We start from the raw sequence: 115,343 nt of genomic DNA, 5'->3' as shown, positions 1-115,343 counted from the left end.
TATAACTCTTGTGATCCTACAAAAAACCAAAATTCTTTTTGATTACTCATTTTTATTTTCCTCCTTTAGATTATTGTCCGTAATATGAATTTTCTCCGTGTTTTCTTTCATAATGTTTATTCAAGATTCTATTTGGTAAGTGTTCGCTTTCTTGATTTAATTGAAGTGTAAACAAATTCATCTTACATACTTCTTCTAGTACTACCGCATTCATTACAGCTTTCTCTGCATTTTCTGCCCAAACAAATGGTGCGTGACCATGTAAGAGTACTCCTGGCACTTCATTTGGATTTATATTTCTTTCTTCAAAAGTTTCAACAATGACGTTCCCTGTTTCATGTTCATAATTTTTATTAATCTCTTCTTCTGTTAAATGCCTTGCACATGGAACTGGTCCAAAGAATGTATCAGCATGTGTCGTTCCATAAACAGGTACATCTAATCCGGCTTGTGACCAAATCGTTGCCCAAGTAGAATGTGTATGAACGATGCTGCCAATATCTTTGAATGATTTATATAACACTGCGTGTGTAGGCATGTCTGAAGAGGGATTTAATTCACCTTCGATTACTTCGCCATCTAAATTACAAACGACCATGTCATCTGCAGTCATTACATCGTAATCGACGCCACTTGGTTTAATGACGAATAAATTACTTTCTCTGTCGATTGCACTGACATTACCCCATGTATATTTAATGAGTTCTCTTCTTGGTAATTCGAGGTTTGCTTCAAACACTTCTTTTTTTAATTTTTCTAACATGTTTACACTCCTAACGAATAAATTGAGATGCTTTTCTTTCTATTTCTAAACCTTTTTTATATTCAGTTATAAATTGTTCATATTCTTCTACATCTTTTTCAGATGGTTGAATAACACTACCTTCTTGTTGTCCGAATATGTTCTCTTCTAAATATTGATTTAATGGTAATTGGCTATCGTTGTTGACCATATATCTTGCAAGTATAGCCATCCCCCATGCGCCACCGTCATTAGCCGTCTTTAACACTTCAACTGAACTATTTAAAGCTGCGCCTAATATACGTTGTGCAATTTCTTCCGTCTTAAAAATGCCTCCATGAACAACAAATGAATCGATAAGTACTTTCTCTTCTTCTTTAAGAATATCTACGCCGATTTTCAATGTGCTAAACGCTGACATAATATGCGTCTTCATAAAGTTTGCTAAATTGAATTGGCTATCTGTTGGTCTCAAGAAAATAGGTATGCCTTTGTTTATTTTTGTAATGTTTTCACCTGATATATATCCATAAGATAATAAGTTCCCATTTTGCTCATCTGCATGTTGTGTATGATTAAATAGTCGTTCATAAAGTTGGTTTTTATCGACTTCCACACCCATTACTTCAAAAGTCTCTTCAAACAAATTCATCCAAGCATTAATGTCTGAAGTACAATTGTTTGTATGAACCATTGCGACTAAATCCCCAGATGGTGTTGTCACAATATCTATTTCTGGATGTACTTTGCTTAAAGGTTGGTCTAATACAAGCATTGCAAATGCACTCGTACCAGCCGATATATTGCCTTTTTTCTTTTCAACACTATTAGTAGCGACCATACCAGTACCTGCGTCACCTTCAGGAGGGCAAAGCGGCACACCTGGTTCTAAATTATTTGTAGGGTCTAATAACTTAGCGCCTTGTTCTGTTAAACAACCTGCATTTGTACCTGCTGTTAGAACTTTTGGTAAAACTGATTCAATATCCCATTCAAATTGTTTATCTTTGATAAGTTCATCAAACTGATTCATTTTTTCTTGGTCATATTTTTTAGTATTTTGATCAATTGGAAACATACCTGAAGCATCGCCTACACCTAATACTTTCTGTTCTGTTAAATACCAGTGAATGTATCCAGCTAAAGTTGTTATAAATTGAATGTCTTTGACGTGTTGTTCCTCATTTAAAATAGCTTGGTATAAATGCGCTATACTCCAACGTTCAGGTATATTAAATTGAAAATAATCTCTTAATTTATTTGCTGCTTCTTCAGTATATGAATTTCTCCAAGTTCTAAACGGCACAAGCAAGTCATCGTTTTTATCAAATGCTAAATATCCATGCATCATTCCGCTTATCCCTAGAGATTTCACTTTTTTAATCGTCACATTATATTTTGATTCAATGTCATCTGTCATTGATTTATAACTTTTTTGTAAACCTATCCAGACATCATTAATTGAATAAGTCCAATACCCATCTTTGAATTCATTTTCCCATTCAAAATATCCAGATCCTATCGTTTCAAAGTTAGTATCGATGGCCACTGTCTTAATCCTAGTTGAACCCAATTCGATACCGATAGATATCTCACCGTTCGATATTTCTGAATGAATTTTACCTTGATTCAAAATACCGCCTCCCTCTTGCAATCGTTTTCAAAAAGAAATATACCACCACTTGACCGTACATGTCAAATATAATTTTTATTTGTCCATATATGTAATAAACGCAAAAAAAATACTTAAGTACAAAACTTAAGCATTTCTCTTTTTAACACTATTTCTTATTATAATTTCTGTATCCATAATAGTCGTTTCTCCAATTTGACCGGAATTTATAGCCTTTATCATCCATCGTGCTGCTTCTACTCCAAGATTTTCTTGAGGGTGAGAAGTAGTTGTAAGTGATATATCTTCGAGTTGACTTAAAATAGAGTTGTCTTCCCCAACTACGGAGTAATCATCAGGTACACATTTTCCATTTTCTTTTAAACGCTTTATAAATGAATAAGCAATATCATCGTTATAACAAACAAAGGCAGTCGGATTGATTTCATGATTTAATAACTCTTTTATGATTAAATCTAGAACTTTATCTTTTGTCTCAGTTGTATAAGTAAAGATATTTTCACCTTTAAATATCGTACCTTTATCCTCAAAAGCTTCTATATACCCTTTCATACGAAACTTACCTTGCATATCATCTATTTTAGTTATTAGAACAATGTCATCATGACCTTCATCTAATAAATAAGAAGTCGCAAGAAATCCAGATTTTGTGTCATCAATACTTATATAAGGAATGTTTAACTCTTCATAGCAAGCATTAATCATTAATACCGGTATTTCTTTACTTTTTAATAACGAATAAAAAGATAAATTAGGGTTAAACACATTACTCTTCGTCGGTTCAACAATCAAACCTTGAACACCTTGTTCTATCATCATCTCAAGGCAACGTCGCTCACCAGCATGTGTATTATTCGTACTCGCTAATATAAGAGAATAACCATTAGCACCTAATATTTTTTCGATTCCTCTAATTATACTTGGGAAAATATAATCAGAAAGATATGTAACGATTACACCGATTTTTTTGGTAGAAGTATCATGATTTGTTTTTTTCAAATAGTTATCACTAACAATTGAGCCTAGACCTTTTTTCTTTATGATATAACCATCTTGTACTAATAAATCTATAGCTTGTCTTATTGTATAGCGACTAACATTGTATTGTTCTTGAAGCTTTTTCTCAGAAGGGATCGTTTTACCATACTCATATTCATTATTTATAATTTTATCTTTTAATTGGAAAGCAATTAATTTATATTTAGGTTCAGCCATAAACTATCTCCATTCCTTGTAACTAAGTTATTTCAATTATATAAATTATAACATAACAAATATTATAATTATAAATAGCTATTATACACATTTTAAATATACAATTACTCTTTAACTTTTACATTTTATGTTATTATATACATAGATTATAAATATTAAAACATTGAGTTTTATAGGAGTGATTTCATGAAAATTAAAGATGTTTTAAAGAAAAGTTTCAATGATTTACTAGACCTTGAGCTTAACTGGTACAATGCTGCAGTGCTAATAGTATGTGTACTCGTATTAAGCGCAATTTTCACACCACTTTTAGGTATACCAGTAGGTCTCCTAGCAGGCGCATATTACTTGAAAAATTATAATGAATAGATTGAAAAGGGAGCGGGACAGAAATCTCATTTTATTAAAAATATTTCGTAGTCCCGCCCCGGCAAGGATGACTAGGTATGAAAAAAGCTTGATATAAGCGTATTTTCATACCAGTCAGCTACTGCCAGTATAATGAAACAGGCTGAGACATTTATTTATATCATAGCCTGTTTTTTGGTAAAGAGATATTCATATGATTTTTATACTTCAGTTAATGCTTGATTAAAATCACGCAACATTTTTTCCCATGCTTTACTTATACTTTCATCTAAACCAAATAAACCGCTTCTTCCCAAGATATAAATATCGGGATTAGCTTTTTGTATTTTTTTAAAAGTTTTTTTATTTGATGATCCGTCCATTTCAATTAAATACTTATATTGATTTTTATCACGAATTTTTCTTAATTCAACTATTTTTTCTAAAGTTTCATCGATAAATTTTTCTCCTGCAAATCCTGGGTCCACAGTCATAATCGTTACTTTATCTAAATATTGAATATAAGGCTTTATAACATCTATAGGTGTTTCAGGATTAAGAACAACACCTACTTTTTTATTATGTTCATGAATTTTATTAATTATTCTATATGCTATACCATTTATTACTTCTGCATGTACGCAAATATAATCTGTTTCAATCTTTAATAATTCATCAACCCAAAAACTAGGGTTTGTTACCATGAGGTGAACTGATATAGGAACATCAGATATTTTTTTCACTTGTTCTATAAACCAAGGTGACAATGTAATGTTTGGTACATAATGGCCATCCATAATATCGATATGGTATGAATCAACGTGATTGTTTAAAAATTTTATTTGTTCATTAAATTTATCTAAATCCATCGTCATTAAAGATGGTGAAAATTCAACATTATCCATTCATTTATACCTCCTAATATACTTTTATATCTCCTAACTCAATATCTTCTTCTTCAATTTCATCAACCATTTCTTCCGATTCATTTACAGGTTTTTTCAATATAACTAAAACAACTGCTGTTACAACTACGTTTGCAATAATTGCTAAAATGAACCCTATTGGTTGTGACATTGTTGGTAGTGCTAACATACCGCCAAATGGTACTTTTGAATCTGCATTAAGTACCATCGAAATAGCACCCCCAACAGCTCCCCCTATACCAGTTGCTATAACACATCTAATAATGTCATTAAGTACTATTGGTAGAACACCTTCCACAATTTCAATTATTCCCATTGGGAAAGCTGTCTTCAATGTTTCAACTTCAACTTTTTTGTATATATTTTTACGTAATAATCTTCCTACCCAATAAGCTAAAGCAAATCCTATAGGCGTTGCTGTATTTACAACAATTAATGCAGTAATTGGTTCATGAATACCCTGAGCTTGTAGCGTTAAGACGAATGCAAATACAGTTTTATTGATTGGTCCTCCGTAATCCACACTCGCTAGAACACCTATGATAATTCCATAAATTAATTTAGAAGTACCACTTAATGATTGAAGGTATTCAGTCAATATGTTTGTGAATTGTGTAATAGGTACGCCTATTACATAAACCATAATTAAACCACCTATTAATGATGCTAAAAATGGAATTACCAACATCGGCATAAGTCCTTTAGCCCAATTCGGCATTTTTATATACTTAATAGTTAAAACAACAAGATACCCTGCTAAAAACCCTCCTATTAAGCCACCAATAAAGCCAGCTCCAACAGCATTTGCTGTCAGCCCGATAATCAAACCAGGAGCAATCCCTGGCTTATCTGCTATTGAATACGCAATCCCAGTCGCTATAACAACTGGTAACATACCTAATCCTTCTCCACCAAGCGTTGCTAAAACATCCCAAAATGAATATCCCGGTTTAGTTAAATCAGTCGATGAATCTCCGCCAAGTGCCATACCAATAGCTATCATAAATCCAGCCCCACAAACTACTGGAATTAGATAAGAAATAGCAGTTAACAAATGGCCTTTCAAATTTAAACGATTGAAAAATGCTTTCATGTTATTGCCTCCTTTATCCTTCTGATAAAATAGATACAATTTCAGATTTATTTTTAGAATTTATTAATTGTTCAACCACTTCATCATTACTCAACCTTCTGGCTATTAACGATAATAATTTCAAATGCTCTGTAGAATTATTTTTTTCATCACCTACAGCAATCAAAATAACTACTTTTACTCCTCTATCATCTAAAGAAGGCCAATCAATTTCATTCTCCAAAACCGCAATTGAAAGACCAACTTTTTCAACACTTTCACTTTTTCCATGTGGTATAGCTACTAAGTTTCCTATTCCTGTAACCCCTTCTTTTTCTCTTTCATAAACTGCTTCTAAAAATTTATCTTTATCTTCTACATAATTTTCTTTAACCAATAATTCGGCTAATTTTTCTAAAGTTTCTTCGCGAGTCTGAACATTTACTTCTGACAAAATGGTATTAATGTCAACAACCTCATTTAATTCCATAAGATACCTCCTATTATTGCTCTGATATTTGTTCTAATTTTTCAACAAGTTTATTTGGCGATTTTATAGCTACATCTGTAGGAATTTCCACTACTTTTTTCCTTTCAAATCTTTCTTTGTCGCTTACTTTCACATCAACTGCTAATAATACAATGTCTGCATTATCTATATCAGCTTGTTTTAATTCATTTTCTACGCCGATAGTACCTTGTGTTTCTATTTTTATATTATGACCTTTCTTCTCTGCAGCTTTCTCCAATTTTTCTGCAGCAATATACGTATGAGCAATCCCCACTGTACAAGCACAAATACATACAATATTCATTTTCAATTCCTCCTATTTCATTAATCCTTCAATAAAATCTTCATCTGCTAAGTTTTGTATAAATGATTTAATTTCTAACAAATTATTTTTTGTTTCTGTTTCTCTTAAATTTATCAATATTATTAGTTTTATCGATTTATCATGCCAAATTATTCCAAAGTCTTTGTTTTTAATAATAAAAATTTGTGATTGCATTATATTATTACTCTGGATATGAGGTAATATAACACCTGGATATATTTCGATATTTCCGTTTTCTTCTCTTTCCATGACTTCAGATTTAAACTTATCTCCTGACTTTATAAATAAGTTTTCTTTTAAATAAAGACTTAATTCATCAATTACATCCCCGTAAATCTGTTTTTTTAAATAAATATTTTCAATAAATTTATTTCTCATTATAATCACCTAATAACTCAATCATCTTTCTAAGTTTAATTTGATCATTTTTATTAAACATTGCACTGATAACTACCACTGGGATTCCTTTAATATCAGGTATATTTACTGTAGATATAATTAGTTCAATATCTGTTAAGTCTTCATTTGATAGATCAAATGTAGATTTAACATCTTTAATCTCAATATCAGATACATTTCTAGAAATTTTTGTTTTTAGAAGTTCCGATGTTCCTATACCTGTTGTACAGGTTATAAGTGTTTGAATTTTCTTCGGATTTCTTTCTATTTCTTTTGCAAAATATAAAGTTAAATAGCCCACTTCATCTTCATTTATCGAGTTACTGTTTCTTTCATTTGTTATTTCACTCGAAATTTTCTTAATAGCTAAAAATATATCTGGGTATTCCTTCTTTATTTGCTCAATTAATGTGTTTTTTACAAATAATCCATGTTCAATACGGTTTAACATAGGTTTTATATGTTTCATTAATTGTTGTTCTAAATCTTTATTTTTAAAAGAATATCCTAATACATTACTAGCTCTATTAATATAATTTTTTGTTATAGAAATTACTTCATCTGAATATTTAATTTCTTGTTGTTCACTATCGACATTTTGAGATTCAAAACGTGAAGATATAAGGTATTCAAACAAATATATTTTTTCATTTTTAGGTAACTTGCTATGCAAGTAACGTTCAATATTAGATATAATCATGTCACTAGTTCTATAAAAAGATTGATATTCATTAATTAAATGATGCATTTCTTCTGTATAATGATTCTTATCTACACTAATTACACCTCTTTTTCTAAATCGCATAATTAATATATATAAATGTGAAAATATATTGACGTTGTAGGGATAAGGTATAATTATCCCTTGATAATTTTCTATAATATTAATTTGTTCTTGTACAAAAAAAGCATCTCTATCCTCTAATTGAGTCATATCATTATAAGATAATAAACTTGTTAATTTACTCTCTTCCATTAACTCTAATAATGCACGTCTTATATTGGTTTCATCACCTCTTATTGATAAATGTCTATTGCGTCGAACTAATTTCAAATTAAAATTTTTAAGCATTTCTTCAATTTTTCTCTCATCTGAATTTAGAACACTCTCAGAGACATAGAATCTCTCAATTATTTTAAATACTGATAAGCTCTTTGGAGAAATTAATAATAAATCTTTCGTAATAGTATTTCTTCTTTCTATGGGAGTAAGTAAATCGTTTTGATGTTGCATCTGCACTTCTTGTTTATCCAATAATTCTCTGTCGTCAATTCGATAACCTTTACCTTTTTCAGCAATTATCAAAGGTATTGAATACATTTCATTTATACGTTTTACTAGACGATAAATTGTTTTAGTTGAGACGTTTAAATTATGGGCTAATGTTTTAGAATCGACATAGGTATGTGCATTAAGCAAATAAGATATTAATTTATCTTCATTATCTACTTTCATCTTTTACGACCTCCCTATACTTATATGATAACTCTAATTAATGAAAGCGCTTTACTGAATCTTGTCCATTACAATGGACACTTAAAACTTAAATAATGATTATATTACTATTATTTAAAAATTTATGGAGAGATTATTAGAAGTGTTTATTTATATATATTTATTAGAGAAATTAATTAATATCCAATTTAATTAAAATACACCTCAAAAGTCATGGCTTTGCGTAACTTTTGAGGTGTATTTTAATAAGAACTAGATTTGGGGCTTTATTATTTAAAACCATATTTTTTTATCTCATCGACAATAGTATTATATTTATTCGTTTTATATCTTGAGTTATTTGATACTATAAAGAAGTTTCTATATAAGTCTACTTCGCTTGTTTCTATATATTTTCTATCGGTTGATTTGATAGAGAAATTAGAGAGTATTGTATAGCCCATATTTTGTTTTACTAATTCTAGTATAAGTTGATTGTCATTAATGACGACTTTGCGTGACGGCAAATTCAGTTGTTGTAATAGTTTGTCTTGGTAATATCTAATTCCTGACCCTGTTTCTCTTACATAACATCTTAATTCATTTAAAGGTTTTTTATTTTGCTTATTTTTTATGATTAATAATCTATCTTCTGTTAATACTTCACTGTTAATTTTATCGTCGATTACAGGTTTTTCTATTATTCCTAAGTCAATCGTATAATCTTTCAAATGCGTAATAATATCTGCAGAGTTGTAAATATAAATATGTATGTTCAGATTTGGATATTTCGTTTGTAAGTATAGCGTAAGATCTAATAGTTTAGATTGTCCGAATGTATGGCTTGTACCTATAACAAATTTACCTTTTACTTCTTCTTTATTTGCGTTTATTCTAGTGTGTAATTGTTCATCTAACAACGCCAATTGACAGGCATAGTTATACAGTTCTTGCCCCTCTTCTGTCAATATGATTTCTTTTCGTGTATTTTCAAAAATTTTAATTTGGTATTTTTGTTCTAAATTTTTAATATCTCGACTTATGGATGGTTGTGATTTGTATAATTTATTTGCTGCATTAGTAAATCCGTCTTCTTCTACGATTGCTTTTAATATATTGAGTTTATCTTCCACAAAAGCACCTCCATAACATTTTTGTTATATTATATATTTAAAAATGGCATTTCACAAATAATTGTTCTCATCATAGAATGTATGTGAGGTGAAGACAGTGAGTATTAAATTAAATAAAGCATTTTTCCTAGGTGTCGGTTTTACGCTAGTTGTTGCAATTGCCAGCATATTATTATCAAATTTACCAATTTTAAATAAAGTTGGCGCACTTGCGATAGCTATCATCACTGCGATTTTGTACAGACATTTCCTAGGATATCCAACAAGATACGTAACAGGTATCGAATTTTCTTCTAAAAAACTACTACGTTTAGCTATAATTTTGTACGGGTTAAAATTGAACTTGTCTACAATTATTAATGAAGGCGGGACATTATTATTACTAGATGTCGGTGTAGTTGCTTTTTCAATATTCTTTATTATTTTCTTAAATAAAATTATTAAAGGAGATAAAAACTTAATTCTATTATTAGGCGTTGGTACAGGGGTATGTGGTGCTGCAGCGATAGCAGCTATTTCTCCTATTTTGAAATCTAAAGAAAGTGACGTTGGCATAAGTGTTGGATTAGTAGCAATAATGGGAACGATATTCTCATTAACATATACACTTCTATATGCTTTATTCCCTATGGATCCTGAACTTTATGGTATATGGTCTGGTGCTAGTTTACATGAAATAGCACATGTTGTATTAGCGGCAGATGCAGGTGGTAGTGAATCTCTATCTATTGGTTTATTAGCTAAATTAGGCCGAGTATTTCTATTAATTCCTTTAAGTATTATTTTCTTAATAATCGTTAATAGAAAAAGAACAAATAAAGTTTCTCAAAAAATTGATTTTCCATACTTTTTACTTGGATTTTTAATTATGAGTGCGGTAAACACATTTGTAGCTATTCCAGAAGGTGTATTAAGTGTAATCAGTACAATTACTAACGTCATACTTATTATGGCAATGGTAGGATTAGGATTAAATGTTTCATTTAATGACTTAAAAACAAAAGCATTTAAGCCAATGGTTGCAATGGCAATAACTTCAGTAGTACTTTCAGTTATTGTATTTTTTGTCGCTACGATTTTATAAGATGATTAATGGGTATAACAAAGATATCATTTAATTTCGAGAAAGATTGTGATTAAACTATGTTATATCTTAAATTATATTTAGTGCTTCTCATGTCATTGTTTAATTATATCTTTATTCCTCATGATGAGCCTATAACTTATAAAGATACATTCAATAAAGCAACACATTCAGACTATAATGATGCTTTTAAAATAGGTTCACAAATACCGAACGATTTATTAACGCTTAAACTATACAACACACATAGTAAAAACCACATTGAAGCAGTAGGTAAAATATCATCAGATGAAACTGGTAAATCAGGTAACGGAGCAACTGCCTTTGTTATAGATGATTATACAATTATTACCGCTTCACATGTAGCAAGTGATAAAGTTGGTAATAAAGAAACAAAGCAATTTTATTTCTATCCTTCAAAAGCAGATCAACGTGTACCTATTAAATTCAAAGTTAAAAATTTTCATAAGTCATCTGAAAGAGATGTGGCTGTACTCATCACTCAACAACGTTTGTCGACAAAGATTAAGCCATTAAAAATTGCATCAGAACAAGAAATAAAGGATTTGAAACCTAAAGAACCGCTTTATATGTTAGGTTATCCAAATAAAAAACCATATAACGGACAATTCATGTATCAATCAAATGGATATTACCTTAAATCAACTAAAGATTACATTGAATATATCGGACATTTACACAGAACAACTGGGTTTTCAGGATCTCCAGTATTAAATGAACACAATCACGTGGTTGGTTTGCATGCTCACGGTATAAGTCCTGAAATTAATACAAAGCATCAATCCACACGAGACATATATACAGGCGGTCCATTAATAACAGGAAAAACACGTGATTTTATCAATCAGCATCGAGAGTAATACTATATTAGTATTTTCAGAACACTTATTCGTTGTAAATAAGAACTAAATAGCATTTCTAACTCATAATAAAAACTTCGGGAATCAGGCGAAATCTTGATTCTCGGAGTTTTTTATTTAGATATATAAGTACTCGTTTCTCTTTATTTGTAATTTATTATATGTTCCCTTACAACAAACGGAGAGGTATCCGTTTATTAAATTTAAAGTCCCTTCAGAGGTGAAACAATTGAGGAAAGATGCAATAGAAAATCGATTAAGAATTGAAAATACAGCTAAAGAATTATTTGAAATATATGGCGTTGAAAATACGAGCATGAATCGTATATCTAAAGAGCTAGGTATTGGAATGGGCACCTTATACCGTCATTTTGAAGATAAAAGTGCTCTTTGTTATAAATTAATCGAAAATGATTTTGATAGACTTTTCAAAGAGATGGATTATGCAGAACAAAATAACCAAATAACGAATTATGAAAAATTTGGAATTTACTTAGAACTCTTTATTGATTTTAAATCGAAACATTTAGACACTTTAAATTGTGTAGAGAAAAAAGAGTTTCATGGCGACTTTAGAGATACGCCAACATTTCAGAAATTATCCAAGAAATTTTGGAACACTTTCGATAATGAAGAAAGTCCTGAATGGAAGACATTTAAAACTGATATGTTATTGAATGCTTTGTCCACTAAATCTTATCAATATCAAGTGGATAAGAGAGGATTAAACAATGAACAGTTAAAACAATTTTTACAGAACTTGTTTAATATGACTGAGGATTTTTAATAAAAGTGTTCGAAAACTGAAGCGATGCCTCAATAAAACTTAATATATTTATTTATATAATATTTAATTTTTATACAAAATTCTATTAATAAATCGGAGGTTTTATCATGAATAATATTAAAACAATTTTAGTAATCGGCGCATCAGGAAACCAAGGTAATGCAGTAGCTACAAATTTACTGTCTGATGGTTGGGCAGTACGTGCTATGACACGTAATCCGGAACAACCCTCTATACAAGCACTTAAAGAAAAAGGCGCTACTGTGGTTAAAGCGGATATGGATGATGAACAATCACTTTCAGATGTAATGAAAGGTGTTTACGGTGTGTATAGTGTACAATCATTCGATAATAATGATCCTGAAAAAGAAATACGACAAGGAAAAAGAGTTGCAGACTTAGCTAAAAAAGCTAGCGTTTCTCATTTTGTATATAGTTCAGCAGCAGGTGCAGAAAGATATGATGGAGCTCAAAACTTTGCAACAAAATGGCAAATAGAAGAGCACATCCGTTCTTTAGATTTACCTTCTACAATTTTAAGACCAACATTTTTCATGGATAATTTTGAAGGATTTGCAAAACGACAAGATGGAAAGATCGTCATCCAAGGGTTTATGGATCCTGAAATCAAATTACAAATGATAGCTGTACAAGATATCGGTGCTTTTGCTAATATCGCTTTTAAAAATCCAGAACAGCTTATAGGAGAATCTATCGAAATAGCTGGTGAAGAAAAAACATTAACTGAGATATCTGAAAAAATAAGTAAAACATTTGATGCTCCTTGCGAAATTGTAGATTCACGAGAAAAGTTCCAAAAAATGATGAAGATGTTTGAATGGTTTGAATTCGGAGGTTATGAAGCCAACATCTCTAAATTACGTGAGATAAACCCTCAGCTTCTTGATTTTGATGCTTGGGTTAAACACTCTGGATGGAATCCCCTAAAATAATTTAAATGATTAAATATAATTTTTTAAATTTTTAATTAATATTTTTACCATTGCTAATTTAACAATATAATCTAGAATTGGTTATGTACTTATTTTAATGGATTAAGGAGGAATGGCATTGGACGAATATATTAACGAGCGCCTAACTCAATTACTAGAGCGCAACGAAGTCAGTGATTTTAGAGAAGGATTTTTACACTTGCACGCCTATGAGCAAAGTGAGTACTTCGATTCGCTTTCTACAGAAGAACAGAAAAAGGTTTTCGAACTTCTATCTCCTGATGAAGTAGCAAACTTCTGGAGTTACTTAGAATTAAGTCAAAAAGAAGAAAAATCAATGTTCGATGAAATGAATGCAAACTATGCAAGTGAAGTTCTTCAAAACATGTCAGATGACGATGCTGTTGACGTACTTAATCTATTAAGTAAAACGCAGCGCGTTAGCTTGTTAACGATTATGGATAAACATAAATCTGAATCATTAAAATCATTACTTAATTACGAGGAAGATACTGCCGGCGGTATCATGACTACTGAATATGTTTCGTTAACGCCTGAAATGAGTGTAAGAGAAGCACTTATGCACGTTAAAGAGAAATCATCTTCAGCTCAAACAATTTATGCACTTTACGTTGTTAATGATCAAAAAAAATTAATAGCCGTTATGTCATTACGTGATTTAATTAACGCCGATATGGACGACCATGTTAAAAACGTAATGAACGAAAACTTTGTGAGCACAGACGTTGCAGAAGACCAAGAAATTGTTGCTCAAACAATTCAAGACTATGACATCATCGCCATTCCAGTTGTAGATTATCAACATCATTTACTAGGTATCATTACCGTTGATGATATCTTAGACGTAATGGAAGAAGAAGCTAGCGAAGACTACTCAAAATTAGCTGGTATTAATGATGTAAAAGAGACAAAAGAATCTGTTTTACAAACTGCAAAAAAACGTTTACCGTGGCTTATCTTACTTACATTCTTAGGTATGATAACTGCTACAATATTAGGTTCATTTGAAGACACACTTGAACAAGTCGCCCTACTTGCAGCATTTATCCCTATTATTAGTGGTATGTCAGGTAATACAGGAACACAATCATTAGCCGTTTCCGTACGAAGTATTTCTACTGGTGATATGGAAAAAGAAAATAAAGTCAGACACGCATTACACGAGTCCGCGAGTGGTTTTATTTCTGGTTTAGTATGTAGTCTTATACTGTTTTCTATCATTGTAATACTATATGGCCAACCATTATTAGCAACTATCGTTGGGATAAGCTTAACGACAGCTATGACAGTTGGTACAACAATCGGATCACTTATCCCATTGTTTATGAACAAAATAGGCATTGATCCAGCAGTAGCAAGCGGTCCATTTATTACTACAATAAACGATATTGTCAGCATGTTAATCTACTTTAGCCTAGCAACTTCATTTATGAGTTATTTAACATAAATATTGTGATGAGCAAGCATGCACTTTTAAAATCAATTATATAAATAAAACTCCCATTTCCGACATTCAAAGTCTAACGAATTGGGAGTTTTTTCAAAATGGAGATTGATACCTAGTACTATTTTTTATTTTGAGGTTTATCTTGTTGCTTCACTTTGGTATAGTCAGAGATTAACTATATTAAACTTTAAAATTAAAATTATAGTATTGAAGGAATGGTTTTATGAATTTATCGGAAATAAACATTGAACTATTTAGAATGTTTAATGATTTAGGAAAAGAAATAATATTTTTAAATCCAATAATGATATTTTTTGCTAAGTATATGAAATACTTTTTACTTTTCGGGATCATCATGTATTGGTTTACTAGAAAACGGGAAAATAGGATTATGATTATTAGCAGTATGTTTGCTTTTGTGATCGCGGAAGTATTTGGAGCTATAGCGGGAGCGATTCATTCCAACAATCAGCCATTTGTTGAGTTAAACAATGTTAATCAACTTATTGGTCATGCGATTGATAACTCATTTCCGAGTGACCATGCAATAGAATTTTTCTCGATATGTATTACCTTTTTACTTTTCAAAAAGAATTTAAGATGCGTATGGTTAGCAATAGCTATTCTAGTAAGTTTTTCACGCATCTGGGTAGGCGTTCATTATCCTGCAGATATATTAGTCGGAGCAATATTAGGTATAATAGGCGCTGCACTTTGTTATTGGATCATCCCTCAATTAAATGTCATTAAAAAGCTAATAGACATCTATGAACAAGGCGAAGATTACGTCCTCTCCAAAGTATCCAAGTAGTTAAATTCTATATGAGAGTTACCATTGTTTCATTTTTCTATAAAGTGGTATTGATATGTATAGATATTATGAAAGGATGAATTGTATATGCCTTGGACGATGGACGATTATCCGCAAAGTTGGAAAAACTTCGAAAAATTAAAACGAAAAAAAGCAATTGATATCGGTAACGCTATGCTTAAAGATGGTTATAAAGAAGAAGATACAATTCCTATCGCAACCGAACAAGCGGAATCATGGTATAAAGATGCATCTAAAAAAGAACTCGATGAACTCAAAAACAAAAAAATTACTAAGCACGAAGAAGACGAGTCATCAAACCCTGAATTAAATGATCGAGATGTCCACGTTTATTATGAAGATGATAAATGGAAGATTAAAACAGACGGCGCTAAGCAAGCCAGTGACTCCTTTGATAAAAAAGAAGATGCACTGAAAAGAGCAAGAAACATCACATCTAACCGTGGAACACAGATTATAGAACATAAAAAGAATGAAAATTAAACACAAAAACATACTAAGATTAGCTATGAAGAAATCTATGACGATAGATTTTTTCATAGCTATTTTTTATAGTTATAGAGAGGAGTAGACTGTGCGCTCTCTTGGGTTTGAAACCCGTAAAAAAAACTAGTCAGCTTTACTCTCGCCTTTTGAAATTCGATTGTAGTATGTTGGGTTCTCGAAACCGTGTATAGGAAAGTGAAATGAGAAAGGTTCAGTAAAGTTACAACTTCTCAAATTTATTAAGGAGGTTTTATTTATCGATTACTTAGGCATTGATATTAGTAAAAGAGATAGTGTGATTGCACACTATATTGATGAAAAATTCCAAAAGGAATTTACTATTCAAAATAACAAAAATGGTTATAATTATTTATTAAATTATTTGAATCGTGTAAATCAGCCAAAATTAATTTTTGAATCCACAGGTATATATTCAAGAGCTATGGTTCGGTTCTGTCGAGTTAACCAAATTAATTATATTGAGTTGAATCCTTTAGAAGCAAAGTTCAAAACAAGCTCTTTAAGGTCTTGGAAAACAGATCAATCAGACGCACATAAGTTAGCCCAAATAGCACCTTTTTTAAATGATTCCGATAGTTTAAATAATACAAATGATGATATTTACTTTGAATTACGTGAGCGTGCTCGATTTCATCTAGAATTCGAAAATGAACAAAATCGATTGAAAGTTGAAATTATTGAGATACTTCATCAAACATTTCCTGGCTTAGAAAAACTATTTAAAAATCGTTATTCAATGATTGCCTTAAATATCGCTGAAATATTTACTCATCCTGATTTTGTTCAACAAAATGATATGGAAAGTATCATTTCTACAATTTTAAAATCTACAGATAAAGGATTATCTCAACGAAAAGCAGAAAGTTATGGAGAAACACTTTTTAAATTAGCGAATGATAGTTACCCTAACGTCAATTCATCTTCGTTCCTAGTTAAAAAAGCTCAATTATTAATTCAAAAATTGAAAAAGTCCATTGGACAATTATCACAATTAGATAAAGAAATGATTCAATTAGCTCAAGAACTTGACTGCTTTGAAATTATTTATTCTATACCAGGAATTGGAGATCTAACTGCAGCCATGATAATCGGTGAGCTTGGAGATATATCTCGATTCAAATCAAATAAACAGTTAAATGCTTTTGTAGGAATTGATATCAAACGATATCAATCTGGTGGGACACATTATAGAGATACCATCAATAAACGCGGTAATAAAAAGGCGAGACGTTTATTATTTTTGGTAATAATGAATATTATTCGTGGACAACATCGTTATAATAATCATATTGTAGATTATTACTATAAATTAAGAAAGCAGCCTAATGAGAAATCTCATAAGACTGCTGTTGTCGCATGTATTAATCGACTATTAAAAACATTTCATTATTTAATAATGAAACATAAACTATACGATTACGAAATGTCCCCACATTAAATCGTATAATCACATATAGTCTAACACCTTATTCAAAAAAATAAAATTGGACGGTCTTATTAAGTGATGACTATTTTAAACTTAAGCACTTGACTAATCGTAGGAAAGAGGCTGGGACATAAATACATGTCTCAGCCTCTTTTATTATAATGGCAGTAGCTGACTGGTATGAATATGCCCTTATAATAAGCTTTTTTCATACCTAGTCATCTACTGCCATGAATTACTCATATAGTTTTAAATCATCCCAAATTGCAAAATAATTAGAATTAGGATTATTTAATACTGAACATTTTGTGTTAATAATATACGTCAATTGAGTATCATTTGTATATTTCGGCCATTTTAAAGGTAATCCTCCATTAGGGTTACCACTAATTGCAAAGTTTACAAATGAACCATGTAATACATTTCTAACTTTTTTTAAACCTCTGTTCTTAACAGTATTAAGAATACGATTTTTATTACTAATTTGTGTATTTAAAGCTGGACTTACATCTGCGCCGTGATGTGCACCTAGACCAATCATTTCTTTTAGAGGATTTGAATAATCAAAACGATACATATAAACATCATTGTAATTGCTTTGAGCTATAGCACATTTAATTGTGTTCGCCCAAAACAAACGGTCTCTCCCTATTTCAAACATTGCTTTTTTCTCAGATTGATTCCCATACAATTCTTTAAAATATGGATATTTATCTAATCGATTATTCCTAGATAACATCGTACTTACTTCGCTCCAACTTTTAGGGATTGCGTGCATAGAATAAAAAAGTGTCCCCTCATCACGACATGTACCAAACATACATTTAACATCTTTATTTATACCTTCATTCAAAGCATCCCATGGTTTTTTAGGTATTAAATCATCTATGACTGGACCTGTCACAAAAATACCTGGATTTACAGAGCAACTTTCTTCAAACACAGCTTTGGATGGATTAATCATATTTTCAACTGGCATTTCCTTTAATTTATAAATATCTTGCGAATCTAATCCTAATTTATCAAAGAATATTTCATTATTTAAATCATGCGTTTTTTGAGTTGTAATATTACCAGATAGTCCGCTCATTGCTATAGCTTTCTGAAAAGTTCCTTTAGCTTTAGGTGCTGCTAGTAATGAATAAACAGCTGTACCTCCGGCAGACTCACCTGCAATAGTTATATTATTAGAATCTCCACCAAAGTTTTCAATGTTATTTTTAATCCACTGCATCGCCAATATCATATCCGACACCGCACAGTTTGAATCAAAACTACTATCTAATTTCGAAAAATTGTAAAATCCTAGAGGACCAAGACGATAGTTAAATGAAACACCAATAACACCTTGTTCAGCAAAACTTTCTAATGAATAAGCTGGTGAAGATGCTTCTCCAATATGATTACCTCCACCATAAATCCATACAAAAACTGGCGCTTTTTTAGTACTTTTAGGCGCCCATATATTTAAATTTAAACAATCTTCACTTGAACGAATATTTTCATTGGCTAGACCCATCTTTTTCAAAATTTTTTCATCAGTAAATTGATATGGACGATTACCCATCTTTGTACACTCTTTAGTTCCTTGCCAAGGTTCAGGGGATTGAGCTCTTTTAAATCTCAATTCGTGAATCGGTGGTTTAGCGAAAGGAATACCATACCATTTATTTATATTATTTTCTTGAAATCCTTGTACCTTGCCATATTTAGTATTAATTAAAAGATTATTATTCAAACATATCACTTCCGAATCATATAATAACATTCCTAATCTACCTATTATTATAGGATTACCCACTTTTTAATAGTTACCATTAAGTCGCTCTTTTTTTATATTCATTCAATTTTTGGAACCTTTAAAACAATCATCACTCAATTATTTAAGTGAAAAAATAAAAGAAATATAACAAGCATCCAAATAACAATGCGACACTAACAAAATAAATAATCATCTTCTTTTTTTCAGAAAGATTTTTCTCTTCTTTAGATAACATCGAGTACACATCGCTATCTTTTCCCATAAGAATCGCTAAGGAATATAGAAGCATCAAGAAGGTCAAAATAATTAATATTATAAATGCTATAAACATATTTGATCTCCTTTCTTCATATATGAGACCTGTTATAGTTTCAATATAGCCAATATAAAGGTGCCAATTTATGATATATTTTAAACTTTATCAACGATCACTTTTCTGTTTTCATCTAACAATGGTGTAATTGAGTTTCCTGCGTTAGCAAACTGTAAATAATTCACGCCTGTTTCACTGTCAACTAACACAATTACTTTACCTAACGTACCTAAATTTTCATTAGATTTTATGTAAAATCTTTTATCCTTTTTGGGATTATTTGTTTTACCAAACATATTTTCCACTCCTTATCATATATCATGTTACAATACTTGTTATTATAATCAAATCAGAAGGTGATAATATGGAAATCATTCATAATTTCGATGAATTCAACACTATCATTCATTCGAATGATTTTGTATTAATTTATGTATCAAGTGAAAACTGCTCTGTATGTAAAGCAGACCACCCTATCGTTCAAGATATAGTAAATGAATATAATATACCCGCTTATGAAATTGTGGCAAATGACGTACCAGAAGCAGTAGGACAATTGAATTTGTTCACGTCTCCTGTTGTTATGCTTTTTTATAACGAAAAAGAAGTTCATAGACAAGCACGTATTTTAGACTTTAATGAACTACGTTATCGCATAGAACAAGTAGTAGGATAAAACATAAGTTTTTAGTGTTCTAAACTGCACCATCATATCTTTTTAAATATTGGTATGAAAAAGCTATTGCTATGCTTAATAACGTCGTAAGCAAGAATGATATTAAATAAAAATAATTATGAATATCAAATAATATACCCGATATTAAAATTCCTGCAGGCATCATAATTTGAGACATTGTTTGATGCAAAGCAAGATATTTTCCTTTAATATTTTCGGGTACATTTTTTTGAACATAAATATTGATTGGGATATTACTCAATATGATTCCTATACCCATAATAAACATGCTTACAAAATAAATAATGACTACAAACTGGCTAGTTAAACCTATTGTTAAAGGCGTACATAATATAAGAAGACCTAAAGCTAGTATTATCATTGCGCATTGCATATTAAATATTAATGATCCTTTATTTTTAATTCGAGGATACACAACTCCAAATATAATTCCTGCTATTGGCATAGCAGTCTCAATTAACCCTAGTTGTTTAGAATTCATATTAAATAATGTAACAAAACTCCCGGGTATGCCAACTGTTATAAACCCAAACATAAAATTAATAATAGCCCCTGATAAAATAATTATAAATAAATCTTTTTTCATCTTTAAAAAATTAAAAACTGTCTTATAACTATTAAAAAATGTATCTTTCATTTCTTCTATTTCATTTTCAACATTTAGTTTATTAAAGCTAATAAATAATACGAACAATAAAGAAATTAATTCAGTTATCAGCATAATAATCGTAAAAGTTTTTATATCAAAATATGCATAAATAATACCGCCTAATACTGGTGCGCCAATTTGTATAATATTTTGTATGACATTTCTATACGAAACGGTCTTATCCAAATATTCTTCACTTACTAAAGTTAGAAGTCCACTATTAAAAGCCAAAGTTACCGCTATATCTGTGATTGTAAGTATGGTAACAATGATATATATGTATATAAGTTGATTAAGACTATTAGGAATTATATATATTCCAATAATTGAGATTACTGAAATACACTGCATTGATATAATAAAAAGTTTTTTATTAATTTTATCTATGTAATAACCCATAAGTGTACTACCCAATATAAAAACAACAGAATAAATAATGATGATATTCGAGAAACTTTGAACACTTCCAGTAATATTTAAGACGTGAAAAGATAAAGCGAAAGTAAATAATTTACTTCCTATAATACTGAAAAAAGTAAATAAAATTATGAATAAGAAGTTTTTCTTCAAGAAAAATCACCACTTTAAGTTTTTATACATTATACACATAATACACTAAAGGTGCTATATTATATCTTCGTTTTATATTTATAAAAAGTTAGAATACTTGTGAATAAAATAAGCCCTATTAATAGAATTAGCCACACGACATCAAATTCCCCTGTTGTGAATTTTGTATATAAATTGTATATCACTAGCACAATTAAAAAATATGCTGTTGTCCATTTTGAAGCGATATAAAAATGCTGTTTCTCCATTTCGTCTTGCTTTTTCAATTTGATTCCTCCTAAAGCTATTTATGAAAACAATTCATCTACTGTTACATTAAATTCTTTAGCCAATTTGAATGCCAAAGCTAATGTAGGATCGTATTTATCGTTTTCTATCGCATTTATTGTTTGTCTTGTTACTTTTACATTTTTACTTAATGTATCCTGTGAAATCCCTAATTTTTTACGATATTCCCTAATTCTATTTTTCATTATTTTCCCGCTTTCAATTGTACTTTTTATTTACCATTATTACATTTATACAATAGTTAACAAGTAATACAACTAAAAATACTATTTCAAGATTTTCCGTAAATACATTATTACCATCACCTTTAAGCCCTGATATTTTTAAGGCAATGTAGGACATAATGATAAGAAACATGAATCCAAATGTTCTTGATAATACTTCTAATCTCATTCTTAGTGCTCGTTCGTCTAATCTTTTTTCTCTACTAAATTCTTTAGTATCAATCGTAATAAATTTAAAATAAAATTGCCACATCACAAATGTGATAATAATAAAAGCTATCCACTTCAGTACATTCATAAATTACTACTCCTTAATGTCAAAAGTATTTTACATTTTTATGATAACATTTCAGAGATAAATGTCAAATACTTTTGACATTTATAATTTAAAAAAGCCTATCTCAAATTGAGATAGGCTTTTGCTATATGAGAGGTTTTGCTAATTATCCTAATACTTCTTTTGCTTTGTCATCTTTGACAATTAGAAATACTTTACCTTCGTCCATTTTTTCTTCGTTTTCTTCCGCTTGTTCTTTTGATAATCCAAGCTCTTGTAATTTAGCTCTTAATTCGTCACCTTGCTTGTCGAATTTTTGACCTAAGTCTTTGTTATTGTAGTCAATACCAGAATAATCTGTGTGTTCTACAATACGTGCCGTACGATCATCATCGTGTGATAATACAAAAACATTTGACGGATCAATATTCACATCTTTTAGTTTGTTAATGTCGTTCTGTAACGCTTCGTCATTATTATAAGTTTTTACTACTGTCATGAATAAAGCATCCATTTCTATATTATATTATTAGTATTCCCACTGAAGAATTGTTCAAACATCATTTTGGCATATATTTCCTATTCAACGATTTTTTGTTGTTAAAATTCAAAAGTAAATAAAACTTCTTGTATATATTTTATAACTTTATTTATTCTTATTAAATTTCGACATTGTATCTATTCATCTTTTTACTAAAAAAATCTTTATTTGATAAGGTTAATTTAATATTTTAATTATTCTTATAATACTACTCTATTTTTCCACCTTTTAATCCCGAATATACTTATCAGAATTGCGTTGACACTAGCTTATTTAAAGTGGTAATCTTTAATGCATATTAAAACTATCGGATTAGAATGTTTAGGAGGATATTATGACTAAGAATACACACATCAAACTTGGACTTTTTTTAGCGGGGTATGGTCATCATGTGGCAAGTTGGCGCCACGAAAATGTTAATGAACAAGGACCTATGGATTTAAATCATTTAATTCGTACGACTCAACTAGCAGAGAAAGGCTTATTTGATTTAGTTTTTCTTGCTGATAGCTTATTTGTCTCTGAGAGTTCACATCCAAATATCTTGAGTCGCTTTGAACCTCTAACTTTATTATCAGTATTATCAACACATACCACTAATATAGGATTAGCTGCTACAGCTTCTACTACATATAGCGAACCTTTTCATATCGCACGTCAATTTAGTTCTTTAGATCACATAAGTAATGGGAGAGCAGCATGGAATATCGTCACTTCTTCCATTCCATCTACCGCAGAAAATTTCAATGGAACTAAGTTAATGGAGCATGAATTACGATATGAACGTGCCAACGAATTTGTTGATGTAACAAATAAACTTTGGAATTCATGGGAAAAAGATACACTTATTAGAAATAAAGAAACAGGAGAATTTATTGATGGTAAAAAACTGCACACTATTAACTATGTAGGTAAACATTTTAAAGTAAGAGGACCATTAAATATTGAACGTTCACCTCAAGGAAGACCATTATTAATTCAGGCAGGATCATCACCTACTGGAACTGATTTAGCAGCAAAAGTAGCTGATGTTATATTCACTGCACAAAGCCAATTAACCGATGCAAAAGACTTTTACCAAAAGTTGAAAAATAAAGCGATTAATGAAAACAGAAATCCAAATGACATTTTTATCATGCCTGGTTTGTTCCCGATTTTAGGTGAAACAGTCGAAGAAGCTGAACAAAATTATCAAGAAATTCAAGACTTAATTTTGCCTCACGTAGGATTAAATATATTATCACCTTATGTAGGGAATATTGATTTATCTCAATACCCGTTAGACAAAAAATTTAGTGAATTAGATTTAACAGTTGGTGATGGTGTACAAAGTCGTTTTGAAGTCATTCATAAAGAAGCAATTGCTAAAGACTTAACGCTAGAAGAAGTTTATAAAAAAGTTGCTGGTTCTAGAGGTCACCATATATTTGTGGGAACACCTAATCAACTAGCCGATAAGATGGAGAAATGGTTTAACTCATCTGGAGCAGATGGTTTCAATATTATGCCTCCTATATTACCCTCTCAATTTGAGTTATTTATTGAAAAAGTTATACCAATTTTGCAAAAAAGAGGATTATACAAAACATCTTATAACAAGGGAACTTTAAGAGAAAAACTGGGATTGAATAATGAATAGAGGTGCAATATGGAACAAACTATTAGAAGAGCAAACAAAAAAGATACTAAGGCATTAAAAGAACTTATGTTTCTTGCATATGAACCTATACGCACTTTAGGTATTAATTTTCAATCTGCAAATCCGACAATAGAATTTATAACTAAAAATTTAGAAGAAAACTTATGTTATGTATTAGAAATAAACAATGAAATAGTGAGTACGATTTCATTACGCATGCCATGGAGTAATAATCCTGGACCTTATTACTTTCCACACATTTGGTGGTTTGCTACTTCACCTAAATATAAAAACAAACATTTTGGCTCAAAATTATTAACATATGTAGAACAAAACATTTTACTCAACGAATTAAACTCACCTGCTGTAACTTTAGGTACAGCTTCTAACCATCCTTGGCTAAGTAATATGTATTTAAATAAAGGTTATCAAAAATTCGGGAAACAGGATTTAAAAAAAGGGCACATTACACAATATTTTATAAAAATATTAAATAAACAGAAATTCAAAGGTGAACAAGAATTAAAGAAAAAGTTTACTCAAGTCAAATTTGAAGAAGGTGAAACAATTGAACTTTGACCCAATATATTTTTTTGAAACATTTCCAAAGCTTATGCCTTACTTACCTATAACTTTAATGTTAGCTATTGTTTCATTAATTCTATCTATAATTGGCGGTTTAATCATTGCGCTAATATTACGCGCAAAAATTCCTGTATTGAAAGAAATAGCCATTGTGTATATATCATTCTTTAGATCTATACCAAGTTTAGTACAACTATTTTTAATTTATTATGGATTACCACAACTTATACCCGGGATGCGTGTAATTGATGCTTTAACTGCCGCAATAATTGGCCTTAGTATTAAAAATGCTGCTTATTTAGCTGAAATCTTTAGAGCTGCAATTACTTCAGTTGATAAAGGACAATTCGAAGCCGCTCATTCAATTGGCCTTAGTAAAACACAAACTTATATAAAAATTGTATTACCTCAAGCTACACGAAACGCTATACCAGCATCAGGTAACATTTTTATTGGCTTAATTAAAGAAACATCACTCGTATTTACACTAGGAGTAACTGAAATTTTTGCGAAAAGTAAATTATTATCGTCCGCTTCGTATAAATATTTAGAAACATTCTTAGCGGTTGCTATTGTTTATTGGTTGATTACTATTATATATACGTATCTACAAAGTCTATTAGAGAAAAAATTAAACAAACCATATGAAAGTTAGGTGAAGGTTCTATGATTAAAATCGAAGGAATCAAGAAATCTTTCAACAAAACAACTGTTTTAAAAGGTATAGATATTGAGTTAAACAAAGGGGAAGTTTTGGCAATTATCGGACCTTCTGGATCAGGAAAGTCAACTTTATTACGATGTCTTAATTGGTTAGAAACACCAGATGCAGGTACTATATCAATTGACGATGTTTCAATAAATGCTGAAAGTTATAAGAAAAAACAAATACAACAACTCATTCAAAAATCAACAATGGTGTTTCAGCATTATAACCTATTCAAAAATAAATCAGTATTAGAAAATGTTACACAAGGATTGGTTACCACTCAAAAAATATCTAAACCAGAAGCAATTCAAATTGGAGAAAAATACTTAGAACAAGTTGGTTTATTAAAATTCAAAGATAAATATCCTGCCACATTATCAGGGGGCCAACAACAACGTGTAGGTATTGCTCGTGCACTGGCTATGAATCCACAATTATTATTATTCGATGAACCCACTTCAGCGTTAGATCCAGAGCTAGTATCAGGCGTATTAAAAATTATAAAAGACGTTGCATCTATGAAGAAAACAATGATACTCGTCACTCATGAAATGTCATTTGCTAAAGATGTTGCCGATAAAATAGTGTTTATGGAAGATGGCGAAATAGTTGAAAGTGGTACGACAGAAGAAATTTTCGACCCATCTTCTCACAATCGTACCCAGTCTTTCATTAAAAAAGTAGATACTCTTAATGATGAAGAGGTTATTCAATGACAAAGACTAAACAACTCATCAATACGATATACAATCGTTCTCAATATATTACGCCCAAAGATCGCGATAATGGATTAACAGGCATTCTAGATTTTATTTCGACTTGTTTTGCTGCACAAAATAAAGAAGCAGTTCACTCACTTATACAATTTGCTATTAATGAAGATGGTAAAGGGAAATCCTCAATCATAGGCTACGAAGGTGAAGTAACCTCTTCTAATGCAGCGCTAATAAATGGATTTATTGCACATATTCTAGATTTTGATGATGTACATTCAAGTATGAGGGGGCACCCTAGCGCAATTATTTTACCTAGCTTACTATCAATATCAGAACACAATAACCAAACTTTTAATCATTTTATCGATAGTTATATTATAGGTGTTGAAATGGCGACACAAATAGGAGAAACAATAGGTTCTGAGCATTATGAAAATGGTTGGCATGCTAGTTCTACAATTGGTTTAATAAGTGCTACTGTAGCTTGTAGTTATTATCTAAACTTGGATACTAATGATTTTGCAAATGCAATCGGTATAGCTGTTACTCAAGCTAGTGGGTTACGTGGGCAATTCGGTTCAGATATTAAAGCATTACATATTGGACTAGCTGCACAAAAAGCCTACTGGTCAACAAGAGTGGCACAGAAACAAATTTTAAAAGGTAACCAAAATATGCTAGATGATTTTTACGATACTTTTGGAAATTCACAACACATGCCTGAAACACTAATAGAAAAATTCGGAAAAAAATGGTCAATAACAAATCCTGGTTTATGGTTTAAACTCTATCCATGTTGCTCTGCTAATTATCATTTGATCGATGCTATTAATAGTATTAAAGCAACTAATGTCATTCCTATAGATAAAATTGAAACAATTGATATTATTTTCCCTTCAAATGGAGATGCAGCACTTAAATACACTCATCCAACAACTGGTCAAGAAGGAGCTTTTAGTGCAGAATATGTGTCCTCCTTATTACTATTAGGCAAGCATTTAAACCCTGAACAATTCTTAAACAATCCTATTCAGTCAGAAATACATGAATTAATGGCTAAGGTACATAGACTGTATGATGACACAATTGTTCCCAATAAATTTGCATTACCCAAAAATCGATTTACAATTGTAAAAATCAAAATGAATGATGGGACTATTTATAAGAAAAGAATAGATACACCTAAGGGCAGTCCATATAACCCATTAGCTCCAGAAGAACATTTAAATAAGTTAAAACATTCTTCTCCCATACATTGGGAGAATATCAAACAGTTTTACCAAATTATAAACACTGACGCTTTACACCAATTTATACACAAAGGAGTTTGCTGAATGAAAAAAATATTCACTTTATTAATCATTGGTTTAATTATACTAGCCGGTTGTTCAAATGATTCAAGTAAATCCGGTAAAGATAAAGGTACCATTGTTGCAGGTACAACAGGACAAAGTTACCCAAATTCTTATGAAAAAGACGGTAAATTAGTAGGTTATGATATAGAAGCTTTCGAAAAAGTTGCACATGAAGCAGGATATAAAGTTAAATGGGTAAAAGCTGATTTTTCAGGCATTATGGGTCAATTGGAATCAGGAAGAGTAGATACAGTTGCTAATGCTGTTGCAACTACTGATGAGCGCAAAGAAAAATATTTATTCTCTGATCCGTATTCATATATCGGCAGTCAAATTGTGACTTCATCTAAAAATAAAGATATTAATAACTATGAAGACTTAAAAGGAAAAACAGTATCAGGTATATTAGGATCAAATCACACAGAAGCACTTGAAAACTTTAATAAAGAAAATAAATATGGCATCAAAACAAAAACATATGAAAATCGTGAAGGCGCCCTACTCGACTTAGAGAATAGAAGAATAGACGGTTACGTAAACTCAGACTCAGTATTGTCTGCAGACAAAAACAAACGTGGAAAAGATATTAAGTTCGTAGGTAAACCATTTAATGTTGTTGGCACAAGTTTCCCATTCACAAAAGAAAATAAAGACTTGCGCGATGAACTAAATAAAGAACTTAAAAAGCTCAAAGAAGACGGTACACTAGCCGATTTATCTGATAAATATTTTGGCACAGATACAACAACTAAAAAATAATAATTAAATACAGGCCGATAAAATTATCGGCCTGTATTTTGTATTTGCGGTTCGATAATTTATTTTTATCGACCTGTATTTCGCATTTGCGGTTCGATAATTCCTTTTTATCGAACCGTAAATTCATCTCCAAGGCTTTTATTAGTAATCACACCTATATAAGGGTATAATTATACAAAAGTTTTATTTTCACATCTGTACTTTTATTTTGCTCTGCTTTGTCATACATGGCAGAGTTGATGTGACAAAGTTACATTTAGTATTCATTGTATATAGACTCGCTTCTCCGTAAGATAAAGGTACAAATACTTTTACGTAAAGGAAGGTGTGTTTTACATGGCAGAACAAACTGAAAAGAAAAAGGGTATAGGTCCGAAAGTCCAAGCCTTTGGTTCATTTTTAAGTAGTATGATTATGCCTAATATTGGTGCTTTTATTGCTTGGGGGCTTATAACTGCACTATTTATTGAAGATGGTTGGTTACCTAACGAAGAACTTGCAACTATGGTAGATCCAATGATCAAATATTTAATACCATTACTTATAGCATTTAGTGGTGGTCGTTTAGTACACGGTTTACGTGGTGGTGTCGTTGGTGCCACTGCTACAATGGGTGTTATTGCTGCATTCCCAGACACACCAATGTTAATTGGCGCAATGATTATGGGACCGCTTCTTGGTTGGTTAATGAAGAAAGTTGATGATTTCTTAGTACCAAGAACACCTCAAGGCTTTGAAATGTTATTTAACAACTTCTCAGCTGGTATTCTAGCATTCTTAATGGCAATTGTCGGTTTCAAAGGATTAGCGCCATTAGTTGAAGGTTTAATGAAATTACTTGGTATGGGCGTTGATTTCTTAGTATCTCATCACTTACTACCTTTAGTAAGTATCATCATCGAACCTGCCAAGACAGTATTCTTAAATAATGCGATTAACCATGGTGTGTTAACACCGTTAGCTTCTGAACAAGTTTCAGCAGCTGGTAAATCTATTTTGTATACTTTAGAATCTAACCCTGGTCCAGGTTTTGGTATATTACTTGCTTACATGGTATTCGGTAAAGGAACAGCTAAAGCAACTTCATATGGTGCTGGTATTATCCACTTCTTAGGTGGTATTCACGAAATTTACTTCCCATACGTATTAATGCGTCCTTTATTATTAGTAGCTGCTGTACTTGGTGGTATGACAGGTGTTGCAACATTTAGTATGTTCGGCTTTGGTACGACAGGACCTGCCTCTCCAGGTTCTATAATTGCATACTTCGCAATCACACCTAAAGGAAGTTATTTAGTCATGTTACTAGGCATATTTCTTGCTACACTCGTTTCATTTATCGTCGCATCGATTATCTTGAAATTCACTAAAGACCCTGAAGGCGACTTAGAATCTGCAACTGCAGATATGGAAGCTCGCAAAGGGAAAAAATCTTCAGTAAGCAGTGCTTTAACAGCTGATAACACAGGAACAGAAGCTGAAGCAACTTCTGAAAATGAAGAAGAAAAAGATGAATCTGAAGAATTATTAGATAAATACGATACTGAAAACATAGATGCTCACGATTTCTCTAACGTTCAAAAAGTGATATTCGCTTGTGATGCTGGTATGGGCTCAAGTGCAATGGGTGCAGGTATGTTAAGAAATAAATTCAAAAAAGCTGACCTATCAGATATTGAAGTTACAAATACTGCAATCAACCAATTACCTGACGACGCAGATGTTGTTATTACTCAAAAAACGCTAACAGATAGAGCGATTAAGAAAAATCCTAAAGCAATTCATATTTCAGTAGATAATTTCTTGAATTCTCCAAGATATGAAGAACTTATCAATGAATTAAAAAAATAATTTTAAACAAAGGAGTGAAGGTTAATGATGATAAGTAATCGGGAAAAAAGTGTTCTCAAGTTACTATCTGAACGCCTTCACTCTTTTTTAACGATTCATGACATTGCCCAAACTCTAGGTATTTCTTCAAGAACTGTTCATAGAGAAATGAAAAGAGTAGAAAAGACTTTAGAAAATTATCATTTATCTTTATCTAGAGTGCCTAAATTAGGTTTACGCATTGAGGGCGACCCCGATGATATAGATCAATTTATGCAAGCACTAAATGAGCAAGATACAATCGATTTGTCAGATGAAGAAAGAAAAGTAATTATTCTATACAATTTAATACAGTCTAAAGATCCAGTTAAACTTTATAGTTTGGCTAATGAAATTGGTGCATCCACACGAACTTTAAATAAAATTTTAGAACAGTTAGAACCTGAATTAACACTTTTTGATTTATCTATAGAAAGAAAACGTGGCGAAGGTTTATTGTTAATTGGTGAAGAAGTTAACAAGCGACAACTCTTAGCTCGTATCATGTTAGAAAAATTAGATAGTGATAGTGTATATTCTGTTGTTGAAGACCACTTCGTCTATCACTCTTTAAACGAAACGCATTTACAAGGCATCGTAGATATAGATAGATTGTTTAACGTTGAGAGACTCCTAATGGACGAACTCGGTGTTCTACCCTATACGTTAACGGAAGCTAGTTATTTAACATTAACTATCCATATCGTTTTATCTATAGAACGCATTAAACAAGATGGTCATGTTGAAATTGAAAACGATATTTTAAACGAATTGATTTCAACTGAAGAGTTCAAAGTTTCAACTCGCTTAACTAATGTATTAAGTGACATTTACGATGTGACTTTTAACAGTTCAGAAATTGCTTTTATTACGATGCATTTAAGAGGCGCAAGAAGACGTCATGAAACAACTTATGAAAATAGCGAGATTCACGAACAACATGTAACTAGATTAATTGATTTTGTAAAATCACGCGGTTTCTCTTTTAAAGATGAAACGTCTTTATTCAATGGTTTAAATTTACATTTAGAACCAGCTATTAATAGACTTGAAGCAAACATTGAAACCTACAATCCGCTTACCGAAATGATTGAAACTTATGATAAAGAACTTTTTGAAGCTGTTTCGTCAGGTTTAAAGATTGTACTCAGTGATTATCATTTTCCTAAAAGTGAAATTGCTTATATTGCATTACACTTTGGTGGCATGCTCAATGAAAAACAAAGTCCTTCACTTCATGTGTTAGTCGTCTGTAGTAGTGGTATAGGTACAAGTAGAATCTTATCTAATCGATTGAAACAACATTTTTCTGAAATAGCAGAGACAACAGAAGTTTCAGTAAGTGATTTAAAATCTATTGATTACTCTAAATATGACGGTATGATTTCAACAGTTTCTTTAGATACGAAATATCCACATATTACAGTTAATCCATTATTACCTGAACAAGATGCCGAAAGTGTTAAATACTTCCTAGATTTACAACAAAATATACATTACGCATTAAAAGATGATGTAGGTGAAAAGTCTCAGCTATCACATAAAGATTATGATCAAACAGTCAACTTTATAGAAGATAGTTTAACTTTGATTCAAAACATGATTTTCGAACAAAGAAAAGTAACCAATCTTACTCGATATCTAGTACAAACACTGACAAAACACCACGTCCTTGAAAATAGTAATGATTTTATTGAAAAGTTTGAACAAAGAGCAGCGTTACAAGGATTTGCACTTACAGGGTATCCAGTAGCAATACCTCACCTATCAGACGAATCAATAAAGAAACCTCAGCTCATTATTACAGAATTAATAAAACCATTAAGCTTAAAGACGATAGAAAATAAAGAGCAAGAGGTTAATTGGTTAGTTTCAATGTTTATACCGGCTAATTCAGAACAAGGACAACTAATGAGCGAAGTATCATCTTTAATTACAGAACATTTAGATGACATTAATCATCTATTAAACGATCGTGTATTAATAGAAAATACACTTAAATCATTTTTCTTAAATAAACTAAAACAAAAATTAACGAAAACGGAGTGACTTATCATGACACAATTATTTAATCCAGAAAACATTATTATGAACTTATCAGTAAATTCACAAGAAGAAGCAATCGAAAAAGCAGGACAAGTATTAGTAGAAGATGGAGCAGTAACAGAGAAATACATCACTGCTATGAAAGAACGTGAACAAATTGTAACAACTTATATGGGTAATTTCTTAGCTATTCCACATGGCACAGACGAAGCTAAAAACGAAGTATTAAAATCAGGGTTAGTTTTACTACACATCCCAGAAGGCGTTGATTGGGACGGTAACGAAGCTAAAGTTATTGTAGGCATTGCTGGTAAAGATGGCGAACATTTAGACATCCTTTCACAAATCGCAATTACATTTAGTGAAGAAGAAAACGTTGAAAAAGTTATAAATGCTCAAACAAAAGAAGAAATTCTTGCAGTCTTTGAGGAGGTTGAGCTTTAATGAAAGCCATTCATTTTGGAGCCGGTAATATCGGCCGTGGTTTCATTGGCAAAGTTTTAAGTGATAATGGTTACGAAGTTACTTTCGTAGACGTAAACGCGGATGTTATCAATCAAATTAACGAAGAACAAGCTTATAACGTCATTATAGCTAATGAAGAAAATACTAAAGAACCTGTTTCAGGCGTCAAAGGTATTAATAGCATTTCAAATACAGAAGATTTAAAAGCAGCAATCCTTGAAGCAGATGTTATTACAACAGCTGTAGGTGTAAATATTTTACCTATCATTGCTAAATCTTTTGCAAACTTTTTAACAGAACGCGAACCTGGTAAAAAACTTAATATCGTTGCTTGTGAGAATGCAATCATGGCTACAGATCAGTTGAAAGAAGCAATATTAAATATAACTGGTCCACTATCAGAAGATATTTCATTCCCAAATTCAGCAGTCGACCGTATTGTTCCTCAAGGTCAAAAAGAAGGTTCATTAGACGTATTAGTGGAACCATTCTTTGAATGGGTTGTCGAAGCGTCAAAATGGCAAGGAACACAATTAGAAGATGTACATTACGTTGATGATTTAACGCCATATATCGAAAGAAAATTAATGACAGTAAACACTGGTCATGCTTACTTAGCGTATTATGGACAATACAAAGGTTACAATACAATTCTTGAAGCCATTCAAGATAAAGAAATTAAAGCCGGTTTACATGAAGTACTTAACGAAACAAGTGAGTACCTCATATCAACATTTGATGAATTCACTAAAGAAGATCAAGCTTATTATGTTGAAAAAATAATTGGTCGCTTTAATAATCCTTACCTATCAGATGATGTTACAAGAGTTGGTAGAGGTGTACTACGTAAAGTTGGACCAAATGATCGAATCGTTAAACCTTTAATCGAATTAGCAAAAAGAAATAAAAAGCATTCTGAACTTGTTAAAGCTGTTTGTTATTTACTAGAATACAAAGATGTAAATGACAAAGAAACTGTCGAAAAAGACACTTATATCAAAGAACATAGTGTGGCAGAATTCTTACAAAAATATGCAGAGTTAGATGCTGAAACAATTGAAGAAGTCATCATACAATACACAGAAATTGAAAAGTAGTTTTTGAAAAGCCGTATAAATATACGGCTTTTTCTTTTCATTCTATAAATAATACAATTAATATCTCATCATTTCGTTATGTTTTATTTATTTTATTAGAAGAATTAATATTTTTTGCACACTTAAATTTCTTAACATTATATTATGTGTGACTTTCGTTTGTGACATTTATATTATTTGTATTAATATTTAATTAAATCCTACTCTTATTAGTTTACATATAGCTATATTTGAGCTAAAATAAGAAAATAATTGATTAACTAAAATCATAGTTTTGAAATACAAAAAGCTTTTTATTGAATGATACAAGGGGTTGTATTACTTTGTGTTTCTTCAAAATTTAAAAAACCATTATCTAGGGGGATTCAAAATGGCAATTTCTAAAATAGAAAATTGTTCGGATTTATTATCGCTTGTAACGTATGTGGACAAATTAAAGTCAATCATTAAAAAAGATTTTTCACTAAGCTTCGAAGAGTTTGCTGTACTTACTTACATTAATGACACGGATGAAGAAGAATATCATTTAAAGAAAATCATTAATAAACTCAACTATAAACAACCGCAAATTGTTAAAGCTGTAAAAAACTTATCACAACAAGACTATTTCACTAAGAGAAGAAATGAATATGACGAACGTACTGTATTAATTTTAGTTAATAAAAAACAACGCAAATCTATAGCTGACGTCATCGCAAAAATCGATAAAGAAATAGCTAATACTGATATAAATGATTAATTTTGCATCAAGCATTAAATATTCTTGATACAAATAAAAAGGTACACCAAAATTATTTGGTGTACCTTTTTATTGTATAAATTTATTAAGACATAATACTTATGATATTGATTGTTTCATAGAAGTGCATTGTTTTAAAAATTTAGTAACTACTTTTTTAAATTTTTCACTTTCTTCGATAAAAGGTGCATGTCCTGAATTTTCAAAGAGTTCTGTATGTGCATTTTTAATATGATTTGTTTCATCTTCATCTAAGAATGGATCATGTTTCCCTTTTATTATAAGTGTTGGGACTTTAATATCATCTGACTCAATATTAATACCATTAATTGTTCGCACTGATATAGCATCTTGTTCTTCTGTCATTCGATAATATTTTCTCACTTCTTGGTACCATTTGAACGTTGTATCAGTGTTATAAAAAATTTCATTAAACAAAATTAACATTGCTTCTTCTTTACTAAAGCCGGCAACTTTATCTCTATGTTTTGCAATTAATTTAATGAGAGGCTGTTTTCCTTTATTAGAAATAGATGATATTAAGATAAGTTTCTTAACACGTTTGGGTTGTTGTATCGTCAATTCTTGAGCGATTACACCACCCATATCGTGACCTACAATATATGCTGATTCAATGCCTTCAGCATCCATTAAATCAATGATGTCATTGATATGTTCTTGTATTGAAATTTCTGTTGGTTTATCTGATTTTCCATGTCCTCTGGAATCAATTGAATATATTTTAAAATCGTTTTTTAACTGTTCGACTGTAGAATGAAATGCTGCTAAATTCATACTCAATGCATGCAACATAATTAATGGAGTCCCGTTTCCATTTTTCTCAAAAGCGATTTGAGTACCATCCCTTGTTATTAGTTTACCCATAAGTAATCCTCCCAACTTTACAGTAATAATATACCCGATTAACACAATTTCACACTTTTATATATTTAATTTAATAAAATGAAAATGAATCAGGCTGAGACATAAAATAAATGTCTCAGCCTGATTTTAATATTATTTAGTTAAACGTATCTTCTTGTCGAATATCTCATTACGAAGAATAAAATAATCATCAATATAATTGCCCAACTAGCAATAGTCACGCTCATAATTATCGTTTCATTAGTTGTCACAGATGAGATTGTTTTTTGTAAAACAATAAATCCCATTGCAGCAACTTCTAATTTACGTAGGAAAATCGCGAGAATTAACAACATAAGGCCTATTACGAATATCGCTTGGAAAATGACTAACGGCAAAACATAAATGCCTAAGTTCAAATTAAAGATTTTTAATACACAAAGGATAAGGCCTATACCAAAAACAGTAATATTGGTAATCATCAATTTTCTATTGGGATACAAATAACTGTTCCGTTTTATTGTTAAATATACACCTAGTGATGTTGTTAATATAAAAATTACATATAATACATATAATCCTGTCACAGCACTAAATAAAACCAATTTCTTATCAAGTAAATATGCAAATAATAAGAAATTTAATGTATAAAAAAGAATAGGGTTATAGCTAACAATTGCTAAATTTCGTTGTATAATTTGAAGAATTTCAGCGTGTGATTTATGTCTGTATTCAGCATAATCAACTTCTTTTTCGTCTGATTTTTTCATATCTTTCTTTAATGAATGCTGAACTTTGTCTATTCGCTCAGGCAATACACCTACATGTTGTAAATAATCATTCACATTTTCAAGTAATACTGTATTGTTAGGACGCATTAACACACCACCTTATTCTCATATTGTATAAATTAATCCCCCATTATGCAATATGTATATTACAATAATGGGAGATTCGTTTAAGCTATTGAGCTATCAAGCTATTTAATATTGGCCTAAATCAATACGATACACTTTATAATCTTTACTGTCTGGTGTAGCTTTCGATAGTTGGAAATGCGCTTTATCATTATTCACGTAAGCATAACCGCCAGTATATTTATTATTTTGTACACGTTTAGTAGTATCTTCACCTAAAAGGTCTACTAACTGATTTAAATCTACATTAGTCTGTTGATCATAAATCATTGTAATACGTTTAACTGATTCATTCTGACCTTTGCCTGTTCCTGTAATAATCATATGACCATTTTTTGTGTCAAATTCATAATAGTTTTCTTTTTCATTACTGTCATCAGAGTATGAGTACATTAAATTAGGATACTTGTTTTTAATTTTTGAAACTTTATCTCCAATTTTAATATTCTCAATGGCTTGAGTACCCTCTTTATATGATTCTATATTCTTCTCATTTATATCTAAGTGGGTATCATTTGCTGCTTGTGCCTCAGTAAACGGTGAAAATGGTAAAACCATAAGTAACATCGCAATAGTTAAGAGACATTTTTTCATATGAGGTTCTCCTCCATTTATCTGTCTTTTTGATTATGCATCCAACCTGCGATTATTATAACATAGTCATTACAATTTGACTACTTTTATTACAATCATGTAACAAAACGATTAATTTTGAGGAATTCCACTTAAAAATTCATTCATTTCACTAATAAATTTCTCTTTTTCTTCAACAAATGGTAGTTCTCCAGACTGCTCAAATAATACAAATTCACTATTTGGTAGCAGTTCGCTTATTTTTTGACCTTCACTATATAGGATTTTTCCATCATACTTTCCTGAAATGACAAGTGTTTTCACTTTAATTTCATGTAATAAAGCAAGAATATCAAAATCTTTGAATGAACGTTTTATTGTGATTTCTTCTTCCATTGTTTGTAATGCATGAGAAGGTATATGCGATTTTACAAACTTTTTAGCTTTTTTAATGTTTTTGTATCTAAATTTCATTAAATATTTTTCTTTTTCTTCATCATTCATTGTTCTTATTTCATCTGCATGTCTATCGTAAATACGGTTTTCCGGGAAAGTTTTATGATTATCTGTAGGATTAATCAATATTAAACCTTCTACTAAATTTGGACTTTTATAAGCAAGCCCTAGTGCTACAGTTGAACCTAGTTCTAAACCAATAACAAAAGCTCGATTAATAAATAATCCATTTAGTAATTGCTGGATATCTGAAACGTAATCATCAACTCTACTATCAAATGGTGCATCGCTTAAACCATGCCCTCTCATATCTATAGATATCACTTGATACTGTTTACTCAAATTTTTGATAAGAGGTGCAAATACTTCCATATCTTGAAAAACACCGTGCAATAAGATTATCGGGAAACCTTTTCCTTTTGTTTCATAATGTATTGCTACATTCTCTTTAGTTAAGAATAAATTCATGATTATTCACCTCTTTGAATTTGTTTACATATCTCTATTAAATCACTTAAATTTTCAATTGTATAATCTAATTCATTTTCTTCAGGTGTTCCTAATACCGAATTAGCAACCCAAGCATTTTTCATCCCCATCGCATAAGCGGGAGCAATATCATTGATTGGACAATCACCAACATATAATACTTGTTCTGGCTTAACACCTAAATGCTTCATATTATCTTCGAAAATAATAGGATCGGGTTTCATCGCACCTACATCTTCTGAAATTGAAATATAGTCGATGTATGGGTCTATACCAATAGCGTTGATTACATGTGTAACTTTCTCGCTTTCACCATTTGCAATAACACCTAGTTTATATCCCATACTTTCCAATTTATCTAAAGTAAACAATGTATCGTAAAACGGAAAGTGGTATCTATAATAATGCATTTTATAGTCATTATAAAACATCTTCCAAGTAATTTTTTCAATGTTTAATCTCTTAACGAGTTCTTGATAAACCCATTCTATATCCTCTAAACCGTAGGGATTTAACGTTAAATATACCTTTTCAAAATCACGTCTTTGGACTGTAACCATCAATTCATGAAATCTTTCAAATTGTTCTTCCAAAAATTTTAATCGTGACTTTTCACGATCTACAAGCGTATCTTCTAAATCAAAGATAATTGCTTGAATGTCACATGAATCCATGTCATCATCCCTTTCATAGAAATATTTTAAACTATTCTATTCAGAAAGCAACAACAATTTTATAGCTAAAAACACCAATTTGTTAGATAAACTACTAACAAATTGGTGTTTACTATATGAAATATTACAACATTAAAGGTTGCCTTTTTCTTTTTTGCGTTGTTCCGTTATCATTAGATACATCATAACGGGTATAGCGATAATTGACAATACAATACCTACTGGAATTTGTATCGGACTTATAATGACACGGCCTATGGTATCTGCTATTAATAACAACGATCCACCTATTAAAATATTAAGTATCATTTTAATGAACATAGGCACTCTATATACTCTCCTTACTACTTGGGGTACAATCATACCTATAAAGCCAATAATGCCTGTGAAACTTATTATAACGGCCGTCATAACTGCAGCTATTAATAAGCAGAACCATGATATAAATCTAACATTAACACCAAGCGTAATAACTTTATCTTCACCTAGTTGTATAAGCTTGATTACATGGCTCATACCTAATAATAAGACAATACATATAATAGTTACGACTCCAGTTATTTCGACGGTTATTCTCTCAGCTGAAGCAACACTTCCAAACATATATGAAACCATGTTATTAACTTTGTCTGGCTTTATTAATAGTAGTATATATAATGCTGCACTAAAAAATGCGCCAATAAATATACCCGATAAAATCATCGTAGCTACATGAAAAGTTTTTACCATTGTTTCCGTAACTAATACGATGATTATTAACGTTAACATGCTAAAAAATATTGAAAACAACGGCACAAACCAAATGGATACACCAAGAAATACTGCAAGTGCACTTCCAAATGTTGCGCCACTAGCAAGACCTAATGTAAAACTATCTGCTAATGGGTTATTTAATATTGTTTGATAAATATGACCACTCATTACTAGTCCCATACCAGCAATTAAAGCCAGTAATGTTCTCGGAACTCTTAATTTATAAAAAATCGTCCATTCTAGTTGATTATCAAATTTCCATGTTATACCTGTAGAACCTATAAACAAAGACACTGCAACAGATAACAATAGAACGAGAAACCAAATCAAAATATACTTAAAATGACTAGATTGATTAGTCGTATATTTTGTCTGCAAGCTCTTCTAATCCTTCAGCTAGTCTTGGACCTGGTCTTGATATTTTATCTGCGTTTAATGCGTATACGCTGTCGTTTTTAACTGCATTTACTTGATCAAACCCGTCTCTATTGTTATTCAATTTTTTATATTCTTCTTCGCTTTGCCCGCTAGTTGTTATCATAACGTCTGGATTGCGTTTCAAAATACTTTCTTTATCTGTTTTAATCCAGCCTTCTTCATCATGAAATACATTTTTAGCTTTAATTGAAGTTAACATATCATCATAAAATGTGTTTTTACCTGATGTATAAATATCTGGTTGTGATGAAATTTCCATAAATACTTTTTTTCCTTGTTTATCTTCAGGTATATCTTTTTTCACCTTTTCGATATCGTTTTTCACTTTATCTACAAGCTTATTAGCTTCTTTTTCTTTACCTGTAACTTTACCAACTTGTTTAAATGTTTGGTACATTTCATTGATGGAATTAGCATCATCTATGTATACGACTTTAACGCCAGCATCAGTTAATTTTTTCAAATCTTTTTCTTGTGTAGATTTATTAGATTCATGTGCCAATATTAAATCTGATTTAGCTTTCATTAATGCTTCTGTATCTAATTTAAATGCATCAAATTGTTTTTTATCTTTCACATCTTTAGGATAATCATCCACTATAGAAACCCCTACAACTTTATCACCAAGACCCAGTTCATATAATATTTCTGTATTACTTGGAATTAATGAAATAATTCGTTTGTATTCTACTTTCTCCTTTGATTCTTGTTTTGCTTCATTTTTTTCATTATCTGTATTACTTTGACAGCCTGAAAGTACAATTATTGCTGCAAATAATAAATACACAACTCTAAATAATTTCATTTTATCTCTCTCCTATCTTTACTTAAAAAATGATACACAAAAAGGCGCAACTCAAATAAGCTTGAGCTGCACCTCAATTAAAACAATATATTAAATTACATTGATTCTGGGGCAGAAACACCAATTAGTTTTAAAGCGTTACGTAAAGTAATACGTGCTGCTTCGATTAAAGCTAAATGTGCTTTTGTCTTTTCTATATCATCTGTTAATACTTTTTCAGCGTTATAGAATTTATGGAATTGTGCAGCTAAATCTTGAATATAATTCGTCATACGATGTGGACTACGTGATTCTGCAGCTGATACAATCGTTGGTTCAAATTCAGCAATTTTCTTCAATAATTCAAAAGCTTTATCATGCGTAACTAAAGATAAATCAACATCTTTATCTAGCTTAATTCCTTTTTCTTCTGCTTGGCGAATAATAGATGATATTCTCGCATGAGCATATTGTGCATAATAAACTGGATTATCTTGAGATTCTTTCTTCGCAAGTTCCATATCAAAATCGAAATGAGTATCAGGACTACGCATAGTTAAGAAATAACGCGCTGCATCAACGCCAACTTCATCCATAATATCTCGTAAAGTAATAGCATTACCCGTACGTTTACTCATTTTAACTTCTACACCATCTTGTAATAATCTTACCATTTGCATAATTTGGATTTCAAGACGGTTTGAGTCAACGCCAAATGTTTCTAAAGATGCTTTAAGACGGTTTATATAACCGTGATGATCAGCACCGAATAAATTGATTAATTTATCAAATTTACGTTCTACTTTATCATAATGATATGCGATATCTGGTAAGAAGTAAGTGTACGTACCGTCTTGTTTAACAAGTACACGATCTTTATCGTCACCAAATTCAGTAGTTCTTAACCATGTTGCGCCGTCTTTCTCAAATGTATAACCAAGTTCAGTCATTTTATCAAGTACAGCTGTAATTTCATTTGCTTCATATAAAGATGTTTCACTAAACCAACTATCAAAATGTATATTAAAATCATTTAAATCATTTTTTAATTTAGCCATTTCATAATCTAAACCAAGTTTACGGAAAGTCTTAATTCTTTCTTCCTCTGGTTGATCTTTAATTTCTGGATGTTTCTCAGCTAAATCTTTCCCTATTGAGATGATATCTTTGCCATAATAACCATCTTCGGGTAATTCAGTGTCGACACCCATTGCTTGATCGTAACGTGCTTCTATAGAATGTGCTAAGTTTTCAATTTGTTTACCTGCATCATTTATATAGTATTCTCTAGTTACATCATAGCCTGCTGCACTTAAAATATTAGATAGCGTATCGCCAACTGCAGCATTACGAGCATGACCGATGTGTAAATCACCAGTTGGATTTGCAGATACATATTCTACTATAATACTTTCGTTCTTAGATTCATCCGCTTGACCAAAAGTTTCTCCTTTATTTAAAGCTGTTTCAATAACAGTTGTTAAATATTGTTGATCTAAGTAAAAATTAATAAATCCAGGCCCAGCGATATCTACTTTTTTTACATTTGCTTTTGTAGTATCTAAATTTTCTACAATTTGTTTAGCAATTTCACGTGGATTTTTACGCGCTATTTTTGTTAATACCATTGCAATGTTTGTTGAATAATCTCCGTTTGTTGAATCTTTAGGTGTTTCAATTTTAATCTCGGGTACTTCGTCTACAAGTTGAGCTTTTAATATACTCGCTTTAATTTCTTCTATTAATGTTTCTTTAACTTGATCAATTATATTCATACATTTATCTCCTTGTAATTTATTTGAAATTGATATGTTCCGAGTAAGCCTGATGGATCACTTAATTGATAGTGTATTTTTAATTTACCTTTTTCTTCATCTATAAAGTGTTTGATTGACAATGTTTTGACGTTCAAAGTCATACGACCCGCTTCAGTTTCATAATAGCTAACCGTATCCTTACCTTCTACAAAATGAAAAGTTGTATTAACTGTACCCGTACGGTGAATTTTAACGCCAGTTTTGTCTATTTTAAGCATGTTCTTAACAAGTTGGTCATCTATTGTTTCTTCATACCTAATAATATCACTATTCCTTTTGTGATATGTACCTGTAGTATTAGTTTGAAATGTTGATTTATCGCCATTTTGTTTAACTACTTGTCTGACATTAACGCTGATATTTTCTTTCATCATATCTCACCTCACCGTTTTAGAACCGTTATAATTATAGCATATATGACAAATAAAATTAAAAAAAGCAGGGCTAAAAGCGCCTGCTTTCTTTAGTGTCCTAGCTATAGTAGCTATCAACTATTTTACTGATGAAATTCAGAAAAGACAATAGCAATTTACTTTTATTGCTATAATTCACAATTAAGTCACAAAATAGTCACAATTACTTTGTCTCTAATGATGCCTTTAATTCATCGCTACTATTATTCCACATTTCCATGTTATGTTCTTGAAGGAATTTTTTGAGTACTTTACGATTTTCATCACCAATTTGGTCAATTTTAATTTGGTGTTTCATGGATTTATCCATCATATTAACATGTTCAGGCATACTCTTAAATCCACGTTTCTTCGGTTTATTTACTAATAAGTAACATCCCGTTAAACCTGCATAATATGGACCTTGTTCTCCACGTTCAGTCGTAACCCAACAAAGCCAATATTCTCTCGCGTCCTCGCCTTTGACTTCTTCCGTATCTTTAACCCACTTAACTCGCTTTTCAACTTCAGCTCTTGCATGCATTGCACCTACATCTATAAAAGCTGTTTGTTCAGTTACATCAACAAATACAGGGGCTACGTTATCTAAGCTGATTGATCCTATATTCGTACCTTTATGTCCATCTAGTGGGTCATTTTTAATAATGTTAAATTGAAAGCCTTTCTTTTCAGCCATTATTTCACCTCATTTAATTCTTGTGTATATCATACTAGTGTTTAAGATTAATATTCAAGTTTGTAAATTATACCAATTCGTTTAATAAATTGATGATATCTCCCTTAATATCTTCATCTTCCATTTCTAAAATGAGTTCTTTCGGGTAATATAATTTATAATCTAGACGTTTAATTCCAGTAATACTATGAATAATTACTGACTGACTGCTTATCTCTTTAATATGACCTGTCTTTTGTAATAAATGTATTGGTTGGCGATTTGAACCAGGACGATCATAGTCGTATGGCAAATCGGAAAATGAATCACAAACAAAGTAATATTCCGGATCGATGCCACCTTTTTCGAATAACTCAGTTAATTCACCTATTGTAATAATAGATCCATCGAAAGGTAAATATTTAAATAAGTCACGATTGACGAATCGTTTACTTAAATCACTTAATATATCATCGTCTTCTTCAGTCCATTCTTCTAAATAGTACATAACAACTGATTCATCTAAACGAATATAATCTTTAATTGTTACATCACCTTCGAAAAACGGTATTAAATATTTCGGTGCTTCTTTAAATGAGTATCCATTATCATAAAGCACTTTAGCACGTTTAAAACATCTATTTAATAATACTTCTCCACCACGGCTAACTGGATGAAAATAAATTTGCCAATACATTTGATATCGGCTCATTAAGAAATTTTCAACTGCATGCATACCGCTTTCTTTAATCAGCACTTCATCTTTAGAAGGGCGCATCAAACGTAATACGCGTTCCATATCAAATTGACCGTAGCTCACACCCGTGAAATAAGCGTCTCGTTGTAAATAATCCATTCTATCGGCATCTATTTGTGAAGAAATCATAGAAATAACAAGTTTATTTTTATGGGTCTTATTAATTACATCCGCAACTTCAGTTGGAAAATCTGGAGATACTCTGCTCAGCACTTCATTTACTTCAGTATCACCTTTAATAATATCTTGCGTAAATTGTTCATGATCTGTTAAAAATATTTTCTCAAAACAATGAGAAAAAGGACCATGTCCTAAGTCATGTAGTAAAGCAGCACACAAAGCAAGTGGTCTATCTTTATTGTCCCACTGCGCTCTTCCAACAAATACTTCATCTATCATTCTTCTTACGATTTCATAAACACCTAAGGAGTGACCAAAGCGACTATGTTCAGCTGTATGGAAAGATAAATATAATGTTCCAAGTTGTTTGATTCTTCTTAAGCGTTGAAATTCTTTAGTTTTAATTAAATCCCAAATTAATTGATCGCTCACATGTATATAACGATGCACAGGATCTTTAAAAACTTTTTCTTCTGTTAATTTTTTCGTCCCATAATCTTCATAAGTCACTTAGTTTCCTCCTTTCGAAATTATTACTCAACTGTAAACTCAATGTTACCAACATTTTCATATTCTGCTTTATAAACCCCTTGAGTTAAAGGTTTAGGCAGTATAAATGTGCCGCTAGAAACAAACATACCTGGTTTCAATGAACGGTTATATTTTTTAATTTCAGAAATCAGCCATTTTACTGCTTTTGCTGGATGGCCTTCAACTTCTGTACTATTACCAGAAGCAATTTCTTTACCATCTAAATATAAAGTCCCTTTAATATTATTAATATCTTCATATGATAATTGTTTAGGCTCACCATATACAACACCACCACTCACTGCACTGTCGGCTATAATTTCAGTGACACTCAAGTTAGGGAACCAATTACTAAATCTTGAATCTGGTATCTCTATGCCTGGTGCGATTAAGCACTTATTCATAATATCTTCTAGACTGTCTTGTTCGTTTAACTCTTCTTGAACGAGAAATACAAGTTCCATTTCAATAAGTGGTTCATTTAAGTCGTTTAACTGAACACGTTTACCGAAAATCGTTGTATCTCCCATCGCACCATATAAAGGGGTTGTAGAAGAAAATATATCTCGTGTTTCTTGGCTTGTTAAACTAATTTTATATCCTTTATGCAACTCAGTTTCTTCTTTACGCTGAAGAACACCTTCTTGAACATCATAAGCAGCGTTCTCTGTGATATTCGAAGGTAAAACACCATTAGGAATAATCGTCTTATTCTCATATGCTTCATAAAATTGTGCTACCCATTTATTAAGTGATTGTTCCATTATCCTCTACCTCCTAGAAAGTTTTTTTCATGAGCGTTGTATGCATCGTTTCTCCGAAAAGTAACTCTTCATATTCACGCACTACTTCGAATCCTTCTTTCTTATAGAAAGCAATGCCGATATCATTTTTGCCATCTACTTCTAAATATACTTCATGATATTCACCTTTATAACTATTCAAACCTTTATACAACAAGGCTTTACCATAACCATCTCGCTGAGCTTCTGGCAATACGTAGTGGGATGATAAATATAGCTCAGTACCTTTAATGAAATTAGCAAAGCCAATAATCTTTCCATCCTCTTCAGCAACATAGAAATCAGAATCATTAATGCGCTTTTCTATCATCTCTTTAGAATAAGAAGCGTTTAAAAACGCTGTTACAGTACTTGCTGTATAAATATTCGTATATGTGTCATACCAAGCTTTAGACGCTACATTTTTAATTCCAGAATAATCCCCTACTGTTGCTTTCCTTACCTTTGTCATAAATACCTCTCCTCTATCTACCATCCACGCCATTCACTGGCCTTTACTATATTAAACGAATGACAATTATTAAATTACTTTAAAATCCTATCTTTATTTATAATTATATCATTTATATACAAAAAACTATAATATTCAGAATACTTAATTATAACCGAAAAGCCTGTGGAAAGGTATTATTTGTTAAGAATGTTAACACATATTAATAACATTCGAATAAAATATTTAAAATTTAAAAACCTACGAACTAATTTTAGCTCGTAGGTTTTCTTTTTACTTTTTCAATTTTTTATTAAGCTTTTCGTCTAATTCTTTTTGTCGACGTTTTCGTTCTTCGTTTCTAAGTCGTAATCTTTCTTCTTCTTCTGGATTACGTTTTTTCTGAAGTTGTTTATGGATTTTTTCCATTAGTTCATCTTCTGTTAAAGCGGCACACGGGCGGTTATTAACGAATGCGAATGTCTTTCTGCGACCTGGACCACAATATGATTGACATGCTACTTCAATTTCCGCATCTGGATCTAATTTTTTAATTTTCTTCATTAATGATGGAAGATTGACAGCTTGGCAGTCATCGCATAATTGAAATTTATTTCGCACTTGTTTCCCCACCTTTCATATTTTCTGTTTTAGCAATAAATTATTATACCACCTTCACAGATTTTTGAGAATGTCATTTTATTATTTTTGCATATTGCGTATCATTTTATTATTACGCTCTATCATGCGTTCGAAATATTTATCGTATAACGCCCATTCTTCTGTGGAAACTGGGTCCATATTTAAAGTTGCACCTAATGTTTTAAGGCTTCCTAATAATTTAAATAATATATCATTTGTCGTGTATTCTGTATTCAATAGTTCATTTATAGAAGCCATGCAATCAGGAATAATTGTAGGATAAATAAATTTTGTTTTTTCATTTTTCAGAGCATGTTGGTAGAATTCCTTCATCATTTCAGCTCTTTCTGAACCTGATCCTTCAACACACAAATATATTTGCACTGCTATGCCACCGCGTACTCTTCTTTGTGATATGCCTGCAAATTTTTTGTTATCAATACTTAAGTCATAACTTCCTGGGCAATATGATGCTGCGATTTCTTTATTTACAATTTTATCTGTTTCATCTTTGAACATTTCACGTATAAGACGTAACATCACTTCATAGCCTGTATCAATTGATACATCATGTCTACCTTTAAATATTAAAGATATATTCAGAACACCTTTATCCAACACAACTCCTAGACCACCCGAATTTCTTACAATCGCGCTATATCCTTTAACGTCATTCAAGAATGCTATTCCGTCTTTTAAATATGGAAGTCTAGAATCATGTATGCCTAAAATAACAACATGATTGTGTATCCATGTGCGCACAACACTTGGACTATTGTCGTTACCTACTTGTTCACAAAATGTATCATCGAAACTAAAGGACTGCATAGGTTGCAGTCCTGAAGTGTGGTCAATGTATCGCCATTCTTGTGTAAAATAATCTTGCAAGTTTTCCATGATTATAGAGATTGAGCAGCTGTAATGATTGAAAGACTGTATACGTCTTCTGCTGAACAACCACGTGATAAATCGTTAACTGGTGCGTTTAGGCCTTGTAATACAGGACCAACTGCATCGTATCCACCTAAACGTTGTGCAATTTTGTATCCAATGTTACCCGCTTCTAAGCTTGGGAAAATAAATACATTTGCATCACCTTGTATATCAGAATTTGGCGCTTTTTTAGCTGCCACTTCTGGAACGATTGCTGCATCAAATTGGAATTCTCCGTCTAATACAACATCTTTTAAGTCTGTTTCTTGTAAATTCTTTTGAGCTATTTGTACAGCTTCTGATACTTTCTCAGTATCTGGAGATTTTGCTGAACCCTTAGTAGAGAAACTTAACATCGCTACTTTCGGAGACATACCGAATGCTTGAGCAGTTTTAGCACTTTCGATTGCGATTTCAGCTAAATCTTGTGCGTTTAATTCAGGGTTAATGGCACAATCACCGAATACATATTGTTCTTCACCTTTTGTCATGAAGAATACACCTGATGTTTTTGTAACACCTGGTTTAGTTTTAATAATTTGTAATGCTGGACGCACAGTATCTGCAGTAGAATGCGCAGCACCACTTACTAAACCATCAGCTTGATCTGTATAAACTAACATTGTACCGAAGTAGTTTACATTATTTAATAATTCTTCAGCTTGTTCTTGAGTCGCTTTACCTTTACGACGTTCAACGAATTTCTCAACTAAATCAGCTTTTAATTCGCTTGTTTCTGGGTTGATAATTGTTAAACCTTCTATTGATAAATTAGCACCGTCAGCTGTTTCTTTAATTTTATCTTCATTACCAAGTACGATTGGAGAAACCAAATCTGTAGTTTGTAATTTAACTGCTGCTGTTAAAACACGAGCATCGTCACCCTCTGGTAAAACGATACGTACATTCTTACCTGATAATTTGTCGCTTAAGACATTAAGTAATTTAGACATAATTGCCTCCTATATATTCTCACTATTATTTTTCCACTAATTATTATAACATTTTTTCATAAATTTTCACGTTTTCGAACTGTAAATGTATCGTAGGCTATAGGATATATCGAGAATCTTAAAATGATGGAATCAATGTATCTTTATGTTCTTCTTTTAAATATTTACTAACTGCTTTACTTTTCATAACTTTCTTTAATTCTTTAATTTTTTCGGAATCTTTATTATCTTCACGCGCTACTAATTGAATAGAAAATCGAGAATCAATATTTTTTTCTAAAAATAAAGCATCAGAAGGTTTTAAACCGATTTTCGAAATATATGTAGGATAATTATAAACTAAAGATACTTTTGACTCGCTATAAGCTTCTGATAAATTTAATAAATCTACTTTTAACCATTGGAAATCTTTTGGATTCTCTACAACATCTTTAGTTGTACCGTTAACGCCCACTCCGTCTTTTAATTTAATTAATCCTTGTTCTTCTAATATCGCTAAAGCTCGACCTTCATTTGAAATATCGTTAGGTATAGCGACTTTCGTTCCATTAGGGATATCTTTCACTTCTTTATATTTTTTAGAATAAAAACCTACTTTTGCGTCATATATAGGCTGTAGATCAACTAAATTCGCTTTTCTTTCTTTATTATATTTTTCCATAAAGGGTTTATGCTGTGCAAAGCTCGCGTCTGCTTCTTTACTACTTACCACATCATTATAAGCAACGTTATCATTTACTTGTACAAGCTTGATTTCCCAACCCTCTTTTTTCGCTTCTTTTGCTGCAACTTTTACAACATCTGTCATAGGTGGTGCTTGTGAAGCAACTTTAATCACTTTATCTTCGTTATCTTTTTTTGCTCCACAACCGGAGATAATGACACTAAACAACAATATAAAAATAAACCAAACTTTTTTCATGTCTACACTACTTTCTTTTATCTAATTTTCTAGAGATATTATTTCCTAACATTTGAATGATAAATACAGCAATAATAATGATGATAATTGCGAAATACATTATTTCCGTTTCATAACTTTGATAACCATAGCGAATAGCAAAATCTCCAATACCTCCACCACCAACAATGCCCATCACTGTTGAATATGAGACCATGCTTACTATCGTTGTCGTATAAGCTAATATAATACCGCTACGTGATTCAACTAAAAGAAAATTCCATATATATTTTAATTTTGTTGCACCTAGCGACTCAGCTAAAACTTTTATTTCTATCGGTATATCTAATAAAACTTGTTCTACTAGTCTTGAAAAAATAGCAATACCTACAATACTTAAAGGTATTATCGATGGGTATGGACCAAAAGCGCTCCCTAAAATTAAACGAGTTAAGGGAATTAAACTGATGACAAATAATAAATATGGAAATGAACGAATAAAAGTAATTAAAAAATTAAAAGACCAATAATAATTTCTATTTAATTCTTTAATACCTGGATTGGATAAAAACAAAGCTATACCTAAAGGTAAACCAATTAGTAAAGTAATAATCATGGAAAATCCTAGCATGATACAAGTTTCCTGCAAAGATTGAAGTAATTCTGGTAAGTAATAATTTATTTTTTCAAAGAAAGTCATCCTTCAATACTCCGTTTAACATTTTCTAAATAAGTACCTGTATTTTTTTCTATGCTTTTGTTTTTATTTTCAATAATATCTAGCAACTGTCCGTCCTCCATCACAAACACTTCTTCACACAATTGTTTAACAACACTCAATTCATGTGTAACAAAAATAATGGTAATACTATATTCTTTGTTAATTTTCTTAAGCATTTTTATGATTTCTTCAGTATTATTCTCATCTAAACTGCTAGTCGCTTCATCACATAGCAATATATCTGGGTTTCTAACTAAAGATCTCGCTAATGCTACACGTTGTTTCTCGCCTCCTGATAATTTAGAAGGATAATCGTTCATTTTATCTTCTAATCCAACAAATTGAATAAGTTCTTTCACTCTATCCTCATTCTCTGCATTTATGATTTTCAAAGGCAAAGCTATATTTTGATACACATTTAAGTTATTCAATAAATTATAATGTTGAAAGACCATACCTATTCTTTCCTTATACTTTCTAATCACTTTTTTTGATAACTTATTAATTTCTTGTTCATCAAAAATAATTTTACCTTCAGTTGGCTTTTCTATAAAATTAAGTAACTTTAATAACGTTGTTTTGCCAGAACCACTTTTACCAACAATACCAGTAATAGAACCAGATGCTACTGAAAAGGAAAGATTTTCAACAGCAAACTTCCCTCTATACTTTTTCGATACATTCTCTAATTTATACACTTTTTACACTCCTATATAATAAAATTTTCAGGCATCTAATTTAAAATATTTTTATAATATTTATTTAATTATTATCCACCAAACAAAAAAGATAATCAACAACATTAAAAATACAATTAAATATAAGTCAGTGCGTCATGTCCGAAGTACTTTTCTTCACAACACTGTAAAAGTTGAGTCCTCTATTTCTTTTCTAGTATGATAAACTTAGATAGAGAAAAGAATTAATCTAAAAGGAGCGAAATCATAATGAACGAAGCAGCAAAAACATTAGATGGTTGGTACAGCTTACATTTATTCTATGCAATAGATTGGACAAGCCTAAAAACTGTGCCAGAAGATGATAGAAATACGATAGTTGAAGAGTTTAAAAAATTCCTTGAAGGATTAGAAACTGTTCATAATAATAAAGAAGGCTCTCATGCTTTTTATAACATAACAGGTCAAAAAGCAGACTTAATGTTATGGTTCTTACGTCCTGATGTTAAGCAATTAAATGCTTTAGAAAATGAATTAAACAAATTAGATATTAGTGATTTCTTAATTCCAACATATTCTTATGTTTCAATAGTGGAATTATCTAACTATCTAGCTGGTGATTCAGATGAAGATCCATATGAAAACCCATATGTAAAAGCTAGATTATATCCTGAAGTACCACGTTCAGAATATGTTTGTTTCTATCCAATGGATAAAAGACGTGACGGTGAAGATAACTGGTACATGTTAGATATGGAACATAGACGTAGCTTAATGCGTTCACACGGTTTAATCGGACGCAGTTACGCTGGTAAAGTTAAACAATTCATTACCGGTTCAGTAGGATTGGACGACTACGAGTGGGGCGTAACTTTATTCAGCGACGATATGCTACAATTCAAAAAATTAATCTATGAAATGCGTTTCGATGAAGTATCAGCAAGATATGGTGACTTCGGAGCATTCTACGTAGGTAACATTTTAAATATTGACGAATTAAATGACTTCTTTAAACTAAACTAAGATTTCAAGATAAATATAGAGGCTGAAACATCTATTGGTGTTTCAGCCTCATTTTAATTTGCGGTTCGATATTTTATTTTATCGGACCGTATTTCATGTTTGCGGTTCGATATTTTATTTTATCGGACCGTATTTCATGTTTGCGGTTCGATATTTTTTATTTATCGACCTGTATTTCGCATTTGCAGTTCGATAATTTTTATTTATCGAACCGCATTTTAAACATTATTTTATAAAGCCCATATATAAATAAATTCTCCTAATCGAGTGGATTAGGAGAATTATTTCGATGTACTATTATTAACTGAATACATTAATAAAGAACGTTACGATTGGTACGCCAAGTAAGTCTATTAAGAATGCACCTACGACTGGTACAACTAGATAAGCTTTTGGAGAGGCACCAAATTTCTTTGTAATAACGTCTAAGTTTGCCATTGCGTTTGGTGTTGCGCCTAACCCGTGACCAATAAATCCACCGATCATAACAGCTGCATCGTAGTTTTTCCCTAATGCGCGGAACACTACAAATACTGAGAACAGTACAATAAATACTATTTGTACTAATACTATAATTGTTAATGGTAACGCTAAATTATATATTTCTGTTAAGTTAATACTCATTAAAGCAATTGATAAGAACAAGCTCAATGATACATCACTAACTCGGTTTGTAATTTTCATATCTACAATGTTTAATTTTCCATAGTCCGAAATATTTCTGATAATAACAGCTATAAACATAGCGCCCACATAAATAGGAACATTAATACCCGTGTAGTCTGTAAATGTATCAGCTAAATATGTACCAATCGCCATACTAACAGTGATAATTGTAAATTGAACGATAAATACTGTAGTTGGATTCATTCTACTATGTAATTCTTTATTATAGTCAACATCACTATAATCTAGAGCTGAAGCTTCTGCTTGCTCTGGTTTTAAATCGAATTTTTTAATTAAGAATCTAACAACTGGACCACCTATTAATCCGCCTGCAACTAATCCTAACGTAGCGGCAGCAAGCGCAGCAGTAACAGCTGAATCTACGCCTAAAGTTTCTAAAGTTTTACCATATGCTGCAGCGTTCCCATGTCCACCTTCCATTGACATAGAACCTGCTGTTAAACCTAGTAACGGAGGTATATTTAACACCTTTGAAAGTGAAACACCAATAATGTTTTGACATGTAGCCAAAATACCACAGAAAATAAAGTATACTATTAATACTTTACCGCCGAGTCGTAATAATTTTAAAGATGCTCCTAAACCTACTGTAGTAAAGAATGCTAACATAAAGAAATCTTGAATAAATTCAGATTCTAATTTTATTGTAACCACGTTTGTTGATTGTAAAATTGCTACTAAAATTGCAAAAATTAACCCACCTATTACTGGAGCAGGTATACATAATTTCATTAATATAGAAACATTATTTACAATTGCCTGCCCTAATAAAAGCAAGACACATGCTAGCGCCAACGTTGTAATAGCATCGAGCTCTAACATTTTACATTCCTCCTCAAACGACAATCCTGATTGTTTTCATGCTAAATGTCATTTATTTTTATTTTTAAGTAAGTGCTTACAAAGCCACGTTGAACATTATACATACTTTATTTAAATAAATCTAGCAAATATTTAATAGTGTAATATAACTCATTTCGTCATTAGTTGCATATTCGTTTATATGCATTATTGTTTATTCTTTATTATTATATTTAATGCTTCTCGTAGCCCTTATCATACTGATATTAACAATTACTTACATTTTTGTTACTGTAGTTATTGGATAAGTATCTTTATCAATATAATTAGCTATCAGCAATCTTTTTAAAAGTTCACTGTTTATATTGTTTCATTACTTAGCTATTTTCTCTAAAAATTCATTAATGGTTTAAAAAATCCATTCACATTCCTCGTTTATCGTGTATATTAAGTAATAGATAAATATTACTTACAAAATCTATTTTCAAGGAGTATTTATGAAAAATAATCAAGAACAATCACTACAAAAATCTATTGGTCTAATGACCGCAATTACTATTGTAATCGGTACAATTATCGGGTCAGGCGTATTTGTAAAACCTGCTGTTGTATTAACACATGCAGGTACAAGTAATCTTGCCATTTTGGCTTGGGTAGTAGGAGGCGTGCTTACATTAGCAGCAGGACTTACAATTGCTGAAGTAGGTGCTCAAATTCCAAAAACAGGCGGTTTATACGCATACATACGTGACATTTATGGTCCATTTTGGGGCTTTTTAACAGGATGGGTTCAAACGATCATTTATGGTCCTGCAATTATTGTTTCACTCGTGCTATTTTTTGGTATTTTAGTTACAAACTTTTTTAATATTAGTAACGATTTAAGTGTTTGGATTGGATTTATAGCGCTAATATTTTTAACCCTTGTAAATATATTAGGTACTAAATTTGGCGGACTTATGCAAAATATCACGACAATTGCAAAATTAATTCCTGTAATTGCTATTATTGTATTTGGTCTTTTATGGGGAGACGAAGGTATATTCGGTAAAGATGTTACATCTCTTATCAAAACAGACGGCGAAATCAATTTTGGTAGGGCTGTACTCGCTACATTATTCGCATATGATGGCTGGATTATGTTAACGAACATGACCGGGGAAATGAAAAAACCTCAGAAAAACCTACCTCTAGCTATGTTAATTGGTTTATCTGTCGTAACCTTGGCATACGTATTAATTAACATTTCAGTATTTCACGTTATCCCAGCTGAAAAACTAGTTGGCTTAGGTAATACTGCAAGTGCCGAAGCAGCAAAAGCACTATTCGGAGATATCGGTTCAAAAATCGTGAATATTGGTGTCATTATTTCAATTTTCGGTTGTTTAAACGGAAAAATCATTACATTCCCACGCATACCATTTGCGATGGCTGAAGATGGGTTATTACCATTACATAAATATGTCGGTTATATTAGTCCTAAGTTAAAATCACCATTAGGCGCTTTAATGACTGTATTTGGAATATCTGTAATATTAATTATATTAACGATTTTATTCCCGAACACAGTTAACGCTGATTATTTATCTGAAGTTACGATTTTCATCATATATTTATTCTATATGATGGCATTTGTAGGACTATTTATACTTAGAAAACAAAATAAAGGAACTAAAAGAGATTATTCGGTACCGCTATATCCATTTGTACCTTTACTAGCTCTTTTCGGTGGCGCATTCATTATCATTAACACTTTAATATCTGATTTTATGGGTTCATTATATTCATTAATCATTTTAGCTATTGGTGTACCAGTTTATATGTATTTAAATAAAAATAAACAACGTCGCTCATAAAATAGATAACTATATTTATTAAATAAAAAGCTCCTAATCCGTTAAGTTTCTAACGGATTAGGAGCTTTTTTTCGATCACGAATTATTTAATTTTTCACTTCTGTTTTTGCTTCAAGCTCAATCATTTCTTCTTTTGATTTATCTAATACTAGATAATTTAATTCATCATTTGTCATTTTCTTAAGTGAAGGATATCTAACCATAAAGAATACTAAGCCTAAGATTAACCAAACAAATAGTGCAATATATGAAGGTAATGAAAGACTCGCTGGTGATCCTGGAATCAGTAATAGTCCTAAGAATATTAACGCAATAATCGCACCTATTAAAGCAAATGTTTTATATTTCGGATGATACATCATACTTCTCTTATCATATGAGAACAACTTAAATGCTGATAAACATGTGATAAAGTATGCGATTGAAACACCCGTTGAAGACATGTCTACAATCCATGTTAATGCTGTTCTACCTAACCAAGGCGCTACTAATGCTAAAACGAGTATAAATATAATACTAATATATGGCGTATTGTATTTAGGATGTAATTTTTTGAACACGCTTGGCATAACTGCTGCTCTACCCATTGAGAATAACAATCTACTAGAGCTCATAAAAAAGCCATTTAATCCAGTGAATATCCCCATCATAATAGCAACGATTAACACTGCTAAACCTACAAATGAGAACCCTTCTTTTACAACTGAACCTGTTACCCATAAATTCCCTCCAATTGAAGAAGGATCTTTGAATAACCAACTTGTTAGAAGTATCATCATTACATAAGTTATTGCTGATGCTAATAAACTAAATACGATGAGTTTGAACGTCTTACTTGGTGCAAAGTTAAATTCTTCGGCTGTTTGTGGAATGTTGTCAAAGCCTACGTAAGCCCAAGGTGCTACAGCTAATATCAATAGTATCGAGCCTAGCCAACCTTCTTTCTCACTTATTGCAGGTTGTAAATTTGAAAATGAAAAGTCTTGTGTGAAAAATGAACCTGCAAATAGTAGAACGACAACAACTGCTAATATAACACAGAATATATACTGTAAATTTCCTGAAAAACTTGAACCTTTAATACTTATCCAAGCAAATATTAATAAAATTAATGAAGATAATATAATTTCAGTGATATAAACGTCCCATCCTGCGATAGTGTATAGCTTACCTTGTTCTAAAAACCCAGGCATTACAAATTTAAATAACAAACTGAATGCTGACGCGTTTAAAGCAACAATACATATGTACCCAAAGGTTAAAAACCATGATGAAAAGAAGGACACATATTTCCCGAATCCTAAGTAACCAAATGCAAAAGCTCCACCTGATACAGGGAACTTCTCTACTAATGCGCCATAACTTATAGCTATAACAATCATTAATAATGCACCTATAAAGATACCTATTGAAGCACCTATTGGACCTGCTTGGCCTATCCAATCTCCTGGAAGTATAAATGCGCCCCAACCTATGCTTGAGCCATAAGCTATGGCCCAAACAAATTTCTCAGATAAGTTCTGTTCTAAATTCCCTCTTGATAAATCTTTCTTTCGTCTTGCCATTAATGTTCCACCCTTATTTTTATTTTTCGTGAAACGCGACTAACTTTTATACCTTATAACTTCCAAACCGCGATTACAAGTAACAACCAACTAACTATGAATAACACGCCACCTATCGGCGTAATAGCACCTAATACTTTAATTTGTGTTAAAGCTAATATATATAAAGAACCACTAAAGAATACAATTCCGAATGTCATCAACCAACCTGCAATATTTAAATTTGCAGTTGTTGTGCCAGAAACAATACCAATAAGTATTAAGCCTAGTGCGTGATACATTTGATAAGTTGTTGCTTTTTCCCAAATATCTAAATATTTAGCTGATAATTTGTTTTCTAAACCGTGAGCTCCAAAAGCACCTGCTGCAACAGCAATCATTGCATTTATTGCCCCAATAATGATAAATAATTTCATTTTCTTACTTCCTTTCTTTTATTAAAAATCAAAAATTGAATCTCCATTTCCTATACCATCATCAGTCGTTAAAGTATTTTCATTTTGTTTTACCGTTGATTTATCAGGTACTTTTCCACCCATTTTTCTAATTTCTTCATTAGATATTTGAGGATTTTCCTTTTTAATTGGCGTTGAAGAAGTTTTCATATAAGGTTGTTTCACTTCTATACCTTGGTTATTTCCCTCTTCTGCATCAATTAATCCACTTAAAGTGTGAATTGCATGCATATGTTTATTAAATGTTTCATTATTTGTCGCGTTATCTGCATGTACCAATTCATCTTCAATCGCTGATATTAATTGATCTCTGCTAATCATTTACCTCACCTCCACACCAATTGATCGGTTCTTTACCTTTTGATTTTAAAAACTGATTTGTTTCACTAAATGGTTTTGATCCAAAGAATCCTCTATGAGCTGACAATGGGCTTGGATGAACCGATTTAATAATATGATGTCTTTCTGTATCAATGAGTTTAATTTTCTCTTGTGCTGGTTTACCCCATAAAATAAAGACGACATCTTCAAGTTCACGTGAAATACTTTTAATGATTTCATTCGTGAAAATTTCCCAGCCGATATTTTTATGAGAATGTGCTTTATGTGCTTCCACAGTTAATACTGTGTTCAATAATAACACACCTTCTTTTGCCCAATCTTGTAAATGTGGACTAGTACGCTTACAACCAATATCCGACTCCAATTCCTTGTAGATGTTTCTTAAGGAAGGTGGAAACTTAGCATCAGGTTGTACTGAAAAAGCTAAACCGTGTGCTTGATTTGGCCCATGATACGGATCTTGACCTAAAATGACGACTTTAACATTGTCTAACGGTGTTAAATCAAATGCTTGATAAACATTTTCTCTAGCTGGATACACCGTTGTATTTTGATAAGCTTCTTCTAAAAAAGCTTCCATTTCTGAAAAATCATGTTGCTCTTTTATATTGTGAAAGATTTCTTGCCAATCCATTTTTTTCACCTCTTTAAAAATGATAACATAGCCTTCATGAAATGGTCATAACTATTTTTTACAATTAAAAAACATGATATGATATCTTATATGAATATATTGGGAGGAATTACCGATGGCATTAAAAAAAGTCTTAACTATAGCAGGATCAGATACAAGTGCTGGTGCTGGAATGCAAGCTGATTTAAAAACATTTCAAGAACACAATACTTATGGAATGGTTGCATTAGCAGCTGTTGTTACAATGGACCCAAAAACTTGGGCACATGATGTGACGCCATTACCTCTTGATTTACTGGATAAGCAGTTAAATACAGCTATTTCTATCGGTCCAGATGCAATTAAAACTGGTATGTTAGGTTCTGAAGAAGTTATTAAACGTGCTCGCCAAGCATATGACGAGTCAGGTTCTGAAATCTTTGTTGTTGACCCAGTTATGGTTTGTAAAGGCGAAGATGAAGTACTTAACCCGGGAAATACTGAAGCAATGATTAAAGAATTATTACCTAAAGCAACAATTGTGACACCAAATTTATTTGAAGCGGGACAACTTTCTGGTTTAGGTAAATTAACATCTATCGAAGATATGAAAAAAGCTGCTGAAAAAATACATGAGCTTGGTTCACAATATGTCATCATTAAAGGTGGTAAAGCGCTAGAATCAGATAAAGCCTTTGACTTATTCTATGATGGTAAAAAACATGTATTACTTTCTACTGATAAATTCCAATCTAGTTATAATCATGGTGCCGGCTGTACATTTGCTGCTGCAACTACTGCTAATTTAGCTAACGGTGAGTCTCCAGAAGATGCTGTAAAACGCGCTAAAGCATTTGTTGCATCTGCAATAAAAAATGGCTGGAGAATGAATGAATTCGTCGGTCCAGTTGATCATGGTGCAGCAAACCGTATTGAAAAAATCGAAGTTTATACTGAAGAAGTATAAATAAAAACTACACGTTTAAAAAGTCTACAGAGTATCTCACTTTGTAGGCTTTTTACGTGTAGCCTTTTCATTATTGTCCAATGCCAAATTCTGCTTTTATTTTGGCAATCACTTTTTGTTTTTTAAATAGTTTCATTTCATATTCATAAAGCGTCATATTATCTAATTTACTTTCATTAAGACACACGATTTCAGCTTCATAATTTTCTAAAGTCATAATACGTTCAGTTTGTTCAAATTCGGTTTTGATTTGTTTTAGTTTTACGTTACTGCCCATATAAGGCTTAAAACTATCAAATTCACGAAGAACACTTAGTAAATATTGAACTGGCACTTCTTCATAATACTGATATCCCATGATATTACAATAATCTAAAACCGCTTCATCATTAAATGAAATACGCTTTCTTTCCACTACTTTCACCCGCCGTTTCTTAAGGCTCATTCTTTGTAGTAGTAATTGTACTTTAAACGATATCATCTATCAAGTTAATATTTACATATGTACTTTAAGATTCTTTATTACTATAAGCACTATTATCTACAATAATTTCTACATTCGGGTGATTGTACAATGCTGAAGCTGGAAGATCAGTCGTAATTTCACCTGACAACAACTTTTGAATCGCTTCTGCTTTTTTTGGTCCAAAAGCTAATAATATGATGCGTTTAGCTTTTAAAATAGATTGAATACCCATTGAAATTGCTTGTTTAGGTACTTCTTCTTTCGTTTCAAAATATCTACTGTTAGCTTCTATTGTTGATTCTGTTAAATCAACTACACTTGTTAAACTATCAAATGATGTTCCTGGCTCATTAAAACCGATATGACCATTTTCACCAATTCCTAATATTTGTATGTCCATTGGACCTTCTTTATCTATTAGATTCTCATAGCGTTCTACTTCGCTATTTAAATCATTTGCTGATCCATGTGGTAAATGTATTTTTTCTTCATTCCAACTAGATAAATGGTTAAATAATATATCGTGCATATATGTGTAATAACTTTCTGGATGATCAGAGTCGATTCCTATATACTCATCTAAATTAAAGGTTGTAATATTACTTAAATCCAATTTATTTATTTTAATTAAATTAACTAATTGTTCATATACGCCGACCATTGTACCACCAGTAGCTAAACCTAACACACTCTTATTGTCAGTTATGATTTGCTTTAATAACTCATTTGCAACATAATGACAAGCTTCTTTTTCAGTACCTAAATTTATAAATTTCATGATTATCCCTCTATTTCTTTAATAAATCGTTTTGTAATTTCTAAAGGTCTTGTAATTGCGCCTCCAACAACTGTGCAATGAACACCTAAATCCGTTACACGCTTCAACATTTCAGGTGTTACAACGTTTCCTTCTGCTATCACTTTAGCTTCGACTTTATTTAATACATCTTTTAAAAATTGAAAGTCATTTTCGTATAATACATGACCTTTAGTATATGATGTATAACCTCTTAATGTTGTACCAACATAGTCAAACCCAAGCTTATCAGCATTGATTGCTTCGTCTAAATCTGATATATCAGCCATAATTTCTACATTTGGTGCGTTATCTCTAATATACTGAACAATTTCTTCAAGTGATTCTTTTGGTCTTTCTTGTTTAGTCGCATCTAGAGCAATTACCTCACATCCACTTTCAATCAACTCATCGACTTCTTTCGTAGTAGCTGTGATAAATACGTTGGAACCTTCGTAATCTCTTTTTACAATACCGATGACTGGTAAGTCGACTTCTTGTTTTATTGCAATAATGTCTTCTTTCGTATTTGCTCTAATTCCTTTAGCACCACCTTGATATGCGGCTAATGCCATTTTACTCATAATAAATGAAGAATGTAATGGCTCTTCTGGTAATGCTTGACATGAAACAATTAATCCTTGCGGTAACATTTAAAATGCACTCCTTATTTTTCTTCTAATGCTTCTTCAACTTCATTTTTAATTGTTGTTACATGAGGACCATATATAATTTGTACACCTGTACCTTTTTGAACAATACCTCGTGATTCAGTTGATTTAATCAAATCTTCATCAATCTGTTCACCATCTTTAACGGTCACTCTCAATCTTGTTGCACAACAATCTACAGCATCAATGTTTTCCTTGCCACCCAAACCTTTAATAACTGTTTGCGCGCGTTCACTTGCTTTAACAGTTTCAACCGCCGCTTCATCTTCACGGCCAGGCGTCTTAAAGTTAAATTTAGTAATTAAAAATCTAAATGTAACGTAATACAGTAAGAACCAGACTATACCAATTGGAATCACTAGTAAATAATTTGTCTTACTATTACCTTGTAACACACCGTACAGTATATAATCAATAAAACCACCACTAAAAGTTTGTCCAACTGTAATATTAAATATATCAGCCATCATAAAGGCTAATCCATCAAATATAGCATGGATAACATATAAAACTGGCGCAATAAATAAGAAACTGAATTCTAAAGGCTCTGTTATACCTGTTAAGAATGACGTAAGTCCCGCTGAAAGCATTAAACCACCTACGACCTTTTTCTTTTCAGGCTTTGCTGTATGGTAAATAGCTAATGCAGCACCTAACAAGCCAAACATCATTGTTATAAATCGACCAGACATATAACGCGAGATGCCCGAATAATAATGTGTTAAATTAGCATCGCCTAACTGAGCGAAAAATATATTTTGTGTTCCTTGAACAATTTTACCGTTGATTTCCATTGTACCACCTAAAGCTGTTTGCCAGAATGGTAAATAGAATATATGATGCAGTCCAAATGGTCCAAGCATACGTAATACAAATCCATAAATGAAAGTTCCTATAACACCTGTCTTATTCACAAGTCCACCTGCACCAAATATCCAACCTTGGATGGTCGGCCATACAAAGTACAATACAACACCTAATACTATAGAAGCTACAGAGGTTATAATAGGTACGAATCTAGAACCACCAAAGAACCCTAAAAATGGTGGCAATGTAATCTTGTTATATTTATTATGTAAAAATGACGTCAAAATACCAACGATAATACCACCAAATACACCTGTTTCAACTGTTTGAATTCCTAACATCATCCCTTGCCCTGCTTTAGCAAGTGAATCTTGAGATGCAATATTGTCAGTAATCGTCAATAACGCGTTCATAGTTGCATTCATAATTAGAAAGCCTAACATCGCTGCTAGACCAGCTGTACCTTTATCACTTCTCGCTAATCCAATCGCTACACCTATAGCAAATATTACTGGTAAATTAGCAAAAACAATATCTCCTGCTGAAGACATTAATATAAAGATATATTGTAATAAATCCACATCTAAGATTGGATAAGCTTTTATTGTATTTGGGTTACTCAACGCACCTCCAATACCCAGAAGCAAACCTGCTGCTGGTAATATAGCGATGGGTAACATAAATGATTTCCCGAATTGTTGTGCCTTATCAAAAATTTTACTCATGGGCACACCTCCTATTGAAACTAAATATAACACCATGAAAAGATTAGTCAATAACATTCGTTGTTTTGGAAAACTTTTTCAAATATAATACACATATTATAGAAAACAGGAGTGTTAACCATGAATTTTGAAAATCGTATTCAACAATCTTATAATGGAACAGATATTCAAAATGTACCTCTCATACAACGGATATATGAATATCATCAATCTATCATTCAAAAATCAGGTGAATTTATTTCTAATAAAAAAATAAATCAATTGATCGAAGTATTAATAGAAAGTGAACATGCCTTATTTGCAGGGTTAGGTAGCTCGGGTTTAACAGCCACTGAGTTCTATTACAGAACAATGCGCATGGGTATTAAAGGAAATTCAGCGACAGATGTGCATCAAATAAAAATTGGTGCTTCTTTGCTCACTGAGCGAGATACATTTATTGCCTTGTCTAATAGTGGAGAAACAAAAGAATTGGTTAACGCTGTTAAAATCGCTAAAGATCATGGTGCCACAATTATTGCGATTACTAACTATGCTGGTAGCCCTCTTTCCGCTCTCTCAGACATAACGATTATGACGATAGATCAAACTAGAATAAATGACCATCAATTTATTAACACTCAAATTTCAGCTCATTTTCTAATAGATGTTGTCAGTTACATGCTTTTATCACACGAAAGTCATTTAACACAATACGACCATACTAAAGAAGTTATTTTAAAGGATAATAATTCCTGAGTTGTGAGCAGAATGTATATAAATTCACTCGAGAATTTAGTAGAATAGTAAAGTATATACTATGAGGAGTGAAAGGCATGGAATTAATTCAAATAGATCAAGTTCAAACCTTAATATCAGAATATGAAAATAAGCCAGTTTATCTTCATGTAGAGACAACAAATGGTGCGTATGCGAATCACTTTGATCAAAAAGTGTTCAACGCTGGTACATTTTTAAGAAATATTCAAGTTACATTTACCCATGCTCATTTAACAGGTGGCGTTAAAGAGCCTTTCCGTGTGGGCCTTAAATTAGACAATAATGGCTGGGTTTATGTACAAGGTTTGACACATTATGAAGTAACGGAAAATAAAGAATTATTATTAGCGGGATTAAATCATGAAGGGCAACTTGCTGCTAGTTTAGAAATTAGTAGTAAACCGTTTAAGGAATAAGAGGTGACGACAATGGATAAAGAAAGACAAGTATTGGTTATATTCCCACATCCAGATGATGAAGCGTTTGGAACTTCGGGTACATTAAGCAAATTTATAGATAGCGGTGTCCCAGTTACTTATGCATGCTTAACTTTAGGTCAAATGGGTCGTAATCTCGGCAACCCTCCTTTTGCAACAAGAGAGTCTTTACCGTTTATTAGAGAACGTGAATTAGAAGCAGCTGCTGAAGCAATTGGTATTACTGATTTACGTAAAATGGGTTATAGAGATAAAACTGTTGAATTTGAACCGAAAGATGAAATAGATAATATGGTAAAATCATTAATAGATGAATTAAATCCATCACTAATAATATCATTCTATCCAGGCTATTCTGTACATCCAGACCATGAAGCAACTGCAGAAGCAGTGATAAGAACAGTAAGCCGTATGGAAAAATCAGAACGTCCTAAATTACATTTAGTAGCATTTAGTAATGACACGTATAGCGATCTCGGAGAGCCCGATGTAAGTATAGATATAACTGGTTATGAGGAACGTAAAATGAAAGTACTTCAAGCTCATGCATCTCAAACCGGACCAATGTTACAAAACCTCGCTTCAAATACACAAGAGAGTGAAGCGGCTAAAGATATGTGGTTGAAGTCAGAACATTTCTGGACATATCATATTGAATAGATAGTTGGAGGCAATGTTAATGAAACAAATCGATTTATCAACACGTGAAGCGCGATGGAAATATTTTGGTTCAGTAGATCCAATCAAAGGAACGAAACCTACTGAAAAAGAAAAAATGCCTGATTTACAAAGTTCTAAAAAAGATTTCCTATTCGAAATTGAGCATGTTGGTATTAAAAATTTAGTTTATCCTGTTAAAATAGATGGTTTTCAATCAATTGGTAATTTTGAGTTTTCGACAAGTTTAAATCAAGATGAAAAAGGTATTAATATGAGCCGTATCATCGAAAGTGTTGAAAAACATTACGATAACGGTGTGCCTTTAAGTTTTGATTCTTTAAAATCATTACTCAATACACTTGAAAGTGCAATGTTCCAAAATACAGCTTCTGTAGACGTATCAGCTAAATGGTTCTTTAACCGATACAGTCCAATTACTCAACAAAAAGCTGTTGGAAACGCTGATATACGTTACATTTTATCAGTATCAGACGACAAACTTACTAAAAAATCATTAGGTATCGAAGTACCGGTTACAACACTATGTCCTTGTTCTAAAGAAATTAGTGAATACTCTGCTCATAACCAGCGCGGTATTATTACAGTCCTAATTGATTTAGACACTGAGACTGATTTACCGGATAATTATAAAGAATTGATTTTAGACGGTATGGAAGCAAATGCGAGCTCTATGCTTTATCCAATACTAAAACGTACAGATGAAAAAGCAGTTACAGAGCGTGCATATGAAAATCCTCGCTTCGTAGAGGACTTAATTAGATTAGTAGCGGCAGATTTAGTCGAATTAGAATGGATTAATGGTTTCGAAATAGAATGCCGTAATGAAGAATCAATACATCAACATGATGCATTCGCAAGATTAAAATACTCAAAATAATCATATATAACTAAAAAACAGCCAAAATTCTTATTTAAAAAAGAATTTTGGCTGTTTTTCATTTTTATTTAACCCTAGTAACCACTCGTTACTTTCCTTAATTACAAATTCACTTCTTCAGTTTCAACCCATGGATTATTCTGAATTAATTTAATGATTTGCTCTGTAAATAGTTTAACGCGTAATTTAATATCATCTACATCCACATAGTAAGTGCCGTCTTCTGTTTTTCCGTAATCTGCATCTTGTGTAGAGATTTGGACAGGTACAGCAATTCCTAACAAGTTTCTCATGATAATTCTTAAGTGTGATAATGGTTCCGTACTACGCATGCCACCACTATTGCAAATTAATCCAACTGGTTTCATTTTGAATTCGTCCATCGTTAAATGGTCTAATGCATTTTTTACTACGCCTGAATATGAACCGTGATAATTTGGTGTACCAATTATAATAGCATCTGCTTCTTCAGCTAGTTCTCGTAATTCATTAACATTTGCTTTAATACGTTCATCATTTAAGTGTCGGCCAGATACATCTAAGAACGGAACTGGCTTATCATATAAATCAAACAATGTTACCTCTGCTTCTTGTTCTTCTAAGTTACCGCGAACAAATTGCGCCAGTGCATGTGTATGAGAGTATTGTTTAGCGCTACCTACAATAAGTAATACTTTCACTGTTGTCACCTCAAAATCTATGATATTTATTATACCTCACAGTATAACATACTGAATAACTAAGAGTTTATACTCAGTTAAAAATCAGTCTAATGGACTATTAACAATTACTCTTCGCTTTTCAAAGCTTGTATGATGGCTTTACCAACACCACTATTTTCGTTTGTATCTGTTATATAATCCGCCATTTCTTTAACTTCAGGTGCACCATTTTCCATTGCAACTGCGTATCCTGCTTTTTCTAACATAGAAATGTCATTTAAATTATCACCTATCGCCATAACATCTGACATTGGTATTTTGAGTTGTTCAGCGATTGCTTCTAATGCGATTCCCTTTTGTGCATCAGAATGTGTAATTTCTATATTCCCTCTTGAAGAAGAAGATACAGCTAAACTTTGAAACTCAGAAATTTCTGCTTTAGCTCTATCGATTTTTTCTAAATCACTCGCAAATGCTAAGATTTTCAAAATAATTTCGCCTGGACGTTTACTAATTTCGTCATAGCTATCAACTTGTTTCAAAGTCCCATTATCTATACGATTTTGTATATTAGCTCTAATTTTCTTAACATCCGCTTTTTGGCCAGCTTTTTCTGCTATATCCACATAGATTTCTAAGTCTTTCTCTGGGTCTTCTGTATAAATACCAAAGTTCGTATACACTTGGTAATAAATATCTTCACTATTTAAGACACCTGTAATTTTATCAATTAATGGACGTGTTAATTTAGATGTATGAATAATGTTAAATTCTTCATCCCTTAATTCAGCCCCGTTTAAACAAATATAAGGTAAAGTCAAATCTGTTGGTGCAATTGGACCATTCGCTTCATAAAAAGCTCTTCCCGTAGCAATAACTACCGTAATACCCTTAGATTGGGCATATTTTATTGCTTCATAGTTCTCATTAGAAATTTCGTGTGCTGCATTTAGTAAAGTACCATCCATATCTGTTGCGATTAACTTTATCATTAGAGAGACCTCTTTTCTTTATATTCAACATAAATTCTAACAAATTATCTGTATAAACTCTATGAATCTGAACTCTTCTCTTTGTTTTGCTTCTTTTTCGCTCTTTTTTCTAAAAAAAACGTACGAAGCATCTCTCCACACTCTTCTGCTAATATTCCTCTTTCTACTGTAGAACGATGATTAAACCTTGTATCTTCTATTAAATTCATTAAACTACCACTACATCCACCTTTAGGATCACTTGCGCCGTATACAACATGAGGTATTCTACTCATTACTATAGCGCCCGAGCACATAACACAAGGTTCTAACGTTACATATAAAGTAGTATCTTCTAAACGCCATGAATTTAAATATTCAGATGCTTCTTGAATTGCCAACATCTCAGCATGTGCAGAAGGACTTTGTTCATTTTCTCTTAAATTATGCCCTCGTCCAATTACTTCTCCTTTATACACAACAATTGCACCAATTGGTACTTCGTCCATTTTCCATGCTTTTTTCGCTTCTTCAATAGCAAGTTTCATATAATTTTCATGCACGTTTTATTTCACTCCGTTTAATTTGTGATAGAATAGGTATGTCTATTTTAACACCTGGAGAGATAAATATGAAAAAAACCTTTATTGCAATTGAAGGACCTATAGGAGTCGGGAAAAGTTCTTTAACTAAAAAGCTTGCTAAAGCTTTGAATTATAAAGAAGAATTTGAAATTGTAGATGAAAATCCATTTCTAAGTGATTTTTATGATGACATTTCAAAATGGAGTTTTCAAACTGAAATGTTCTTCTTATGTCATCGCTATAAACAATTAACAGATTTACAAAATGTGCAAGGCATCGTAAGTGATTATCACATATTTAAAAATAAAATTTTCGCTAAAAACACTTTAAACGATTTTGAATATGATAAATTCAGTAGAATCTACGATATCTTAACTGAAGATATTCGCATGCCAGATCAAATAATCTTCCTCGATGCTTCCTTAGATGTTCTTCAAGAACGCATTGCCAATAGGAATAGATCCTATGAGGCTCAAATAGAAGACGACTACTTAGCACAATTAAAACACGACTATAATCAGTTTTATAAAGAAGTAAAAAATGAAATCGATGCAATACAAATAGATACTTCAAATTTAGATTTCGTTCATAACACCTCAGATTATCAACACGTTTTACATTTATTACAACCATTGATTGGAGAGATTAAACATGACCAATAAAGTCATTCCTAGTAATGCGATTATAACGATTGCTGGTACTGTTGGGGTAGGAAAGTCATCATTAACAACAGCTCTAAGTGAGCGCTTAAACTTTAAAACATCTTTTGAAAAAGTAGATAACAACCCATATTTAGAAAAATTCTATCACGACTTTGAACGTTGGAGCTTCCACCTTCAAATATACTTTTTAGCAGAACGCTTTAAAGAACAAAAAAGAATGTTCGAATATGGCGGTGGCTTTATACAAGACCGTTCCATTTACGAAGACGTTGATATTTTCGCAAAAATGCATGAAGAACAAGGAACAATGACACAAGAAGACTACGCAACTTATAGAGAACTATTTGAAGCAATGGTTATGACCCCATACTTCCCTAAACCAGATGCATTAATTTATTTAGAATGCGACTATGAAGATGTTATACAACGCATCAAAAATAGAGGACGACAAATGGAAATCGAAACAGACGAACAATATTGGAAAAAACTTTTCGCACGCTATGATAATTGGATTAACAACTTTACAGAGTGTCCAGTTGTTCGTGTAAATATAAATGATTATGACTTATACGAAGACCCAGAATCAATCAACAAAATCATCGACAAAGTAGCACACGTCATTGAAACACATCGCGCTATCGATACAAGAGTGAAGTAGGAAATATATAGGTAGGATAAATCTTTTCCTAAAATAAACATCCCAACCCGTTAGAATTATCTTTCAGGTTGGTTTTTTTTTGTTGTCTTTGATTTTGAAAATGTATACTTGACTGAGGTAAGGCTCCAATCATCTACCATTCCATTCTGCTTCTTTTTCATGAAATTCATTTATGTCTTTGTATATATAATCCGCTTCTTCCAAGTCTGATTTTTCGCCAGTACCGCTTAGTACACCGACTACTACACCGAAATGTGAATTTCGTCCCATTTGTATATCTGTTGGGGTGTCCCCTATTATTGCTATTTCTTCTGGTACAACGTTCCATTTTGCATAAAAGTCTTCTACCATTTTAGGGTCTGGCTTTTGATAACCGTTAATAGTAGCGGTAATTGTATCGTCTATTAAATGACTGACGCCTGCATCTTTGATAAAGCGTTTTGTTCCGTCTTGATCGTCGCTCGTTATAATCGCTATTTGATATCCTTTATCTTTGAAATGTTTTAATGTATTTTGCATGTCGTCTATTACGACCGTTTCTGGATTATATTCTGCAATTAAATCTTTGCTTAATTGTACTGTCCAGTCTTCTACTTCTTTATTATTTTCGTGATTAGCGTATTTTTGAAATTTTTTTACGATATCAGATAATGTTCCTGAAGCTAAAATACCACTTGCTAAAAATTTCCCGTCTACATATCCTAATTCTTCTTGTAATGATTGTTCTTCTTCAACTTGATATTGTTCTATAAATTTATTGATCATCACAAGAGAGATTTCAGACCATGTTTCATCAAACTTTAGTAATGTACCGTCTTTATCAAATAATAGCCAATTAATCATATATGTATTCTCCTTTAAAAAATCAGGCTGGGACAAATAGATGTCTCAGCCTGATTTATTTTAAATATCTTTATACTGTCTCAATACGGCTTTCTTGTCCTACTACTACTCTCCAACCATGTTTATCTTCTTTCTTACCTGTTTGGATTGCTGTGTACTCATCAAATAAATGATTTGTGATAGGACCCGTCTTATTATCATTAATTGTAATTTCAACTTCATCATATTTTAAGAAGCCAACTGGTGAAATAACAGCTGCAGTTCCTGTGCCGAATATTTCTGTTAAACGACCATCATGATGTGCATTGACTACTTCATCGATTGAAATTCGTTTTTCTTCAGTTTCATAACCCAATTCTTGGGCTAACTCGAGCACAGTTTTTCTTGTAATACCTGGTAAAATACTACCGTTTAATTCAGGTGTTACTACTTTACCATCGATTACAAAGAAGATATTCATACTACCTACTTCTTCGATATATTTTTGTTCTACGCCGTCTAACCAAAGAACTTGATCAAAGCCCAATTCATTAGCACGTGTTTGTGCAATTAAACTAGCAGCATAGTTTCCACCACATTTAGCAAAACCTACTCCACCTCTAACAGCACGAACAAACTCATCTTCGACATATATACTTGTTGGTTTTAATTGTTCATCACCATAATATGCACCTACAGGAGAAAGAATCACTAGAAATTCATAATCTGTTGACGAACGTACACCTAAGTATGGTTCAGTTGCATATACAAATGGTCTCACATATAAAGATTGGCCTTCACCATTAGGCACCCAATCACGTTCTATATCAATTAGCTGTAATAAACCTTCTAATACTTTGTCTTCGTCGATTTGTGGCATTTCCAAACGTTTTAACGATAAATTGATTCTTTTGAAATTTTGGTCAGGTCTGAATAACGTTACTTCATCTCCATCTTTATATGCTTTCATGCCTTCAAATACTGTTTGACCATAATGAAGCCCTTGTGCACTTGGCGATAAAGTAATTGGCCCATATGGAATAATTTTAGGCTCTGACCAGCCTTCACCTTGTTTATAAGACATAGATAGCATATAATCTGTAAAGATTTCGCCGAACGCTAACTTTTGGAAATCCGGTTTTTCTTTCAGCTGCTCACGCTGTTCTACGTAAAATGTTTCTGACATAATGATTCCTCCTAGGCTAATTAATAATTAATGTTATCAAGTATATCAGTCATAGAGGGGTTATTCAATAAGTTTTTAGAAAATTTAAAAAATACTCATAATATATTTAACTTTTTGCTAATTGGTCTTTTTCTTTAATTGCTTTCAACATTAGTTTTGTCATGCTATCTAAATCATATTGTGGATTGAATCCCCATTCTTCCTTAGCACAACTTGTATCGATTGAATTTGGCCAAGTATCTGCAATTGCTTGACGGTCAGGATCAACATCATAACTAAGCTCAAATTCAGGCAATATTTTTTGTATTGAAGCTTTAACTGTTTCTGGTTCTACGCTCATAGCACTTACGTTATATGCGTTACGATGAACCAATTTTTCCCCGTCTGCTTCCATCAATTGAATAATCGCATTAATAGCATCATCCATAAACATCATATCCATATATGTCCCTTTAGCGATATAACTATTGTATTTACCTTCTCGTATCGCTTTAAAGTATATTTCCACAGCGTAATCTGTTGTCCCTCCGCCCGGTTCTTTTACATAAGAAATTAACCCAGGGAAACGTACACTTCTTGTATCTACGCCAAATTTCGTATAATAGTAGTCACATAATAATTCTCCTGCTACTTTATTCACGCCATACATTGAAGTCGGTCTTTGTATCGTTTCTTGTGGCGTCATATCTTTTGGTGTATTAGGCCCGAAAGCGCCTATAGAACTTGGTGTAAAGAATTGCATGTTGTATTCTCTTGCCGCTTCTAAAGCATTTACAAGCCCACCCATATTTAAATTCCATGCAAATAAAGGATTTTTTTCAGCAGTTGCAGATAATAAAGCAGCCATATGCATAATTGTATCTGCTTTAAATGTTTCAACTAGCTCAAACAATCTGTCTTTATCCGTTACATCTAGTATTTCGAATGGTCCATTTAATATAACGCTGTCACTTTCTGGTCTTTTTATATCTGTAGCTAGAACTTGATCGTTACCAAATTTTTCTCTTAATTTTATTACTAATTCTGTCCCGATTTGACCTAGTGCACCAGTTATGATGACTTTTTTCATAATAAAAATCCTCCTGTACTATTGAAATGTTCAATCGTCTTTTTAGAACGTACAAAAACGCTTTCTTTATAGTTATTTTAACTTATTTAAGCCGATTTGTATACTTGAGAAACACATTTCTATAATAAAAAGGGCACTTATTACATAAAAACAGGGAGTATATCATAAATAAGGCTGAGACATTTATTTATGTCTCAGCCTGTCACTTCACATTATTTACAGCAATCCAAGTTCTTTACCAATTTTTTCGTAAGTTTCAATTGCTTGATCTAATTGTTCTTTCGTATGTGCTGCAGTTGGCATATTTCTTACACGACCTGTACCTCTAGGCACAGTCGGGAATACTATAGCTTTTGCATATACACCTTCGTCCATTAGTCGTTTACTAAATGTTTGAGCCTTTTTCTCTTCACCAATAATTACTGGTGTAATTGGTGTTTCTGAATGTCCAATATCGAACCCTTTAGCTTTTAAGCCTTCTTTTAAGTAGTTCGCATTATCCCATAATTTATCGTGTAATTCAGTTGAAGCCATTAATTTTTTAACTGATTCAGTAATTGCTTTAGTATCTCCAGGTGCTAAAGAAGTTGAGAATAAGAAAGGTCTTGAAGCAACTTTTAACCAATCTATTAAATCTTTCGTACCTGCTACGTATCCACCTACTACACCTATTGCTTTAGATAACGTTCCAATTTGGAAATCTATTTTATCTTGTAAACCGAAATGTTTTACTGTGCCTGCTCCTTTACCCATAACACCTGAGCCGTGAGCGTCATCAACATAAGTGATTAAGCCAAATTCTTCAGCGATTTCTACGATTTCTGGTAATTTAGCTACATCACCATCCATAGAGAATACGCCGTCAGTAATATACATTACTTTGTTATATTGACCTGACTCTACTGCTTCTTTTGCTTTTGCTCTTAAATCTTCCATATCAGAATGATTCACTCGAATGATTTTCGCTTTAGATAAACGACAACCATCTATAATAGAAGCATGGTTTAATTCATCAGAAAGAATTGCATCATTCTTATTCATAACTGCTGAAATTGCTGCCATGTTACAGTTGAATCCAGATTGATAAGCAATTGCACTTTCAGTCCCTTTAAATTGAGCTAAAGTCTCTTCTAATTCTCTATGCAAATCTAGTGTCCCATTAATAGTACGTACTGCACCAGCGCCAACACCATGAGTATCGATTGCGTCTTTAGCAGCTTTTTTCAAATCTTCGTCTGTTGCTAATCCAAGGTAATTGTTTGAAGATAAATTGATATATGATTTTCCACCAATATTAATTTCAGCACCATTTGCGCCTTCAACAATATCAATTTCATTATACAAACCATTATCCTTCAATTCATTTAAATTTGTTGTTAAAAATGTTTCTAATGTTTGTACCATTTGCACTTTCTCCTTTAGCACTTTTTATTTATCATAACATACTAAAATCAAAGAATTAAGCGTTATCATAGTAAATTGAATTGTTTAAATTTTCTATAAATTTTGCTACAATAGTCGTATTATATTTCGAAAGAATTGAAAGAAGGTTTAGCAATGGTCAATTGGAAAAAAGAAATCGAAGAAAAATTTGATCGTCTCGTAGAAATAAGACGATATATGCATATGAATCCAGAATTATCATATCATGAGGATAAAACTCATGATTTTATTTTATCTGAACTCAAAAAGTTAGATAAGTTACAAATAAGAGAACGTGTTGGTCAAAATGGTATAGTAGCAAAACTTAAAGGAAATGAGCCAGGTCAGACTATTGCATTTCGTGCTGATTTTGATGCATTGCCTATTCAAGATGAAAAAGACGTTCCATACAAATCTACTGTAGATGGTGTGATGCATGCTTGTGGACACGACGGGCATACAGCTACACTACTCACTTTATGTGAATTACTACATGAACATCAATCACAATTGAAAGGTAATGTCGTTTTTATATTCCAATACGCGGAAGAATTAAGTCCAGGTGGCGCTAAACCAATGGTTGATGATGGTGCTTTAGATGGCGTAGATAAAATATACGGCAATCACTTTTGGAGTGGACATTCAACATCAGAAATTAAAACTAAGAGTAGTGCAATGATGGCTTCTCCTGATTATTTCAAAATCACAATTCAAGGTAAAGGTGGTCATGGTGCTAAACCACACACTTCCATTGATCCTATAGTCATTGTTTCAGAGTATATTTCTAGTTTACAAAAAATCATTTCAAGAAATTTAGATCCTATCGACCAAGGTGTTATTACTGTAGGAAAAATTGACGCAGGTAACACCTTTAATGTTATTAGCGACACAGCGACTATTGAAGGCACTGTCAGAACGTTTAATCCCAAAGTGAAGGATTTAATCGAAGAAGAACTAGAACGCCTTTTAAAGGGTATCTGTATCGCAAATAACGCAAGTTACGATTTCGATTATAGAAGAGGCTATCCTACCGTCATTAATCATGATGAACAATACAATGTTGTTAAAAAAGCAGCTACAGATTTAGATCTTACTTATGAAGATATCGAACCAATGATGATTGGTGAAGACTTTTCTTACTATCTTTTAGAACGTCCAGGATGCTTCTTCCTAACTGGTAGTGGTAATGAAGAAAAATCTTCAACAGCCCCTCACCATCACCCAATGTTTGATTTAGATGAAGATGCAATGAAAACGACAACAGAAATGTTTTTAAAAATTCTTGAAGTTGAAGGAGTAATATAATAAATGAAAGATATTTTATTTCAAAAAGTTGAAGATTATTATGATGAGATGATAGAAATCAGAAGGCATTTACATATGAATCCTGAACTTTCATTTGAAGAAGTACAAACTCCAGCCTATATTGCAAATTACCTTCGTAATCTAGACATAGATGTTAGAGAAGGTGTTGGTGGCAGAGGTGTAGTTGGAACATTAAACAAAGATAAACCAGGCCCTACCCTAGCAATTAGAGCTGATTTTGATGCATTACCTATACAAGACGAAAAAGAAGTACCTTATAAATCTACTGTAGATGGCGTCATGCATGCTTGTGGACATGATGCGCATACTGCTGTCTTACTCATGACTGCAAAAATTTTATCTGAACATCGTGATGATATTAATGGTCGTGTTGTTTTTATTCACCAACATGCTGAAGAAGTAGACCCTGGCGGCGCGATACAAATGATTGCAGACGGATGCCTAACAGGTGTGGACGCTATCATTGGCCAACATGTATCAAGTACTATAGATGTTGGTAAAGTCGGTTATAAATACGGAACAACAACAGGCATTCCAGATGACTTCTGGATTACGTTAAAAGGTCGAGGTGGTCACGCAGCTCATCCCGACCAATTAATAGATCCATTAGCAGCCGGAATTCAACTATGTAATGACTTACAATATATTGTTTCACGTAAAACAAGTGCTTTATCACCTGCCGTTCTTTCTATCACAATGTTTAATGCTGGTGAAACAAATAACGTTATACCAGATACATGTAAAATTGGCGGGACGATAAGAACATTTGATTCAGAGATTCAAGCAAGCGTTGTAGAAGGTTTCAAAAAAGTACTTGAAGGCTTAACAACTTCAACAGATGTTACTTACGATTTAAAATATAGTAAAGGTTATCCTCCTGTCATTAATACAGAACGTGAGACTGACCTCATTCTTGAAGCCACTCAAGAAGTTGATAGCGTTTATGAACTGGTAGAATTAGAAGCAAGTTTAAGTGGTGAAGACTTCTCTTATTACCAACAAAGAGTGCCCGGTGCTTTCTTCTATACTGGAACTAGAAATGAGCATTTTAAAGCAGATTTTCCCCATCATCATCCAAAATTCGATATCGATGAAAAAGGGTTAATCAATGCTGTACGCATCTTTTTATTAACAACATTTAAGTTTATGGAAGGAGATTATAAAAATGACCTTAACGCATGAAGTTGAAAAGCATATGGATGAATTAATCGAAATTAGAAGGCATTTACATCAACATCCTGAATTATCTTTTCAAGAAGAAAATACTAAAAAGTATATCGCAGATTATCTTGAAAATTTAGGTATTGAAGTAAAAAAAGATGTCGGAGGTAACGGACTTTTAGGCTATATTAAAGGCGGGAAAGAAGGTCCTACTATTGCTTTAAGAGCAGACTTTGATGCTTTGCCTATCAACGATGAAAAGGAAGTGCCTTATAAGTCTACAGTAGAGGGCGTTATGCATGCTTGTGGACATGACGCTCATACAGCAAGCTTATTAATAACAGCTAAAATATTAAAAGAACATTCAGATGCTATCCATGGTAATGTCGTACTTATTCATCAACATGCTGAAGAAGTCCTTCCAGGTGGCGCTAGAGCTATGATAGAAGCTGGTGCATTAGATGGTGTTGATTATGTATTCGGTACCCATACAGCGAGCCATATAGACGCAAATAAAGTCGGATTTTGTGCTGGACCTGCTTATGCAGCTGCAGATTCATTTGAAATTGAAATCCAAGGGCTTGGTGGGCATGGCGCAATGCCTCAATTCGCAAAAGACCCAATTGTCGCAGCTTCATCATTAATTGTTCAGGCGCAAAGTATTGTATCAAGAACTATTGACCCACTTGAGTCAGCAGTTGTCACATTTGGAACATTTAAAGGTGGTAACGCCTTTAATGTTATAGCGGACAAAGTAAAATTAACAGGAACAATAAGAAGTTATTTACCTAGCGTTAAAGAACAAATCAAAGATCGTTTAAATGGGATTTTAAACGGTATAGAATCAAGTTATGGTGTGAAATGTCACTTAGACTATACAGACGGATATCCACCAGTAGTAAACCATGAAAAGGAAACAAAATGGGCTAAAAATCTAGCAAGTAATATTGATACTATCGAAGAAGCTTTTGATTTTCCGCCTTCACTCGGTGGAGAAGATGTTGGTTACTTCTTACAGCATGTACCAGGAACTTATTTCTTTACAGGTGTAGGCAATGAAGCATTAAAAGCAACTTACCCTCATCATCACCCTAAATTCGATTTAGATGAACAATCATTACAAAATAGCGTTAAACTCTTCCTATCCATTATTGAACATAGTGAAGAATTAGAAAAATAAATTCTATATATTAATGAACATAGTGAAGAATTAGAAAAATAAATTCTATATATTAATGAACATAAAAAACAGGGGAAATTCTTAAGTTAATAAGAATTTCCCCTGCTCTATTTAAATCTAGTAAAATATGCTAGATATTATACGTTTGGTTAAGTGTGTACGAAATCGAATTAAGCTTCGATTACAGTAACAACACCTGATCCAACTGTACGTCCACCTTCACGGATTGAGAAACGAGTACCGTCTTCAATAGCGATAGGTGAAATTAATTCAACGTCTATTTCAACGTTGTCGCCAGGCATAACCATTTCAGTACCTTCTGGTAAGTTTACAACACCAGTTACGTCAGTAGTACGGAAATAGAATTGTGGACGGTAGTTAGTGAAGAATGGAGTATGACGTCCACCTTCATCTTTTGATAATACATAAACTTCAGCTTTGAATTTAGTGTGAGGTGTGATTGAACCTGGTTTAGCTAATACTTGACCACGGTTAACGTCTTCACGAGCAACACCACGTAATAATGCACCGATGTTATCTCCAGCTTCAGCGAAGTCTAATAATTTACGGAACATCTCAACACCAGTTACAGTTGTTTTAGATGATTCTTCAGTTAAACCGATAATTTCGATTTCTTCACCAACTTTGATTTGACCACGTTCAACACGGCCTGTAGCAACAGTACCACGACCAGTTATTGAGAATACGTCCTCAACTGGCATCATGAATGGTTTGTCAGAATCACGTTCTGGAGTTGGAATGAAAGTATCTACAGCTTCCATTAATTCAACAATTTTTTCTTCGTAAGCTTCGTCGCCTTCTAAAGCTTTTAATGCTGAACCAGCAATTACTGGAGTGTCATCGCCAGGGAAGTCATATTCTGTTAATAAGTCACGAACTTCCATTTCAACTAATTCTAATAATTCTTCGTCGTCAACCATGTCAACTTTGTTTAAGAATACTACTAATGCAGGAACACCTACGTTACGTGATAAAAGAATGTGCTCACGAGTTTGAGGCATTGGGCCGTCAGCAGCAGATACTACTAAGATACCGCCGTCCATTTGAGCAGCACCAGTGATCATGTTTTTAACATAGTCAGCGTGTCCTGGGCAGTCAACGTGCGCATAGTGACGAGTAGCTGTTTCATATTCGATGTGTGAAGTATTAATTGTAATACCACGTTCTTTTTCTTCTGGAGCGTTGTCGATTTGAGCGTATGAACGAGCTTCTCCGTCACCAGAACGTTTTGCTAATACAGTTGCAATAGCAGCTGTTAAAGTAGTTTTACCATGGTCAACGTGACCGATAGTACCAATATTGGCATGTGTTTTTGAGCGATCAAATTTTTCTTTAGCCATTATGAAATCTCTCCTATTCATATTAAAAATTATATTTTTTTATTAAGCCTCATGATGGTTACTCACCATCATGAGGATAACCTATAGTTAATTTATAAATCATTTTGAGAAAAAAATCAATTTATTAAAGCGTTTTGATTAAGCGCCTGTATTTTTCTTGATAATTTCTTCAGAAATTGATTTTGGTACTTCTTCGTAGTGATCAAATACCATAGTATAAGTACCACGACCTTGAGTGTTAGAACGTAAGTTTGTAGCGTAACCGAACATTTCTGAAAGTGGAACGAATGCACGAACAACTTGAGCGTTACCGCGTGCTTCCATACCTTCAACACGTCCACGACGACTTGTTACGTCACCCATAATGTCACCCATGTACTCTTCAGGCATAACGATTTCAACTTTCATCATTGGCTCTAAGATTACTGGATCACATTTTTTAGCTGCTTCTTTAAGTGCTAATGAAGCTGCAATTTTGAAGGCCATTTCAGATGAATCGACATCATGGTATGAACCATCATATAATTTAGCTTTAACATCAACTAATGGATACCCAGCTAATACACCGTTTTCCATAGCGTCTTTAAGACCAGCTTCAACTGAAGGAATATATTCACGAGGAACTACCCCACCAACAATAGCGTTTTCGAATTCGAAACCTGCGCCTTGTTCGTTAGGTGTAAATTCAATGTGAACATCACCAAATTGTCCACGTCCACCTGATTGACGAGCAAATTTACCTTGTACTTGTGCAGGCGTTTTGAACGTTTCACGGTAAGATACCATTGGCGCACCAACAGCACACTCAACTTTGAATTCACGTTTCATACGGTCTACTAAAATATCAAGGTGTAATTCACCCATACCACCGATGATAACTTGTCCAGTTTCATGGTCAGTATGTGCATGGAATGTTGGGTCTTCTTCTTGTAATTTAACTAATGCGTTAGTCATTTTATCTTGGTCAGCTTTTGATTTAGGCTCAACTGATAAGTGAATAACTGGCTCTGGGAAGTCCATTGCTTCTAAGATGATGTCATCTTTTTCGTCACATAGAGTATCACCTGTACCAGTATCTTTAAGTCCTACCGCACCAGCAATGTCACCAGAATATACAGTAGAAATCTCTTGACGAGAGTTAGCGTGCATTTGTAGGATACGACCTACACGTTCACGTTTCCCTTTAGTTGAGTTTTTAATGTATGATCCTGATTCCATAGTACCAGAATAAACACGGAAGAATGTTAATTTACCTACATAAGGGTCAGTCATTACTTTAAACGCTAATGCAGCGAAAGGTGCTGAATCATCAGGTTTAGCAATTACTTCTTCTTCACTTTCGAATCTATGTCCGACAATAGGTTTAACATCTAATGGTGATGGTAAGTAGTCAATAACTGCGTTCAACATTAATTGAACACCTTTGTTTTTGAATGCTGTACCACATAATACTGGGTAGAATTCAACATCACAAGTAGCTTGACGAATAGCTTTTTTAAGCTCATCAATTGTGATTTCTTCTCCACCTAAGTATTTTTCCATTAATTCGTCATTTGATTCTGCAACAGCTTCAATTAAAGATTCACGAGTTTCTTCAGCTTTTTGCTTGTGAGACTCAGGAATTTCAATTTCTTCAATTTCAGTACCTAAATCGTTATTGTATTGGAAACATTTCATTTCTACTAAATCAATAATAGCACTGAAATCATCTTCCGCACCGATTGGTAATTGAATTGGGTGAGCATTAGCTTGTAAGCGCTCATGTAATGTACCAACTGAATATTCAAAGTTCGCACCCATTTTATCCATTTTATTAATGAATACAATACGTGGAACACCGTATGTTGTTGCTTGACGCCAAACTGTTTCAGTTTGAGGTTCAACCCCTGATTGAGCATCAAGTACTGTAACGGCACCATCAAGTACACGTAAAGAACGTTCAACTTCAACTGTGAAGTCTACGTGTCCAGGTGTATCGATGATATTTACACGGTGGCCTTCCCATTCTGCAGTTGTAGCAGCAGAAGTGATTGTGATACCACGTTCTTGCTCTTGTGACATCCAGTCCATTTGTGAAGCACCTTCATGTGTTTCACCAATTTTATGAATACGGCCTGTGTAATAAAGAATACGTTCAGTAGTCGTTGTTTTACCAGCATCGATGTGAGCCATGATACCGATATTACGAGTGTTTTTCAAAGAGAAATCTCTTGCCATAGTATTCTTACTCCTTCCAAAATATTGGATATTTGGTTTTTTTATTACAATAGATACGCAGATACCCTAAGTGTTTAAAAAACTAGAGATAACCCATTAAAAGGAATCTTTATCATTTTAACGCTTAGGGTCCTAGGTTCTATTTTACCAACGATAATGAGCAAACGCTTTGTTAGCTTCTGCCATTTTATGAACGTCTTCACGTTTCTTAACTGCGCCACCAGTATTGTTAGCAGCATCTAAGATTTCGTTAGCTAAACGCTCTTCCATAGTTTTTTCACCACGAAGACGAGCATAGTTAACTAACCAACGTAAACCTAAAGTTGTACGACGATCTGGACGTACTTCTACAGGTACTTGATAGTTTGAACCACCTACACGGCGAGCTTTAACTTCAAGTACAGGCATGATGTTGTTGATAGCTTCATCGAATACTTCAATTGGATCTTTACCTGAACGTTCTTGAACAAGTTCGAATGCTGAGTAAAGAATTCTTTGAGCAGTACCACGCTTACCATCAAGCATGATTTTATTGATTAATTTTGTTACTAATTTTGAGTTGTGAATTGGATCTGGTAATACATCTCTTTTTGGAACTGGACCTTTACGAGGCATAATCGAAATCCTCCTTCCTTAATTATAAAATTTATTTAGTTTATCGTCACATAAAAATCTGTTAAACACAGAAATTTAATATTAGATTATTTCTTAGCAGCTTTAGGTTTTTTAGCACCATAAAGTGAACGACTTTGCATACGTCCTTCAACACCAGAAGTGTCTAAAGCACCACGTACTACGTGATAACGTACACCAGGTAAGTCTTTAACACGTCCACCACGAATAAGTACAACACTGTGTTCTTGTAAGTTGTGGCCTATACCAGGGATATACGCGTTTACTTCGATGTTGTTTGATAAACGAACACGAGCATATTTACGTAACGCTGAGTTAGGTTTTTTAGGTGTCATTGTTCCTACACGTGTACAAACACCGCGTTTTTGTGGAGAATATACAGTAGTCACTTTTTTCTTCATGCTATTGTATCCTTTATTTAATGCAGGTGCTGTAGAGTGTGATGATTTACTTGTACGTGGTTTACGTACTAATTGGTTAATAGTAGGCATCTTTAATGTCCTCCTCTCTTGTTTTCTTAATTCCACACATCCAGGTGGTTCATTTTAAGGCAAATAAAAATAGTAAGCACAGCTTACACATTTATTTAAGCAATGCAACTACTGTCGCATTTACTTCTATTCCATAGTGCGATCCTAACTTTTGTCTTGTTGGACTATAATCTATCGGAACGCCTGTCTCAAATGCTAAATTCAACACTTTAGACAAAATATGAATATTTACATCTTGAGCAATGATTACTTTACGTACATCATGCTTCTTCAATGCTTTAGTGGTTTGTTTTAAACCAATGACATAATTGTCTTGATTTAAGCTTAAGGCTTTTTCATTAGACATTTGATATCCTCCAAAGCGTCTGCTTGCATCAACCTTAACAATAATAACATCCTACTTTGATAAAGTCAATAATTTTTGGAGTGTTTTTATAATAAAATATAAGCTGTTCTAGACCCCTAGAACAGCTCATATCTGTTAATCAGTTACTACTGTTTCTTCAGGTGATACTTCTTTTTCAACTTTTTCGAAATCTACACCAGTATATCTTCTCATACCTGTACCAGCAGGGATTAATTTACCGATGATAACATTTTCTTTAAGTCCAAGTAAGTTATCACGTTTACCTTTGATTGCAGCATCTGTAAGAACTCTAGTTGTTTCTTGGAATGACGCCGCTGATAAGAAGCTTTCAGTTTCAAGAGAAGCTTTTGTAATACCAAGTAATACAGGTTTAGCAGTTGCTGGGCGCTTACGCGTAGCAAATACTTCTCTGTTTGCATCAGTAAATGTATGAATATCTACTAAAGCACCTGGTAATAGTTTCGTATCTCCTGCTTCAATAATTCTTACTTTACGAAGCATTTGTCTAACCATAACTTCAACGTGTTTATCTGAAATTTCAACACCTTGCATACGGTAAACTTTTTGAACTTCTTTAAGCAAGTATTTTTGAGTAGCATTTAATCCAGCTACAGCTAGTAATCCTTTAGGCTCAATTGAACCTTCAGTCATTACTTCGCCACGTTCAACATATTGTCCTTCTTCAACTTTAAGTCTTGCAGTACCTGAAGCAAGGTAAGTTCTAATTTCATTTTCGCCTTTAACTTTAATTTCTTGTTGACGATCTTTAACGATAGTAATCTCTGTTACTTCACCGTTAATTTCTGAAATAACTGCTTGACCTTTAGGGTTACGCGCTTCAAATAACTCTTGAATACGTGGTAAACCTTGTGTGATATCTGCTCCGGCTACACCACCAGTATGGAAGGTACGCATTGTAAGCTGTGTACCTGGTTCACCGATTGATTGGGCAGCTATTGTACCAACTGCTTCACCAACTTCAACTTGTTCACCAGTTGCTAAGTTCTTACCGTAACATTTTTCACATACACCATGACGAGTGTTACATGTAAATGCAGAACGGATGTGCATTTCAGTAATACCAGCATCTAGTATTTGTTTAGCAATTTCTGGCGTTATTAGTTCGTTAACTTTGATAATTACTTCATCAGTTTTTGGATGACGTAATGTTTCTTTAGAATAACGACCTTCTATACGCTCAATAAATGGCTCAATTAATTCTGATCCTTCTCTAATATCAGATACTAATAAACCTCTATCAGTTCCACAGTCTTCTTCTCTGACAATAACATCTTGTGCTACGTCAACAAGACGACGAGTTAAGTAACCTGAATCGGCAGTTTTCAGCGCTGTATCGGCTAGACCTTTACGAGCACCGTGAGTTGATATGAAATATTCAAGTACTGTTAAACCTTCACGGAATGAAGATTTAATCGGTAACTCAATAATTTTACCAGATGGGTTAGCCATCAGACCACGCATACCAGCTAATTGAGTAAAGTTAGATGCGTTACCACGAGCACCTGAATCACTCATCATGAATATTGGGTTAAGATTATCTAATGACATCATTAATTTAGCTTGAATATCATCTTTAGCTTTTGTCCAAATTTCGATAACTGCTGCATAACGTTCGCCTTCAGTGATTAAACCACGGCTAAATTGTTTTTGAACTTTTTCAACTTTAACTTCTGCTTCATCGATGATTTCTTGTTTCTCTGAAAGAACCACGATATCAGATACACCAACAGTAATACCAGCACGAGATGAATATTTAAATCCTAAATCTTTCATCTTATCTAGCATCATTGAAGTATCAGTTATATGGAATTTGTTGAATATTTCAGCAATGATTTTACCTAAGAATACTTTGTTAAATGGTTTAACAAGCTCAACGTCTTCAAGATATTCTACTAGTCCACCTTCTGGTAAATCTGTAGGTGAAACAAAGTATTTATCAGGAGTTGATTTTTCTAAATTGAAATTAGTCGGTTCATTAATATATGGGAATGAATTAGGCATAATTTCATTAAAGATAACTTTACCAACAGAAGTAATTAATAATTTTTTATTTTGTTCTGCTGTAAACGTTGGGTTCTTAAGTGATCTTGCATGTAAAGCTATACGTGAATGTAAGTGTACATGACCATTTGCATAAGCTTTAATAACTTCGTCAGTTTCATTGAAGATGTCACCAGCACCTATTGCACCTTTTCTTTCTAATGTAAGGTAATAGTTACCTAATACCATATCTTGTGAAGGCGTAACAACTGGTTTACCATCTTTAGGGTTCAAGATGTTTTGAGCTGCAAGCATTAACATACGTGCTTCTGCTTGTGCTTCTTTAGATAATGGTACGTGAACCGCCATTTGGTCACCATCAAAGTCAGCGTTATAAGCTGTTGTAACAAGTGGGTGAAGTTTAATCGCACGACCTTCAACTAGAGTAGGTTCAAACGCTTGAATACCTAGTCTGTGTAATGTAGGTGCACGGTTTAATAGTACTGGGTGTTCTTTAATAACATCTTCAAGTACATCCCATACTTCTTCTTCCATTCTTTCAATTTTGCCTTTTGCATTTTTGATGTTTGTAGCAATTTCACGTTCTACTAATTCTTTCATAATGAATGGTTTAAATAATTCTAAAGCCATTTCTTTCGGTAAACCACATTGGTACATTTTCAGACTAGGACCAACAACGATAACTGAACGTCCTGAGTAGTCAACACGCTTACCAAGTAAGTTTTGACGGAAACGACCTTGTTTACCTTTTAACATGTGTGAAAGTGATTTTAACGGACGGTTACCTGGACCAGTTACTGGACGACCACGACGACCGTTATCGATTAACGCATCTACAGCTTCTTGTAGCATACGTTTTTCGTTTTGAACGATAATGCCAGGAGCACCCAAGTCTAATAAACGTTTCAAACGATTATTACGGTTGATAACACGACGGTATAAATCATTTAAGTCACTTGTTGCGAAGCGACCACCATCTAATTGAACCATTGGACGGATTTCAGGTGGAATAATTGGTAATACATCTAAAATCATCCATGAAGGTTCATTACCAGAGTGACGGAATGATTCAACTACTTCTAGACGTTTAATTGCTCTTGTCAATCTTTGGCCAGTAGCTGATTCTAATTCTTCACGAAGTTGTTTTAATTCTTTTTCTAAATCTATATCACTTAATAGATCACGGATTGCTTCCGCGCCCATTTTTGCACTGAATTTACCCGGGAATTTATCATAATATTCTCGGTATTCACCTTCAGTTAATAATTGTTTCTTTTCTAATCCAGTTGGACCTGGATCAATTACTGTGTAAGAAGCAAAATAAATTACTTCTTCTAGCGCACGTGGAGACATATCTAATAATAGTCCCATGCGACTAGGTATACCTTTAAAGTACCAAATATGTGATACAGGTGCTGCTAATTCAATGTGTCCCATTCTTTCACGACGCACTTTAGATTTAGTGACTTCAACGCCACATCTATCACAGACCATACCTTTATAGCGTACTCGTTTGTATTTACCACAACTACATTCCCAGTCCTTAGTTGGACCGAAAATTTTCTCACAGAATAAACCATCTCTTTCAGGTTTTAGCGTACGGTAGTTAATTGTTTCTGGTTTTTTAACTTCACCAAATGACCAAGAACGAATCTTTTCAGGTGAAGCAAGTCCTATTTTCATGTAATGGAAATTATTTACATCAATCAAGGAGCCTACCTCCTTCAAATTAAATTAGTTGTGCCGGTTGATTGATAATGTGTAACAAATGAAAGCGCAAATGTATTACCAAATGCGCTTGATTAACTTTTACTCAGTTACTTGTTGTCCTTCTACTGCTGCATCTTGTGAAACACCTAAATCAACTTTTTTGTCCATCATATCTTCATCCTCTAAATCGCGCATTTCGATTTCATTATCATGTTCGTCCATGACTTTAACATCAAGTCCTAAACTCTGTAATTCTTTCATTAATACGCGGAATGATTCAGGGACACCCGGTTTAGGGATATTGTCGCCTTTTACGATAGCTTCATAAGTTTTTACACGACCTACAGTATCATCAGATTTATAAGTTAAAATCTCTTGTAATGTGTACGCAGCACCATATGCTTCAAGTGCCCATACCTCCATTTCACCGAAACGTTGTCCACCGAATTGAGCTTTACCACCCAATGGTTGTTGCGTTACAAGTGAGTATGGACCAGTAGAACGTGCGTGTAATTTATCATCGACCATGTGTGCAAGTTTAAGCATGTACATAACACCTACAGATACACGGTTATCAAATGGTTCACCAGTACGACCATCGTATAAGACAGTTTTACCGTCACGAGCCATACCTGCTTCTTCAATAGTTGACCAAACATCATCATCGTTAGCACCATCAAATACTGGTGAAGCAACATGAATACCTAGATTCTTAGCTGCCATACCTAGATGAAGTTCTAAAACTTGTCCGATATTCATACGAGAAGGTACACCTAATGGGTTTAACATAAGGTCAATTGGTGTTCCATCTGGTAAGTAAGGCATATCTTCTTCAGGTAAAATACGTGAAATTACACCTTTGTTACCATGACGACCACACATTTTATCCCCTTCGTGTATTTTACGTTTTTGAACGATATAAACACGAACTAATTGGTTAACACCTGGAGATAATGAATCATCGCCTTCTTCTCTATTAAAGACTTTAACGTCTAATACGATACCGCCAGCACCATGAGGTACGCGTAATGATGTATCACGTACTTCGCGTGCTTTCTCACCAAATATCGCATGTAATAATCTTTCTTCAGCTGTTAGTTCAGTCACACCTTTAGGCGTTACTTTACCTACTAAAATGTCACCATCTTTAACTTCAGCACCAACATAAACAATACCGCGATCGTCTAAGTTTTTAAGTGCATTATCAGAAACGTTTGGAATATCACGTGTGATTTCTTCAGGTCCTAATTTAGTGTCACGAGCCTCTGATTCATATTCTTCAACATGAATAGAAGTATATACGTCATCTTTAACAAGACGTTCACTCATGATAACAGCATCCTCGTAGTTATAACCATCCCAAGTCATAAATCCAACTACTAAGTTTCTACCTAGTGCCATTTCACCAAGTTCCATTGAAGGTCCATCAGCTAAAATTTCACCTTTAGAAACAATGTCACCATATGCAACGATTGGACGTTGGTTATAACATGTTCCAGAGTTACTACGTTTAAATTTAGATAAAGGATAACGGTCTAATTCCGTTTCGATTTCTTTACCATTTTCTTCTACAATTCTTCTAACAAGAATTTCTTTCGATTCAACATGTTCAACTCTACCTTTATGTTTAGCAACAATAGCTGCTCCTGAGTCACGTGCTGTAACATGTTCCATACCCGTTCCAACAAATGGTGCTTCAGGGTTCATTAAAGGTACTGCTTGACGTTGCATGTTCGCACCCATAAGTGCACGGTTAGAGTCATCGTTTTCAAGGAAAGGAATACATGCTGTTGCTGCAGAAACAACTTGTTTAGGAGATACATCCATGTAATCCATACGTTCTTTAGGTTTAGTAGTGTTGTCACCACGGAAACGACAAAGAACTTCATCGTCGACGAATCTACCAGTTTCATCTAATACTGAGTTTGCTTGTGCAACAACATAACTATCTTCTTCATCAGCAGTTAGATAATCAATTCTGTCTGTTACTTGGTTAGTTTCGATATTAACTTTACGATATGGTGTTTCAATAAAGCCAAACTCGTTAACTCTAGCATAACTTGAAAGTGAGTTGATTAAACCAATGTTTGGTCCCTCTGGTGTCTCAATCGGACACATACGACCATAGTGAGAATAGTGAACGTCACGTACTTCCATACCAGCACGTTCACGAGTTAAACCGCCGGGTCCAAGCGCTGATAGACGACGTTTATGCGTTAACTCAGCTAATGGGTTAGCTTGGTCCATGAATTGAGACAATTGTGAACTACCAAAGAATTCTTTAATTGAAGCAATAACTGGACGTATATTTATAAGTTGTTGTGGTGTGATTGAATCAGTATCTTGAATTGACATACGTTCACGTACAACACGTTCCATACGTGATAAACCAATTCTAAATTGGTTTTGTAGCAATTCACCTACTGAACGTAGACGACGGTTACCTAAATGGTCAATGTCATCTGTATAACCTACACCATGTAATAAGTTGAAGAAATATGATAATGATGAAACGATATCTGCTGGCGTAATACATTTAACTGCTTCATCAGGAAATGCATTACCAATCACTGTTGTCGTACGGTTTTCTTCATCACCAGGGATATAAATCTTAACAGATTGAATTTCAACTGGTTCATCTAATACGCTACTATTTAATTCATAAACTTGAATGTTAGCATTAGATTCTAATACATCGATAATTTTATCTAAATTACGACGGTCTAAAACCGTTCCTTCTTCTGCTGCAATTTCACCTGTTTCAACATCAACAATAGGTTCAGCTAATGTTTGATTGAACAAACGATGTTTAAGATGTAACTTTTTGTTCATTTTATAACGACCGACACTCGCTAAATCATAACGTTTTGGGTCGAAGAAGCGTGAGTAAATTAAACTCTTCGCGTTTTCTACTGTTGGTGGTTCTCCCGGACGCAAACGCTCATAAATCTCAAGCAATGCTTGATCAGTAGTTTCAGTATTATCCTTATCTAAAGCGTTTCTAAGATATTCATTGTCTCCAAGTAAATCTAAAATTTCTTGGTCCGTTGAGAATCCTAAAGCGCGGACTAATACTGTAATTGGCAACTTACGCGTTCTATCAATTCTTACGTAAGGAACGTCTTTAGCGTCTGTTTCATATTCTAACCATGCACCACGGTTAGGAATCACAGTTGTTCCATAACTAATTTTACCGTTTTTATCAACTTTTTCGTTGAAGTATACGGATGGTGAACGTACAAGTTGTGATACAATTACACGTTCTGCACCATTAATAACGAAAGTACCAGTGTCAGTCATTAATGGGAAATCACCCATAAATACTTCTTGATCTTTCACTTCGCCTGTTTCTTTATTAATTAAACGAACTTTAACGCGTAATGGCGCGGAATAAGTCGCATCACGGTTTTTAGATTCTTCTAAATCATACTTTGATTCACCTAAACGATAATCTACGAATTCTAAAGATAAGTTACCTGTAAAATCGTCGATTGGCGAAATGTCGCGAAACATTTCAAGTAAACCTTCTTTAAGAAACCATTCATATGATTTCGTTTGAATCTCGATTAAATTAGGTAATTCTAAAGATTCGGAAATTCTCGCATAACTTCTACGAACACGATGTCTTCCATACTGGATAAGTTGACCTGTCAACAGATTCACCCCTCAAATATTGTGAATATAACTTTGCGTCTTACAAAACAAAGATAATAAGACAAAAAGAAAACGGAAAGTCAATGATTCCATTTTCTATTTCGTACGACTTATTTCTAACATTCAATTAAGGGCGACGCAAAAGTACACACTTATTGAATATAATTTTTTAACATTCTATTACTATATCAGAACAAAATAGCAAAATCAAGCTTTTACACTTTTTAAAATGTAATAACCCTTGCTTTTTTCTATAATTTCTGCATTGCCAAAAATATTTTGCATTTTTTCTTTTGCAGAAGGCATACCTTGTTTCTTTTGAATGACTACCCAAAGTTCTCCTCCGTGTGTTAAAACTTGATCACTTTGTTCAAATATTCGATGTACAACATTTTTACCAGCTCTAATCGGCGGATTAGTTAGTACGAAATCAAATTGTAAATCTATAACACCATCTATACAATCGCTTTGTTGTATTTCGGCATTATTAATTTGATTTGAGTTTCGATTATCTTTCGCCAATTCTAATGCCCTTTCATTTACATCCACCATCGTTACTTCACTATATGGTAGCACTTTAGCACAAGTTAATCCAATAGGTCCGTATCCACAGCCTACGTCTAATATTTTCTTTTTAGGTCCTGGGGGATTTAAATTTAAAAATGTAGTAATCAATAAATCAGATCCAAAATCAATTTTTCCTTTTGAAAAAACGCCATGATCTGTCTGAAGAGAGAGTTTGATGTCACGATAGCGATAATCGAAAGGTTTTCTTTCCGATTTCACATTTGGATCATTATCATAATAATGACTCATTATGCCACCTCTTTAATACATTTAATGAGTAAAGAAAAACCCGTTATCATGATAATAACGGGTTTTTGATTTAATACAGAAATTATTTTAATTCTACAGATGCGCCAAGTTCTTCTAATTTTTCTTTTAGAGCTTCAGCGTCTTCTTTAGATAATCCTTCTTTAACAACTTTAGGAGCGTTATCTACGATTTCTTTAGCTTCTTTTAAGCCTAAACCAGTTACTTCTTTAACTGCTTTAACAACTTTAATTTTTGAATCTCCAGCTGCAGTTAATTCAACGTTGAATTCAGTTTGTTCAGCTTCTGCTTCTCCACCAGCTGCGCCAGCTGCTGCTACAGGAGCTGCTGCTGTTACACCAAATTCTTCTTCAATAGCTTTAACTAAGTCGTTTAATTCTAATACTGACATTTCTTTAATTGATTCGATAATTTTTTCATTAGACATGATATATTTCCTCCAATAATTAATTTTTATTTTGTACTGATATTATTCAGCACTTTCTTCTTTTTGTTCTCCAACAGCTTTAACTGCGTAAGCAAAGTTACGAACTGGAGCTTGTAATACAGATAGTAACATAGATACAAGACCGTCTTTTGATGGTAATGAACCGATAGTGTTAACTTGTTCTGCACTTACTACGCTTCCTTCAATAACACCTGCTTTGATTTCTAATGCTTCGTTTTGTTTAGCGAAGTCAGCAAGAATTTTTGCTGGTGCAACAACTTCTTCATTTGAGAAAGCAATTGCGTTAGGACCAGTTAAGAATTCTTCTAAACCTTCGATTCCAGCAGCTTCAGCAGCACGACGAACTAAAGTATTTTTGTATACTTTATATTCAAGACCAGCTTCACGTAATTGTTGACGTAACTCTGTAACTTGCGCAACTGATAAACCACGGTAATCTACAATAATTGTTGAAACTGAGTTTTTTAATTGTTCAGCAATAGCATCAACTTTTTGTTGTTTGATTTCAACGATTTTTGAATTAGACATCTCTACACCTCCATAGTATTTATATCGTGCTTTTATGATGAGGTATCTCAACAAAAAAGCACTTTTTACCCACGGCAAAAAGTGCTTGAAATTTATACGTTCAAGTCAATTTAAGCCTCGGTAGGATAGCCTTTTAAGTTCCAAAAACGAACTCCTACTGTCTTAGGTTAAATATTACACATTCAAAACTATAACGCGTTTCAGATGTGAAGTCAATATATTTTTATTATTATAATTTAAAGTTTGAAGTATCTACTTTGATACCAGGGCCCATTGTTGTTGTTACAGCAACAGACTTGAAATAAGTACCTTTAGAAGATGATGGTTTAGCTTTTGTTAATGTATCTTGGATAGTTTTGAAGTTATCAACTAACTTCTGCTCATCGAATGATACTTTACCAATAGAAGCATGAACAATACCAGATTTTTCAGCACGGTATTCTACTTTACCTGCTTTAATTTCTTCGACTGCTTTTTTGATATCCATTGTAACTGTACCAGTTTTAGGGTTTGGCATTAAACCTTTAGGTCCTAATACGCGACCAAGTTTACCAACTTCACCCATCATGTCAGGTGTTGCAACAATAACATCAAATTCAAACCAACCATCGTTGATTTTGCTGATGTATTCTTCACCTACATAGTCTGCTCCAGCTTCTTCTGCTTCTTTGATTTTATCGCCTTTAGCGAATACTAATACTCGTTGTGTTTTACCAGTTCCGTGTGGTAATACTACTGCTCCACGGATTTGTTGGTCGTTTTTACGAGTATCAATGCCTAAACGAAATGCAACTTCTACAGAAGCATCAAAGTTTACAGTGCTTGTTTCTTTTGCTAATTTCATAGCTTCTTCTACTGAGTATAATGAAGAACGATCAACTTTAGCAATTGCTTCTTGATACTTTTTACCTTTTTTAGCCATTTTGTTTTCCTCCTTTAGTGGTTTTAGCGGAATGTTACCTCCCACGTGCATCGTCTATTAGACAATGCAATAGCAGACAGCGAATTAGCCGCCTGCTTAAACTTTAAAATCTCAATTATTCTACGACAATTCCCATGCTGCGTGCAGTACCTTCAACGATACGGATTGCTGCTTCTTCAGATGCTGCGTTTAAGTCAGGCATTTTAGTGTTAGCAATTTCACGTACTTGGTCTTGAGTTACTGTAGCAACTTTAGATTTGTTAGGTTCACCAGAACCTTTTTCTACTTTAGCTGCTTTTTTAAGTAATACTGCTGCAGGTGGTGTCTTAGTGATGAAAGTAAATGAACGATCTTCAAATACTGTAATTTCAACTGGAATGATTAAACCTGCTTGCTCTTGTGTACGAGCGTTGAATTCTTTACAGAATCCCATAATATTCACACCGGCTTGACCTAATGCAGGACCAACTGGTGGTGCTGGGTTTGCTTTACCTGCAGGTATTTGCAATTTAACTACTTTGATTACTTTTTTAGCCACGATGTGCACCTCCTTGATATCGTGATGTGGTCATGGGGTAATGATATTTTACCCTCCCACTCTTCATTTCCTAATGAAATGGTTGCGCATAGTCCGAGCGCGACCTTTAAATAATAACATTGAAACAATTAATTTTCAAGTGTTTTTTTACAACTTTTCAATTTGGTCAAATTCTACTTCAACAGGTGTTTCTCTGCCGAACATGTCAACAAGTACTGTTAATTTATACTTTTCAACATCTATCTCTTTTATTTCACCAATTTGGTTCGTAAATGGTCCACTTGTAACGCGAACTTGTTCTCCTAATTCTACTTCTACGTCGACGGTTTTTTCAGACATACCCATCTGTTTCAAAATGAATTTAGCTTCATCTGGTAATAAAGGATTTGGCTTAGAACCTGCGCCAGCTGACCCAACAAAGCCAGTTACACCTGGCGTATTTCTGACAATATACCAAGATTCGTCGGTCATAATTAATTCTACTAATACATAACCAGGGAATGTTTTCTTAAGTTGTGTCTTAGCTTTACCATCTTTAATTGATGTTTCTTCTTCTTCAGGGATTACAACTCTAAAGATCTGTTCTTCCATGTTCATTGTTTCGACACGTTTCTCAAGGTTTGTTTTCACTTTATTTTCGTAACCTGAATAAGTGTGCACTGCGTACCAACGTTTAGCGCCTATATCTTCTGACATTTTGCCACTCCTTACTATTTAATCAAATTAATTAACTCTGTAATTCCTAAATCTAATGCGTAGAAAAAGATTAAGAAGAAGATTACAGTACATACTACTACTGTTGTATATTTAACAAGTTCTTTGCCAGTCGGCCAACTTGTTTTTTGCATTTCTGATTTTACGCCTTGAAAGAAGTTTTCTTTTTTAGCCATTGATTTTCCTCCTTTATATGGATTCTTTATGCAATGTATGCGTATTACAAGTTTTACAAAACTTTTTTAGCTCTAATCGTTTATCTGTTTCTTTCTTAGGGACTGTATAATTTCTCGCTCCGCATTTTTCGCAATTTAAAGGGACTTTTCTCATATTCTCACCTTATTCATTCTAATCCTAGATTAATATACAAAACAAAACACCTAGTTGTCAAACAACACAGAAACGATTTCTTGCTTATTTAATCTATTTTTTAGCCGGTATTGTGCATTGTATATGTGTTTGATAGGTACATTAAGCTCTTTCGATATTTCTTTTTTACTTTTCCCTTGCATCGTACAGTTTACAATCCGAGATTCAAAAGCATTTAACCCTATTTCTTTTATAAATGACGAACAAAAATGATTAAATATTATCATATCTTCAAATGAGTGATGTTTATTATCTACAACTTTATCAATTAAATAATCTACTTCGTATTTATTTGATCTATCAATTGTGAGCATTTTTGTATGAAACTGTTCCTTTTCACTTGTGGCTTTACGTATAAAATCTATTTTAGCATTTTTAATAATGTCGTTAACACAATGAGAAAAAGGTTGTGGTTGCTCTATATCATAAGTTAGCACTTGTTTATACAATTTATATCTCACTATCTGTGCGATATCTTCACAATCTTCTTTAGATATATTAAGCATTTTAATTCGTTTCATTATATCTTGATCATAAACTTCCAATAATTGATTAAAGCAATCGACTTGGCCTCTTTGAATTGTTTGAATCCAGTTTAAAGTTTGATTCTCTTTAATTGTATCATGCATGTTGTTCATTCCTTGTTCATAAGTATTGAACACATTTTACAGATTCAATTATTATTAAATCAAACTGCATTTTTTAATATTACTTATTGTTTCTACGCCATTTTTCGAATTGTTGTAGTACTTCATCAGGCAAATGTAATCTATTTCTAGGTGTCTTTGTTTCTATATCTGATAAATGTTTCGTTACCACAGATTCTTGCCTCGCTATTGTTGACCACATCTCTCTCGATGATATCCGATAAGCACCTGTCCCAAAAATAGCGTGTTGCTCACTCATATCACTCGTTACAACTGTAATATGTGTAATATGCTTTCTATACAAATCATAAGTTAATCTTTCAATATAACTATCTGCCGTTTCTTTCCCTTTTGTATATACTATTTTGACACCGTGTTTTATTTCTATTGTTTCTGTTCCTTCAACACCATAAGCGTCAAAGACAACAATCATCTCTCCGTCATGTTGTGTATTATAGTTAATAAGTGTGATTAACAATTTGTCCCTTGCTTCTTCTAATGAGACTTTCGCAGTCTCGGATAATTCTTTTGATTGTCCTATCAAATTATAACCATCAATAATCAAATAGATATCTTTCATTATTCTTGTCCTATCGGGTGCCTTTTTCTATATACTTCATACATAAGAAGACTGGCTGCAACGGACGCATTAAGGCTATTAACATGCCCAACCATAGGCAATTTAATATAGAAGTCACACTTATCTTTAACTAACCTACTCATACCTTCTCCCTCACTACCTATCACAATAACTAATGGCATATTAACATCCATTTGTCGATAATCCGTTGCATGTTTAGCATCAGTACCAGCTATCCAATAACCAACTTCTTGTAAACGCTCCATTGTACTCGGTAGATTCGTAACACGAATAACAGGTACATGCTCAATAGCACCTGTTGAAGCCTTAGCTACAGTAGCATTTAATTGAACGGACCTTCTTTTAGGAATAATAATTCCATCGATACCTATTGCATCAGCAGTTCTCATAATTGAACCTAAATTATGAGGATCTTCTAATCCATCCAACATTAACAGACAGGGTTGATGTTCAATATCTTTTGTTTCAGATATAAAGTCTTCTAATTCTTTATAAGGATAAGGTGCTATTTGTGCAGCTATACCTTGGTGTGGGACGTCTGTAAGGTAGTCTATTTTTGATTTCGGTACTGTTTGAACAACGATTTTCTCTGATTTTGCAATCTTTAAAATATCGTTAATTTGTTTTTTATTGATACCTTCTTGGATTAACACTTTGTTAATTGTATGGCCAGAAGTAATCGCTTCTTTCACAGCATGTCTCCCGACAATTATTGAATCATCCATTTGTATTCACCCTTTCTTCTGTAATTTCTATCATTTTATTAATTAACAATTCTAAACGCTCTATCTCATCATTTAAATATAAATAACCGATAACCGCTTCTATCGCAGAACTTTTACGATATGTTTGTATATCCGTATTCTTTGCTTTTGTATAACTTTTTGCATTACGCCCACGTTTAATAATAGCTAACTCTTCCTCATCGAAAAAATCTTCTTCTAGCAAAACGTTTAAAACATACGCTTGCCCTTTTGCGGATACATATTGTTTAGATAGTTGATGTAGACGGTTAGGCTTCCCTTTAATTTTCAGGATAATATACTTTCTTACATAAGTATCTAGTATAGAATCTCCCATATATGCTAATGACAAGGGGTTTAACATTTTTATTGATTGCTTATCCACGTTTAAACCTCACACCTTGAGGCGTATCTTCAAGGATAATATTTTGTTCTTTTAGCATATCTCGAATTTCATCAGCACGTTGGAAGTTTTTAGATTTTCTAGCTTCGTTTCGTTCTTCAATTAGTTGTTCGATTTCTTCATCTAATAATTCAGCATGTTCTTTACCATATAAAGGTACACCTAAAACATCACTAAAGATTTGGTAAACTTCTTTAAAGTATTCAATCGTTCTAACTGATGTCGCATTCTCTAATAAATACTTGTTTGCAAGTTTGTTTAAATCATACCAAGCAGTCATTGCGTTAGCTGTATTAAAGTCATCGTCCATATACATTTCAAAATCTTTCAACGCTTGGTCGATACCTTCGATATATTGATTCGTTTCGTCTTCTTTAAGCAAAGCATGTTCTTCTCTATCCACTAAAGATTTGTAACTGTTTCTGATTCTTTCTAAACCTTTTTTAGCTGCCTGTACTAAATCTAAATCATAGTTAACTGGACTTCTATAATGTGCACCAACCATAAAGAATCGTAAAACATCTGGATCAATTTCCTTAATAATATCATGCACTAAAATAAAGTTACCAAGAGACTTACTCATTTTTTCATTATTAATATTTACAAATCCGTTATGCATCCAGTAGTTAGCAAATGTTGTATCACTATGTGCTTCAGATTGTGCAATTTCGTTTTCGTGGTGAGGGAACTGAAGGTCTGTTCCTCCTGCGTGTATATCAATTGTATCACCTAAATGTACATGAGCCATGACAGAACATTCTATATGCCAACCAGGGCGTCCTGGTCCCCATGGGCTGTCCCACTTAATTTCACCAGATTTAGCTTTTTTCCAAAGTGTGAAATCTAGTTCATCTTCTTTTTGTTCACCTGTTTCAATTCTAGCTCCAACTTTCAAGTCATCAATAGATTGGTGGCTCAACTTGCCATACCCTTCAAAACGACGTGTACGATAATAAACATCTCCACCACTTTCATAAGCATAACCTTTATCGACTAATACTTTTATAAACTCGATAATGTCATCCATATGGTCCATAACTCTTGGATTTGAAGTACCTCTCTTACAATTTAATGCCCCAGTATCTTCGTAAAATGCTTGAATAAAACGATCTGCTATTTCTGGAACTGTTTGACCCAATTCATTAGCTGTTCTAATTAATTTATCATCAACATCAGTAAAGTTAGATACATAATCTACTTCATAACCTTTATATTCTAAATAGCGTCTAACAACGTCAAAGGCTACTGTCGACCTTGCATTTCCAATATGAATATAATTATAAACAGTAGGGCCACATACATACATCTTAACTTTGCCCTCTTCAATTGGTATAAATTCTTCCTTTTGTCTTGTTAGCGTATTATATAACGTAATCATCAACAATCTCTCCATTCTTCGTCTTTTCAAGTTGACGTTCTAATTCTTTTAATTGTTCATAAATTGGATCTGGTAAGTTAGTATGATTGAAGTTTTTACCAACTTTCATACCATCTTGCTTAACAATCCTGCCTGGGATACCTACTACTGTTGAGTAATCAGGAACATCTTTTAACACAACTGAATTGGCACCAATGTTTACGTTGCTGCCAACTTCTATATTGCCCAGTACTTTAGCACCAGCAGCAATCAATACATTATCACCTATATCTGGGTGTCTTTTTCCGCGCTCTTTACCTGTACCTCCGAGGGTAACGCCTTGATAAATTGTCACATTGTTACCAATTCGACATGTTTCACCAATCACAATACCCATTCCATGGTCTATAAATAATCTCTTTCCTATCGTAGCACCAGGATGAATTTCCACTCCAGTAAAAAATCGTGAAATTTGTGAAATTGATCGAGCTATAAAATACATTTTTTTCTTAAAAAACCAATTAGCAATCAAATAACTCCATATTGCATGTAGCCCTGAGTAAGTCATAACAATTTCAAATGAAGATCTTGCAGCAGGGTCCTGATCAAACACCATTTGAATATCATCTTTGACTCTTTTAAACATCTCTTTCCCCCCTCAGATATCAAAAAGGCACCTCTAACAATTTTTGCTAGAGGTGCCTTTTGCACGGTTCCACTCTTGTTTAGCATATATCTATGCTCACTCATTTAAATATATAAATTTTCATTCAATAAAGGTGCATTCATTTATAAATGTGGCACATTTTCACCAACCATGTGCTCTCTTATTTCACATTTATTAAATTACTTGGCCTTTAAGTATTTAATATCATAGTTTTTTATTTACAAAAAATCAAATAATACGTTTTAATCTACTTAACACTTTATCTCTACCTAATAATGCTATTGTATTAGGTAATTCAGGTCCATGTGTTTGTCCAGTTACCGCTACACGAATAGGCATGAATAACTGTTTACCTTTAACACCTGTTTCTTTTTGAACTGCTTTAATTGATTTCTTAATTTCAGCTGGTTCATCAAAAGGCTCTAAACTTTCAAATTGTTTAATAAGCTCAGTCATGACAGTAGGAACTTGTTCACCGTTTAAGACTTCTTTAGCTTCATCAGAGAAATCTAAATGTTCTCTGAAGAACAACTCAGATAGCGGTACAATTTCACCTGCGTAGCTCATTTGCTCTTGATATAAAGCAACCAAGTCTCTAGCCCAAGACAATTCTGCTTCTGATGGACTTTCTGGTAATAATCCTGCTTTTACCATGTGAGGGATTGTCATTTCAAATACAGTTTCAGAATCTTTTTCCTTCATGTATTGGTTATTGATCCACTCTAATTTTTTCTTATCAAAGAATGCTGGAGATTTAGATAGTCGTTTTTCATCGAAGATTTTAATGAATTCTTCTTTAGAGAAAATTTCTTCTTCGCCTTCTGGAGACCAACCTAACAATCCAATGAAATTGAATAAGGCTTCAGGTAAGTAACCTAAATCTTTATATTGTTCGATAAATTGTAAAATTTGTCCATCACGTTTACTTAATTTTTTACGTTCTTCGTTAACAATCAATGTCATATGAGCAAATTTTGGCGTTTCAAATCCAAATGCCTCAAAAATCATAAGTTGTTTAGGTGTGTTTGAAATGTGGTCGTCCCCGCGGATTACGTGAGAAATTTCCATATAATGATCATCAATAGCAACAGCAAAGTTATATGTTGGAATACCGTCTTTCTTAACGATAACCCAGTCACCTATACCGTTTGAATCAAATGATACTTCACCTTTAACGATATCATTAAATGTATATGTTTTATTTTGAGGTACTCTAAAACGAATACTAGCTTGTCTACCTTCCGCTTCGAAAGCTTTCTGTTCTTCTAGAGTTAAGTGTGCGTGTTTACCACCATAACGTGGCATTTCACCTCTAGCTATTTGTTCTTCACGTTCTGCTTCTAATTCTTCCTGTGTCATGTAACATTTATAAGCTTTATCTTCAGCTAGTAATTTATCAATAAGTGGTTTATAGATATGGCCACGTTCTGATTGACGATAAGGGCCGTATCCTCCGTCTTTATTGACAGATTCGTCCCAATTTAAACCTAACCATTCAAGGTTTGAAAATTGTGAAGACTCTCCGTCCTCTAAGTTTCTGGCTATATCTGTATCTTCAATACGTATAACAAAGTCCCCATCATAATGTTTAGCGAATAAATAATTAAATAATGCGGTTCTTGCGTTACCGATGTGTAAGTAACCAGTTGGACTTGGCGCATATCTTACTCTTACTTTGTTACTCATCGTCTCACTCCTGTTTTTAATCTTTATTTGTTAATAATACCACAGCTTGTGCTTGTATGCCCTCTTCTCTTCCTAGAAATCCTAATTTTTCATTTGTTGTCGCTTTCACATTAACATCTTCTATTGATACTTCGAAAATTGTAGCAATCTTATCTCTCATGTTATCAATATGTGGTCTAAATTTAGGTTTCTCAGCAATTATTGTAGCATCCACATTTCCTAGTTGGTATCCCTTTTTTAAAACTTGTTGATAAGCCTCTTTTAATAATATTTTCGAGTCTGCATCTTTAAATGTTTGATCGGTATCTGGAAACAACTTACCAATGTCACCTAAACTTGCAGCACCTAAAATAGCATCTGTAATAGCGTGTAACAATACATCTGCATCGCTATGTCCTTTGAGCCCTTTAGTATGTTCTATTTCAATTCCACCGATAATAAGCGGTCTATTTTCATCGAATTCATGTACATCATATCCATAACCTATTCTAAACATCATGAATACCTCGTCTTTCTATTATTGATTCTGCTATCACTAAGTCTTCAGTTGTTGTTATTTTAATATTATCGTAATCTCCACTGAGGACGTGGACTTTAAAACCAGCTCTTTCAACTAAAGATGCGTCATCTGTACCTACAAAAGATTCCGAATCCGCTAATTGATATGCTTTTAAGATGATTTCTCTTTTAAAAGATTGAGGTGTTTGGACTTGCCATACCGTTTCGCGTTGATAAGTTTCTTCTACAATACCATTTATCACTTTTTTGATTGTATCTTTAGCTTGAACCGCTAAAATAACAGCACCATGCTCTAAAGTATCTTCGTATAGTTGTTCTACTTTTTCTTCTGTTACAAAAGGTCTAGCTCCATCATGTACAATAACAACTTCAGTATTTACTAATACTTTTAACACTTCATAAATACTATGCTGTCGTTCTTTACCTCCTGGTATAATACCAGCCACTTTTTGAAAGTCTTTTAAATGTTTTTCCATTATATTGACCTCTTCAGGGTGGGCAGCAATAAAGATTTGTTCACATGACTTCATATTTTCAAAAACTGAAACTGTTCTTCTTATAATCGTTTCACCTTTGATTTTTAAAAATAATTTATTAATATCCTTACCCATTCTCTTCCCTTGACCAGCAGCTGGTATTATAACTGTAAAACCCACGCTAAGACACCTTCTTCGCAAAAATAATTCTTCCAGATGACGTTTGTAATAGACTCATTACTTCTACAACTATTGTTTTGCCGATATATTCTCTAGCTTTTTCAATAACAACCATTGTACCGTCATCTAAATATCCAACACCTTGGCCATCTTCTTTTCCTATTTTAGTAATAAGTAATTCGAACTGATCGCCTTGATGCACAATTGGTTTAATTGCTTCAGACAAATCATTAACATTTAAAACTTTAATACCTTGTACAGAACACACTTTATTTAAATTATAATCTGTCGTAATAATACTTGCGTTATATTTTTTAGCTAAAACAATCAATAGTGCATCTACATCTTTATGGGTAGAATTAGGTTCAATGATAGAAATAGGAAAATCAGTATCCTTCAATGAATTTAACATATCTAAACCACGTTGTCCTTTATCTCTTTTTAAACTATCTTTTGAATCAGCAATAACTTGTAGTTCTTCAATTACGCCTTGAGGGACTAATATTTCACCGTCTAAAAATTGGCATTTCACGACATCAAGTATACGTCCATCAATAATGGCACTAGTGTCTAACAATTTAGCGTTTCTCGCAGTAGTTTGTCTTGTTAATGAGTTCGAAATATTCTCTGGGAACAACCTAAGAATTTCTTCACGCTTTTGTAACCCAATTTGAAAGCCTAAATAACATAAAAAAGCAGCAATAATAATAGGTAATATATGTTTCAATACGGGAGCGCCAATCATTTCCAATATAAACGAAACCATTACAGCAATCATTAGACCAATCATAACACCAATAGTTGCGAAAAATATTTCTAAAATACTTCTCTTTAACAAATATTTTTCACCTTGATCAGCCATATACACAATTTTATCGATTAAAAAACCAAACAGCAGAAATATAACGACTGCCCCGATTAGACCATCAATATATGGGTTAGTAAGTACCTCTTTAGGTTGTATACTAAAAGCGTTAATCAACTCAGGAATAACTAGAATACCGACCGAGGATCCTATAACTAAATAACATAGAATGATGAGGGCTTTTAAAATTTTCATACGTCAACCTCCTAATGGTTTCTATGCATTAAAGGCAATTTTCAATGCTTCTCTTGTTGTAGAAACACCAATAACTTGTGTGCCTTCTGGGAACTCTAAACCTTTTAAATTATTTTTCGGTACGATGATGCGTTTAAAACCTAGTTTAGCCGCTTCCTGAACACGTTGGTCAATTCTAGCAACCCTTCTTACTTCTCCAGTTAAGCCGACTTCACCAACAAAACAATCGTCTCCTTTTGTTGGTTTATCCTGAAAACTAGATGCTATTGCTATTATAATACTTAAGTCAACTGCTGGCTCACTTAATTTAACACCACCAGCGATTTTAATATATGCATCTTGTTGCTGTAGTAAGAAATTTTCTTTCTTTTCAAGTACTGCCATCAACAAGCTCAATCTATTATGGTCTATACCAGTAGCCATCCTTCTTGGATTATGGAAAGTTGTTGGCGTTACTAATGCCTGTACTTCAACTAATATCGGTCTCGTTCCTTCCATAGTTGCAACAATAGTCGAGCCAGCCACATGTTTTGTTCTTTCTTCTAGGAACATTTCCGAAGGATTTTTCACTTCGTTTAAGCCAGTTTGTTTCATTTCAAATATACCCATTTCATTTGTTGAACCAAAACGGTTTTTAACTGCTCTTAATATTCGATAAGCGTGATGTGTGTCCCCTTCAAAATATAATACGGTATCCACCATGTGTTCTAGCAATCTAGGACCTGCAATTTGTCCATCTTTCGTAACATGTCCAACGATGAATGTTGCTATATTCATTTGCTTAGCAATATGCATTAAATTCTGTGTACATTCTCTCACTTGAGATACTGAACCAGGAGCCGACGTAACTTCTGGATGGTATATAGTTTGTATTGAATCTATTACTAATACATCTGGCTTTTCTTTTTGAACCATACTATGAATAATTTCTAAGTTTGTTTCAGCGTATACATTTAGTTCGCCTGAATCTTCAACGAGTCTTTCTGCTCTTAATTTAGTTTGTCTTACCGATTCCTCACCAGAGACGTAAAGTACGTTTTTCTGTTGTGATAGAGCGGCACAAATTTGTAATAATAGTGTCGATTTACCGATACCCGGATCTCCACCTATTAATACAAGCGATCCTTCTACTACTCCGCCGCCTAATACGCGGTTAAATTCATTAATTTTCGTTAAAATTCTAGGTGTGTCTTCATCTTTAATGTCTTTTAATTTTTCTATTTTTTGTGCTGGTACATCTGATTTAAATGTATTTTTAGGCCCTTTTGTTTCTTTATGTTCTATTGTTTCTTCCATTTGATTCCATGCGCCACAATTAGGACATTTGCCCATCCATTTTGGCGATTGGTACCCACAGGCTAAACATTCAAATATTACTTTCTTTTTCGCCATTCATGATACCTCCGTGTTAATTGAATAGTTATATTTTAAACTTGGCAGACTTGAAAAACAAATTTATATACTTTTTTCTAACAATAAAAGTCCGCAAACCTTTATTATATATGGTTTGCGGACTCATTATATTATTTAAGTTAAAATTTTCTATTTTATACTTTTGAAGTTTCTTCTTCTGATTCATCTTCTTTATGATCTGATAAATCAAATTTAAATTCGTCATCGCGATAATCTACTACAACGTCTTTACCAACTAAATCTTGACCAGACAAGATTAATTCACTTAGATTATCTTCAACATTTTTTTGGATTGAACGTGTTAAAGGTCTAGCACCATATTCAGGGTCAAATCCTTCGTCTGCTATTTTCTCTTGAGCTGAGTCAGTTAAGCTAATATGAATACCTTGTTCTGATAAACGTTTAGTTAAATCGCTAGCCATCTTAGAAACAATTTCTTTAAGATGTGGTTTTTCTAGTTTGTGGAATACAATGATGTCATCTACACGGTTTAAGAACTCTGGTCTAAATTGTTGTTTTAATTCGTCCATCATTGTTTTTCTAATCGTTTCATAGTCTGGACCACTATCTTTAGCAGCGCCAAAGCCAACGAATTTAGCATTTTGAAGTTCTTGTGCACCTACGTTTGATGTCATTATGATAACTGTATTTCTGAAATCCACTTTACGTCCTTTAGAATCTGTTAAGTGACCATCATCTAATACTTGTAACAAGATATTAAATACATCTGGGTGAGCTTTTTCAATTTCATCGAATAATATAACTGAATATGGTTTACGTCTTACATTTTCAGTTAATTGTCCACCATCATCATGACCAACATAGCCTGGAGGAGAACCAACTAAACGACTGACAGAGTGTTTTTCCATAAACTCACTCATATCTACTCTAATCATTGCGTCTTCTTCACCAAACATTGCATCCGCTAATGTACGTGCAAGTTCCGTTTTACCTACACCAGTAGGTCCTAAGAAGATAAAGCTACCAATTGGTCTTTTCGGATCTTTCAATCCAGCTCTCGCACGTCTAACTGCTTTAGAGATAGATTGTACTGCATCATTTTGACCAATTACACGATTATGAAGAATAGATTCTAGGTTTAGTAATCTTTCTGATTCAGTTTCATTTAATTTCGTAATTGGAACACCTGTCCAATTTGCTACTACAACTGCAATATCTTCAGCTGTTACGCAAGTGTTTTTCTCGCCTTGGACTTTTTTCCATTCATTTTTAGTCTCTTCTAATTGTTTTTCAAGTTTTGTTTGTTTATCTCTTAAATTAGCTGCATTTTCAAATTCTTGAGAGTGTACAGCTGCATCTTTTTCTTTTTTAACTGTTTCTAATTCCGCTTCAAGTTCTTTTAGACTTGGTGGTGTTGTATAATTTCTAAGTCTTACTTTTGAACTTGCTTCATCAATTAAATCAATTGCTTTGTCTGGTAAGAAACGGTCTGAGATATAACGGTCACTCATAGTTACTGACGCTTCAATTGCTTCATCTGAAATATTGATGCGGTGATGTGCTTCATAACGATCTCTTAAACCTTTCAAGATTGCAATTGAATCTTCATTAGTAGGTTCGTCAACAGTAACTGGTTGGAAACGTCTTTCTAATGCTGCATCTTTTTCAATATATTTACGATATTCATCTAAAGTTGTCGCACCAATACATTGTAGTTCACCGCGTGCTAGAGCAGGTTTTAGTATATTAGAAGCGTCTATAGCGCCTTCTGCTCCTCCAGCGCCAATTAACGTGTGTAACTCATCGATAAATAGCACAACGTTGCCCGCTTGGTGAATTTCTTCCATTACTTTTTTCAGTCTTTCTTCGAATTCACCACGATATTTTGTTCCGGCAACAACTGTACCCATATCTAATGACATGACACGTTTACCTTTTAATGTTTCTGGTACTTCGTTCTGTATGATTGCTTGCGCTAAACCTTCTACAATCGCAGTTTTACCTACACCAGGTTCACCGATTAGTACAGGGTTGTTTTTAGTTCTTCTACTTAATACTTCTATTACTCTTGTAATTTCATCTGAACGGCCAATTACTGGATCTAATGTACCGTCTTCTGCAATTACAGTTAAATCTCTAGCTAAACCATCTAATGTTGGTGTTGCTTGATTTTTAGTAGCTTGAGCGTTTTTAGAGCCTTGTTCAGGACTACCTAGTGATTTCACTACTTGTGCTCTTGCTTTTGTAATATTTAAATCTAAATTAGCAAATACACGAGCTGCAACGCCTTCATTTTCTCTAATAAGACCTAATAATAAGTGCTCTGTACCTACGAATGTGTGATTTAATTTTCTTGCTTCATCCATAGATAGTTCGATCACTTTTTTAGCTCTAGGTGTATAATGAATTGCGCCAACTTGCTCTTGTCCTTGGCCAATTAAATTTTCTACTTCTTTTGTTACTTTTTCTTCAGTAATACCAAAAGCATCTAATACTTTTGCTGCGATACCTTCAGGCTCTTTCATTAAACCTAAAAGTAAATGCTCTGTGCCTATATTTGAATGGTTTAATCTCATTGCTTCTTCTTGTGCATGTGCTAAAACACGTTGTGCACGTTCTGTTAATCTACCAAATAGCATAAACTAACCTCCTATTTATTTATATGTTTTCTCTTAAAAATGTTGCCCGTTTTTCGTTTACTGAAACGTCTTCTTCTTCATTTTCAAAGAATGGTGTCTGTATTGTAACCATTAAATGATCAAAATTAAAGTTTTCCCTCTCGATATGACCTAAATCAATACCAAGTTTCATTTCACTTAAGCGAAGTGACGCTTCTTCAACCGACATTAATTGTGCTGATTGGAGTATACCTTTTGCTCGATGTACTCTATCTTTTGTTTCCATATGATTAAAGCGATTAAGTCTATTTCTAATTTGTTCTTCTTCGTGTATGATTTGTTCTACAATTTGCGTCAAATCTTCTATTATTTCTTGTTCGGTTTTACCTAAAGTTAATTGATTAGAAATTTGATATACATGGCCTAAAGCACCTGTACCTTCACCATATATACCACGAATTGTATAACCAAATCGATTAATCGCTTGGCCAATTCTTTTCATTCGCTTCATTATACTCAATCCAGGTAAATGCAACATTACACTTGCTCTCAAACCTGTTCCGATGTTCGTAGGACAAGTTGTTAGAAAACCGTGTTGTTCGTCATATGAAATTGTTAAATGCTTGTCTAACTCATCATCAAGTTTAGACGCTGTTTCATATAGTTCATTTAATACAAGATTATTACCCATCACTTGGATTCTTACATGATCTTCTTCATTTATCATCACGCTTGTCGATTCATCTTCGTTTAATAGAACAGCAGCACCGTATTCTTGTTTCGTTAATGCTGGACTAATAAGATGTTTAAAAACCAATTTGTTTTGTTCAAGTTCAGATAAATCTGATAAACGAACTAATTTTAAGTCTGATAAAGCTTTGCTCACTTTATCAATTACCCTATTGCCTATTTTGTCATCTTCAAATTTGAGCGGATGAACTTCATCTTGAAGGTTTCGAGCAAGTCTAATACGAGAGCTCATGATGATTGGTGAATTTGTCTTCTCTTTCATCCAATCACTAATGTGCTCATTTATATGTTCTTCCATTCTACTTGACCTCGCCTTCTGCTTTCAAAGCTTTAATTTCATCTCTAACAACTGCTGCGTCTTCAAAAGCTTGTTCTTCTATCAAACCTTGTAAGACTTTTTCTTTTTCAGCTATTTGTTGTTTAAGTTGTATTTTACTTCTTGATGAAACTGGTATTTTACCTGTATGCTCACCGCTACCAGCTTGAACTCTTCGGATGATTTGAGGAACATCATCTTTAAACGTCTCATAGCAATCATGACAACCGAATTTTCCGACTTTAGCTATATCAGTTAAAGTCATACTACAAGTTGGACAGCGCTTCTCTTCTTGAGGCTCAACCTTTTTAAAGTTTATACCGTGCTTACCTACAAGATATTGTAAAAATTGATTCACAACAAATTCTTGGTCTAAATTTTGATCATTTACGTGATCGTCTTGAAAATAAAAATGTTCTGAAGCACAACTTTTACATATCCATTGCTCTGTTTTATGCTTCTTTCCTGCAGATGTTAATTGAATTGTTGCTTCTTCTTTACCACAAATTTCACAAAGCATACTGTCACTCCTTTTTAATTATAATGTATGACTGCCAATATTCGTTTCAATATATTTGCTCGAATAATATCTCTAAATGGTATTTCTATTTGTAAAGTATCTCTGTGTATACTTTGTATAATCATTTTCTTTTCTCTATCTGTTATTAATTTGTTTTCGTACAAACCATCAACGATTCTAAATGCATTTGCTTGAGAGATTTCATCGCCAACTAAATCTATTAAATGTCTAATGAACGCTGACTGACTATTTGTCTCGACTTTGGATATACGAATATATCCACCGCCACCTCTTTTACTTTCTATGGCGTAACCATGTTCATTAGTAAACCGTGTTTTAATGACATAATTTAATTGCGAAGGTACACAATCAAACTTCTCAGCAATATGTGCACGTTTGATTTCGACGACCTCACCTTGAGCTTCTTCAAGCAACTGCTTTAAGTATTGCTCAATGATATCCGACATATTGTGCATTAATCATCACCTCTTTTGACCTTCTTTGACTATATTATATGTTCTGCTGTTTATTATTTCAATTAATTTGTTTCTTAAAAAAATTATTATTTTTGTGTACCGCTTTCATAAAAAATAAGTTATGATATAAGATAGGTTATTAAAGAGAATAATTCTTGGGAAAGGTGTGTGTGTTATGCATTTTATTATCGGGATTATCGGAATATTAGTATTCCTATTTCTAGCATGGGTAGTAAGTTCTGATAAGATGAAAGTAAGATGGCAATACATAGGATTAATGATTGTAATCCAATTTTTATTTGCATTCTTACTATTAAAAACAACAGGTGGATTAACTGTTATCGGTGGTATATCGAACGGCTTTAGTTATATCATTGACAAAGCAATGGAGGGTATTAACTTCGTCTTTGAAGGCGTCGCAAATATCGATCCAAAAACGAACAAACCTGTTTCAGTATATTTCCTTAACGTACTGATGCCGATTGTATTCGTTTCAGCGCTAATTGGTATCTTACAATATATTAAAGTTTTACCACTTATTATTAAATACTTAGGGTTCGTTATTTCTAAAATTAACGGCATGGGTAAACTAGAATCATATAACGCAGTTGCCTCTGCAATTTTAGGACAATCTGAAGTATTTATATCAATTAAAAAACAACTTCCTTTAATTCCTAAACACCGTATGTATACTTTAACTGCTTCAGCAATGTCGACAGTTTCAGCATCTATTATCGGTGCATATTTTACAATGGTTGAGCCTAGATATGTGGTTACAGCTATCGTCTTAAACTTATTTGGCGGTTTTATAATCGCTTCAATCGTCAATCCTTATACAGTAGATGATAAAGAAGACGACATAATGATAGAAGAGTCTGGAGAAAAACAATCATTCTTTGAAATGCTTGGAGAATATATTTTAGACGGATTTAAAGTAGCAGTTATTGTTGCAGCAATGTTAATCGGGTATGTAGCCATGATTGGTTTATTAAACGGTGTTACTGCTAATATCTTCTCATTTGTATCTGGCGGATCAATTTCTTGGGACTTCCAAACATTAATTGGATTCGTATTTGCGCCATTTGCATTCTTAGCTGGTATCCCGTGGGCTGATGCAGTCCAATCTGGTAGTATTATGGCAACAAAAGTACTTTCAAACGAGTTTGTTGCGATGGGTATTTTACCACAAGCTGAAATTTCTGAAAGAGCAAACGGTATTATTTCAGTATTCCTAGTTTCATTTGCGAACTTTGGTTCTATCGGTATCATCGCTGGTGCTGTTAAATCATTAAATGATGAACAAGGTAATAACGTTGCACGTTTCGGATTAAAACTATTATACGGTGCGACATTAGTATCGTTCTTATCAGCAACTATCGCTGGATTTTTCTTATAATATAATGAAACAGGGTGAGACTTTTATTAATGTCTCACCCTGTTTTTATTTTATTACTTGCGCATGATATTGAACGACAATTTCTTCAATAAAATATTTCATAATTTTATAATCATCTGTTAATTCCGGATGGAAAGAAATACCTAAGTATTGATTTTGTCTTACAGCTACAATTTTATCTTCAACAGTCGATAGAATATCTACATCATTATGTACTGATTGAATATGAGGTGCTCTTATAAATACAGCATTCAATGTCTCATCAATACCTTTAACTTCCAAGTATTCTTCAAAACTATCTACTTGTCTACCGAAGGAATTTCTTTCTACTGTTACATCTAATTTATTTAAATGGCTTTCTTGCCCTATTACTTCAGTAGCCAATAAAATAAGTCCTGCACATGTACCATACATAGGCAAATCACTTTTTCTTAAGGCTTCTGTAAAGCCATATAAATCCATCAACCTTCTCATTGTAGTAGATTCCCCACCTGGCAATACAAGTCCATCTAAACCACTTAATTGATCAACAGTCTTAACAGTAATGCCTTCATGTCCAGATTGTTCAATATGTTTTAAATGCTCTCTAACAGCGCCTTGTAAACCTAATACACCTATTTTCATCTTACCAACCACGCTCTTGCATACGTTCTTCTAAAGATAATTGATTAATATCCAACCCTTGCATAGCTGGTCCTAATTCTTTAGAAAGTTCCGCAATCAATTGATAGTCTTGATAATGAGTAGTTGCTTGAACAATTGCTTTTGCAAATTTTTCTGGTGCTTCTGATTTAAAAATACCTGAACCGACGAATACACCGTCAGCACCTAGTTCCATCATTAATGCTGCATCAGCAGGTGTTGCTACACCTCCAGCTGCAAAGTTTACAACAGGTAAACGGCCTAAATCTTTAATTTCTTTTAATATTTCATATGGTGCGCCAATGTTTTTAGCTTCAGTCATGATTTCATCATCGTTCATAACAATTAATTTACGCACTTCAGCATTTACTTGTCTCATATGACGAACCGCTTCAACAATATTCCCTGTACCTGGCTCACCTTTAGTACGTAACATTGCTGCACCTTCACCAATTCTTCTAGCAGCTTCACCTAAATTACGACAACCACATACAAACGGAACTGTAAATTCATCTTTTTTCAAATGGTACTCTTCATCTGCTGGTGTTAATACTTCTGATTCATCTATATAGTCTACACCCATCGATTCTAATACACGTGCTTCTGTAATATGACCAATTCTTCCTTTAGCCATTACCGGAATCGATACAGCATTCATTACTTCTTCCACAATTCGGGGATCAGCCATTCTTGCTACACCGCCTGCAGCTCTAATATCAGAAGGCACGCGTTCAAGTGCCATAACTGCGACAGCTCCTGCTTCTTCAGCTAATTTAGCTTGCTCAGCGTTAACAACATCCATGATAACGCCACCCTTTTGCATTTCTGCCATACCTCTTTTAACTTTATCTGAACCTGTAATCTTAGACATTTATTACTTCCTCCTTTTAAATCGCTTATTTGTAGGTTATACTAAATTCTGAACTGGTAAAAGTGTCAGATTTACAAAAATATAAGTGGTCAGAATGAGGGATTATTATGGAAATGCTAATGTTTAATATAAATCGCAATATCGATGTACCTATTTATCAACAACTTTATGAAAACATTAAACAAAATATTATTAATAATGTTATGCAACATAATGAAAAATTACCTTCAAAAAGACAGCTCAGTCATTACTTATCTGTTAGCCAAACTACAATAGAACATGCATATCAACTTTTAAGCGATGAAGGGTATATACATAGTAAAAATCGTTCAGGATTTTACATAAACGACATTGTGAACTTGCCAGTAACATATAAAACAAAAATTACAGACGAAGATATTCAAACTGAAAAAACATACAAATATTCATTCAAATTAGGTGCTATTGATAAAGAACATTTTCCACTAGATCAATTCAGGAAATTTTCTAAAGAGGCATTTGATTATTCACAACTTTCATTATTGGACAGTGGGCATAAGCAAGGAGATTATGAATTAAGAAAAGAAATCAGGCACTATATCTTCCATAGTAGAGGTGTTAATTGTTCACCCCAACAAATTATTGTAGGTTCATCAACTGAGCAATTACTCTCTATCATCACAGATCTTATTTCAAACTCTACTTACATGATAGAAGATCCACTTTATAAACAAGTAAGAGATTTATTGAAAAGAAAACACGTACCTTTCGAATTTATATCAGTCACTGAAAACGGTATTGATATTGAACAAATTAAAAAATTAAACAAAGAAGTCGTATATATTACGCCAAGTCATCAGTTCCCTACAGGCGTCATTATGGATTTAAAGAGGCGCACACAACTCATAAAATGGGCGTCTGAAAAGCAGACACGATATATTATCGAAGATGACTATGACTCAGAATTTAGATATAGTGGACGTCCTGTGCCTGCATTACAAAGCTTAGACAACACAGATAGCGTCATTTATGTCAGTACGTTCTCAAAGTCGATTTCCCCTTCTCTAAGAGTTGCGTATGCCGTCTTACCTAAGAAACTCATGCAACAGTATCAAAATAAAACAAATATAGAAGGTGGCACTGTGCCTAGACATACACAATATATATTGAGCCGATTTATGAATGAAGGTTTTTTTGAAAGACACCTAAATCGCATGAGAAAAATATATAGAAGTAAGCGAGATATTATATTAAATGAACTCATGAAATATCCAAATGATTTTAAAGTGTCAGGAGAATTAACAGGCATGCATTTTATATTGACGGTAGTTAATGGCTTAACCTTAGAAGAATGCTTACACCGTATAAAAAAATGTGATATAGATATTAAACCTTTAACACACTATCGATTTAAACAAAGTGATCATACTCCTCATTTTGTATTAGGCTTTGGAGGGATTAAGATAGACGAAGCTAAAGAACATATTGAAGCATTAATAAAGTGTTTGATGGGAGTATAATAAAAAAGGAGCGGGACAGAAATCTCATTTTAATAAAAAGATTTCGTAGTCCCACCCCGACAAGGATGACTAGGGTTGAAAAAAGCTTGATATAAGCGCATTTTCAATCCAGTCAGCTACTGCCATTATAATGAAAGAGAGGCTGAGACATGTATTTATGTCTCGGCTTTATAACCTATTAAATTTTGTAATTTCATGAGTTCATTTCTTATGCTTTGGAATTCTTTTAATTTTGGAAGTTCTATAATATCGTATCTGACATTAAACTCTACTTTTTTGCATATATTCTCATAAGTTGTTAAATAAAGGCCGATTTCTTCATCTGTTAAGGTGCTTAAATTACCTCTTCTATAGGCTTGCTCGAGGGTGAATGCTAAGTGTTCAACTGTGAAAATAATTGGATAAACATACTCAATTTTTTTAACATCATTATCTATTTCATTTAGTGCTGCTTGATACATTGCTTTTGTATTCATAATCTCTGTTTGCATTTCTCTAATGAGTAAAGTATCTATTAAATTAATATGATATTTATTTGATGAAAATAGTGTATGTAATAATTGTGATTGTATTCTTAATGTATTAATTATTGTTTTAGGTAGCTTTTTGGAAGCTTGCTTTCTACCTACTATTAACACTCCTATCAAACCAATAGCAGAACCAATCATAACATCAGTTATTCTCGGCAAGATAAGATAAGTATCAAAGTGTTTAGTAATCGCTGCTGACATTAATAATACGTTTGGTGTGATGAATGTGACAGCTATTGTATAATTCACTACAATGAGCAATTCTGCTGCTGACATAAGAATAGCTATTAAAATAACAATAGGCCATGTACTTGGTTCAAAATACAATATAACAACAGCTACTAATGTACCTATAATTGTGCCAAGTGTTCTTTGAAATGCCCTTTGTTCGTAGATAAAGAAGACGTACCTAATAAGACTGAGCAACATGATACCGGAATCCAGTAAGCACGTTCAAATCCTATCCCAAATGCTATAATAACAGATACGAACAAGATAATACCATACTGCATAGATTGCATTAGAACTAAAGAGTCTTTAGAAAAATTTTCTTTAATTGTTTTAGAATACATAGGTTTATGATGAATAATTTTCTTATCTATTTGAAGCTCATTTTCATTTAACAAAGCTTCAGCATCATAGATAAGCTTAACTAGTTCATTAATATAAGGATCATCCCCGTTATAATACTTAATATCATAATTTAAGTCTGATTTTCCTTCTAATCTTTCGCATATGTAATTAAGTGCGACACTTATTTCATTAGGTAAACTTTCATAACCTCTTGATGATAATTCTAAGCATTCTGACCAAATTTCATCAGCTTTTTCTTTAAGTAACAATAAGTGATTATAATCTCTTTTATTATTCCAAAATGCTTTAGCAGTAGTTAAAGTTAGCGAGGCTTGATTGATTGTATTAAGTGCTTGACTTCTTGCTTTATTAAATCGTTCACCTTTAAAATTCTCCACTAAATAAGATAAGTTTTTATAAATATTTAGTACACTTTCAGTTTCAGGCTTTTTATGATTAAAAAATGCATCAACCATTACTACTAATGCACTCACTAGACCACCACATAAAACTAATGAACCTCGTAATAAGAAGTCTTCAGGGGCTATGGGCATAATAGAAGCTATACTATAAGTTAATATAAAGAATAACGATGATGGACCTGGAACTTGTAAAGATTTAAGAATAAAATGCGCACTCATGCCTATTAAACCTAATACAAAAGCATATAAGAAAGGCGTTGTAATAGTAATGCTCCCTAGCATTAAACAGATACTTAACATTATAGATACAGTAATAACCTTTCTTATTCTCGATAGGTATGAACCATTTATAATGTATATATGACTAAATGAGCCTAAAAGAGCCGTTAAACCTAAATCAAATCGACCGACAATAACACTCGTAGACAAGATGGTAAAAACAATTATAGCTTGCATAATTGCCTTTTTAATTGCTATATTTTGCATATTTACTTTGAACATCACTTCGAAATATTTCTTCATTTATAACAACTCCTATCTTTTAAGTTTTAAGTCAAAAAAAAGAGACCTAACAGGTCTCGAGTGCGGCTCATCGCATCCATTTTATAAATATTTGCCCGGCAACGTCCTACTCTCGCGGAACGTAAGCCCAACTACCATCGGCGCTAAAGAGCTTAACTTCTGTGTTCGGCATGGGAAC

Annotated in this window: 122 protein-coding genes, 1 rRNA gene and 1 other annotated feature (1 of these 124 running past the window's edge); of the genes, 35 read left to right on the top strand and 88 right to left on the bottom strand. The window is 32.9% G+C overall.

Going from position 1 to position 115,343, the window contains the following annotated elements; translation table 11 throughout:
- From araA to LQ688_RS07965, 4 genes are all read right to left on the bottom strand, one after another.
- Nucleotides 1-50 carry the 5' end (the start) of an L-arabinose isomerase gene (gene araA, locus LQ688_RS07980; RefSeq protein ID WP_275582779.1) on the bottom strand. Its footprint begins 1,372 nt before the window's first position, so the window shows 50 of its 1,422 coding nt (coding positions 1-50); its start codon is at nt 48-50; its stop codon lies beyond the left edge, outside the window.
- A 20-nt stretch (nt 51-70) separates the two neighbouring features.
- Nucleotides 71-763, bottom strand: coding sequence for an L-ribulose-5-phosphate 4-epimerase (locus LQ688_RS07975; protein ID WP_016999330.1), 693 nt, complete (start codon nt 761-763; stop codon nt 71-73).
- Nucleotides 764-773: 10 nt separating this feature from the next.
- Nucleotides 774-2,375 carry a xylulokinase gene (locus LQ688_RS07970; protein WP_239706283.1) on the bottom strand — a complete coding sequence of 534 codons (1,602 nt, stop codon included), beginning with the start codon at nt 2,373-2,375 and terminating at the stop codon, nt 774-776.
- A 126-nt stretch (nt 2,376-2,501) separates the two neighbouring features.
- Nucleotides 2,502-3,590, bottom strand: coding sequence for a GntR family transcriptional regulator (locus tag LQ688_RS07965; RefSeq protein ID WP_216683257.1), 1,089 nt, complete (start codon nt 3,588-3,590; stop codon nt 2,502-2,504).
- Nucleotides 3,591-3,776: 186 nt separating this feature from the next.
- Between LQ688_RS07965 and LQ688_RS07960 the strand changes: the two genes are divergently transcribed.
- A complete protein-coding gene (locus LQ688_RS07960) occupies nt 3,777-3,959 on the top strand; it encodes a VraH family peptide resistance protein (protein WP_239706284.1) in 183 nt (60 codons plus the stop codon).
- Between the two features lie 200 nt (nt 3,960-4,159).
- Here LQ688_RS07960 and alsE read toward each other — a convergent pair whose 3' ends face one another.
- From alsE to LQ688_RS07925, 7 genes are all read right to left on the bottom strand, one after another.
- Complete coding sequence (gene alsE / locus LQ688_RS07955) at nt 4,160-4,843, bottom strand: D-allulose 6-phosphate 3-epimerase (protein WP_239706285.1); 684 nt, start codon at nt 4,841-4,843, stop codon at nt 4,160-4,162.
- A gap of 13 nt (nt 4,844-4,856) precedes the next feature.
- Nucleotides 4,857-5,957: a PTS fructose transporter subunit IIC gene (locus tag LQ688_RS07950; protein ID WP_135022063.1), complete on the bottom strand. Its 1,101-nt coding sequence runs from the start codon at nt 5,955-5,957 to the stop codon at nt 4,857-4,859.
- Between the two features lie 13 nt (nt 5,958-5,970).
- Complete coding sequence (locus tag LQ688_RS07945) at nt 5,971-6,426, bottom strand: PTS sugar transporter subunit IIA (RefSeq protein ID WP_239706286.1); 456 nt, start codon at nt 6,424-6,426, stop codon at nt 5,971-5,973.
- 13 nt (nt 6,427-6,439) lie between these two features.
- Entirely contained in the window at nt 6,440-6,751 is a 312-nt protein-coding gene (locus LQ688_RS07940) for a PTS fructose transporter subunit IIB (protein ID WP_239706287.1), read from the bottom strand.
- 12 nt (nt 6,752-6,763) lie between these two features.
- Complete coding sequence (locus tag LQ688_RS07935; protein WP_239706288.1) at nt 6,764-7,150, bottom strand: PTS sugar transporter subunit IIA; 387 nt, start codon at nt 7,148-7,150, stop codon at nt 6,764-6,766.
- Complete coding sequence (locus tag LQ688_RS07930) at nt 7,140-8,627, bottom strand: BglG family transcription antiterminator (RefSeq protein ID WP_239706289.1); 1,488 nt, start codon at nt 8,625-8,627, stop codon at nt 7,140-7,142. The genes LQ688_RS07935 and LQ688_RS07930 overlap by 11 nt, the downstream gene beginning before the upstream one ends.
- 269 nt (nt 8,628-8,896) lie before the next feature.
- Entirely contained in the window at nt 8,897-9,739 is an 843-nt protein-coding gene (locus LQ688_RS07925) for a LysR family transcriptional regulator (RefSeq protein WP_016999500.1), read from the bottom strand.
- 97 nt (nt 9,740-9,836) lie between these two features.
- Between LQ688_RS07925 and LQ688_RS07920 the strand changes: the two genes are divergently transcribed.
- The 8 genes from LQ688_RS07920 to LQ688_RS07885 all read left to right on the top strand — a co-directional run bounded on the left by LQ688_RS07920 (nt 9,837) and on the right by LQ688_RS07885 (nt 17,689).
- The gene (locus LQ688_RS07920) at nt 9,837-10,823 is read left to right on the top strand and encodes a YeiH family protein (protein WP_239706290.1); all 987 of its coding nucleotides are present in this window, start codon (nt 9,837-9,839) and stop codon (nt 10,821-10,823) included.
- Nucleotides 10,824-10,882: 59 nt separating this feature from the next.
- Nucleotides 10,883-11,704: a trypsin-like serine peptidase gene (locus tag LQ688_RS07915; RefSeq protein ID WP_239738744.1), complete on the top strand. Its 822-nt coding sequence runs from the start codon at nt 10,883-10,885 to the stop codon at nt 11,702-11,704.
- A 229-nt stretch (nt 11,705-11,933) separates the two neighbouring features.
- A complete protein-coding gene (locus LQ688_RS07910; RefSeq protein WP_016999497.1) occupies nt 11,934-12,491 on the top strand; it encodes a TetR/AcrR family transcriptional regulator in 558 nt (185 codons plus the stop codon).
- 107 nt (nt 12,492-12,598) lie between these two features.
- A complete protein-coding gene (locus LQ688_RS07905) occupies nt 12,599-13,444 on the top strand; it encodes an NmrA/HSCARG family protein (protein WP_103268697.1) in 846 nt (281 codons plus the stop codon).
- A 118-nt stretch (nt 13,445-13,562) separates the two neighbouring features.
- Nucleotides 13,563-14,912, top strand: a complete 1,350-nt coding sequence (gene mgtE, locus LQ688_RS07900; protein WP_103268696.1) for a magnesium transporter — start codon at nt 13,563-13,565, stop codon at nt 14,910-14,912.
- 223 nt (nt 14,913-15,135) lie between these two features.
- Nucleotides 15,136-15,723, top strand: a complete 588-nt coding sequence (locus LQ688_RS07895; protein ID WP_239706291.1) for an undecaprenyl-diphosphatase — start codon at nt 15,136-15,138, stop codon at nt 15,721-15,723.
- Nucleotides 15,724-15,810: 87 nt separating this feature from the next.
- Complete coding sequence (locus LQ688_RS07890) at nt 15,811-16,227, top strand: DUF2188 domain-containing protein (protein WP_103268694.1); 417 nt, start codon at nt 15,811-15,813, stop codon at nt 16,225-16,227.
- A gap of 259 nt (nt 16,228-16,486) precedes the next feature.
- Nucleotides 16,487-17,689 carry an IS110 family RNA-guided transposase gene (locus LQ688_RS07885; RefSeq protein WP_308291679.1) on the top strand — a complete coding sequence of 401 codons (1,203 nt, stop codon included), beginning with the start codon at nt 16,487-16,489 and terminating at the stop codon, nt 17,687-17,689.
- 223 nt (nt 17,690-17,912) lie between these two features.
- Here the strand turns inward: LQ688_RS07885 and LQ688_RS07880 are convergent, their stop codons facing one another.
- Nucleotides 17,913-19,415, bottom strand: a complete 1,503-nt coding sequence (locus LQ688_RS07880; protein WP_239706269.1) for a carboxylesterase/lipase family protein — start codon at nt 19,413-19,415, stop codon at nt 17,913-17,915.
- Between the two features lie 435 nt (nt 19,416-19,850).
- Nucleotides 19,851-20,048, bottom strand: coding sequence for a DUF6440 family protein (locus LQ688_RS07875; RefSeq protein WP_103268692.1), 198 nt, complete (start codon nt 20,046-20,048; stop codon nt 19,851-19,853).
- A gap of 68 nt (nt 20,049-20,116) precedes the next feature.
- On the opposite strand from LQ688_RS07875, the gene LQ688_RS07870 reads away from it, so the two are divergent.
- On the top strand, nt 20,117-20,428 hold the full coding sequence (locus LQ688_RS07870; RefSeq protein ID WP_239706270.1) for a thioredoxin family protein: 312 nt from the start codon (nt 20,117-20,119) through the stop codon (nt 20,426-20,428).
- Between the two features lie 19 nt (nt 20,429-20,447).
- On the opposite strand, the gene LQ688_RS07865 is transcribed toward LQ688_RS07870, so the two are convergent.
- The 5 genes from LQ688_RS07865 to LQ688_RS07845 all read right to left on the bottom strand — a co-directional run bounded on the left by LQ688_RS07865 (nt 20,448) and on the right by LQ688_RS07845 (nt 22,956).
- Nucleotides 20,448-21,668 carry an MFS transporter gene (locus LQ688_RS07865; protein ID WP_103268691.1) on the bottom strand — a complete coding sequence of 407 codons (1,221 nt, stop codon included), beginning with the start codon at nt 21,666-21,668 and terminating at the stop codon, nt 20,448-20,450.
- Between the two features lie 59 nt (nt 21,669-21,727).
- Nucleotides 21,728-21,934 (bottom strand): hypothetical protein, encoded by a 207-nt coding sequence (locus LQ688_RS07860; protein ID WP_016999488.1) that lies wholly within the window; start codon nt 21,932-21,934, stop codon nt 21,728-21,730.
- 21 nt (nt 21,935-21,955) lie between these two features.
- A complete protein-coding gene (locus tag LQ688_RS07855; protein WP_016999487.1) occupies nt 21,956-22,141 on the bottom strand; it encodes a helix-turn-helix transcriptional regulator in 186 nt (61 codons plus the stop codon).
- A 13-nt stretch (nt 22,142-22,154) separates the two neighbouring features.
- The gene (locus LQ688_RS07850) at nt 22,155-22,478 is read right to left on the bottom strand and encodes a hypothetical protein (RefSeq protein ID WP_103268690.1); all 324 of its coding nucleotides are present in this window, start codon (nt 22,476-22,478) and stop codon (nt 22,155-22,157) included.
- 145 nt (nt 22,479-22,623) lie between these two features.
- Nucleotides 22,624-22,956, bottom strand: coding sequence for a YflT domain-containing protein (locus LQ688_RS07845; protein WP_016999485.1), 333 nt, complete (start codon nt 22,954-22,956; stop codon nt 22,624-22,626).
- A 373-nt stretch (nt 22,957-23,329) separates the two neighbouring features.
- Between LQ688_RS07845 and LQ688_RS07840 the strand changes: the two genes are divergently transcribed.
- From LQ688_RS07840 to sarA, 11 genes are all read left to right on the top strand, one after another.
- The gene (locus tag LQ688_RS07840) at nt 23,330-24,637 is read left to right on the top strand and encodes an LLM class flavin-dependent oxidoreductase (protein WP_428833002.1); all 1,308 of its coding nucleotides are present in this window, start codon (nt 23,330-23,332) and stop codon (nt 24,635-24,637) included.
- 9 nt (nt 24,638-24,646) lie between these two features.
- The gene (locus LQ688_RS07835; protein ID WP_239706272.1) at nt 24,647-25,216 is read left to right on the top strand and encodes a GNAT family N-acetyltransferase; all 570 of its coding nucleotides are present in this window, start codon (nt 24,647-24,649) and stop codon (nt 25,214-25,216) included.
- A gap of 34 nt (nt 25,217-25,250) precedes the next feature.
- Nucleotides 25,251-25,877: an amino acid ABC transporter permease gene (locus LQ688_RS07830; RefSeq protein ID WP_050988897.1), complete on the top strand. Its 627-nt coding sequence runs from the start codon at nt 25,251-25,253 to the stop codon at nt 25,875-25,877.
- An 11-nt stretch (nt 25,878-25,888) separates the two neighbouring features.
- Nucleotides 25,889-26,647 carry an amino acid ABC transporter ATP-binding protein gene (locus LQ688_RS07825; protein WP_016999481.1) on the top strand — a complete coding sequence of 253 codons (759 nt, stop codon included), beginning with the start codon at nt 25,889-25,891 and terminating at the stop codon, nt 26,645-26,647.
- On the top strand, nt 26,644-27,981 hold the full coding sequence (locus LQ688_RS07820; protein WP_103268687.1) for an MmgE/PrpD family protein: 1,338 nt from the start codon (nt 26,644-26,646) through the stop codon (nt 27,979-27,981). The genes LQ688_RS07825 and LQ688_RS07820 overlap by 4 nt, the downstream gene beginning before the upstream one ends.
- On the top strand, nt 27,982-28,761 hold the full coding sequence (locus tag LQ688_RS07815) for a transporter substrate-binding domain-containing protein (protein ID WP_016999479.1): 780 nt from the start codon (nt 27,982-27,984) through the stop codon (nt 28,759-28,761).
- 336 nt (nt 28,762-29,097) lie between these two features.
- Nucleotides 29,098-30,612, top strand: a complete 1,515-nt coding sequence (locus tag LQ688_RS07810; protein WP_016999478.1) for a PTS mannitol transporter subunit IIBC — start codon at nt 29,098-29,100, stop codon at nt 30,610-30,612.
- Nucleotides 30,613-30,636: 24 nt separating this feature from the next.
- The gene (locus tag LQ688_RS07805) at nt 30,637-32,679 is read left to right on the top strand and encodes a BglG family transcription antiterminator (protein ID WP_239732602.1); all 2,043 of its coding nucleotides are present in this window, start codon (nt 30,637-30,639) and stop codon (nt 32,677-32,679) included.
- Between the two features lie 6 nt (nt 32,680-32,685).
- Nucleotides 32,686-33,120 carry a PTS mannitol transporter subunit IIA gene (locus LQ688_RS07800; RefSeq protein WP_016999476.1) on the top strand — a complete coding sequence of 145 codons (435 nt, stop codon included), beginning with the start codon at nt 32,686-32,688 and terminating at the stop codon, nt 33,118-33,120.
- The gene (locus LQ688_RS07795; RefSeq protein ID WP_016999475.1) at nt 33,120-34,238 is read left to right on the top strand and encodes a mannitol-1-phosphate 5-dehydrogenase; all 1,119 of its coding nucleotides are present in this window, start codon (nt 33,120-33,122) and stop codon (nt 34,236-34,238) included. The genes LQ688_RS07800 and LQ688_RS07795 overlap by 1 nt, the downstream gene beginning before the upstream one ends.
- A gap of 370 nt (nt 34,239-34,608) precedes the next feature.
- A complete protein-coding gene (gene sarA / locus LQ688_RS07790; protein WP_016999474.1) occupies nt 34,609-34,977 on the top strand; it encodes a global transcriptional regulator SarA in 369 nt (122 codons plus the stop codon).
- A gap of 99 nt (nt 34,978-35,076) precedes the next feature.
- Here sarA and LQ688_RS07785 read toward each other — a convergent pair whose 3' ends face one another.
- The 19 genes from LQ688_RS07785 to LQ688_RS07695 all read right to left on the bottom strand — a co-directional run bounded on the left by LQ688_RS07785 (nt 35,077) and on the right by LQ688_RS07695 (nt 51,299).
- Entirely contained in the window at nt 35,077-35,862 is a 786-nt protein-coding gene (locus LQ688_RS07785) for an alpha/beta fold hydrolase (RefSeq protein WP_239705321.1), read from the bottom strand.
- Between the two features lie 140 nt (nt 35,863-36,002).
- Nucleotides 36,003-36,719: an MFS transporter gene (locus tag LQ688_RS07780; protein ID WP_016999472.1), complete on the bottom strand. Its 717-nt coding sequence runs from the start codon at nt 36,717-36,719 to the stop codon at nt 36,003-36,005.
- A gap of 105 nt (nt 36,720-36,824) precedes the next feature.
- Complete coding sequence (locus LQ688_RS07775; RefSeq protein WP_103268684.1) at nt 36,825-37,352, bottom strand: SA0570 family protein; 528 nt, start codon at nt 37,350-37,352, stop codon at nt 36,825-36,827.
- A gap of 111 nt (nt 37,353-37,463) precedes the next feature.
- A complete protein-coding gene (locus tag LQ688_RS07770) occupies nt 37,464-38,255 on the bottom strand; it encodes an alpha/beta fold hydrolase (protein WP_239705322.1) in 792 nt (263 codons plus the stop codon).
- Nucleotides 38,256-38,257: 2 nt separating this feature from the next.
- A complete protein-coding gene (locus LQ688_RS07765) occupies nt 38,258-38,950 on the bottom strand; it encodes an HAD family hydrolase (protein WP_016999469.1) in 693 nt (230 codons plus the stop codon).
- A 132-nt stretch (nt 38,951-39,082) separates the two neighbouring features.
- Nucleotides 39,083-40,081: a FecCD family ABC transporter permease gene (locus tag LQ688_RS07760; RefSeq protein ID WP_016999468.1), complete on the bottom strand. Its 999-nt coding sequence runs from the start codon at nt 40,079-40,081 to the stop codon at nt 39,083-39,085.
- A complete protein-coding gene (locus tag LQ688_RS07755; protein ID WP_239706274.1) occupies nt 40,059-40,946 on the bottom strand; it encodes an ABC transporter substrate-binding protein in 888 nt (295 codons plus the stop codon). Before LQ688_RS07755 ends, LQ688_RS07760 begins: the two co-directional genes overlap by 23 nt.
- A 95-nt stretch (nt 40,947-41,041) precedes the next feature.
- Nucleotides 41,042-42,700: an arginine--tRNA ligase gene (gene argS, locus LQ688_RS07750; protein WP_239705324.1), complete on the bottom strand. Its 1,659-nt coding sequence runs from the start codon at nt 42,698-42,700 to the stop codon at nt 41,042-41,044.
- Nucleotides 42,697-43,116, bottom strand: a complete 420-nt coding sequence (locus LQ688_RS07745) for a YwiB family protein (protein WP_239706275.1) — start codon at nt 43,114-43,116, stop codon at nt 42,697-42,699. Before LQ688_RS07745 ends, argS begins: the two co-directional genes overlap by 4 nt.
- A 202-nt stretch (nt 43,117-43,318) precedes the next feature.
- On the bottom strand, nt 43,319-43,831 hold the full coding sequence (locus LQ688_RS07740) for a YwhD family protein (RefSeq protein ID WP_103268679.1): 513 nt from the start codon (nt 43,829-43,831) through the stop codon (nt 43,319-43,321).
- Between the two features lie 67 nt (nt 43,832-43,898).
- Nucleotides 43,899-45,197 carry an HD domain-containing protein gene (locus LQ688_RS07735; protein ID WP_016999463.1) on the bottom strand — a complete coding sequence of 433 codons (1,299 nt, stop codon included), beginning with the start codon at nt 45,195-45,197 and terminating at the stop codon, nt 43,899-43,901.
- A gap of 23 nt (nt 45,198-45,220) precedes the next feature.
- Nucleotides 45,221-45,982, bottom strand: coding sequence for a 2-keto-4-pentenoate hydratase (locus LQ688_RS07730; protein ID WP_103268678.1), 762 nt, complete (start codon nt 45,980-45,982; stop codon nt 45,221-45,223).
- A 13-nt stretch (nt 45,983-45,995) separates the two neighbouring features.
- Nucleotides 45,996-46,472 (bottom strand): GNAT family N-acetyltransferase, encoded by a 477-nt coding sequence (locus LQ688_RS07725; RefSeq protein WP_016999461.1) that lies wholly within the window; start codon nt 46,470-46,472, stop codon nt 45,996-45,998.
- 273 nt (nt 46,473-46,745) lie between these two features.
- On the bottom strand, nt 46,746-47,072 hold the full coding sequence (locus LQ688_RS07720; RefSeq protein ID WP_016999460.1) for a YuzB family protein: 327 nt from the start codon (nt 47,070-47,072) through the stop codon (nt 46,746-46,748).
- An 81-nt stretch (nt 47,073-47,153) separates the two neighbouring features.
- Complete coding sequence (locus tag LQ688_RS07715) at nt 47,154-47,990, bottom strand: lipoate--protein ligase family protein (protein WP_026023639.1); 837 nt, start codon at nt 47,988-47,990, stop codon at nt 47,154-47,156.
- A 2-nt stretch (nt 47,991-47,992) separates the two neighbouring features.
- A complete protein-coding gene (gene pta, locus LQ688_RS07710; RefSeq protein ID WP_103268677.1) occupies nt 47,993-48,979 on the bottom strand; it encodes a phosphate acetyltransferase in 987 nt (328 codons plus the stop codon).
- 118 nt (nt 48,980-49,097) lie between these two features.
- On the bottom strand, nt 49,098-49,901 hold the full coding sequence (locus LQ688_RS07705) for a MetQ/NlpA family ABC transporter substrate-binding protein (protein ID WP_239705327.1): 804 nt from the start codon (nt 49,899-49,901) through the stop codon (nt 49,098-49,100).
- A gap of 7 nt (nt 49,902-49,908) precedes the next feature.
- Nucleotides 49,909-50,580 (bottom strand): metal ABC transporter permease EmtB, encoded by a 672-nt coding sequence (gene emtB, locus LQ688_RS07700; RefSeq protein WP_064204227.1) that lies wholly within the window; start codon nt 50,578-50,580, stop codon nt 49,909-49,911.
- On the bottom strand, nt 50,577-51,299 hold the full coding sequence (locus tag LQ688_RS07695) for a methionine ABC transporter ATP-binding protein (protein ID WP_064211519.1): 723 nt from the start codon (nt 51,297-51,299) through the stop codon (nt 50,577-50,579). Before LQ688_RS07695 ends, emtB begins: the two co-directional genes overlap by 4 nt.
- 249 nt (nt 51,300-51,548) lie before the next feature.
- Between LQ688_RS07695 and hemQ the strand changes: the two genes are divergently transcribed.
- The gene (gene hemQ / locus LQ688_RS07690) at nt 51,549-52,301 is read left to right on the top strand and encodes a hydrogen peroxide-dependent heme synthase (RefSeq protein ID WP_016999454.1); all 753 of its coding nucleotides are present in this window, start codon (nt 51,549-51,551) and stop codon (nt 52,299-52,301) included.
- Nucleotides 52,302-52,601: 300 nt separating this feature from the next.
- Here the strand turns inward: hemQ and gltS are convergent, their stop codons facing one another.
- Nucleotides 52,602-53,810 carry a sodium/glutamate symporter gene (gltS, locus tag LQ688_RS07685; protein WP_103268676.1) on the bottom strand — a complete coding sequence of 403 codons (1,209 nt, stop codon included), beginning with the start codon at nt 53,808-53,810 and terminating at the stop codon, nt 52,602-52,604.
- Between the two features lie 476 nt (nt 53,811-54,286).
- Between gltS and LQ688_RS07680 the strand changes: the two genes are divergently transcribed.
- Entirely contained in the window at nt 54,287-55,645 is a 1,359-nt protein-coding gene (locus LQ688_RS07680) for an APC family permease (RefSeq protein WP_064204230.1), read from the top strand.
- Between the two features lie 86 nt (nt 55,646-55,731).
- Here LQ688_RS07680 and LQ688_RS07675 read toward each other — a convergent pair whose 3' ends face one another.
- Genes LQ688_RS07675 through LQ688_RS07660 form a run of 4 tightly spaced genes read right to left on the bottom strand, consistent with a single transcriptional unit; the run spans nt 55,732 to nt 58,650 of the window.
- Nucleotides 55,732-57,210 (bottom strand): APC family permease, encoded by a 1,479-nt coding sequence (locus LQ688_RS07675; protein ID WP_064211521.1) that lies wholly within the window; start codon nt 57,208-57,210, stop codon nt 55,732-55,734.
- 53 nt (nt 57,211-57,263) lie between these two features.
- A complete protein-coding gene (locus LQ688_RS07670) occupies nt 57,264-57,626 on the bottom strand; it encodes a DUF423 domain-containing protein (protein ID WP_016999450.1) in 363 nt (120 codons plus the stop codon).
- A gap of 21 nt (nt 57,627-57,647) precedes the next feature.
- On the bottom strand, nt 57,648-57,986 hold the full coding sequence (locus LQ688_RS07665; RefSeq protein ID WP_064204232.1) for a DUF5327 family protein: 339 nt from the start codon (nt 57,984-57,986) through the stop codon (nt 57,648-57,650).
- A complete protein-coding gene (locus tag LQ688_RS07660; RefSeq protein ID WP_257504544.1) occupies nt 57,979-58,650 on the bottom strand; it encodes a uracil-DNA glycosylase in 672 nt (223 codons plus the stop codon). The genes LQ688_RS07665 and LQ688_RS07660 overlap by 8 nt, the downstream gene beginning before the upstream one ends.
- A 106-nt stretch (nt 58,651-58,756) precedes the next feature.
- Here LQ688_RS07660 and thiD point away from each other — a divergent pair, with 106 nt between their 5' ends.
- Complete coding sequence (thiD, locus tag LQ688_RS07655; RefSeq protein WP_239705330.1) at nt 58,757-59,587, top strand: bifunctional hydroxymethylpyrimidine kinase/phosphomethylpyrimidine kinase; 831 nt, start codon at nt 58,757-58,759, stop codon at nt 59,585-59,587.
- A 70-nt stretch (nt 59,588-59,657) separates the two neighbouring features.
- On the opposite strand, the gene LQ688_RS07650 is transcribed toward thiD, so the two are convergent.
- The 4 genes from LQ688_RS07650 to LQ688_RS07635 all read right to left on the bottom strand — a co-directional run bounded on the left by LQ688_RS07650 (nt 59,658) and on the right by LQ688_RS07635 (nt 63,052).
- Nucleotides 59,658-60,002 carry a hypothetical protein gene (locus LQ688_RS07650; protein WP_016999446.1) on the bottom strand — a complete coding sequence of 115 codons (345 nt, stop codon included), beginning with the start codon at nt 60,000-60,002 and terminating at the stop codon, nt 59,658-59,660.
- Between the two features lie 94 nt (nt 60,003-60,096).
- Nucleotides 60,097-60,831, bottom strand: a complete 735-nt coding sequence (gene nagB / locus LQ688_RS07645; protein ID WP_016999445.1) for a glucosamine-6-phosphate deaminase — start codon at nt 60,829-60,831, stop codon at nt 60,097-60,099.
- Nucleotides 60,832-60,833: 2 nt separating this feature from the next.
- Nucleotides 60,834-61,502: an N-acetylmannosamine-6-phosphate 2-epimerase gene (locus tag LQ688_RS07640; RefSeq protein WP_064211522.1), complete on the bottom strand. Its 669-nt coding sequence runs from the start codon at nt 61,500-61,502 to the stop codon at nt 60,834-60,836.
- A gap of 14 nt (nt 61,503-61,516) precedes the next feature.
- The gene (locus LQ688_RS07635) at nt 61,517-63,052 is read right to left on the bottom strand and encodes a PTS transporter subunit EIIC (protein WP_103268674.1); all 1,536 of its coding nucleotides are present in this window, start codon (nt 63,050-63,052) and stop codon (nt 61,517-61,519) included.
- Nucleotides 63,053-63,172: 120 nt separating this feature from the next.
- On the opposite strand from LQ688_RS07635, the gene LQ688_RS07630 reads away from it, so the two are divergent.
- From LQ688_RS07630 to folE2, 4 genes are all read left to right on the top strand, one after another.
- Nucleotides 63,173-63,790, top strand: a complete 618-nt coding sequence (locus tag LQ688_RS07630; RefSeq protein ID WP_239705333.1) for a MurR/RpiR family transcriptional regulator — start codon at nt 63,173-63,175, stop codon at nt 63,788-63,790.
- 77 nt (nt 63,791-63,867) lie between these two features.
- Nucleotides 63,868-64,227: a YojF family protein gene (locus LQ688_RS07625; protein WP_016999441.1), complete on the top strand. Its 360-nt coding sequence runs from the start codon at nt 63,868-63,870 to the stop codon at nt 64,225-64,227.
- 12 nt (nt 64,228-64,239) lie between these two features.
- Complete coding sequence (gene bshB2, locus LQ688_RS07620; protein ID WP_239705335.1) at nt 64,240-64,908, top strand: bacillithiol biosynthesis deacetylase BshB2; 669 nt, start codon at nt 64,240-64,242, stop codon at nt 64,906-64,908.
- Nucleotides 64,909-64,927: 19 nt separating this feature from the next.
- The gene (gene folE2 / locus LQ688_RS07615) at nt 64,928-65,806 is read left to right on the top strand and encodes a GTP cyclohydrolase FolE2 (RefSeq protein ID WP_016999440.1); all 879 of its coding nucleotides are present in this window, start codon (nt 64,928-64,930) and stop codon (nt 65,804-65,806) included.
- 101 nt (nt 65,807-65,907) lie between these two features.
- Here folE2 and LQ688_RS07610 read toward each other — a convergent pair whose 3' ends face one another.
- The 3 genes from LQ688_RS07610 to tadA all read right to left on the bottom strand — a co-directional run bounded on the left by LQ688_RS07610 (nt 65,908) and on the right by tadA (nt 67,987).
- A complete protein-coding gene (locus tag LQ688_RS07610) occupies nt 65,908-66,486 on the bottom strand; it encodes an NADPH-dependent FMN reductase (RefSeq protein ID WP_239705336.1) in 579 nt (192 codons plus the stop codon).
- Nucleotides 66,487-66,593: 107 nt separating this feature from the next.
- The gene (locus tag LQ688_RS07605) at nt 66,594-67,460 is read right to left on the bottom strand and encodes a Cof-type HAD-IIB family hydrolase (RefSeq protein WP_239705338.1); all 867 of its coding nucleotides are present in this window, start codon (nt 67,458-67,460) and stop codon (nt 66,594-66,596) included.
- Between the two features lie 59 nt (nt 67,461-67,519).
- The gene (gene tadA / locus LQ688_RS07600; RefSeq protein WP_187114643.1) at nt 67,520-67,987 is read right to left on the bottom strand and encodes a tRNA adenosine(34) deaminase TadA; all 468 of its coding nucleotides are present in this window, start codon (nt 67,985-67,987) and stop codon (nt 67,520-67,522) included.
- Between the two features lie 83 nt (nt 67,988-68,070).
- On the opposite strand from tadA, the gene LQ688_RS07595 reads away from it, so the two are divergent.
- The gene (locus LQ688_RS07595) at nt 68,071-68,685 is read left to right on the top strand and encodes a deoxynucleoside kinase (protein ID WP_064204238.1); all 615 of its coding nucleotides are present in this window, start codon (nt 68,071-68,073) and stop codon (nt 68,683-68,685) included.
- Nucleotides 68,675-69,343, top strand: a complete 669-nt coding sequence (locus LQ688_RS07590; protein ID WP_103268673.1) for a deoxynucleoside kinase — start codon at nt 68,675-68,677, stop codon at nt 69,341-69,343. Before LQ688_RS07595 ends, LQ688_RS07590 begins: the two co-directional genes overlap by 11 nt.
- 129 nt (nt 69,344-69,472) lie before the next feature.
- Here LQ688_RS07590 and LQ688_RS07585 read toward each other — a convergent pair whose 3' ends face one another.
- The 4 genes from LQ688_RS07585 to LQ688_RS07570 all read right to left on the bottom strand — a co-directional run bounded on the left by LQ688_RS07585 (nt 69,473) and on the right by LQ688_RS07570 (nt 73,824).
- Nucleotides 69,473-70,186: an HAD family hydrolase gene (locus LQ688_RS07585; RefSeq protein ID WP_103268672.1), complete on the bottom strand. Its 714-nt coding sequence runs from the start codon at nt 70,184-70,186 to the stop codon at nt 69,473-69,475.
- 70 nt (nt 70,187-70,256) lie between these two features.
- Nucleotides 70,257-71,351, bottom strand: a complete 1,095-nt coding sequence (locus tag LQ688_RS07580; RefSeq protein ID WP_016999433.1) for a branched-chain amino acid aminotransferase — start codon at nt 71,349-71,351, stop codon at nt 70,257-70,259.
- Between the two features lie 106 nt (nt 71,352-71,457).
- Nucleotides 71,458-72,420, bottom strand: a complete 963-nt coding sequence (locus LQ688_RS07575) for an L-threonine 3-dehydrogenase (protein ID WP_103268670.1) — start codon at nt 72,418-72,420, stop codon at nt 71,458-71,460.
- Nucleotides 72,421-72,636: 216 nt separating this feature from the next.
- Nucleotides 72,637-73,824: a glycine C-acetyltransferase gene (locus LQ688_RS07570; protein WP_016999431.1), complete on the bottom strand. Its 1,188-nt coding sequence runs from the start codon at nt 73,822-73,824 to the stop codon at nt 72,637-72,639.
- 153 nt (nt 73,825-73,977) lie between these two features.
- Between LQ688_RS07570 and LQ688_RS07565 the strand changes: the two genes are divergently transcribed.
- Genes LQ688_RS07565 through LQ688_RS07555 form a run of 3 tightly spaced genes read left to right on the top strand, consistent with a single transcriptional unit; the run spans nt 73,978 to nt 77,509 of the window.
- Entirely contained in the window at nt 73,978-75,147 is a 1,170-nt protein-coding gene (locus tag LQ688_RS07565) for an amidohydrolase (RefSeq protein WP_147640585.1), read from the top strand.
- Nucleotides 75,148-75,150: 3 nt separating this feature from the next.
- On the top strand, nt 75,151-76,350 hold the full coding sequence (locus tag LQ688_RS07560) for an amidohydrolase (RefSeq protein ID WP_103268668.1): 1,200 nt from the start codon (nt 75,151-75,153) through the stop codon (nt 76,348-76,350).
- Nucleotides 76,334-77,509, top strand: a complete 1,176-nt coding sequence (locus LQ688_RS07555; protein WP_064204242.1) for a M20 metallopeptidase family protein — start codon at nt 76,334-76,336, stop codon at nt 77,507-77,509. Before LQ688_RS07560 ends, LQ688_RS07555 begins: the two co-directional genes overlap by 17 nt.
- 170 nt (nt 77,510-77,679) lie before the next feature.
- Here the strand turns inward: LQ688_RS07555 and tuf are convergent, their stop codons facing one another.
- The 30 genes from tuf to LQ688_RS07405 all read right to left on the bottom strand — a co-directional run bounded on the left by tuf (nt 77,680) and on the right by LQ688_RS07405 (nt 108,710).
- Nucleotides 77,680-78,870, bottom strand: a complete 1,191-nt coding sequence (gene tuf / locus LQ688_RS07550) for an elongation factor Tu (protein ID WP_218729477.1) — start codon at nt 78,868-78,870, stop codon at nt 77,680-77,682.
- Between the two features lie 138 nt (nt 78,871-79,008).
- Complete coding sequence (fusA, locus tag LQ688_RS07545; protein ID WP_218729476.1) at nt 79,009-81,087, bottom strand: elongation factor G; 2,079 nt, start codon at nt 81,085-81,087, stop codon at nt 79,009-79,011.
- 144 nt (nt 81,088-81,231) lie between these two features.
- Nucleotides 81,232-81,702 (bottom strand): 30S ribosomal protein S7, encoded by a 471-nt coding sequence (rpsG, locus tag LQ688_RS07540; protein WP_103268665.1) that lies wholly within the window; start codon nt 81,700-81,702, stop codon nt 81,232-81,234.
- 86 nt (nt 81,703-81,788) lie between these two features.
- A complete protein-coding gene (gene rpsL / locus LQ688_RS07535) occupies nt 81,789-82,211 on the bottom strand; it encodes a 30S ribosomal protein S12 (protein ID WP_016999424.1) in 423 nt (140 codons plus the stop codon).
- 91 nt (nt 82,212-82,302) lie between these two features.
- On the bottom strand, nt 82,303-82,557 hold the full coding sequence (locus LQ688_RS07530; RefSeq protein WP_064204243.1) for a ribosomal L7Ae/L30e/S12e/Gadd45 family protein: 255 nt from the start codon (nt 82,555-82,557) through the stop codon (nt 82,303-82,305).
- A gap of 135 nt (nt 82,558-82,692) precedes the next feature.
- Nucleotides 82,693-86,310 carry a DNA-directed RNA polymerase subunit beta' gene (rpoC, locus tag LQ688_RS07525; protein ID WP_103268664.1) on the bottom strand — a complete coding sequence of 1,206 codons (3,618 nt, stop codon included), beginning with the start codon at nt 86,308-86,310 and terminating at the stop codon, nt 82,693-82,695.
- Nucleotides 86,311-86,409: 99 nt separating this feature from the next.
- Nucleotides 86,410-89,964: a DNA-directed RNA polymerase subunit beta gene (gene rpoB, locus LQ688_RS07520; RefSeq protein ID WP_103268663.1), complete on the bottom strand. Its 3,555-nt coding sequence runs from the start codon at nt 89,962-89,964 to the stop codon at nt 86,410-86,412.
- Between the two features lie 207 nt (nt 89,965-90,171).
- The gene (locus LQ688_RS07515) at nt 90,172-90,780 is read right to left on the bottom strand and encodes a class I SAM-dependent methyltransferase (RefSeq protein WP_239705340.1); all 609 of its coding nucleotides are present in this window, start codon (nt 90,778-90,780) and stop codon (nt 90,172-90,174) included.
- Between the two features lie 82 nt (nt 90,781-90,862).
- Nucleotides 90,863-91,225 carry a 50S ribosomal protein L7/L12 gene (gene rplL / locus LQ688_RS07510; protein WP_016999419.1) on the bottom strand — a complete coding sequence of 121 codons (363 nt, stop codon included), beginning with the start codon at nt 91,223-91,225 and terminating at the stop codon, nt 90,863-90,865.
- A 42-nt stretch (nt 91,226-91,267) separates the two neighbouring features.
- Entirely contained in the window at nt 91,268-91,774 is a 507-nt protein-coding gene (gene rplJ / locus LQ688_RS07505; protein WP_016999418.1) for a 50S ribosomal protein L10, read from the bottom strand.
- A 43-nt stretch (nt 91,775-91,817) separates the two neighbouring features.
- Nucleotides 91,818-91,959 (bottom strand) — a sequence feature (ribosomal protein L10 leader region).
- Between the two features lie 44 nt (nt 91,960-92,003).
- The gene (gene rplA / locus LQ688_RS07500; RefSeq protein WP_016999417.1) at nt 92,004-92,696 is read right to left on the bottom strand and encodes a 50S ribosomal protein L1; all 693 of its coding nucleotides are present in this window, start codon (nt 92,694-92,696) and stop codon (nt 92,004-92,006) included.
- A gap of 115 nt (nt 92,697-92,811) precedes the next feature.
- The gene (gene rplK / locus LQ688_RS07495) at nt 92,812-93,234 is read right to left on the bottom strand and encodes a 50S ribosomal protein L11 (protein WP_016999416.1); all 423 of its coding nucleotides are present in this window, start codon (nt 93,232-93,234) and stop codon (nt 92,812-92,814) included.
- 147 nt (nt 93,235-93,381) lie between these two features.
- Nucleotides 93,382-93,930 carry a transcription termination/antitermination protein NusG gene (nusG, locus tag LQ688_RS07490; protein WP_016999415.1) on the bottom strand — a complete coding sequence of 183 codons (549 nt, stop codon included), beginning with the start codon at nt 93,928-93,930 and terminating at the stop codon, nt 93,382-93,384.
- Nucleotides 93,931-93,944: 14 nt separating this feature from the next.
- The gene (gene secE / locus LQ688_RS07485; RefSeq protein WP_016999414.1) at nt 93,945-94,124 is read right to left on the bottom strand and encodes a preprotein translocase subunit SecE; all 180 of its coding nucleotides are present in this window, start codon (nt 94,122-94,124) and stop codon (nt 93,945-93,947) included.
- Nucleotides 94,125-94,137: 13 nt separating this feature from the next.
- Complete coding sequence (rpmG, locus tag LQ688_RS07480; RefSeq protein WP_081501334.1) at nt 94,138-94,278, bottom strand: 50S ribosomal protein L33; 141 nt, start codon at nt 94,276-94,278, stop codon at nt 94,138-94,140.
- Nucleotides 94,279-94,328: 50 nt separating this feature from the next.
- Complete coding sequence (locus LQ688_RS07475; RefSeq protein WP_147640582.1) at nt 94,329-94,946, bottom strand: sigma-70 family RNA polymerase sigma factor; 618 nt, start codon at nt 94,944-94,946, stop codon at nt 94,329-94,331.
- A 79-nt stretch (nt 94,947-95,025) separates the two neighbouring features.
- Nucleotides 95,026-95,544, bottom strand: coding sequence for an NYN domain-containing protein (locus LQ688_RS07470; protein WP_016999412.1), 519 nt, complete (start codon nt 95,542-95,544; stop codon nt 95,026-95,028).
- The gene (rlmB, locus tag LQ688_RS07465; protein WP_016999411.1) at nt 95,544-96,290 is read right to left on the bottom strand and encodes a 23S rRNA (guanosine(2251)-2'-O)-methyltransferase RlmB; all 747 of its coding nucleotides are present in this window, start codon (nt 96,288-96,290) and stop codon (nt 95,544-95,546) included. The genes LQ688_RS07470 and rlmB overlap by 1 nt, the downstream gene beginning before the upstream one ends.
- Nucleotides 96,283-96,672 (bottom strand): Mini-ribonuclease 3, encoded by a 390-nt coding sequence (locus tag LQ688_RS07460; RefSeq protein WP_239705353.1) that lies wholly within the window; start codon nt 96,670-96,672, stop codon nt 96,283-96,285. Before LQ688_RS07460 ends, rlmB begins: the two co-directional genes overlap by 8 nt.
- A 13-nt stretch (nt 96,673-96,685) precedes the next feature.
- Nucleotides 96,686-98,089 carry a cysteine--tRNA ligase gene (gene cysS / locus LQ688_RS07455; RefSeq protein ID WP_103268661.1) on the bottom strand — a complete coding sequence of 468 codons (1,404 nt, stop codon included), beginning with the start codon at nt 98,087-98,089 and terminating at the stop codon, nt 96,686-96,688.
- Nucleotides 98,073-98,714: a serine O-acetyltransferase gene (cysE, locus tag LQ688_RS07450; RefSeq protein WP_103268660.1), complete on the bottom strand. Its 642-nt coding sequence runs from the start codon at nt 98,712-98,714 to the stop codon at nt 98,073-98,075. Before cysE ends, cysS begins: the two co-directional genes overlap by 17 nt.
- Before the next feature lie 249 nt (nt 98,715-98,963).
- Nucleotides 98,964-100,421, bottom strand: coding sequence for a glutamate--tRNA ligase (gene gltX / locus LQ688_RS07445; RefSeq protein WP_147640581.1), 1,458 nt, complete (start codon nt 100,419-100,421; stop codon nt 98,964-98,966).
- 16 nt (nt 100,422-100,437) lie between these two features.
- Complete coding sequence (ispF, locus tag LQ688_RS07440) at nt 100,438-100,917, bottom strand: 2-C-methyl-D-erythritol 2,4-cyclodiphosphate synthase (RefSeq protein WP_016999406.1); 480 nt, start codon at nt 100,915-100,917, stop codon at nt 100,438-100,440.
- The gene (gene ispD / locus LQ688_RS07435) at nt 100,910-101,596 is read right to left on the bottom strand and encodes a 2-C-methyl-D-erythritol 4-phosphate cytidylyltransferase (RefSeq protein WP_103268658.1); all 687 of its coding nucleotides are present in this window, start codon (nt 101,594-101,596) and stop codon (nt 100,910-100,912) included. The genes ispF and ispD overlap by 8 nt, the downstream gene beginning before the upstream one ends.
- Before the next feature lies 1 nt (nt 101,597).
- Nucleotides 101,598-102,656, bottom strand: coding sequence for a PIN/TRAM domain-containing protein (locus LQ688_RS07430; protein ID WP_218729475.1), 1,059 nt, complete (start codon nt 102,654-102,656; stop codon nt 101,598-101,600).
- Between the two features lie 21 nt (nt 102,657-102,677).
- Entirely contained in the window at nt 102,678-104,048 is a 1,371-nt protein-coding gene (gene radA / locus LQ688_RS07425; protein ID WP_016999403.1) for a DNA repair protein RadA, read from the bottom strand.
- Nucleotides 104,049-104,203: 155 nt separating this feature from the next.
- Complete coding sequence (locus LQ688_RS07420; RefSeq protein WP_016999402.1) at nt 104,204-106,669, bottom strand: ATP-dependent Clp protease ATP-binding subunit; 2,466 nt, start codon at nt 106,667-106,669, stop codon at nt 104,204-104,206.
- A 19-nt stretch (nt 106,670-106,688) separates the two neighbouring features.
- The gene (locus LQ688_RS07415) at nt 106,689-107,696 is read right to left on the bottom strand and encodes a protein arginine kinase (protein WP_016999401.1); all 1,008 of its coding nucleotides are present in this window, start codon (nt 107,694-107,696) and stop codon (nt 106,689-106,691) included.
- Nucleotide 107,697: 1 nt separating this feature from the next.
- On the bottom strand, nt 107,698-108,234 hold the full coding sequence (locus LQ688_RS07410) for a UvrB/UvrC motif-containing protein (RefSeq protein ID WP_016999400.1): 537 nt from the start codon (nt 108,232-108,234) through the stop codon (nt 107,698-107,700).
- Nucleotides 108,235-108,248: 14 nt separating this feature from the next.
- A complete protein-coding gene (locus tag LQ688_RS07405) occupies nt 108,249-108,710 on the bottom strand; it encodes a CtsR family transcriptional regulator (RefSeq protein WP_016999399.1) in 462 nt (153 codons plus the stop codon).
- A 175-nt stretch (nt 108,711-108,885) separates the two neighbouring features.
- Here LQ688_RS07405 and LQ688_RS07400 point away from each other — a divergent pair, with 175 nt between their 5' ends.
- On the top strand, nt 108,886-110,106 hold the full coding sequence (locus LQ688_RS07400) for a NupC/NupG family nucleoside CNT transporter (protein WP_064204252.1): 1,221 nt from the start codon (nt 108,886-108,888) through the stop codon (nt 110,104-110,106).
- A gap of 45 nt (nt 110,107-110,151) precedes the next feature.
- Here LQ688_RS07400 and pdxT read toward each other — a convergent pair whose 3' ends face one another.
- On the bottom strand, nt 110,152-110,730 hold the full coding sequence (pdxT, locus tag LQ688_RS07395) for a pyridoxal 5'-phosphate synthase glutaminase subunit PdxT (protein WP_103268655.1): 579 nt from the start codon (nt 110,728-110,730) through the stop codon (nt 110,152-110,154).
- Between the two features lies 1 nt (nt 110,731).
- The gene (pdxS, locus tag LQ688_RS07390; protein ID WP_103268654.1) at nt 110,732-111,619 is read right to left on the bottom strand and encodes a pyridoxal 5'-phosphate synthase lyase subunit PdxS; all 888 of its coding nucleotides are present in this window, start codon (nt 111,617-111,619) and stop codon (nt 110,732-110,734) included.
- A 107-nt stretch (nt 111,620-111,726) separates the two neighbouring features.
- Here pdxS and pdxR point away from each other — a divergent pair, with 107 nt between their 5' ends.
- The gene (gene pdxR / locus LQ688_RS07385) at nt 111,727-113,118 is read left to right on the top strand and encodes a MocR-like pyridoxine biosynthesis transcription factor PdxR (protein ID WP_103268653.1); all 1,392 of its coding nucleotides are present in this window, start codon (nt 111,727-111,729) and stop codon (nt 113,116-113,118) included.
- A gap of 155 nt (nt 113,119-113,273) precedes the next feature.
- On the opposite strand, the gene LQ688_RS07380 is transcribed toward pdxR, so the two are convergent.
- The 3 genes from LQ688_RS07380 to rrf form a co-directional block, all read right to left on the bottom strand.
- On the bottom strand, nt 113,274-114,077 hold the full coding sequence (locus LQ688_RS07380) for an FUSC family protein (RefSeq protein ID WP_239705344.1): 804 nt from the start codon (nt 114,075-114,077) through the stop codon (nt 113,274-113,276).
- Complete coding sequence (locus tag LQ688_RS07375) at nt 113,999-115,165, bottom strand: FUSC family protein (RefSeq protein WP_239705347.1); 1,167 nt, start codon at nt 115,163-115,165, stop codon at nt 113,999-114,001. The genes LQ688_RS07380 and LQ688_RS07375 overlap by 79 nt, the downstream gene beginning before the upstream one ends.
- A gap of 93 nt (nt 115,166-115,258) precedes the next feature.
- Nucleotides 115,259-115,343 (bottom strand): 5S ribosomal RNA (gene rrf / locus LQ688_RS14120); the annotation flags it as partial.

Origin of the sequence: Mammaliicoccus sp. J-M40, assembly GCF_022386395.1 — a bacterium.
In the GTDB taxonomy this organism is placed as follows: domain Bacteria; phylum Bacillota; class Bacilli; order Staphylococcales; family Staphylococcaceae; genus Mammaliicoccus; species Mammaliicoccus lentus.
This window is presented reverse-complemented; position numbering and strand designations above follow the sequence as displayed.

Bases quoted from the DNA above. Each gene is read 5' to 3' on its own strand.
- nagB (WP_016999445.1), bottom strand. From the start codon at position 60,831: ATGAAATTTATAAATTTAGGTACTGAAAAAGAAGCTTGTCATTATGTT.
- LQ688_RS07780 (WP_016999472.1), bottom strand. From the start codon at position 36,719: ATGCGTCCTAACAATACAGTATTACTTGAAAATGTGAATGATTATTTA.
- LQ688_RS07770 (WP_239705322.1), bottom strand. From the start codon at position 38,255: ATGAATTTATTCTTAACTAAAGAGAATGTAGCAATACATTATGAAACA.
- rplL (WP_016999419.1), bottom strand. From the start codon at position 91,225: ATGTCTAATGAAAAAATTATCGAATCAATTAAAGAAATGTCAGTATTA.
- LQ688_RS07965 (WP_216683257.1), bottom strand. From the start codon at position 3,590: ATGGCTGAACCTAAATATAAATTAATTGCTTTCCAATTAAAAGATAAA.
- LQ688_RS07420 (WP_016999402.1), bottom strand. From the start codon at position 106,669: ATGCTATTTGGTAGATTAACAGAACGTGCACAACGTGTTTTAGCACAT.
- LQ688_RS07715 (WP_026023639.1), bottom strand. From the start codon at position 47,990: ATGGAAAACTTGCAAGATTATTTTACACAAGAATGGCGATACATTGAC.
- rplA (WP_016999417.1), bottom strand. From the start codon at position 92,696: ATGGCTAAAAAAGGTAAAAAGTATCAAGAAGCAATTGCTAAAGTTGAT.
- LQ688_RS07905 (WP_103268697.1), top strand. From the start codon at position 12,599: ATGAATAATATTAAAACAATTTTAGTAATCGGCGCATCAGGAAACCAA.
- LQ688_RS07530 (WP_064204243.1), bottom strand. From the start codon at position 82,557: ATGTCTAATGAAAAAGCCTTAAGCTTAAATCAAGACAATTATGTCATT.
- LQ688_RS07870 (WP_239706270.1), top strand. From the start codon at position 20,117: ATGGAAATCATTCATAATTTCGATGAATTCAACACTATCATTCATTCG.
- LQ688_RS07470 (WP_016999412.1), bottom strand. From the start codon at position 95,544: ATGAAAGATATCTATTTGATTATTGATGGTTATAATTTGATAGGACAA.
- pdxR (WP_103268653.1), top strand. From the start codon at position 111,727: ATGGAAATGCTAATGTTTAATATAAATCGCAATATCGATGTACCTATT.
- LQ688_RS07460 (WP_239705353.1), bottom strand. From the start codon at position 96,672: ATGTTAAACCCCTTGTCATTAGCATATATGGGAGATTCTATACTAGAT.
- LQ688_RS07755 (WP_239706274.1), bottom strand. From the start codon at position 40,946: ATGAAATTATTTAGAGTTGTGTATTTATTATTTGCAGCAATAATTGTA.
- LQ688_RS07940 (WP_239706287.1), bottom strand. From the start codon at position 6,751: ATGAATATTGTATGTATTTGTGCTTGTACAGTGGGGATTGCTCATACG.
- LQ688_RS07595 (WP_064204238.1), top strand. From the start codon at position 68,071: ATGAAAAAAACCTTTATTGCAATTGAAGGACCTATAGGAGTCGGGAAA.
- LQ688_RS07675 (WP_064211521.1), bottom strand. From the start codon at position 57,210: ATGGCAAGACGAAAGAAAGATTTATCAAGAGGGAATTTAGAACAGAAC.
- nusG (WP_016999415.1), bottom strand. From the start codon at position 93,930: ATGTCAGAAGATATAGGCGCTAAACGTTGGTACGCAGTGCACACTTAT.
- LQ688_RS07810 (WP_016999478.1), top strand. From the start codon at position 29,098: ATGGCAGAACAAACTGAAAAGAAAAAGGGTATAGGTCCGAAAGTCCAA.
- LQ688_RS07375 (WP_239705347.1), bottom strand. From the start codon at position 115,165: ATGAAGAAATATTTCGAAGTGATGTTCAAAGTAAATATGCAAAATATA.
- LQ688_RS07825 (WP_016999481.1), top strand. From the start codon at position 25,889: ATGATTAAAATCGAAGGAATCAAGAAATCTTTCAACAAAACAACTGTT.
- LQ688_RS07805 (WP_239732602.1), top strand. From the start codon at position 30,637: ATGATGATAAGTAATCGGGAAAAAAGTGTTCTCAAGTTACTATCTGAA.
- hemQ (WP_016999454.1), top strand. From the start codon at position 51,549: ATGAACGAAGCAGCAAAAACATTAGATGGTTGGTACAGCTTACATTTA.
- LQ688_RS07635 (WP_103268674.1), bottom strand. From the start codon at position 63,052: ATGAGTAAAATTTTTGATAAGGCACAACAATTCGGGAAATCATTTATG.
- pdxT (WP_103268655.1), bottom strand. From the start codon at position 110,730: ATGAAAATAGGTGTATTAGGTTTACAAGGCGCTGTTAGAGAGCATTTA.
- cysE (WP_103268660.1), bottom strand. From the start codon at position 98,714: ATGTTTAAAAGAGTCAAAGATGATATTCAAATGGTGTTTGATCAGGAC.
- LQ688_RS07565 (WP_147640585.1), top strand. From the start codon at position 73,978: ATGGTCAATTGGAAAAAAGAAATCGAAGAAAAATTTGATCGTCTCGTA.
- LQ688_RS07835 (WP_239706272.1), top strand. From the start codon at position 24,647: ATGGAACAAACTATTAGAAGAGCAAACAAAAAAGATACTAAGGCATTA.
- LQ688_RS07575 (WP_103268670.1), bottom strand. From the start codon at position 72,420: ATGAAAAAAGTCATCATAACTGGTGCACTAGGTCAAATCGGGACAGAA.
- bshB2 (WP_239705335.1), top strand. From the start codon at position 64,240: ATGGATAAAGAAAGACAAGTATTGGTTATATTCCCACATCCAGATGAT.
- LQ688_RS07850 (WP_103268690.1), bottom strand. From the start codon at position 22,478: ATGAATGTACTGAAGTGGATAGCTTTTATTATTATCACATTTGTGATG.
- LQ688_RS07745 (WP_239706275.1), bottom strand. From the start codon at position 43,116: ATGATGAAAGAAAATATCAGCGTTAATGTCAGACAAGTAGTTAAACAA.
- pta (WP_103268677.1), bottom strand. From the start codon at position 48,979: ATGTCTAAATTACTTAATGTCTTAAGCGACAAATTATCAGGTAAGAAT.
- LQ688_RS07765 (WP_016999469.1), bottom strand. From the start codon at position 38,950: ATGGATTCATGTGACATTCAAGCAATTATCTTTGATTTAGAAGATACG.
- gltS (WP_103268676.1), bottom strand. From the start codon at position 53,810: ATGTTAGAGCTCGATGCTATTACAACGTTGGCGCTAGCATGTGTCTTG.
- LQ688_RS07605 (WP_239705338.1), bottom strand. From the start codon at position 67,460: ATGATAAAGTTAATCGCAACAGATATGGATGGTACTTTACTAAATGCA.
- emtB (WP_064204227.1), bottom strand. From the start codon at position 50,580: ATGACTTTCTTTGAAAAAATAAATTATTACTTACCAGAATTACTTCAA.
- LQ688_RS07890 (WP_103268694.1), top strand. From the start codon at position 15,811: ATGCCTTGGACGATGGACGATTATCCGCAAAGTTGGAAAAACTTCGAA.
- LQ688_RS07570 (WP_016999431.1), bottom strand. From the start codon at position 73,824: ATGGTACAAACATTAGAAACATTTTTAACAACAAATTTAAATGAATTG.
- tadA (WP_187114643.1), bottom strand. From the start codon at position 67,987: ATGAAACTTGCTATTGAAGAAGCGAAAAAAGCATGGAAAATGGACGAA.
- LQ688_RS07380 (WP_239705344.1), bottom strand. From the start codon at position 114,077: ATGTTGCTCAGTCTTATTAGGTACGTCTTCTTTATCTACGAACAAAGG.
- argS (WP_239705324.1), bottom strand. From the start codon at position 42,700: ATGAATATAATTGATCAAGTTAAAGAAACATTAATAGAAGAAATTAAA.
- LQ688_RS07415 (WP_016999401.1), bottom strand. From the start codon at position 107,696: ATGGAAGAACATATAAATGAGCACATTAGTGATTGGATGAAAGAGAAG.
- LQ688_RS07665 (WP_064204232.1), bottom strand. From the start codon at position 57,986: ATGATTAGCAGAGATCAATTAATATCAGCGATTGAAGATGAATTGGTA.
- rplJ (WP_016999418.1), bottom strand. From the start codon at position 91,774: ATGTCTAATTCAAAAATCGTTGAAATCAAACAACAAAAAGTTGATGCT.
- secE (WP_016999414.1), bottom strand. From the start codon at position 94,124: ATGGCTAAAAAAGAAAACTTCTTTCAAGGCGTAAAATCAGAAATGCAA.
- LQ688_RS07585 (WP_103268672.1), bottom strand. From the start codon at position 70,186: ATGATTAATTGGCTATTATTTGATAAAGACGGTACATTACTAAAGTTT.
- LQ688_RS07630 (WP_239705333.1), top strand. From the start codon at position 63,173: ATGAATTTTGAAAATCGTATTCAACAATCTTATAATGGAACAGATATT.
- LQ688_RS07935 (WP_239706288.1), bottom strand. From the start codon at position 7,150: ATGAGAAATAAATTTATTGAAAATATTTATTTAAAAAAACAGATTTAC.
- LQ688_RS07580 (WP_016999433.1), bottom strand. From the start codon at position 71,351: ATGTCAGAAACATTTTACGTAGAACAGCGTGAGCAGCTGAAAGAAAAA.
- fusA (WP_218729476.1), bottom strand. From the start codon at position 81,087: ATGGCAAGAGATTTCTCTTTGAAAAACACTCGTAATATCGGTATCATG.
- LQ688_RS07800 (WP_016999476.1), top strand. From the start codon at position 32,686: ATGACACAATTATTTAATCCAGAAAACATTATTATGAACTTATCAGTA.
- LQ688_RS07670 (WP_016999450.1), bottom strand. From the start codon at position 57,626: ATGAAATTATTTATCATTATTGGGGCAATAAATGCAATGATTGCTGTT.
- LQ688_RS07960 (WP_239706284.1), top strand. From the start codon at position 3,777: ATGAAAATTAAAGATGTTTTAAAGAAAAGTTTCAATGATTTACTAGAC.
- LQ688_RS07785 (WP_239705321.1), bottom strand. From the start codon at position 35,862: ATGGGTAAACTAATAACAAGGGATGGTACTCAAATCGCTTTTGAGAAA.
- LQ688_RS07590 (WP_103268673.1), top strand. From the start codon at position 68,675: ATGACCAATAAAGTCATTCCTAGTAATGCGATTATAACGATTGCTGGT.
- tuf (WP_218729477.1), bottom strand. From the start codon at position 78,870: ATGGCTAAAGAAAAATTTGATCGCTCAAAAACACATGCCAATATTGGT.
- sarA (WP_016999474.1), top strand. From the start codon at position 34,609: ATGGCAATTTCTAAAATAGAAAATTGTTCGGATTTATTATCGCTTGTA.
- LQ688_RS07400 (WP_064204252.1), top strand. From the start codon at position 108,886: ATGCATTTTATTATCGGGATTATCGGAATATTAGTATTCCTATTTCTA.
- LQ688_RS07815 (WP_016999479.1), top strand. From the start codon at position 27,982: ATGAAAAAAATATTCACTTTATTAATCATTGGTTTAATTATACTAGCC.
- LQ688_RS07845 (WP_016999485.1), bottom strand. From the start codon at position 22,956: ATGACAGTAGTAAAAACTTATAATAATGACGAAGCGTTACAGAACGAC.
- rpmG (WP_081501334.1), bottom strand. From the start codon at position 94,278: ATGAGAAAAGTCCCTTTAAATTGCGAAAAATGCGGAGCGAGAAATTAT.
- LQ688_RS07625 (WP_016999441.1), top strand. From the start codon at position 63,868: ATGGAATTAATTCAAATAGATCAAGTTCAAACCTTAATATCAGAATAT.
- LQ688_RS07775 (WP_103268684.1), bottom strand. From the start codon at position 37,352: ATGAAAAAATGTCTCTTAACTATTGCGATGTTACTTATGGTTTTACCA.
- LQ688_RS07930 (WP_239706289.1), bottom strand. From the start codon at position 8,627: ATGAAAGTAGATAATGAAGATAAATTAATATCTTATTTGCTTAATGCA.
- thiD (WP_239705330.1), top strand. From the start codon at position 58,757: ATGGCATTAAAAAAAGTCTTAACTATAGCAGGATCAGATACAAGTGCT.
- LQ688_RS07895 (WP_239706291.1), top strand. From the start codon at position 15,136: ATGAATTTATCGGAAATAAACATTGAACTATTTAGAATGTTTAATGAT.
- pdxS (WP_103268654.1), bottom strand. From the start codon at position 111,619: ATGTCTAAGATTACAGGTTCAGATAAAGTTAAAAGAGGTATGGCAGAA.
- radA (WP_016999403.1), bottom strand. From the start codon at position 104,048: ATGGCGAAAAAGAAAGTAATATTTGAATGTTTAGCCTGTGGGTACCAA.
- LQ688_RS07475 (WP_147640582.1), bottom strand. From the start codon at position 94,946: ATGCATGATACAATTAAAGAGAATCAAACTTTAAACTGGATTCAAACA.
- LQ688_RS07555 (WP_064204242.1), top strand. From the start codon at position 76,334: ATGACCTTAACGCATGAAGTTGAAAAGCATATGGATGAATTAATCGAA.
- LQ688_RS07560 (WP_103268668.1), top strand. From the start codon at position 75,151: ATGAAAGATATTTTATTTCAAAAAGTTGAAGATTATTATGATGAGATG.
- LQ688_RS07405 (WP_016999399.1), bottom strand. From the start codon at position 108,710: ATGCACAATATGTCGGATATCATTGAGCAATACTTAAAGCAGTTGCTT.
- LQ688_RS07725 (WP_016999461.1), bottom strand. From the start codon at position 46,472: ATGACAAAGGTAAGGAAAGCAACAGTAGGGGATTATTCTGGAATTAAA.
- LQ688_RS07730 (WP_103268678.1), bottom strand. From the start codon at position 45,982: ATGGAACAATCACTTAATAAATGGGTAGCACAATTTTATGAAGCATAT.
- gltX (WP_147640581.1), bottom strand. From the start codon at position 100,421: ATGAGTAACAAAGTAAGAGTAAGATATGCGCCAAGTCCAACTGGTTAC.
- LQ688_RS07830 (WP_050988897.1), top strand. From the start codon at position 25,251: ATGCCTTACTTACCTATAACTTTAATGTTAGCTATTGTTTCATTAATT.
- cysS (WP_103268661.1), bottom strand. From the start codon at position 98,089: ATGATTACGTTATATAATACGCTAACAAGACAAAAGGAAGAATTTATA.
- LQ688_RS07515 (WP_239705340.1), bottom strand. From the start codon at position 90,780: ATGAGTCATTATTATGATAATGATCCAAATGTGAAATCGGAAAGAAAA.
- folE2 (WP_016999440.1), top strand. From the start codon at position 64,928: ATGAAACAAATCGATTTATCAACACGTGAAGCGCGATGGAAATATTTT.
- LQ688_RS07975 (WP_016999330.1), bottom strand. From the start codon at position 763: ATGTTAGAAAAATTAAAAAAAGAAGTGTTTGAAGCAAACCTCGAATTA.
- ispF (WP_016999406.1), bottom strand. From the start codon at position 100,917: ATGTTTAGAATAGGTTATGGATATGATGTACATGAATTCGATGAAAAT.
- LQ688_RS07410 (WP_016999400.1), bottom strand. From the start codon at position 108,234: ATGCTTTGTGAAATTTGTGGTAAAGAAGAAGCAACAATTCAATTAACA.
- LQ688_RS07705 (WP_239705327.1), bottom strand. From the start codon at position 49,901: ATGAAAAAAGTTTGGTTTATTTTTATATTGTTGTTTAGTGTCATTATC.
- rlmB (WP_016999411.1), bottom strand. From the start codon at position 96,290: ATGGATGATTCAATAATTGTCGGGAGACATGCTGTGAAAGAAGCGATT.
- LQ688_RS07795 (WP_016999475.1), top strand. From the start codon at position 33,120: ATGAAAGCCATTCATTTTGGAGCCGGTAATATCGGCCGTGGTTTCATT.
- LQ688_RS07640 (WP_064211522.1), bottom strand. From the start codon at position 61,502: ATGTTACCGCAAGGATTAATTGTTTCATGTCAAGCATTACCAGAAGAG.
- LQ688_RS07680 (WP_064204230.1), top strand. From the start codon at position 54,287: ATGAAAAATAATCAAGAACAATCACTACAAAAATCTATTGGTCTAATG.
- LQ688_RS07820 (WP_103268687.1), top strand. From the start codon at position 26,644: ATGACAAAGACTAAACAACTCATCAATACGATATACAATCGTTCTCAA.
- rpsL (WP_016999424.1), bottom strand. From the start codon at position 82,211: ATGCCTACTATTAACCAATTAGTACGTAAACCACGTACAAGTAAATCA.
- LQ688_RS07875 (WP_103268692.1), bottom strand. From the start codon at position 20,048: ATGTTTGGTAAAACAAATAATCCCAAAAAGGATAAAAGATTTTACATA.
- rpsG (WP_103268665.1), bottom strand. From the start codon at position 81,702: ATGCCTCGTAAAGGTCCAGTTCCAAAAAGAGATGTATTACCAGATCCA.
- LQ688_RS07945 (WP_239706286.1), bottom strand. From the start codon at position 6,426: ATGGAATTAAATGAGGTTGTTGACATTAATACCATTTTGTCAGAAGTA.
- alsE (WP_239706285.1), bottom strand. From the start codon at position 4,843: ATGGATAATGTTGAATTTTCACCATCTTTAATGACGATGGATTTAGAT.
- LQ688_RS07430 (WP_218729475.1), bottom strand. From the start codon at position 102,656: ATGAAAATTTTAAAAGCCCTCATCATTCTATGTTATTTAGTTATAGGA.
- LQ688_RS07950 (WP_135022063.1), bottom strand. From the start codon at position 5,957: ATGAAAGCATTTTTCAATCGTTTAAATTTGAAAGGCCATTTGTTAACT.
- LQ688_RS07915 (WP_239738744.1), top strand. From the start codon at position 10,883: ATGTTATATCTTAAATTATATTTAGTGCTTCTCATGTCATTGTTTAAT.
- LQ688_RS07855 (WP_016999487.1), bottom strand. From the start codon at position 22,141: ATGAAAAATAGAATTAGGGAATATCGTAAAAAATTAGGGATTTCACAG.
- LQ688_RS07740 (WP_103268679.1), bottom strand. From the start codon at position 43,831: ATGGCTGAAAAGAAAGGCTTTCAATTTAACATTATTAAAAATGACCCA.